Origin of the sequence: Methylobacterium sp. WSM2598 (genome assembly GCF_000379105.1) — a bacterium.
Classification (GTDB): Bacteria; Pseudomonadota; Alphaproteobacteria; order Rhizobiales; family Beijerinckiaceae; genus Methylobacterium.
The window spans coordinates 433,657-544,164 of the sequence record NZ_KB900609.1 but is presented as its reverse complement, the minus strand read 5'-3'; the positions used below and the strand labels follow the sequence as shown (position 1 = coordinate 544,164).

Genomic DNA, 110,508 nt, shown 5'->3' with positions numbered 1-110,508 from the left:
GAGAAACCGCGCGGCGGCCGTCATGTCAACCGAAACGTTCTTTTTGCAGAACACCCCGGTGGGGAAGGCCGTGCCGCGGCGCGGCCCGCCAGGAGGAGGATCTCGCCCGCCGAAGCACGGGGTGCGGCCGGGGCGTCAAGGGAAACTTAGACTCTTCCTCCTAGGCTTCGCGCCGCAACGTTCATGAACGGATCACCCATGGCGTCCCCGAAATTCCGCCTCGTGACGCGCAGCGATTTCGATGGCCTGGTCTGCGGCATGCTCCTGCGCGAGCGCGACCTGATCGACGAGATCAAGTTCGTTCATCCGAAGGACATGCAGGACGGGATCGTGCCGATCACTTCCCGCGACATCATCACCAACCTCCCCTACGTGCCGGGCTGCCACCTCGCCTTCGACCACCACGCGAGCGAGGTGGCCCGGGCGGGCGGGCGCACGAGAACCACCTCATCGACCCGGCCGCCCCCTCGGCGGCGCGCGTCGTCTACGACCATTTCGGCGGGGCGAGCGCCTTCCCGCGCATCAGCCCCGACCTGATGGCGGCGGTCGACAAGGCGGATTCGGCCCAGTTCGGCCGCGAGGAGATCCTCGATCCGAAGGGCTGGGTCCTGATGAATTTCCTGATGGATTCGCGCACCGGGCTCGGGCGGTTCCGCGACTTCCGCATCTCCAACTACGACCTGATGATGCAGCTGATCGAGCGCTGCCGCGACCTCTCGGTCGAGGAGGTGCTGGCGCTGCCGGACGTGCGCGAGCGCGTCGACCTCTACGAGGCGCACCGGGAGCCGTTCGTCGCGCAGCTGCGCCGCTGCACGACGGTGCACGGCAAGCTCGCCCTGATCGACCTGCGGGACGAGGAGGTGATCTACGCCGGCAACCGCTTCATGGTCTACGCGCTGTTCCCGGATTGCGACGTCTCGGCCCACGTCATGTGGGGCCTGCGCAAGCAGAACACCGTCTTCGCGATCGGCAAGTCGATCCTCGACCGCGGCTCGCCGGCGGATATCGGCGCGATCTGCCTCTCCTTCGGCGGGGGCGGGCACCGGGCGGCGGGCACCTGCCAGATCCCGAACGACCAGGCGGAGAGCGTCAAGGCGCGGCTCGTGGGCCTGCTCTCGGGTGCTCAGCCCAAGATCGCGGCCTGATCCGGGTTCGAAAGCGCGCCTCGGCTGGGCGGAAAGCTCTATCATCGAGCCGCATTTCCCTGCTATCGGGAAGGTATGACGCAGGGTCAGAAAGGTTCGCCCCGATCTCTCGACGAGACCGACCGGCGCGAACTGGTCGATCTCCTCTACGCCTCGCTGCCGCAGTTCGTCGCCTCGACCGGGATCGCCACCCTCGGCGGCGCGACGATCGCGGCGGTCGGGCGCGACCTCGTCGACGCCGCGATCGCCGCGGCGCTCGGGGTGATCGGGCTCGCCCGCATCGGGAGCCTGCTGCACTATCCGCGCGGGCGGTCCCTGACCGCCGCCGAGGTCCGGCGCTGGGAGCGGATCTACGGCGCCGGGGCCGCCCTGTTCGCGGCGGCCTTGGGGGCGCTCGCGTGGCGGGCGCTCGACCGGGACGACGCGCCCGGCGCGTGGCTCAGCTTGGGCCTCGCGGTCGGCTACTGCGTCGGCCTCATGTCCCGGGCGGCCGTGTGCCCCTGGATCGTGATGCTGGCGACGGCCGTGCTCTTCGCACCGATCCTGGTCGGCGGCCTGATGCGGCCGGAGCCCGCCTATCAGGTCGGCGCCGCCATTCTGGTGCCGTTCTGGCTGACGGTGCGCGAATCCGCGCGCCACCTCAGCGGCGCCTTCATCGAGCGCCTCGAGGCGAAGCGCGCCCTGGCGCACCAGGCCGAGCACGACGCGCTCACCGGGCTGCTCAACCGGGCCGGCTTCCTGGCCCGGCTCGGCGCCGCGCTGGAGCAGGCCGGGAGCCGGCCCTTCGCCCTGATCGCCATCGACCTCGACGGTTTCAAGCGCGTCAACGACCGCCTCGGCCATCCGGTGGGGGACGCCGTGCTGGTCGAGGTCGGGATGCGCCTGCGCCGCTGCCTCGCCCCGGACGACGTCGCCGGGCGCCTCGGCGGGGACGAGTTCATGATTCTGACGCGGGCCGATGGCGGGGTGCCGGCCGCGGCCGAGCGGGCCGAGCGGGTGATCGCCGCCCTGAGTGACCCCTACCCGGTCGCCGAGCCGCAGCGGATCGGGGCGAGCGCCGGCCTCGCGTCGAGCGAGGATTGGCGCGAGGCCCTCGACGCGGCCGCGCTGCTGGAGCGGGTCGACGAGGCGCTCTACGCCGCCAAGCGCGGCGGTCGCGGCCGCTGGTGCGCGGCCCGGCCCGGCGGCGCCGTGGATGGGCCGGCGCCGTGGATGGGCCGGCGGCGGGGTGGCCCGAGAGCCTGCGCCGGGGCCCCGTCGATCAGGCCTGATCCCAACGCAGGCCTCTGAGCTCCCCCCAGGTATTCACCGCATGGCTCCTGCGGCGTCGGACGCGTTGTCCCGCGACGCCGAAGGACGCCGTGTCGCCGCGGCGCGACGCAGGAGATTCGCCGCATGAAGGCTCTGGTCTGGCACGGAACCCAGGATATCCGCTGCGAAACGGTCCCGGATCCGCGGATCGAGGACGACCGCGACGCCATCATCCGGGTGACGACCTGCGCGATCTGCGGGTCCGACCTGCACCTCTACGACCACTTCATGCCCGGCATGGAGCGGGGCGACATCCTGGGCCACGAATCGATGGGGGAAGTGGTCGAGGTCGGCCGCGGCGCGCGATCGGCGCTCAAGGTGGGCGACCGCGTCGTGATCCCGTTCACGATCTTCTGCGGCGAGTGCGACCAGTGCCGGCGCGGCAACTTCTCGGTCTGCGAGCGCTCGAACCGCAACAAGGCCCTCGCCGACAAGGTCTTCGGCCACACCACGGCGGGGCTGTTCGGCTACACGCACCTCACCGGCGGCTATCCGGGCGGGCAGGCCGAGTACCTGCGGGTGCCCTTCGCCGACAGGACGCACATCAAGGTGCCCTCGACGCTGAGCGACGAGCAGCTGCTGTTCCTCAGCGACATCTTCCCGACCGGCTGGCAGGCGGCCGTGCAATGCGACATCGAGCCGACCGACACGGTGGCGATCTGGGGCTGCGGCCCGGTCGGCCAGATGGCGATCCGCTCGGCGATCCTGCTCGGCGCCCGGCAGGTCGTCGCCATCGACTGCGTGCCCGAGCGCCTCAGCATGGCGCGGGCCGGCGGCGCGATCACCATCGACTTCCGCGAGGAGAGCGTGATCGAGCGCCTGAACGACCTCACCAACGGCAAGGGCCCGGAGAAGTGCATCGACTCGGTCGGGCTGGAGGCCCACGCGACCGCGACGCTCGACTCGATGTACGACCGCGCCAAGCAGGCGGTGATGCTGGAGACCGACCGGCCGCACGTGCTGCGCGAGATGATCTACGTCTGCCGCCCGGCCGGCATTTTGTCGATCCCGGGCGTCTATGGCGGGCTCCTCGACAAGATCCCGTTCGGCGCCCTGATGAACAAGGGTCTGACCGTCCGCACCGGCCAAACCCACGTCAACCGCTGGACCGACGACCTGCTGCGGCGGATCGAGGAGGGCCAGATCGATCCCTCCTTCGTCATCACCCACACGGTCGGCCTCGACCAGGGGCCCGAGATGTACCGGACCTTCCGGGACAAGAAGGACAATTGCATCAAGGTCGTGCTGAAGCCGTGATCCGCTGTCCGGACGTGATCGTCCGGACAGCGGATCACAAGCCCGCGCGGCGCCTGAGCGAAGCCGACATCCGCATTGCCAAGCAATCCGTCGGATGCCGGATCACGCTTCCGCCGCGGGGCGGGGCGCGGAGGATGTCGAGGCGTGCCGCACCCGCCTGAACCGGGCGTGCCGGAGAGCTTTGGACTGAGGGGCCGCGGCCCGACCGGCGCGACCATTCCGGACATCCGCCCGGACACTCGGAGGAACCCCCATGCCCGCCACCCGTCCCGACCAGACCCTGCTCTCCCGCCGCACGGCCGACACCCTCGCCAAGGGGCTCGGCCTGTTCTCGATCGGGCTCGGGCTCGTCGAACTCCTGGCTCCCCGCCGGGTGACCCGCACCCTCGGCATGCCGGGCTTCGAGGGCGTGGTGCAGGCCTACGGCGTGCGCGAGATCACCAACGGCCTCGCCATCCTGGTCACGCACGACCCGGCGCCCTGGCTCTGGACGCGGGTCGGGGGCGATGCGCTCGACCTCGCCACCCTGGCCACCGGCCTCGACAGCGAGAATTCGCGCAGGTCCCACGTCATGCTGGCCTTCGCGGCGGTGGCCGGGGTGACGGCGGCCGACGTCCTCTGCGCCAAGGCGCTGGAGGGGCAGCGCGAGACCCATCGCGGGCCCTTCCGCGACTTCAGCGACCGCAGCGGCTTCCCGCGCCCGCCGGGCGCCATGCGGGGCGCGGCCCGCGACTTCGAGGCGCCGAAGGATTTCCGCACGCCCGAGCTGCTGCGCGGCTTCGACCAGGCGCGCTTCGCCGGCTCCAAACCCTTCACGGGCTCCGCACCCTTCACGGGCTCCAAGCCCGCCACGGGCCCGCAATCCGGCGCGGGCGGGCAGCCCGTCACCGGAAGTCCCGCGTCCTGATCCGCAGGGCGCCGGCCGGGCGGGCGAGGCCCCGCGCGTCGCCGCCGCCGTGGCGCGCCTCGTCCCCGCGCCCGCCCGGCGGCGGCAGCGGGGCGCCGCGCCCGCCCACCTGCGCCAGCAGGTCCGAGAGGTCGATCAGGTGCTCGGCGACGAGGTGGATCACCTCGCCCTCCCGCTGCACCCGGCCGCGGGCCGCCATCATGCCGGCCGAGAGGATCAGGCCGCGCTGGCGGGCGAAGAGCGAGGGCCAGACCACGAGGTTGGCCACGTCGGTCTCGTCCTCGAGGGTGATGAACATCACGCCCTTGGCCGAGCCCGGCTTCTGGCGCACCAGCACCAGCCCCGCCACCGTCACCCGCGCCCCGTCCCGCAGGCGCCGCAGCGCCGCGCAGGCGCTCATCCCGTCCCGGGCGAGGTCGGGACGCAGGAAGGCGACCGGGTGGCGGCCGAGGCTGAGGCCCGCGGCCCGGTAATCCGCCACCACGCCGGCGCCCTCCGGCATCGGCGCCAGCGCCACCGCGGGCTCGTCGAGTTCCGGCCGGATCGCCGCCTCGCGGGCATCCGCCGCCGCGAAGAGGGGGAGCGGCACCGGGGCGAGGCCCCGGATCGCCCAGAGCGCCTCCCGGCGCCCGAGGCCCAGCGACCCGAACGCGTCCGCCGCCGCGAGGCTCTCCAGGGCCCTGAGCGGGACGGCGGTGCGGCGCCAGAGATCCTCCGGCGAGCGGAAGAGATCCGCCTCGCGCACGGTGGCGATCCGGGCGCCCTCCGCGTTGGCGAGGCCCCGCACCAGGCGCAGGCCGAGCCGCACGGCGAGGCGCGGTCCCTCGGCCTTCTCCAGGGTGCAATCCCAGCGCGAGGCGTTCACGTCGATCGGGCGCACCGGCACGCCGTGCCGGCGGGCGTCCCGCACGATCTGGGCGGGGGCGTAGAAGCCCATCGGCTGCGCGTTGAGGAGGGCGCAGCAGAACACGTCCGGATGGTGGCACTTCAGCCAGGACGAGGCGTAGGCGATGAGCGCGAAGGAGGCCGCGTGGCTCTCCGGGAAGCCGTAGGAGCCGAAGCCCTCGAGCTGCCGGAAGGTGCGCTCGGCGAAGTCCGCCGCGTAGCCGTTGCGGATCATCCCGGCGATCAGCTTCTCGCGGTAGAGGCCGATCTTGCCGTTGGCCTTGAAGGTCGCCATGGCGCGGCGCAGCCCGTCCGCCTCCGCGGGGGTGAAGCCGGCCGCCACGATCGCGACCTGCATGGCCTGCTCCTGGAAGAGCGGCACGCCGAGCGTCCGCTCCAGCACGCTCCTGAGCGCCTCGCTCGGGTATTCGGGCCGCTCGATCCCGCGGCGGCGGCGCAGGTAGGGATGGACCATGTCGCCCTGGATCGGGCCGGGACGCACCACCGCGACCTCGATGGTGAGGTCGTAGAGGTTCCTGGGCTGCATCCGGGGCAGCATCGCCATCTGGGCCCGGCTCTCGATCTGGAACACGCCGAGCGTGTCGGCGCGCCGGATCATCGCGTAGGTGGCCTCGTCCTCCGGCGGGATCGCGGCGATCTCCCGCGGCGGGTCGGTCTCGCCCCGGTGCTCGCCCAGGAGCGCGAAGGCCCGGCGCAGGCAGCCCAGCATGCCGAGCCCGAGCACGTCGACCTTCATGAACCGGAGGGCCTCGATGTCGTCCTTGTCCCACTCGATGGTCTGGCGGTTCTCCATCGTCGCGGGGGTGATCGGGCAGAGCTCGTCGAGGCGGTCGAGGGTGAGCACGAAGCCGCCCGGATGCTGGCCGAGATGGCGCGGCGTGCCGATCAGCGCCCGGGCGAGGTCGAGGGTCAGGCGCAGGCGGCGATCCGCGAGGTTGAGGTTGAGGGCCCGCGCCTCCCGCTCGCCGACCCCCTCCCGCGACCAGCCCCAGACCAGGCGGGCCAGCGCCCCGGTCACGTCCTCGGGCACGCCCAGCACCTTGCCGACCTCGCGCACGGCCCCGCGGGCGCCGTAGCGGATCACCGTGGCGGTGAGCGCCGCGCGGTGGCGCCCGTAGGTCGCGTAGACCCACTGGATCACCTCCTCGCGCCGCTCGTGCTCGAAATCGACGTCGATGTCGGGCGGCTCGTCCCGGTTGTCGGAGACGAAGCGCTCGAACAGCAGCTTCTGGCGCACCGGATCGATCGCGGTGATGCCGAGGCAGTAGCAGACGACCGAGTTCGCCGCCGAGCCGCGCCCCTGGCAGAGGATGCCCTGGCGCTGGGCGAAGCGCACGATCGCCTCGACGGTGAGGAAGTAGGGGGCGTAGCCCTTGCGGGCGATGAGCTCGAATTCGTGCCGGATCTGCCGGTGCACCTCCTCCGGCACGCCGTCCGGATAGCGCCGGGCCGCGCCCTCCAGGGTCATGGTCTCCAGCCGCTCCAGGGCCGAGCGGCCGTCCTCCCCGACCTCGTCCGGATAGGTGTAGGTGAGGTCGTCGAGGGAGAAGCGGCACGCCTCGGCGATGGCCCGCGCCCGCTCCACGGCCTCCGGATGGCGGGCGAAGAGGCGCGCGGTCTCGGCCGGCGCCTGCAGGTGGCGCCCGGCATGGCGCTCCCGCGCGAAGCCCGCCGCGTCGATCGTGGTGCCGAGGCGGATGCAGGTGACGACGTCCTGCAGCAGGCGCCGCTCGGGGACGTGGTAGAGCACGTCCCCGGTCGCGACGGTGGGGATCCGCGCGGCGCGGGCGAGGTCGGCGACGCGGTCGAGCCGGAGCTGGTCGTTCACCCCGAAGCGGCGGGTGAGGGCGCAATGCGCGCGCCGGCCGAAGACCTCCCGCAGGCGCCCGAGGCGCCGGGGCAGGGCCTCGTCGGGCCGGTCCGCGAGCAGGACCGCGATCAGCCCCTCGCGCCACGCGGCGAGGTCGGAGAGGTCGAGGGTGCAGCCGCCCTTGCCGGCCCGGCCCTTGCCGAGCGTGAGCAGGCGGCAGAGCCGGCCGTAGGCGGCGCGGTCGGTCGGGTAGACCAGGAGGGCGGTGCCGGCATCCGGGCCCGAGAGGTCGAGGCGGCAGCCCGCCACGAGGCGGCAGCCCGTCGCCCGCGCGGCCTCGTGCGCCTTCACGAGCCCGGCCACCGAGTGGCGGTCCGTGACGCCGAGGGCGGTGAGGCCGAGGAGCGCGGCGGTCGCGAACAGCTCCTCCGGCGAGGAGGCGCCCCGCAGGAAGGAGTAGTGCGTGGTGACCTGAAGCTCGACGGTCACGGCGGTCCGCGCCGGGCGAACCCGCCTCTCCCCGATCCGGACGCGCCCGGGCCCGCGGGAGCCATCACGCCTCCCCCACGCCGTGCAGCCACCAGCGCCCGCCCTCCGCCGCCGGCGCGTCGCGGAACAGCCAGTAGCGGGCGCCGGCCTGATCCTCGACCCGGTAATAGTCGCGCATGGCCGAGACCTCCGCGTCGCTGCGCCACCACTCGCCGAAGACCCGCTCGGGCCCGTCCGCCCTCGCCACCCGGCAGCGGCGGCCCCGCCAGGTGAACAGGGCGGGCGCCGCGTCCGGCAGCGCCGCGATGGCCTCGACCCGCTCCGGCGGATCGACGAGCCGGCCCGGGCGCGGCAGGTCCGCCGGCCAGGTCAGGCCCCGCGCCGGGGCGAGGGGCGGCACCCGGCCCACGCTCCGCTCGGGCCACTCGCTCTCCACCGGCGCGGCGCGGAACAGCCGGCCCGGCCCGAGCCGCACCGCGAGCCGGTCGACGAGCTCGCCCATCGCGTCCGGATCCACCTCGCCGGGCGCGGCGAAGGCCGCGATCTGGCGGGCCGAGAGGGGCTCGGCGCGGGAGGCGCAGAGCGACGCCTCCTCGATGCCGAAACCCGGATCGATCCCGCCGAGGCGCTCGCCGAAGAGGCGCGCCAGGTGGGCGGGATCGCGGCTCGGCCGCGCGGTGCCCAGGCGCAGGGCCTGGGGCAGGCCGTCGACGCGCCGGAAGACGAGGTCGAGCCGGCGCGCCCCGAGGCCGCGGCGCTCCAGGTCGCGGGCGAGGAGGCCGGTCAGCCGCTCGACCACCCGCGCGAGCGTCTCGGGCGCCCCGATCGGCTCCGCGAAGGCGAGCCGGGCCCGGGGGGCCTCCGGCGGGGTCAGGTAGGCGAGGGGCTCGGCCGCCGCGCCCAGCGCCTGGTCGAGGCGCGCCGTCACCTCCTCCCCGAAGCGCAGGCGCAGGGGCGCCCGCGGCGTCGCGCGGAGCTGCCCGATCCGGGCCAGTCCGAGCTGCTCCAGCCCGGCCGCGGCCTCGGCGGGCAGGCGCAGCGCCCGCACCGGCAGGGGCGCCAGCGCCTCGCCCTGCCCGGCCGGCGGCACGATCGGCGTCCGCGGCGCGTGGCGCGCCACCGCCCAGGCGGCGCCCGGCGTGTCGGCGAGGCCGAGCTGCACGGCGAATCCCCCCGCCCGGATTCGGCGCGCGAGGTCGGCGAGCATCGCCGCCTCGCCGCCGTGGAGATGCGCGGCCCCCGCGCTCTCGAGGAAGATCCCGTCCGGCGGATCCGGGGCGACGAGGGGCGCGTAGGCGAGGCACCAGCCCGCCAGGCGCCGCAGGCCCGCCGCGTCCTCCTCCGGCTCCGCCTCCACCAGCGCGAGGTCCGCGACCATGCCCTGCGCCTGCGCGAGCGGCATGCCGGGCCGCAGGCCGAGCCGGCGGGCGGCCGCGTCGACCGCGGCCAGGACCCGGCGCGGCCCCTGCGTGGCGACCGTCACCAGGGGCCTATCGGGCGGCACGATGGCGCGGCCCTTCCTCCGCACGCGGTCGGTCGGCCAAGTCGGCAGGCAGATGCAGACGACCCTTCGCATCGGGAGCCTCGACGAGCCATGTCCGGGGTTCGGCACCGCGGGCGCGCAGCAGGGCGAGGGACCAGCGCGCCCGCGTCAGGCCGGGGGCGGAGGCCGGGGAGGGCGCCGCCGCCACGCCCCAGCGGGTGGCGGCGGCGCTCGGCTCGCCGGCGACGCCCTCGCGCCAGCGGCGGATCACCAGGGCGAGGGTGCCGCCCCCCTCCGCGGCGAGCTGGAGCCGCCGCGAGGCGGTGAGCCCGACCCGGGCCGCCTCGCCCACCACCGCCGCGAGCCGGCCGTGCCGCAGCCCCTCCTCCATGGTGGGCAGCACCTCCGCGTCGCGGCGGGTCTCGGCGTAGAGCACCCGGTCGGGATGCAGCCCCACCGCCGCGAGGCCGGGGGCGAAGAGGTCGCGGCCGGCGAGGCACCACAGGACGGGGCCGTCGAGCCGGGCGAGGAGGCCGCCCACGAAGAGGGCGGCGAGGGCCGCGTGGCCGGCGCTCGGCCCGGTCTCCACCACCTCGTGCAGGGCCGCCCGGCGCAGGCCGCCGCCCGGCAGGTGCCGGTCGATCGCCGGGATGCCGAAGGGCAGGGGCGGCCGGGCGCCCGCCCCCGCGTCCCGCTCCAGGCCGCCGATCCGCTCGCGCAGGGCCGCGAGCCGCTGCTCTCGTCCGGTCTCATGCATGCCATGCCCGTCACCGATTCCGAACGCCGATGTTCTTAATTTGTTCTAGCGCGGCAGCGGGTCAAGGCGCGAGTCCGCCCGCTCCGCGCGGGGCCTGGCCTGTGGACGGGTGTGGACAACCTGCCCGGTCCCGGCGACACCGCCACCCGCGCCGGGTGTGGTGCCGCCACAACAAGACCACCAAGGCCGGCCACGGCCGTCGCTCCGTCCGCGAGGGAATGTCCCGACGATGGCGCCGCTCTTCTTCCTGCACGTCCCGGGCACGGGCGACGGCCTCCTGCGGGCGGCCCGCGCCGCCTTCCCGCCGGAGCGCCTGTTCACGCTCTACGGCCCGGGCAGTCCGGAGACGCATCCCTTCGCCGAGGCGACGGTCTATGGCCGGCCCGACCTGTCGACCGCCGACAAGTTGCGGCTGATCTCGGACTACGTGGCGGGGCACGACATCGCCTTCTACGCCAGTCACCTGAGCGCGGCCTACCTCGCCTGCTTCGATCCGGGGCGGGCCTTCGCGCTGGTCCGGGCGCCGGTGGCGCAGGTGCTGGCGGCCTACCGGGCCCGAATCGCCAAGGACGCTGCCAAGGACGCCGCCAAGGACGCCTCCGAGGGCGCCGCCCCTCCGAGCCTGGAAGCCTTCATCGAGGACAAGGCCAACCAGAACGTCCAGACCCGCGCCTTCGGCTGCGCCGAGGTCGAGGAGATCGCCCTGGTCGGGATCGCGGAGGCCTGCGCGCCCTTCGTGGCGCAGCTCAACCGGCGCTTCGGCCTCGCCTTTCCGGAAACGGCCGCCGGCCCGCAAGCGGAGCCAGGTCCGCAGGCGGACCCGGGCCCGCGGGCGGGCCCAGGCCCGCTGGCGGGCCCGGGAGAGCAGGGCCTGAGCCCGGCCCTGCACGTCTACATCGAGCGCCTGAACGCGTCCGACCTGGATCTCTACGCCCGCGCCGCCGCGCGCTGGGCGCGGCTCAGCCCTCGATCGCCATCAGGCTCGCGTTGCTGAGGACCGAGCGGGTCAGCCGGTCGGCGCCGAGTTCCCCGCCCGAATAGCCGAGGAGCTCGGCCAGCCGGTCGCGGGCGCGGCAGACGCGGCTCTTCACCGTGCCGACCTTGCACTGCATCAGCGCGGCGGCGTCCTCGTAGGAGAGGTCCCCGACCGCCACGAGGAGCAGGGCCTCCCGCTGCTCGGCGACCAGCTTGTTGAGCGCCTCCTGCAGATCCTGCACGTCGAGCCGGTCCCCCTGGTTGGGGGCGGTGGTCAGGCGCGCGGAATAGACGCCCTCGCCGTCCTCCACCTCGCGGGAGCGCTTGCGGTGCTCCGAGTAGAAGGCGTTGCGCATGATCGTGAACAGCCACGCGCTGAGATTGGTGCCGTCCTCGAATCGGTCGCGGTTCTGCCAGCCCTTGAGCAGGGTGTCCTGCACGAGGTCGTCGGCCCGGGCCGGGTTCGCCGTCAGGGTGAGGGCGAAGCGCCGCAGGGAGGGGGCGGCGGCCAGGAGCTCGTCGCGGAAGCGGTCCTTGCGCGGCGCGCCGAGCGCCGCGAGGGCCTTGTCGAGGCGCCCGAGGAGGTCCGAGAAGGCGGCCGGCGCCTCGATGTCGCCGAGCGCCGCGTAAGCGTCGCGCAGCTGGCGGCCGAGATGCTCCTGCACCTCGACGGGAAGGGTCGGAGGCGTCGCCGGCCCCGGCTTGGCCCGGCGGGCGGAGGAAGAATCAGTCATTGGCCTGCACGGTGACGCGGGGGGACACCTGAAGCTAGACCATGAGTGTGAAATGCGCGAGCGTCTTGCGCCAGTCACAGGTGCGCGAGCGCACATGCGGACGGGCCGGCGGCGCGCTGAACGGTCGGCCCCGCCGTCATCGACGGCGAGGCCCCGAATGCTCGAATCAGAGCTTGCTCTTCACCGTGTCGGCGGCGTTCTTGATGCCTTCCTTAGCGTCGCCCACCGTCCGCTGGGCCTCACCCTTGAGTTCCTGGGCCTTGCCCTCGGCCTTCAGCTTCTCGTCGCCGGTGAGATTGCCGACACCTTGCTTGATGTTGCCGGCCGCTTCATTGGCGGCGCCCTTGACCTTGTCGGTGAAGCTGCTCATCGGGATCTCCTGTTGAGGTGACCGTTATTGTCGGTCCAGGCCCTAGGAACAGCTGGGGCGCGGGATGGTTCCGCTGCGTTGCGCTCCCGCGCCCCTTTCGTCAGTGGCTCGCCGCCTCCCGCGCCGGGGCGGGCCGGGTCCGGCCGGGACGGCCCTCCTCCTCCCGCACCCGGCGGCGCTGGAACAGGCGCATCACCACCACGAAGAAGACCGGCACCAGGATGACGGCCAGCACCGTGGCCGAGATCATGCCCCCCATCACGCCCGTGCCGATCGCCTGCTGGCTCTTCGAGGCCGCGCCCACCGCGATGGCGAGGGGCACGACGCCGAAGATGAAGGCGAGCGAGGTCATCACGATCGGCCGGAAGCGCAGCCGCGCGGCCTCGACCGTCGCCTCGACCAGCCGCGTGCCGGGGCGCCACAATTCGCGGGCGAACTCGATGATCAGGATCGCGTTCTTGGCCGAGAGGCCGATGATCGTGATCAGCCCGATCTTGAAGTAGACGTCGTTGGGCATGTCGCGCAGCATCACGCCCACCACCGAGCCGACGACGCCGAGGGGGATGACCAGCATCACCGAGAGCGGGATCGACCAGCTCTCGTAGAGGGCCGCGAGGCACAGGAACACGATCAGCACCGAGAGGGCCAGCAGCAGGGTCGCCTGCGAGCCCGCCTGCTTCTCCTGCAGCGACTGGCCGGTCCAGGTGTAGCCGAAGCCCTTGGGCAGCTGGGTCATCAGCCGCTCCATCTCGGCGATCGCCTCGCCCGACGTGTAGCCCGCGGCCGGCTCGCCGGTGATGCGCACCGACTGGTAGCCGTTGAAGCCGATGATCTGGGCCGGGCCCACGCTCCACGTCAGGTCCGCGAAGGAGGCCATCGGCACCATCGTGCCCTGCTGGTTCTTCACGCCGTAATTCAGCAGGTCGCTCGGGTTCAGCCGCTGGGCGGCCTCCGCCTGCACGATCACCCGCTGCATCTTGCCCCGGTTCGGGAAGTCGTTGGTGTAGACCGAGCCGAGGTTGACCTGGATGGTCTGGTTGATCTCGTCGAAGGAGACGCCGAGCGCGGCCGCCTTCTCGCGGTCGATGACGAGTTCGGCCTGCGGCGCGGGCGGCAGCCCCTCCACGTAGACGTTCTTCAGGACCGGGCTCTTGCGGGCGAGCGAGAGCAGCTGCTCCTGCGCCGCCATCAGGGCGGAGTAGCCCTTCTGGGCGCGGTCCTGCAGGCGGAAGCTGAAGCCCGAGGCGTTGCCGAGATTGTCGATCGGCGGCGGCTCCAGCGCCTGGATCACCGCGTCCTTGTAGCTCGCCAGGGCCTTGTTGGTCCCCGCCACCAGGGCGGCGGCGGACTGGTCCGGCCCGCGCTGCGACCAATCCTTGAGGGTGACGAAGGCCTGCGAGGTCATCTGGCCCTGCCCCGAGAAGGAGAAGCCGTTGACGACCGTCACCGTCGCCACCCCGGGCTGGGCCATCAGGTGCTCCTCGACCGCCTTCACCGCCGCGAGCGTGCGGTTGAAGGAGGCGCCCGGCGGCGTCTGGATGTCCACCGTGAAGAAGCCCTGATCCTCGACCGGCAGGAAGCCCTCGGGCAGGCGCACGAAGGCGAAGGCCACGCCGGCGACCAGGATCAGGTAGATCGCCATCATCCGGCCGGCCTTGGCGATGGTCCAGCGCACGCCGCGCCCGTAGCGCTCGGTCTCGCGCTCGACCACGCGGTTGAACCAGCCGAAGACGCCGCCCTTGGCGTGGCCGTGCCCCTTCTCGATCGGCTTGAGCATCGTCGCGCAGAGGGCGGGCGTCAGCGACAGGGCCAGCACCGCCGAGAAGGCGATCGAGGTCACCATGGCGATCGAGAACTGGCGGTAGATGATGCCGACCGAGCCGGGGAAGAACGCCATCGGGATGAACACCGCCACCAGCACCAGCGTGATGCCCACGATGGCGCCGGTGATCTGGCTCATCGCCTTGCGGGTGGCCTCCTTCGGGGAGAGGCCCTCCTCGTTCATGATCCGCTCGACGTTCTCCACCACCACGATCGCGTCGTCGACCAGGATGCCGATGGCCAGCACCATGCCGAACATGGTGAGCACGTTGACCGAGAAGCCGGCCAGCAGCATCACCGTGCAGGTGCCGAGCAGGGCGATCGGCACCACGATCGTCGGGATCAGCGTGTAGCGGATGTTCTGCAGGAACAGGAACATCACCACGAACACCAGAACCACCGCCTCGACCAGCGTCATCATCACTTTCTTGATCGAGGCCTTGACCGCCGGGGTGATGTCGTAGGGGATGTCCCATTTCACGTTCGAGGGGAAGAACTGCGAGAGTTCCTCCATCTTGGCGCGGATGGCCTTGGCGGTCTCGAGGGCGTTGCCGTCCGGGGCGAGGGTCACCGAGATGCCGGCCGCCTCGCCGCCGTTGAGGCGGGTGGTGAACTTGTAATCCTCGCCGCCGAGTTCGATCCGGGCGACGTCGCGCAGCCGCACGGTCGAGCCGTCCGGATTGGCCCGCAGCACGATCGCGCCGAACTCCTCGGGCGCCCGCATCTGGCCCTTGACGATGATCGGGGTGTTGACCGCGTGGCCGGCCGGGCTCGGCTGGGCCCCGACCGCGCCCGAGGCGATCTGGGCGTTCTGGTTCTGGATCGCCCGCGTCACGTCCGAGGCGCTGAGCGAGAGCCCGCGCAGCTTGTCGGGATCGACCCAGATGCGCAGCGAGCGCTCGGTCGAGTAGAGGGTGGCGCGGCCGACGCCCGGGATGCGCCGGATCTCGTTGATGACGTTGCGGATGAGGAAGTCGCCGAGCGCCACCTCGTCCATCGAGCCGTCCGTCGAGACGAGCGTGATGATGTTGAGGGTCGCCGCGGAGGCCTCCTCGACCAGGATGCCCTGCTGGCGCACCTCGGCCGGCAGGCGCGCCTCGACGCGCTTGAGGCGGTTCTGGACCTCGACGGCGGCGTAGCCCGGGTCGGTGCCCGGCTCGAAATTGGCCGTGATCTCGACCACGCCGAAGGAATCGGAGGCCGATTCGAAGCTCTGGATGTTGGCCGCGCCGTTGAGCTCGTCCTCGATCAGGCGGGTCGTGCCGGTGTAGAGGTCCTCCACCGAGGCGCCCGGATAGGCGGTCGAGAGGGCGATCGAGGGCGGCGCGATGATCGGGTACTGCGCCACCGGCAGGAGCGGGATCGTGAGGGCGCCGCCCAGGCAGATGAACAGGGCGACGACCCAGGCGAAGACCGGGCGGTCGATGAAGAAGCTCGCCATGCCGCGCCCCCTCAGCGGCGCCCGGCGCCGGCCGCGGCGGTCTGCCACGGCACCGGCTTCACCACGGTTCCGGCCACGATCTTCTGGAAGCCCTCGGTGACGACGCGGTCGCCGGCCTTCAGGCCCTCGCGGATCACCCACTGGCCCTCGACCACGGGCCCGACCTCGACCGGGTGGAGCATGACCTTGTCGTTCTCGCCCACGAGCCAGACCTCCGCCCGGCCGTCGTTGGAGCGGTGGACCGCCTGCTGGGGCACCGCGATCGCGTCCGCGTCGATGCCCTGGCGGATGCGCGCGCGGACGTACATGCCCGGGAAGAGCTCGTTGCGGGGGTTGGGGATCTCGACGCGCAGCGTGACCTGGCCGGTGCTCGGGTCGGCGGTCACGTCCGAGAACAGCAGCCGGCCGGGCTCCGGGTAGAGCGAGCCGTCGTCCATGATCAGGCGCACGGTGGCGACGTCGGGGGCGACGCTCGCCAGTTCCCCGCTCGCGAGGTCGCGGCGCAGCTTGTTGAGCTCGCTCACCGACTGCGTGATGTCGACGTAGATCGGGTCGAGCTGCTGGATCGTCGCGAGGTTGGTGGCGCTGCCCTGCTCGATCAGGGCGCCCTCGGTGACGAGGGCGCGGCCGATGCGGCCGGAGATCGGGGCGCGCACGTCGGTCCAGTTCAGGTTGAGCTTGGCGCGGTCGCGCGCCGCCCTGGCGCCGGCGACCTCCGCCTCGGCCTGCTTCTGGGCCGCGTAGGCGGCGTCGTACTGCGCCTGGCTCGCGGTCTGGCGCGACAGCAGGGTCTCCAGCCGCTCGGCCTGCTGGCGGGCGAGCACCAGGGCGGCCTCGGCGCGGGCGAGCGTCGCCTCGGCGCTGTCGAGCTCGACCCGGTAGGGCGCGGGGTCGATCTTGTAGAGGAGGTCGCCCTCCTTGACCTGGCTGCCCTGCTGGAAGGCGCGGGTGATCACGAGGCCGGAGACGCGGGCGCGGACCTCGGCGATGCGGGTCGGCGCGACGCGGCCGGGCAGGTCGCGCTCGAACGGGATCGGCTGATTGCGGACGGTCACGATGCCGACCTCCGACGGCGGGGCCTCCGCCGGCGCGGCAGCATTCTGCTGCGCGGGCTTGCAGGCGCCGAGGAGGAGGGCGGCGGCGGTGACGAGGGCGAGGCGGTGCATCACGGGCAGCGAACTCCTGCGCGCGGCGAGGCTCTCCGGCCCCGGCGACGCGGCGATGGCGATGAGGCGAGCGGCCCGGCCCGCGGGCGCGGGCCGAGGCCTGGCCGGCGCGGGGAGGCGGCCGGCGGCGATCGTCGGGTGGGGATCGGGAAGGGGGAGCGCCGCGGCGCGTCATCCGACATCCGGTTGATTGCGTCGCAATGCGGATGTCGGCTTCGCTCAGGCGCCGCGCTCAGGCGCCGCGCAGGCTCGTGATCCGGGAGCCGCTTCGATCAAGCGGATCCCGGATCAGGCGCCCGGGGCCGCGCGGTCGCGGCCGGTCAGGCGGTCTTCGGGGGCCTGTCGAGCCGCGCCGCGCGGGCGGGCGGCCGGGATCCGAGGTCGCGGGGCGGCAGGATCACCGTGGAGGCGGTCGCGCCCGGCGCCGCGGTCGCGACCGGGCTCGCGCCCTGGGCGCCGTCGTCGCTGGGGCGGATCGGCTCGGCCGGGGCCGAGACGCTCGCGATGCAGCGCAGCGCGTGGGCGGAGAGATCGGCGTGAAGGCTCGCGTCGATCATCTCCGGAGTGACGGCGCGCATCACCGGGCCGCCCCCGACCGGGGCCGCCGAGGCCGTCGATGCGGCGAGCAGCAGGGCGGCGAGGCCCAGGAGGGCCGCCGCGCAGCACCGCAGGAGGGGAGCGAGGCGCGTCATCACGGAGCTTCACAGTGGGGGGCGTGGTGCAGTGCCGCAAGCCTCCCGCGACATTCTGTCGAGGGTGGGGCGGCGCTCCCCGGTTCAGCGCCGCGCCGCCAGCAGGGTCCGGGCGACCGCCGGGCCCGCCACCTCGATCCCGAGGCCGCGGGCGAGCGCCGCCAGGGCCGCGACCTGGGCGGCGTTGTCCGGGGCGAGGCTGCCGTCCGGCCGCCAGAGATTGTTCTCGAACCCGACCCGGACGTCGCCGCCGAGGCAGGCCGCCGCGATCAGGCAGGCCGCCTCCCGCCGCCCGAAGGCGCACAGCGCCCAGGGCAGGTCGAGGTGGTGGCCGGAATTCCAGGCCGCCAGGAAGGGCAGCAGGTCGGAGGGTTGCGAGCGCTGGCCGGTGCTGTAGCGGCCGAGCACGAAGAGCACGCTCGCGCGCTGGAGCGGGATCAGGCCGCGGGCGACCAGGCCCTGGAAGCGCGTGACGTCGCCCGCATCGTACAGGATGTGCTGCACCAGCGTGCCCGCCCGGGCCTGCCCGGCCAGGAAGGACGCGGCGGCGGCCTCGTCGTCCGGCTCCGCGAAGAGTTCGCGCACCGCCACCGAGAAGGCCTCGGGCCGCAGGGCGGCGATCGCCGCCATCTGCTCGGCCGGCGCGTAGAGGCCGACCGCCTCCGTCGTCACCTGGACGATCATCTCGGGGCCGGCCTCCCGGCGCACCGCCGCGATGGCCTCGCGGTAGCGGTCGAGGTCGAGCGTGTGGCGATCCTCCGCGTCGCGCACGTGCAGGTGGATCATCGCCGCCCCGGCCTCCCGGCAGCGGGCGGCTTCGAGCCCGACCTCCCGCGGCGCCAGGGGCAGGGCCGGGTGATCGCTCTTGGCGAGGCGGGCGCCGTTGGGGGCGACCGCGATGATCAGGGGCTTGGTCACGCGTGGTCCTCCGGAGCGTCGGCGGGCTCCGGGACCACCGTCACCCGCGCCTTCAGGATCTCGATCAGCGCCCGGTCCCGCCGGGCCTCCAGCTCCGCCACCGAGAGGCCGGCCGCCTCCTCGGCGACGCCCGCCACGATCGCGGCCCGCACCTCCGGCGTCAGCGCGGGCCGGCCGAGCGAGGCCCAGCGCCGCTCCTGGCTCGGGCCGAGATGGGCGAGGTAATGGGCGATGCCGCCCGGACCGCCGCCCAGGTGGTAGGTCATGTGCGGCCCCATCGCGGCCCAGCGCAGGCCCGGCCCGTGGCAGAGCGCGGCGTCGATATCCGCCACGCTCGCCACCCCCTCGGCGACGAGGTTGACCGCCTCCCGGTAGAGCGCCGCGGTGAGGCGGTTGGCGATGTGGCCCGGCATCTCGCGGCGCAGGATCACGGGCCGGCGCCCGAGGCCGCGGTAGAAGCCGGCGGCGCGGGCGGCCGCCGCCTCGCTCCCGGCCACGATCTCGACCAGCGGCACGAGGTGGGGCGGGTTGAACGGATGCGCGACGAGGACGCGCTCGGGCCGGGCGCAATCGGCCACGATGGCGCTGCGCAGGAGCGCCGAGGTGCTGCTCGCCACCAGCACGCGCGGCGGCAGCAGGCGGTCGATCTCGGCGAGGAGCGGGCGCTTCAGCGCCTCGCTCTCGGGCGCGTTCTCCTGCACGAAATCCGCGCCGTCGAGGGCCTCCGCCGCCGAGGCGCGGAAGTCCAGGCGGCCCGCGCCGCGCAGGCCGAACCCGGCGAGCTGCGCCCGCGCGCCCGCCACGAAGGCGAGGAGCCGCGCCTCGGCGCCCGGCGCCGGGTCCGTCGCCGCCACGTCGAGGCCGTGGGCGAGGAACAGGGCCGCCCAGCTCGCCCCCACGGTACCGCAGCCGATCACGGCGACGCGCCGCACGCTCTCCGGGCTCTCCGACACGCTCCGCCTCCTCCCGCCATCCGCGAGTCTAAAGTCTTAGGCCCCCGCGCAGTATCCGTCTTCCAGCCGGCTCGACCTTTGTCCAGTATCCGCGGCCAACGAGCCGGGACCCCGAGAGCCCGGCCAGACCCGACCGGGAGAGACGCATGCTGACACGCCTCGCGGCCCTCGCCGCGTTCATCGCGGCCTGGGCCGGACCCGCCTCCGCCGAGGACGTGGTCCGCCTCGGCAACCTGAAATTCGCCCATTACGGCGCCATCTCCTACATGAAGGAGATCGCGCCCAAATACGGAATCCGCATCGACGAGAAGGTCTTCGCCAAGGGCGCCGACATCTACCCGGCGATGGCGGTCGACCAGATCGACATCTCGGCCTCCGGCGCCGACGGGGCGGTGGCGGCGCGCGGCAACGGCGTGAAGCTGCTGGTCGTGGCGGGCTTCGCCAATGGCGGGGTGCGCATCCTCGGCCGGCCGGACCTCGGCGCCAAGACCCTCGCGGACATCAAGGGCAAGAAGGTCGCCACCGTTCGGGGCGGCACGCAGGACCTGATGCTGCTCGCCGAACTGGAGAAGAACGGCCTGACCTGGTCCGACCGGCCCGGCAAGGACGTGCAGCTGATCTACTTCAACAACTACGCCGACCTGAATCAGGCTCTCGCCCAGAAATACGTCGACGTGATCTGCCAGAGCGAGCCGCAATCGACGCAGGCGATCTCGGCCGGCTGGGGCACCGAGATCGTCAAGCCCTACGACACCCCGGTCGGCATTCCCTACCGGCCGCTCGTCATGACCGAGAAGATGTATGCCGAGAAGCCGGACGTGGCGGCCCGGGTGCTCAAGGTCTTCGTCGAGGCGACCAAGACCTTCATCGAGAAGCCGGACCTCGCCGAGAAGTACGTGCGCGAGCAGGTCTTCAAGGGACAGCTCTCGTCCCAGGACTACAAGGACGCCATGACGAACGCGGCCTTCACGTACGACATCCCGGCCGGCCACATGCAGGTCACGGCCGACCTGATGCACAAGTACGGGCTCGGCAAGATGGTGAGCCCGCCGAAGAGCGACGCGGAGTGGGTGAAGCTCGACCTTCTGGAGAAGGCCAAGGCGGAGCTGGGCGCCAAGACCAATTAGGACCACCAACTCATCCGAAATCCGACGGATTGAGTCGCCATGCGGAGGTCGGCTTCGCTCACGCGCCGCGCGGGCTTGTCAGACGCTGTCCGGACGATCACTTCCGGACAGCGTATCAGATCAACTGACGCTCCGAACCGACGTCCCGGCGAATGCCGGGCCCTCGGCAGCCTCCGCCAAGGCGGTCACCGGTTCGGCGGCGGAGATGATGCGAGAAGCAAGGGACTGCGCGGAAGTGCCTGGGGCAGTTCTGCGCGGCGTCACGGCATCGACGGAACGGCCTCGGCATGACCCCCCGCACCTCCTTCGCGACCCGTCTCTCGGCCCTGCGCGGCGCGCTCCTGCCCGTCGGCCTGCTGATCCTCTGGGAACTCGCCAGCCGCGCCGGCCTGTTCTCCGCCGTGGTGCTGCCGCCCCCGAGCGCGGTCGCGGCGCGCTGGGTCCAGAGCCTGGTTCCCGCGCTGCCCTACGACCCGCAGAGCCAGAGCTACGGCGAGTGGCTGCTCTCGGGCGAACTGCCCCACGACGCGGTGGCGAGCCTCGGCCGGGTCGTCGCCGGCTTCGCCATCGGGGTCGGGCTCGCCCTGCCGGTCGGGCTGCTGATGGGCACGAGCGACCGGCTCTACGGCCTCGTGAACCCGCTCCTCCAGATCCTGCGGCCGATCCCGCCGATCGCCTACATCCCGCTCGCCATCGTGTGGTTCGGCCTCGGCAACCCGCCGGCCCTGTTCCTGATCGCGCTCGGCACCTTCTTCCCGGTCCTCGTCAACACGATCGCGGGCGTGCGGCAGGTCGACTCGATCTACATCCGGGCGGCCCGCAACCTCGGCGCCGGGCCCTGGACCCTGTTTCGCCGGGTGATCCTGCCGGCCGCGAGCCCCTTCGTGCTCGCCGGCATGCGGATCGGCATCGGCACAGCCTTCATCGTGGTGATCGTCGCCGAGATGATCGCGGTCTCGGACGGGCTCGGCTACCGGATCCTGGAGGCGCGCGAATACATGTGGTCGGACAAGATCATCGGCGGGATGCTGACGATCGGCCTGCTGGGCCTGCTGATCGACGCCGCGATGTCGCGGCTCAACGACCACCTGCTGCGCTGGCACCGCGGCCTGGAGCGCTGACACGGATGAGCCGGGATTCCGCCGAGATCGCGATCGACCGGGCCTCGAAGGTGTTCGGGGCCGGCGACCACGCCGTGGTGGCGCTGGAGGGCGTCACCGCCCACGTTCCGGAGGGGGAGTTCGTGTGCCTGCTCGGGCCCTCGGGCTGCGGCAAGTCCACGCTCCTCAACGCCATCGCGGGATTCGCGCCGCTCACCGGCGGCTCCATCCGGGTCGGCGGGCGGCCGGTGGCCGAGCCCGGGCCGGACCGCGGCATGGTCTTTCAGGAATACGCCCTGTTCCCCTGGATGACGGTGGCCCAGAACATCCGCTTCGGCCTCGACATCAAGGGCGTGGGGCGGGGAGAGGCGGAGGCGGCGGCGGCGCGCATCGCCCGCACGCTCGGCCTGTCCGAGTTCCTGGGCCGCTTCCCCAAGGACCTGTCGGGCGGCATGCGCCAGCGCGTCGCCATCGCGCGGATTCTCGCCCTCGACCCGCCCGTGATGCTGATGGACGAGCCCTTCGGCGCCCTCGACGCGCTGACCCGCCGCACCCTGCAGGACGAGTTGCTGCGGATCTGGGCCGAGTACCGCAAGACGATCGTGTTCGTGACCCACTCGATCGAGGAGGCGATCTACCTCGCCGATCGGATCCTGGTGCTGACCTACCGGCCGGGGCGCCTGAAGCGCGACATCGCGGTGCCGCTGGCGCGCCCGCGCGACACCGCCTCGGCGGAGTTCAACGCCCTCAAGCGCGACCTCGCCGGGCTGGTCATGGAGGAGCAGCAGCGCTTCACCCAGGCCGAGCTGAGCGGGGCGGCGGTGGACTGAGCGCCTCATCCGCTGTCCGGAGGATCACGTCCGGACAGCGGACGATCCGGGATCCGGTTGATCCAAGCAGATCCCGGATCGCGAGCCCGCGCGGCGCCTGAGCGACGCCGACCTCCGCATGGCCGAAATGGGAGAGGGCGACGCAATCCGTCGGATGTCGGATCAGCCCCGCCCCTTGCGGCCCTTGTATTTCGGCCGCTGCCCCGGGAAGCCCTGCGTCGAGCGCGCCGCCGGCCGCTCGGTGAAGATCGGGATCTCCCGGTCGGTCCCCGGCCCCATCTCGTCGAGGGTCGGCTTGCGGATGCGGGTGCCCTCGTCCGACACGCCCTTGCCCAGCGGCCCGGACCCGAGCGGCTCCTCCGCCCCGCCGGTGCCCGGCGGCAGGTCGGCGTTGCGGCCGTAGCGGCGCCGCCCGCCCTTCTCGCCGTAGCGCCCGGCCTGGTCCTCCACCGCCCCCTGGCGGGCCAGCGGGTCCTCCGCGATGGCGAGTTCCGTCGCCTGGAGCCGCTTGAGCTCGTCGCGCAGCCGCGCCGCCTCCTCGAAGTCGAGGTCGGCGGCGGCCGCGCGCATGCGCTTCTCCAGATCCGCCATCACGGCCTTGAGGTTGTGGCCGACCGTGACGCCGCCCTTGGCCAGTCCCGTGTCCACCTGGACGTGGTCGCGCTCGAAGACGCTCTCCAGGATGTCGGCGATGTTGCGCTTCACGCTCTGGGGCGTGATGCCGTGCTCGGCATTGTAGGCGAGCTGCTTGGCCCGGCGCCGCTCGGTCTCGGCGATGGCCCGGTCCATCGAGCCGGTGCGCTGGTCCGCGTAGAGGATCACCCGCCCCTCCGCGTTGCGGGCCGCGCGGCCGATCGTCTGGATCAGCGAGGTCTCGGAGCGCAGGAACCCCTCCTTGTCCGCGTCCAGGATCGCGACCAGCGCGCATTCCGGGATGTCGAGCCCCTCGCGCAGCAGGTTGATGCCGATCAGCACGTCGAAGGCGCCGAGCCGCAGGTCGCGGATGATCTCGATCCGCTCCAGCGTGTCGATGTCCGAGTGCATGTAGCGCACCCGCACCCCGTTCTCGTGCAGGTACTCGGTCAGGTCCTCGGCCATGCGCTTGGTGAGCGTGGTGACCAGGGTCCGGTAGCCCGCGGCGGCGACCTCCTTCACCTCCCCGAGCAGGTCGTCCACCTGGGAGCGGGCCGGGCGGATGATCACCTCCGGGTCGACGAGGCCGGTCGGGCGGATGACCTGCTCGACGAAGACGCCGCCGGTCTGCTCCATCTCCCACTTGGCCGGCGTCGCCGAGACGTGGACCGATTGCGGCCGCATCGCGTCCCATTCCTCGAAGCGCAGCGGCCGGTTGTCGAGGCAGGAGGGCAGGCGGAACCCGTACTCGGCGAGGGTCGCCTTGCGGCGGAAGTCGCCCCGGTACATGCCGCCGATCTGCGAGATCGTGACGTGGCTCTCGTCCGTGAAGACGAGGGCGTTGTCGGGCAGGTACTCGAACAGGGTCGGGGGCGGCTCGCCCGGCTTGCGGCCCGTCAGGTAGCGCGAGTAGTTCTCGATGCCGTTGCAGGCGCCCGTCGCCTCGATCATCTCCAGGTCGAAGGTGCAGCGCTGCTCCAGCCGCTGCGCCTCGATCAGCCGGCCCATCCGGGTCAGCTCCTCGACCCGCCACTTCAGCTCGTCCTTGATGCCCTTGACCGCCTGCTGGAGGGTCGGGCGCGGCGTCACGTAGTGGCTGTTGGCGTAGATCTTGACGAATTTCAGCGGGTTGATGGTCTTGCCGGTGAGCGGGTCGAATTCCGTGATCGCCTCGACCTCGTCGCCGAACAGGCCGATGCGCCAGCCGCGATCCTCCAGGTGGGCCGGCCAGAGCTCGATCACGTCGCCGCGCACCCGGAAGGTCCCGCGGGCGAAGTCGGACTGGATCCGCTTGTACTGCAGGGCCACGAGGTCGGCGATGAGCTGGCGCTGCTCGATGCGCTCGCCCAGCGTCACCGTGAACGACATCGCCGTGTAGGTCTCCACCGAGCCGATGCCGTAGATGCAGGAGACCGAGGCGACGATGATGACGTCGTCGCGCTCCAGCAGCGCCCGCGTGGCCGAGTGGCGCATCCGGTCGATCTGCTCGTTGATCGACGATTCCTTCTCGATGAAGGTGTCGGAGCGCGGCACGTAGGCTTCGGGCTGATAATAATCGTAGTACGAGACGAAGTACTCGACCGCGTTGTCGGGGAAGAAGGCCTTGAACTCGCCGTAGAGCTGGGCGGCGAGCGTCTTGTTCGGGGCCAGGATGAGGGCGGGGCGCTGGGTCTCCTCGATGACCTTGGCCATCGTGAAGGTCTTGCCGGAGCCGGTGACGCCGAGCAGCACCTGGTCGCGCTCGCTGCGCCGCACGCCCTCGACGAGGTCGGCGATGGCCTTGGGCTGGTCGCCGGCCGGGCTGAAATCGGATTTCAGCCGGAAGGCAACGCCGCCCTCGGATTTCTGCGGCCGCTCCGGCCGGTGCGGCACCCAGGGCTTGCCGTCCTTGAACAGCGGGTTGCCCTCGGTGAGGAGCTTGGTGAGCGCGTCGACCGTGGCCGAGACCCCGGCCGCGGCGAGCGAGGCGCCCGGCTCCTCGGCGAGGTCCGGCCCGTCGTCGGGGGTGCGCAGGCCGAGGGACTTGGCGAGGGCCGGATCGACGTCCGTCACGGTGCCGCGCGCCGGCGCGGCGCCGCGCGGCGGCGCTCCTGCGCCGTGCGCGAAGGCGGCCTGCGGCGCCTCGCCGAATCCGGGCTCGGCCTTCCGGGGCCGCCCGCGCCGGCGCGGCCCGGGCTCCGGCGCCGCCTGCGGCTCCGGCGCGGGCAGCCGCTCGCGGTTGAGGGCCGGGTTCAGCAATTCGGCGAGGAAGGGATCCAGCGGCTTCAGTTCGGGCTTCGACGCCTTGGCCGAGGACGGGCGCGGTTTCTTCGGGGCGGGCATGGGCGGAATATGGAGCCGATCGGCCCGGGGAGAAAGGCGGCTCGCCGCGGCATCGCGCGCCGGGCGGAGGCGGGGCGGGGAGGCGGGGCGCCTCAGCATCATTCGCCGAAGTGGTCACGGTTCGGCGGAAAGAATGATGCAGGAACAAGCATCATTCGCCGAAGTGGTCACGGTTCGGCGGAAACAATGATGCACGACCAAGCATCACTCGCCGAAGTGGCCACCGGTTCGGCGGCGAGAATGATGCAAGATCGAGAGCCGGCCAGAGTGGCGCGGGGCCACTCTGCTCAGGGCGCCACGGGCTCCGGCAGCCCCCTGTCCCAGACGGGCTCGCCCGTGAACCGGTCCGCCAGGAACGCCACGCAGGCCCGCACCTTCGCGGGCTGGCGCCGGCCCGGCGGCACCAGGGCATGGATCGGCAGGACGGAGGGCGGGGCCCCGAGGTCGAGGGCGACGAGGCGCCCCGCGCGCAGGGCGTCCCCCACGATGAAGCTCGGCTGGTAGATCAGGCCCTGGCCCGCCACGGCGGCGGCCACCAGCGCGTCGCCGTTCGAGGCACGCAGGTTGCCCGTCACCGCGTAGGCGCGGCCGCCGAAGCGCCAGCCGCCGCTGCTCGCCAGCGTGTAGCCGAGGCAATTGTGCCGGCCGAGATCCTCCGGCCGGCGCGGCCGGCCCCGCGCCGCGAGGTAATCCGGCGCGGCGCAGAGGAGCAGCCGGCACGGCGCCAGGAAGCGGGAGACCAGGGCCGAATCGCGCAGGTACCCGATCCGCACCGCCATGTCCCAGCCCTCCTCGATCAGGTCCACCGCGCGGTCGCTGAGGCCGAGATCGACCTGCAGGGCCGGGTGCGCCGCCGTGAACGCCGCCAGGGCGGGCGCGATCTCCCGTACCCCGAAGGAGAGCGGCACGTTGAGGCGCAGCGTGCCGGTCGGCTCCAGCGCCTCGGCCCGCGCCGCGGCCTCGGCCTCGGTGATCTCCGCCAGGATGCGCTCGCAGGCCTCCAGGTAGCCGCGCCCGGCCTCGGTCAGGGTCAGGCGCCGGGTGCTGCGGTGGAGGAGGCGGGTGCCGAGCCGCTCCTCCAGGGCCGTCACGTGCTTGGTGACCCCGGTCTGCGACAGGCCGAGCGACCGGCCGGCCGCCGCGAAGCTGCCGAGGCCCGCGACCCGGACGAAGACCTGCATGCCGGTGACGCGATCGAGCACGGTCCCGCCTCACTCTGCCAGGATGAGCTGAATGGCCGGAATAGCGGATTATCCCCGGGTCGGAACAGGGGTAGTGATCCTGCCACCGCGTACGGGCTGCCTCCCGTCGGACCTCACCCCAACCGGACTTCCCCCAACCGGACCTGCCCGCATGACCGCGACCCGAACCAGCCCCTACGCCGCACTGCTCCTGCGCGTCTCCCTCGGCGGCCTCTTCCTCGCCCATGCCGGCGTGAAGCTCCTGGTCTTCACGCCGGCCGGCACGGCGGCCTTCTTCGGCAAGCTCGGCCTTCCGGCGGCCCTCGCCTACGCGGGGATCGCCGCCGAGGTGCTCGGCGGCCTCGCGCTCATCCTCGGCCTCTACGCCCGCTGGGTCGCCCTGGCCCTGCTGCCGATCCTCCTCGGCGCCATCGTCACGGTGCATGCCGCCAACGGCTTCCTCGCCCAGAACCCGGGCGGCGGCTGGGAATTCGTCGCCTTCTGGGCCGTCGCCCTGGTGGTCCAGGCGCTGCTGGGCAACGGCCGCTACGCGGTCACCCGCGAGGCGTGAGGCCGACCCGATGGGCGAGACCCTCACTCCCGCGCCGATCGATCCCGGCACCCGCATCGGGCACGTGCACCTCAAGGTCGCCGACCTCGACCGGGCGCTGGCCTTCTACTGCGGCGTGCTCGGCTTCGGGCTCATGCAGCGCTACGGCCACCAGGCCGCCTTCGTGTCGGCGGGCGGCTACCACCACCATATCGGGCTCAACACCTGGGAGAGCCGGGGCGGCCCCCGGCCGGCTCCGGGCACGACCGGCCTCTACCACGCCGCGATCCTGTACCCGAGCCGGGTCGCGCTGGCGGACGCGCTCGCCCGGCTCGAGGCGGCGGGCATCCCGCTCACCGGGGCCAGCGACCACGGCGTGAGCCAGGCGCTCTACCTCGACGATCCGGACCGGAACGGGCTCGAACTCTACTGGGACCGGCCCGAGGCCGAGTGGCCCCGGGACTCCGCCGGGATGCTGCGGATGACCACGGCGCGGCTCGACCTCGCGTCCCTGCGCGCGCTCAGCCCTCGGCCGGGGGCGAGCCCTCCTGGCGCCGCGGCCCCCTGAAATAGGGCTCGACCGGCCCCTTCAGCTTGATCGTCATCGGGTTGCCGAACCGGTCGCGGGCATTGCCGGCGGCGAGGCGCACCCAGCCCTCGCTCACGCAATATTCCTCGACGTTGGTCTTCTCCACGCCCTTGACGCGCACGCCCACCCCGCGCTCGAGGGCGTCGGCGTCGTGGAAGGGGCTGCGCGGATCGGTGCAGAGGCGGTCCGGAGGGGTGTCGGTCATCGGTGAGGGCCTTCTCGGCTGTCGGCGGGCGCTCCCTACCGGCTCCGGCCCGCCCTGCCAACCTCCCGCCGCCGCCCGCGCCGGCCGGTTCCTTCAGTATAGAAAAACTCAAATATTGAAACAATCCAATCTTCGTATCGGCACTTGCTTCGGCCTGTAAATCATCGCATTCCTTCGCTGCCGGCCCTGACGTCCGCGTCGCGCGGACGCGCCGGTCTTCTTGATTGTCGGCGCCGCGAGGGAGCCCGCGATGGTGCGTGCCTTGAGCCTGATCCAGGGATGTCTCGGGTTGCTGCGGGAGGGCTGGCCGGTGCCGCGCCTGCGCCTCGACCACGTCGTCGACCGCCTCGGCGACGGGCCGGGGAGGGCGGGGCGGTGAGCGGGCGGGACCTCCCGGCGCGGGAGCTGGTGGCGCGGGCCCTCGCCCGGGCCTTCTGGCAGACCCTGGAGCGCAACCCGATGCCGCCGATGGCGGCCCTGGAGGCGGCGGCCGGCGCGGTCGGCGACCTCTACCGGCAGGTGGCCGCGCTGCACGGCGACCGGCCCGTCTGCGGCTGCGGCTGGCGGCCGGACGCGGAGGAGGACTTGGTCCGGCTCGAAGCCGCCCTGGCCGGCGCCCCCGCCGAGGGGGCGCTGCCGGACCTGGCGGCGCTGCCGGCGGCCGGGACAGCCTGAGATCGGGCTCGCCCCGGGCCGCGAACCGTGTCAGCTTCGGGACGTCCGCACCGGAGGTCTCATGCGCGGCGCGTTCGACCACATCCTTCGCTGGCGGCTGCTGCCGGGCTCGCACGCCTTCCCGGGGCCGGACGGCGGTACCTGCATCAACGAGGCCGCCATGGTGGCGGCCGGGCTGCCCTACCGGGCCATCCGCTCCTCGGCCGATTGCCCGCCCTGCTTCTCCCGCCCGCTCGCTTCCTACGCGCTCGGCCTCAACGATGCGATGCCGGATGCCGAGCGACCGCGGCTGATGGCCTTCGTGCTGCGCCTCGCCGGCTCGGCCGACACCGTCGCGGTCGAGGCGGCCCGCACGCATCACCTGACCGTGCAGACGGTGCGCCGCCTGCTGCCGCCGGTGCTGGAGCAGGTCGGGCTCGACCGTCACGCCGCGGCCTGCCGGGCGGCGGCGGACCTCGCCGGCGCCGTGCCCGCCGCGCGGGCGGGGGCCTGGGCGGCGGGCGCGGTCGCGGATGCGGCGGCGCGCGGCGGGATCTGGGTCCGCGGCGCGCGGGCGGCGGCGGCCTGCCGGGCCGCCACCTTCGCGGCCGAGATCGACGCCCGCTCGGCCGCGGACGCCGCGGAGGCCGCCGCCCTGTTCTCCCCCGATTCCTGGGCGGAGGCGGTGGCGATCCTGGACGAGGCGCTCGGGATCGGCCGGCAGGCGCCGGCGCTGCCGGTCGAGGTCGCCCGCGACCGGATGGCGGCGGCGCGGGCCGGGGCGGTCTGAGCCGGCTCCGCGGGAGCCGGCCGGTTCCGCGCCGAATTCCCGCGGCAGGTCGGGCCCCCGACGGGCGAAGCGCTGGCTCGCCATCGCGGGCCCGTTCAAGTGGCCGGCGCGGGCCCGCGGGATCAGGTCAGGGCGCGCAGCCTCGGCGTGGCGGGCGGGCCGGTCGCGGTGCGCTCCCGGCCCGGGCCCTCGCCGTGCCGCCCGGGCTCCGGAGCGTCGGGCCGGAGCGCGAGGTCGGCGGGGACGCGCCGGCCCGCGAGACCTGCGGCCCGCCCGCGCGCCGCGACGATGTCGAGCCGCATCCCCACCACCTGCGCGGTGAAGTGCCGCGTGAGTTCGAAGCAGTCCCGGCGCAGGCGCTCGGCCTCCGCGTGGAGCCGCCTGCTGTGGCCGATCGCCCTGGCGGCGCGATCCAGCAGGTCCTCAAGGAGATCCTTGGCCAAGGCGGCCTCCCGCGACACAGGCGGGAGCGCGCGGTCTCTCAGCCACCGGCGCCCAGGGTGTCGGCCGATGATCGCTCTCAACGCAACGGAGCGGGCTTCGTTCACCGCGGCGCGTGCGCCCCGCGGCAGGGGGACGCTCTCCGGCGGCCTCCCGGCGGTGGAGCACGCCGGGATCCGGGCGAGGGTCAGGTCTTGAGCACCAGGCAGGCGCCGCCGATCCCGCGGATCCGGTTGCACAGCCCCTCCGCCGCCTGGCGGGTCTCCGCCGGCACCCGGATCCGGTAGAAGGCGCGCGTGCCGCGGCTGCGGAAGCGCGTCCCGATCACCATCGGGCGGACCTCGCCCAGGACCGAGGCGTAGAGGGCGCGGGCGCGGCCGAAGGCCGCGAGGGCGGCGGCCTTGGAGAAGTTGCCGGCGAGCTGGATGCCCCAGGGCGCGAGCGACGGCGTGCTGTCGGCGAAGTAGGTCTCGGTGCGGCCGCGGATCCGCAGGGCGGCCGTCACCTGGAGGCAGCGCGTGCCGGGCGGCTCGGTGAGGTCTCCCTTGGCGTCCGCTTTGGCCTCCGCCGCCCAATCCTCGGCGGTGCGGCCGGTGATGGCCGAGACGTAGGAGCGGGTCTCGCCCGGCAGGCCTCCGCTGCCGGCGAGCCAGGACGAGACCCGGCCGGGCCCGCCATTGTAGGCCGCCGCCGCCAGGCCGAGATTGCCGAAGCGGCGGCGCAGGTCCGAGAGCAGGCGCGCCGCGTGCGGGATCGCCTGCTCGGGGTCGAAGGGGTCGGCGAGGCCGCGCTCGGCGGCGGTGCCGGGCATGAACTGCGCCACGCCCTGCGCGCCGGCCGGGCTGACCACGCCCGGCCGGAAGCTGCTCTCCCGCCAGATCAGCCGCGTCAGGAAGGCGACCGGCAGGGATTGCGCCTGGGCGGCGCCCTCGATCAGGCGGCACAGCGCCTGCTCGACGGATTCGGTGGCGGCCCCGGCCGGCTGCGCCGCGGCCGGGCGCGGGGCGAGGGCCGGGAGGAGCAGCCAGGGGAGGATCAGGCAGAGGAGGAGGGCGCGGGTCACGGCGCCGTTGTAGCGCGGCGCGGCGGATCCGCGAGTCGGGAATCGCCGGGACGACTGGCCTCGGGCAGCAGAGTGTCGCAGGTTACGGGGCCCGCCCCGTGCCCCACAAGGGCCTCCCCACCCTCCGCACCCGAGAGGCGATGTCAGCTCCGCTCCTCTCCGTCCAGGACCTGTCCGTCGCCTTCCGCCAGGGCGGGCGGGAGACCCGCGCGGTCGACCGGGTCTCGTTCGAGATCCAGCCCGGCGAGACACTCGCGCTGGTGGGCGAATCCGGCTCCGGCAAGTCGGTGACGGCGCTCAGCGTGCTGCGGCTCCTCGACGGCGCGACGCCCGAGGGGCGCATCCTGTTCAAGGGCCGCGACCTCCTCGCCCTGCGCGAGGCCGAGATGCGGGCGGTCCGCGGCGCCGACATCACCATGGTGTTCCAGGAGCCGATGACCTCCCTCAACCCGCTCCACCGCATCCTCGACCAGATCGGCGAGGTGCTGCGGCTGCACCGCAAGGTGCCGGAGGCGGGCGTGCGGGCGCGGGTGCTCGAACTCCTCGACCTCGTCGGGATCCGCGACGCGGAATCCCGCCTCACCGCCTACCCGCACGAATTGTCCGGCGGCCAGCGCCAGCGGGTGATGATCGCCATGGCGCTCGCCTGCGAGCCCGACCTGCTGATCGCGGACGAGCCGACGACGGCGCTCGACGTCACCGTCCAGGCTCAGATCCTGGCGCTGCTGGCCGACCTCAAGGCCCGGCTCGGCATGGCGATGCTGTTCATCACCCACGATCTCGGGGTGGTCCGCCGGGTCGCGGACCGGGTCTGCGTGATGTTCCAGGGCCGGATCGTCGAGCGGGGCGAGGTGGCGCGGGTCTTCGCCGATCCGCAGCACGACTACACCCGCCGCCTGCTCGCCGCGGAGCCGAGGGGGCGGGGCAACCCGGTGGCGGCATCCGCCGAGACGCTGGTCGAGGCCGGGCCGATCCGGGTCTGGTTCCCGATCCGCCAGGGGCTGCTGCGCCGCACGGTCGGCCACGTGAAGGCGGTGGACGGGGTCTCGGTCCGGGTGCGGGCGGGCGAGACGGTCGGGGTCGTGGGCGAATCGGGCTCGGGGAAGACCACGCTCGGCCTCGCGCTCCTGCGGCTCATCGGCTCCGACGGGCCGATCGTCTATCTGGGCCGCCGCCTCGACGGGCTCGCGCAGGGGGCGATGCGGCCCCTGCGCCGCGAGATGCAGGTGGTGTTCCAGGATCCCTACGGCTCGCTCTCGCCGCGCATGTCGGTGGCCGAGATCGTCGAGGAGGGGCTGCTGGTGCAGAAGGCCGGCCGCGGCGCCGCCGAGCGGCGGCGCATCGTGGCCCGGGCCCTGGAGGATGTCGGGCTCGACCCGGCCGCCATGGACCGCTACCCGCACGAATTCTCCGGCGGCCAGCGCCAGCGCATCGCCATCGCCCGGGCCATGGCGCTCGATCCGCGCTTCGTCGTCCTCGACGAGCCGACCTCCGCCCTCGACATGTCGGTGCAGGCGCAGATCGTGACGCTGCTGCGGGAGCTTCAGCGCCGGCGCGGTCTCGGCTACCTGTTCATCAGCCACGACCTCAAGGTCGTGCGGGCGCTCGCGAACCGGGTGGTGGTGATGCAGAACGGGCAGGTGGTGGAGGAGGGCGAGGCCGAGGCGATCTTCACCGCCCCGCGGACCGCCTATACCCGCGCCCTGTTCGCCGCCGCCTTCGACCTCGCGGCCGCTCCCGCCGGCGCGGTGCGCGAGTGACCCGCGCCCTCGTCATCGTGCTCGATTCCGTCGGGATCGGCGGCGCTCCGGACGGCGCCGCCTACGGGGACGAGGGCGCCGACACGCTCGGCCACATCGCCGAGGCCTGCGCCGAGGGACGGGGCGACCGGCCCGGCCTGCGCGCGGGACCGCTCCGGCTGCCCCACCTCGCGGGGCTCGGCCTCGGGCTCGCGGCGCGGGAGGCGAGCGTCCGGATGCCGCCCGGCCTCGCGCCCGACGGGCCGGTGGCGGGCGCCTGGGGGCACGCCGTGGAGACTGCCCGCGGCAAGGATACGGTGTCGGGCCACTGGGAGATCGCGGGGGCGCCCGTCGATTTCGACTGGGGCCGCTTCCCGGCGACGCGGCCGAGCTTCCCGCCCGACCTCACCCGCGCCCTCATCGAGGAGGGGAACCTGCCCGGCATCCTGGGCGATTGCCACGCCTCCGGCACCGCCGTCATCGAGGCATACGGGGCCGAGCACCTGCGGAGCGGCAAGCCGATCTGCTACACCTCCGTGGACAGCGTCTTCCAGATCGCCGCGCACGAGGAGGCGTTCGGACTCGAGCGCCTCTACGCCCTGTGCGGCGTCGCCCGCCGCCTCTGCGACCCCTACCGGATCGGCCGCGTGATCGCGCGCCCCTTCGCCGGCAGCGCGGGGACGGGCTTCGTGCGGACGGCGAACCGGCGCGACTTCGCCACGCCGCCCCCCGGCGACACCCTCCTCGACCGGCTCGCCGCCGCGGGCCGGCCCCTGGTGAGCGTCGGCAAGATCGGCGACATCTTCGCCCACCGGCACACCGGGACCGAGGTCAAGCCGGCCGGCAACGACGCCTGCCTCGACGCCGCCCTGGCGGCCTTCGCGGATCTCGGCCCGGGCGGCCTCGTCTTCGCGAACCTCGTCGATTTCGACACCGAGTACGGGCACCGGCGCGACGTGCCGGGCTACGCGGCGGCGCTGGAGCGCTTCGACGCCCGCCTGCCGGAGATCCGCGCCGCCCTGCGGCCGGGCGACCTCTGCGTCGTCACCGCCGACCACGGCAACGACCCGACCTGGACCGGGACCGATCACACCCGCGAGCAGGTGCCGGTCCTGGCCTTCGGGCCGGAGCAGCGCCCGGGCCCGATCGGGCGGCGCGAGGGGCTGGCGGATATCGGCGCGACGGTTGCGGCGCATCTCGGCCTGGCGCTCCCCGCCGGCCGCTCCTGGCTGTGACGTTTGGCTGTGACGGCCCCGCGGACGAGGATGGACGGGATGACGTCGGGCGCGGTTCTGGAACGGGCGGACCTCTACGCGCCGCCGATGCCGCCGCTCGCCGAGCGGGTCGACTGGCTGCGGCTGCTCTCCGCCTTCCGCCGCAACACCCTGGACGCCTTCCCGGGCGCCTGCCTCACCGAGCCGACCGTGACCCTGCGCCTGCCCGGGGGCGGGCGGGTGGTGCTGCTCTGCGTGCCGGAGGCGGTGCGCCACGTCCTGGTCGCGCAGGGATCGGACTTCGCCCGGCTCCCGGCCGGGATCCGGGTGCTCGGCCCGGTGGCGGGGCGCGGCCTCGTCACGGCCGAGGGCGAGGCGTGGCGCCGCCAGCGCCGGGTCCTGGCCCCGGCCTTCACGCCGCGCACGGTGCCGCTGATGGCGCGGCACATCGCCCGCGCCACCGCCGCCTGCCTGCGCCGGCTCGACGCCGCCCGGGGCGGCCCGGTCGATCTCCACGCCGAGATGCAGCGGCTCAGTCTCGACATCGCGGCCTCCTCGATGTTCTCCCTGGAGGCCGGCCCCTACGAGGCGCGGATCCGCGCCATGGTCTCGGCCTATCTCGGCGGGCTCGGCCGGCCCCGGGTGAGCGACTTCCTGGTGCCGCCCGGCTGGCCGACCCCGGCCGCGCCGCGGCGCTGGTTTTTTCGGCGCCGCTGGCGCGCGCTGATCGCCGAGCTGATCGCGGTCCGCCGGGCCCAGGTGGCGGGACAGGGGCCACGCGACCTGTTCGACCTCCTGGCCGAGGCCCACGGCGAGGAGCCGGACGGGCTGCTCGCCGACGAGGTCGGCACCATGATCGTGGCCGGGCACGAGACCACGGCCTCGACCCTGTTCTGGGCCGCGACCCTGCTCGCCCGCGCCCCTGCCGTGCAGGAGGCGCTGGCCGCGGAGGCGCGCGGCCTCGACCTCGGCGAGGCGGGGGCCGCCGCCGCCCTGCCGAGGCTCGCCCTGGCCCGGGCGGTGGTGCAGGAGGCGCTGCGCCTCTACCCGCCCGCCTACATGATCGCCCGGCGCGCGGTCCGGGACGGGGCGGTCTGCGGCGCCGCGATCCCGGCCGGCACCACCGTGATGATCCCGACCTGGGTCATGCACCGCAACCCGCGCTGGTGGCCGCGGGCCGACGCCTTCGACCCCGAGCGGTTCCTCCGGCCGGGCGAGGAGCCGGACCGCTTCGTCTACCTGCCCTTCGGGGCGGGGCCGCAGGTCTGCATCGGGGCGCAGCTCGCCCTGGCCGAGGCGACGCTCGCGCTCTCCCTCGACGGCGCGCGCCCGATCCTGCCGGTGGCGACCGTGACGGTGCGGCCCGACCACGCGCCGCCCTTCCGGCTCGCGCGCCGCTGAGCCTGCCGCGCAGCCGAAACTTTACCGGTGCGGTGGGAGATGAGCTAAGGATCCGGCTGCGTCCCGGCGGCGGCGTGGAGTTCAGTTTCGGTGCGACCCTGGAGCAGTGGCCCGTCCGACCGGCGCGGCTACCATCACGGCAACCTCAAGGAGGCGCTGATCGAGGCGGCGCGCCGCTTCATCGCCGAGCGGGGCATCGGCGGCTTCACGCTGGTCGACGCCGCCCGCCTGGTCGGGGTCTCGCCGGCCGCCCTCTACCGGCACTTCCGCGGGCGCGAGGCCCTGCTGGAGGAGGTGGCCGAGCGGGGCTTCCGCGAACTCGCCGCGCGGCTCGGCCGGGCCCTGCGCGGCCCCGGCACGCCGCTCGAGCGCTTCACCCGGATGGGAGAGGCCTACCTCGCCTTCGCCGAGGAGGAGCCCGGCTACTACGCGGCCATCTTCGAGGCGCGGCCGCTCGCCGCGCAGGAGAGCGGCCCGCCGCGGCCGCTGCGCGAGACGGACGCCTTCGGGCTCCTGGTCGAGGCCCTGCGCACCACCTTCCCGGACGGGTTCTCCGGCGTCGATCCCCGCTTCATCGCGCTCGAAGTCTGGGCGCTGTCCCACGGCATCGCGATGCTGGCCGCGGCCGGGCGGCTGCCCTCCGGGCCGGGCCTGCCGAGCAAGTACGATCTCCTGCGCGCGGGCGTGCTCGCCCTCGTGCACGGGGCCGCCGGCGGGCGGGCGGGCGCCGGGCCGCGCTAGGAGAGACACACCAGCGTCGGCAATTGGTTGTGGAAGTTTCCTGACGTCGTTCGAGACCCGATCGGTCCGGCTTCGCAGGCGCCGCGATGGCGGGAGGCGGACGCCCTCGGGATGCGCGCGGGCGCCGCTTCGCCTCGCGTTGCCGCGTGCCAGCCACCGAGGGCTTCCCGATGCCCCTGTGCGGGGCATCTGGGTGAACCGGCTGGGGCAGCGCGGCAGCCCGGACTGGCCGCCCTGCGCGGACGTCTCGGACTCGGAGGAAGCCGCAGCCTTGCTCCTGCCGGCGTGCGACTGATTAGGCGCGGCGCGGAAGCCGCGACGGGTGGGACGCGGACATTCCGCTTGACGATGACGGTGGCCAACGACAGGGTCGCAGGACATGCCCAGGAACCAGACCCTCTGTGACCGACGCCGACGCCGCTGCCCCCAAGCGGTGGCTCTTCGGGCTGCGCGTCGATCAGCGTCCTTCCGCGTGGTGACTGCCTCACCGTAGGTCCCACCCGCCGGAGCGGCCGGTCCCCGTTCCCGAACCCCCGCAGCCCTCGGCTTCGGGGGTTTTCTTTTGCCCGAACCCCAGAAGGACTCCACCATGAGCATTCGCGTCGGCATCGTCGGGATCAGCGGTTTTGGCGGCGGCGAGGCGATGCGCCTGGTCGCGAGCCACCCCTCTTTCGAGCTCATCTACGCCGCAGGCGAGGGCAGTGCCGGCAGCCGTCTGGTGGACCGCTTCCCCGGTGTGCCGGCCAAGCTGGCCGACCTGGTGATCGAGAAGTGGGACCCCGTGACCCTGCCGAAGCTCGACCTGCTGTTCGCGTCGCTGCCCACGGGCGCCTCGGCCGAGGCGCTGGCGCGCGTCCCCGAGGACGTGAGGATCGTCGACATCGGCGGCGACCACCGCTACGTCGAGGGTTGGGCGTACGGCCTGGCCGATGTCTGGCCAGCCGAGATCGAGGGTCGGATCCGCGTTGCCAATCCCGGCTGCTTCCCCGCGGCGACGCTGAGCGCGCTGGCGCCGCTGCTGGCCGAGAGGCTGATCGAGCCTGACAACATCGTGATCGACGCCAAGACCGGCATCTCCGGCGCGGGCCGGGGCGGCGCCGACAGCAAGTTCGGCTACGCGGAAACCAACGAGACCGTGGTGCCCTACGGGCTGCTCAAGCACGTCCACATGCCCGAGATCGCCAAGACGATCGAGCGGCTGAGCGGCGGCAGCGCGGCAGGGCTGGTGTTCACGCCACACTTGGTGCCGATGACCCGCGGCGTCCTCGCCACCATGTATTGCCGCGGCCGCGCCAGCACGGGCGAGTGCTTGGACGCGGCCCGGCGCTTCTACGCCGGGCGGGCGTTCGTCCGCGTCACCGACAAGCCGCCGCAGACCAAATGGGCCACCGGCTCGAACCTCGCGTTCGTCAGCTATGCGGCCGACCCGGAGCGCAACCTGGTGATCGCGATGGGCGTGGTCGACAATCTCGGCAAGGGAGCGGCCGGCCAAGCGGTGCAGAATGCAAACCTGATCTGCGGCCTGCCGGAAACCGCGGGGCTGGACGGCCTACCTGTTTGGCCATGACGAAGGCGGGCCTGCGGGCAGCTTGTCGATCCGCTACGGGGCGCAAGCCGAGCTCATGATGATCAAGCTGGTTGCGTATTGCCCCTGACGCACGGCCGGCACCTGCGACAGATCCCTGCGCCAAGCACAAACGAACTCGGAGTTTCCATCAGATCCGCGCACGATACGGGCCACGAGCGCGACGGCGCAGAGGGAGACAGCCGTGTCGGTGCCTGGATCCGAGCGGGTCTTCGACCGAGCGACCGCCGCTCACCGCGGCGGGAGCGAGTCCCCCGCCCCCGCACCCCGCCCGGCACCGGCGAGCCGGCCCGCACTCGCGGCGATCCGGGCGAAGAGGCGGGCGAGCACGTCCCGGCGCGCCAGGGCGGGGCGCTCGACGAGGTGCCAGCTGAGCCACGCCAGCAGCCCCGCCCCCGTCAGGGCGGCGACCGTCACCAGCCAGGGCGCGACGCCGCGATCCTGCGCCACGATCAGGTTCTGGAGCGGCCAGGCATAGAGGTAGACCCCGTAGGAGAGGTCCGTCCGCTGCGTGAAGCGCCCGATCCGCAGCGGCGGCACCGCGAAGGCGAACCAGAGCAGCAGGAAGCCGCCCAGGACCACGAAGGCGGGCTCGGCGAGGCCCGGCCGGCCCAGCAATCCCGCGAGCAGCAGCGCGGCGAGGGCGGCCCGCCCCGCCGAGAAGCGGATGCGCTCGCCGAGCAGGAAGAAGGCGCTGCCGCAGGCGAAGATCAGGGCGAAGCGCAGCCCGTGCTTCAGCTTGAACAGGAGCGGGCTGCCGGAGGCCAGGGCCGGGTGCCAGACGAGCAGGCAGAGCCCGGCGAGGAGCGCCATCCCGGCGAGGAAGCGGCGGTCCGGCCGGAGCAGCCCGCAGCAGCCGAGGCCGGCGACCAAAAGGTAGCAGGCGAACTCGTAGACGATCGTCCAGGCCGCGCCATTGAGGTAGGGGTAGGGCAGGCCCTCGAAGGCGCGCGGCACCGCCGGCGTGCCGAGGAGCAGCAGGCGCCCGAGCGCGTCCGGGATCCGCAGCGCCGCGAGGTCGCCGCCCGCCAGCGGCGCGACGATCCCGATGCAGGCGAGCGAGGCGACGAGGTAGCCCGGATAGATCCGCAGCACCCGCTTGGCGAGGTACGACGCGCCCGAGGCGGAGGTGAGCCAGCTGCGCGTGATCAGGTAGCCGCTCAGCACGAAGAAGCCGTCCACCGCGACCTCCCCGAAGGACAGGGTGCCGGTGAGCCGGGTCAGGATCTCGCGCGAGCGGTCGCCGTCGATCAGCTCGGGCGAGTGGGACACCACCACCAGCCCCGCGAGCAGGAGGCGCAGCAGCCCGAGATTGTTGGCCCGCCGGCCGTCCGTCACTCGACCGGTTCCCGCTCGGCCCGCGCCCCGCCGAGGGCGCGCACCACCACGCGGCCGCCCTCGGCCGAGAGCGCGAGCCGCCCGGCCTTGAGGGCGAGCGCCTTCTCGCCGAAGAGCTGGCGCCGCCAGCCGCTGAGGACCGGGACCGGGGCCGCGTCGTCGTCCGCGAGCGCTTCGAGCTCGTCGACCGTGGCGATGATCTTGGGCGCCACCCTCTCCTCCTCGCAGACCGCCTTGAGCAGCACCTTGAGGAGCTCGACCAGGGCCCCGTTGCCGCCGCCGCGCGGCCGCCCGCGCTCGGGCATCGGGACGGTGGCGAGGTCGCGGGCGAGGCCGCGCTCGACCGCCGCCAGGATCTCGGTGCCGGTGCGGGAGCGCTCGAACCCCGTCGGGATGGTGCGCAGCCGCCCGAGCGCCTCGATGCTGCGGGGGGCGGCGGTCGCGACGTCGAGCACGGCCTCATCCTTGAGGATGCGCCCGCGCGGCACGTTGCGGCCCTGCGCCTCGCGCTCGCGCCAGGCCGCCACCTCCATCAGCACCGCGATCTCGCGGGGCTTGCGCATGCGCCCGGCCAGCCGGCGCCACGCCTGGGCGGGGTCGGCCTCGTAGGTCTCGGGCGAGGTGAGCACCGCCATCTCCTCGTCGAGCCACGCCCCGCGGTCGCTGGCGAGGAGCTGGCGCGCCAGCGCCTCGTAGACCTTGATCAGATGCGTGACGTCCGAGAGGGCGTAGGTCAGCTGCGCCTCCGAGAGGGGGCGGCGCGACCAGTCGGTGAAGCGCGAGGACTTGTCGACCTTCGCCTTGGCGACGTCGTTGACGAGCTGCTCGTAGGAGACCGAATCGCCGTAGCCGCAGACCATGGCGGCGACCTGCGTGTCGAAGAAGGGCTGGGGCAGGAGCCCGCCCTGGAGCCAGATGATCTCCAGGTCCTGCCGGGCCGAGTGGAAGACCTTGAGCACCCCCTCGTCGCCCATCACTGCGAAGAAGGGCGCGAGGTCGATGCCGGGCGCCAGCGGGTCGACGAGGGCCGTCGTCCCGTCCGGCGCCGCGATCTGAATCAGGCAGAGCTTCGGGTAGTAGGTCGTCTCGCGCATGAACTCCGTGTCGACGGTCACGAAGGGTTGCGTCGAGAGATGCGCGCAGGCGGACGTGAGATCGTCCGTCGAGGTGATCAGCTTCATGAAGTGCCGCTATAATGGAGGCCGCGCGGAAGGGCGAGACGCCCCGCCGCGGTCCGGTGGATGGGGGCGCCCGGGCGGTGCGGGCCGGGCTCGCGCGGCCTCCTCACGGCTCCTCGCGCGGGGGCGATGCCGTGCGGCGATCCGCCTCGCTCGGGCCGGCCGCCTGCGTCGCCCCGCGGGACAGGAACGGGGTGGGCGCGTCGTCCACGAAGGCGACGCCGACCCGGCCGTCCTTGCGCCAGACGATCCGGACGCGGCGCTCCAGCCCGATCTGCTCGACCCAGAGGTCGACCTGCTCCGGCAGCACGGCCGCGTTCGAGACGTCGAGGAGCGCGCCGCCCGCCGAGATGTTGCGCACCACGCAGGTCACGCCGGTTCCGCCGGGCAGGCGGATCCGCCCGCCCATGAAGGTCGGGATGCGGGGATTCGCGCGCCGCTGCCTCATCGCCGTCCGCTCCACTCCCCGTTCGAGGGTGGTCCTCGTCGCCAGCGAAGACCAGCTCTCAGGAAAAGGTTCCGACATGAAACGAGAAGGCGCGCGAATGCGCAAGTTCTCCGTTAAGCATCCCGGCTGATGTCCCCCGCTGACGTAATGGGACGAGGCGCGGTTGGACCGGTCAGCCCTTCGGGCGTCCCTCGGTCAGCAGGTCGGGGCGGCGGGCCCGGGTGAGCCGGAGTGCCTCCTCGGCGCGCCAGCGGGCGATCGCCGCGTGATTGCCGCCGGTCAGCACCTCGGGAATCGTGCGGCCCTCCCAGGCGCGCGGGCGCGTGTAGTGGGGATATTCGAGCAGCCCGCCCTCGAAACTCTCCTCCGTACCGGAGGCGGCCTTGCCCATGACCCCGGGCAGCAGCCGCACGCAGGCGTCGATCAGCACGAGGGCCGCGAGTTCGCCTCCCGAGAGCACGTAATCGCCGATCGAGACCTCCTCCAGCCCGCGGGCCGCGATCACGCGCTCGTCGACGCCCTCGAAGCGCCCGCACACGGCGACGAGGCCGGGCCCCTCGCTCAGCGCCCGCACCCGGGCCTGGGTGAGGGGCACTCCGCGCGGGCTCATCAGGAGGCGGGGGCGGGCGTCGCCCGGAGGGGCGGCGGCATCGATCGCGGCGGCGAGGACGTCGCAGCGCAGGACCATGCCGGCCCCGCCCCCGGCCGGCGTGTCGTCGACCGCCCGATGCCGGCCGAGGCCGTGGTCGCGGATGTTGCGCGCCTCGATCGCCCAGGCGCCCCGGGCGAGCGCGTCGCCCGAGAGCGACAGGCCGAGAGGGCCCGGGAACATCTCCGGGAAGAGCGTCAGGACCGTCGCGCGCCAGGGGATCGGGGTCGAGATGGGGGCCGACATCAGGGTCGTCATGGGGCCTGATCGCCCGCGCGGCGCGGTCGGTCAACCGAGCGCCGCGGTCGGTCGACCGAGCGCCGCGGTCGGTCGACCGAGCGCCGCGGCGGCCGACCCGCTCAGCCGGGCCGCCGCCTCCCCGGGAACGGGATCACGACCCCGCCCGGCTCGGGCGCCAGGGCGAGGCCGACCCGCTCCTCGTGCCGCCACACGACCCGGGCGCGCCGGCGCAGGTCGAGCCGGTCGACCGCCAGCTCCACCTCGTCCGGGAGCGGCACCGCGCTCGACACGTGGACCAGCGCACCCTGCAATGACAGGTTGCGCACCACGCAGGTCAGGCTCCAGTCGCCGCGGTTGTAGCCGATGCGGCCGCGCAGGTAGGTCGGCGTGCGGGGGGATCTGCGGCGCTCGTCGATCAAGACACTCCTCCATCGTGGCGAGTGACCGATCGCCTGCAAGTGTCCGGCCGCGCCGGGAGTGCCGCAGCGGAACCGGGAGGGGCGGGCACGTACAACCGATGCGTGCGGATCGTCGCGCGCTCGGCCGGCGCCGCGAGGGAGCGGGCACAGGTCTGTTCCGTTGCGGCACAGGGGACGGCCGGCGATCGCCGGCCGTCCCGCCGCGGCCGGTCACACCGGCGTGGCGATCGGCTTGCCCTTCTCCAGCACGTAGGTGACGCTGAGCCGCACGGCCTTGTCGCTGGCCTTGCCGCCGGCATGGGGCGTGTGCGGCGGCACCTGGAAGGAATCCCCGGCCCGCACGAGCCGGGTCGGCTGGCCCTCGACCGGCAGCTCCAGCTCGCCCTCGATCACGTAGGTGGATTCGACGCCCGGATGCGTGTGGCGGCCCACCACCGTGCCCGCGTCGATCTCCACATCCATCAGCAGCGTGACGTAGCCCGGCGCCGGGCCCTCCGTCTGCGCCAGGAGCTTGCGCCGGATGCCCGCACCGACGCCGGGCTGCGTCTGCGCGGCCACCTCCGTGGCCAGGAACCCGGCGCTCGCGCAGAGCGCGCAGGATGCGAGCCGGCCGAAGCCGCGACGTGTCATCATCAGACGTCCTCCCAGGTCGCCCGGTCTCGCGCGCCGGGGCAGACCCGAAGGTCCCGTGATGATCAGTCAACGTCAAGTCTTGGCCGGACTATTGGCCCGACTTCGCCTCCCGCTCGACCGTGATCGTGGGCCGAGATTCCGGTCTGGATCGGGTCAGACCGGCTCCTCCTCGGCCCGGAGCGGGCGGCTGAGCAGTCCGGTGATGGCCTCGTCGAGGCTGAGGGTGCCGGCGACGACGCCCGCCACCGCCTCGGCGACCGGCATCTCGACGCCGCGGCGGCGGGCGAGTCCGACGAGGGCCGGGGCCGTGAGGGCGCCCTCCGCGAGCTTGCCGCCCGCGGCCTGGTCCGGCGAGGCGCCGCGTCCCAGCCGCTCCCCGAAGGCGAAGTTGCGCGATTGCGGCGAGGCCGCCGTCAGGACGAGGTCCCCGAGCCCGGAGAGGCCCATCAGCGTCTCCGGCCGGGCCCCGAAGGCGCGGGCGAAGCGGCGCAGTTCGGCGAAGCTGCGGGCCACCAGGGCCGCCCGGGCGCTCTCGCCGAGGCCGCGCCCGATCACCGCCCCGCAGGCGATGGCCAGCACGTTCTTGGCCGCGCCGCCGATCTCGACCCCGCGCATGTCGGTGCCGTGATAGACCCGGAAGCTCGGCCCCGACAGGGCGGCGGCGAGCTGCGCCCCGCGCGCCGCCTCTGGCGTCGCCAGCGTCACGGCGGTGGGCAATCCGCGCGCCACGTCCGCCGCGAAGCTCGGGCCCGAGAGCACGGCGAGCGTCGCGCCCGGCAGGATCGCGGCGGCGACCTCGGTCAGGAAGGCGTCCGTGCCCCGCTCGATGCCCTTGGCGCAGAGGATGAGCGGCGCCGCGGGGGCGAGCCAGGGCGCGAGATCGCTCAGCACCCCGCGCAGGGTCTGGGCCGGGGTGACGACGAGCACGGAGCCGGCCGCGCGCAGGGACGCGGCCTCGGCGGTCGGACGCACGCCCGGGTGCAGCGGCACGCCCGGCAGGTAGCGGGCGTTCTCGCGCCGCTCCGCCATGGCGCGGGCCGCCTGCGCGTCGCGCAGCCACAGCACGACCTCGCGCGGGGCGGCGCTCGCGGCCGCGTTGGCGAGCGCGGTGCCCCAGGCGCCCCCGCCCACCACCGCCACCGGGCCGGCGCTCACGCGGCGCCTCCGGCCGCGAAGGCGGCGGCGCTCAGGCGGTAGAGCACGTGCGGGCGCAGCGGGTCGCCGTCCGCCAGGGCCGGGTGGGCGAAATCCTCGACCCGCTCCATGCCGAGCCGCTCCATGACCCGCTGCGAGGGCCGGTTGAGGAGCGCCGTGTAGGCGACGATCTCGGTGAGCCCGCAGCGCCCGAACGCGTCCGCCAGGGCGAGCCGGGCGGCCGCGGTCGCGAGTCCCTGCCCCCAGGCGTCGCGGGCCAGCCGCCAGCCGATCTCGACGAGACTTCCCGGCACCGCCGCGAACGGCAGGGGCCGCACCGGCCGCCAGCAGCCGACGAACCCCACGAAAGTGCCGCGCGCCTCCAGCGCCCAGGGCCCGAACCCGTCCTGCTCGAAGCGCCGGTCGAGGGCGCGGGCCTCGGCCTCGCTCTCGCGCCGGCTCTTCGGGGCGGGGAAGAACCGCATCACCTCCGGATCGGCGTTGAGCGCCGCGAAGGGGGCGTCGTCCGCCCGCCGCCAGCGCCTCAGGCAGAAGCCCTCCGCCGCCAGCGCGCCGGGCGGGGCGGCGCTCCGCCTCCGGCCCCGCCACGCGAGGGAGCGGCGGTTGAGGTCGGCGAGGTCGGCTTCCCCGGCCAGCACCGCCTCGCCGAGCGCGACCGCCGCCGCGAGCCGGGTCGGGGACATGTTCGCCCAGGCCGGGGGCGCGACGCTCTCGCGCCAGGGCCCGCCGCAGGCATTGTCCAGGAGGATGCGGGCGAAGCAGTGGTTGAGGCGCACCGGCCAATCCGCGCGCGCGGCGGCGGCCTCGGGCAGCCGCTCGTCCACCAGCGCCCGCCAGCGCCGCTGCAGGCCGGCGGCGCCCGGCTCGGGCCGCGACACGGCGCTCACCCGGCCGTCGCGACGGGTTCGGCGAAGGGCCAGCGCGGGCGGGCCGGCGCCGTGATGTCGTCGACGAGGCCGAGCCGCAGGCGCTCCAGGCCCGCCCAGGCGATCATCGCGCCGTTGTCGCCGCAGAGCGGCAGGGGCGGGGCGACCAGGGGCAGCCCGGCCTCGCCCGCGAGCTGGCTGAGCGCCCGCCGCAGGGCCGCGTTGGCGGCGACGCCGCCCGCCGCCACCAGGGCGGTCGGGTGGCCCGCAACGTCCCCGAAGGCGCGCAGGGCCACCCGGACGCGGTCGACGACCACGTCCACCACCGCCGCCTGGAAGCTGGCGCAGAGATCGGCGACATCCTGGCCGGACAGGGGGGCGATGCGCTCCGCCTCGATCCGCAGGGCGGTCTTAAGGCCCGAGAGGGAGAAGTTCGGCTCGCGCCGGCCGAGCATCGGGCGGGGCAGGGCGAAGCGCTCCGGATCGCCGCCCTCGGCGGCCCGCTCGACCTCGGGCCCGCCCGGATAGGCGAGGCCGAGGAGCTTGGCCGCCTTGTCGAAGGCCTCGCCGATCGCGTCGTCGATCGTGGTGCCGAGGCGGACATACTCGCCCACGCCCTTGACGGCCACGAGCTGGGTGTGACCGCCCGAGGCGAGCAGCAGGAGGTACGGGAAGGCGATCCCGTCCGTCATCCGGGCGGTCAGGGCATGCGCCTCCAGGTGGTTGACCGCCAGGAGCGGCTTGCGCGTGACGAGCGAGAGGGTCTTGGCGGTGACGAGGCCGACGAGCACGCCGCCGATCAGCCCCGGGCCGGCCGCGACCGCGATGCCGTCGAGGTCGTCGAAGCCCAGGCCCGCCTCCTGGAGCGCCCGGGCGATCAGCCGGTCGACCACCTCCACGTGGGCGCGGGCGGCGATCTCGGGCACCACGCCGCCATAGGCCGCGTGCTCGGCGATCTGGCTCAGCACCTCGTTGGCGCGGATCACCGCGCGCCCGTCCTCCGCCGCGGTGACGATCGCGGCGGCGGTCTCGTCGCAGGTGGTCTCGATGCCGAGGACGTTCATGGGGGTCGCGCTCGCGAGGGGCCGAGAAACGGGGAACGGGGATGGCGCGCGGCGCCTTCGCCGGTATGCTGGCACTGCCCCGGCCGGTATCCTGGCGGTACTCGGGCCGGTATGCTGGCCGTCAGATAACCCGGAGTGCCCGGGACCGCAAAGATGGGAGGCGACGTGAGCGGCAGCGCGCCGAGGCTGGATCGGGCGCCCCTGCGCGTCTGGGTCGCGCGGCCGCTCCCGGCCGGTGCGCGCACGGCCGCGCGGGTGGCCGCGCTCGGCCACGCGCCGCTCCTCGCTCCGGTCCTCGACCTCGCGCCGAGCCACGTCCCGCCGCCGGACGGGCGCTTCGACGCCCTGATCCTCACCAGCGCCAACGCGGCGCCGGCCCTCGGCCCGGCCGGGCTGACCGGCCTTCCGGCCTTCTGCGTCGGCGCCCGCACGGCCGAGGCCGCCCGGGCGGCGGGCCTGCGCGAGATCCGCGAGGCCGGGGGCGACGCGGCCTCCCTGGCGGGCCTGATCACCCGATCCCTGCCGCCCGGCGCCGCCCTGCTCCACGCGGCCGGCCGGGAGCGCAAGCCCGAGCCCGCCGCGAGCCTCGCGGCGGCCGGCTTCCCGGTCACGACCTGGATCGCCTACGCGGCCCGGCCGCTGCCGCAGCTGCCCGACCCGGTCGCCGCGGCCCTCGCCGAGGCGCGCCTCGACGCGGCCCTGCACTATTCCCGCCGCAGCGCCGCCGCGGCTCTGGGCCTCGCCCGCGCGGCGGGGTGCGAGGCCGGCTTCGCCCGGCTGGCGCATCTGTGCCTCTCGGAGGATTGCGCCGCGCCCCTGGTCGCCGCCGGGATCCTGTCCCATCTGGTCGCGGCAATGCCGACGGAGGACGCACTCCTCTCCGGCCTAACCCCTTTTCCGTCCGCGCAAGCAGGCTCGCGCCTGGGCCGTGACCGATGCTAAGGACGGCGCAACAGAGCGGCCGCGTTCCGCGCGGGCCCGGTCCGGTCCCGTCTCGGCGGGCCGGACCCAGCCGACGGGCGTCCCTGCGCGCCCCGCTCAGAGGTGAGGATCTTCGGCCGTGACCCCATCCGACAAGGACCCCCAGGATTCCCGCAACCGGCCGGGCGGACGCGGCCCCAACCCGGCGGACGGCCCGATCATCGACCTGAAGGCCACCCGCGTGAGCGAGACGCCCGCCAAGGGAGCGACCGGCCCGGCGGGGGCCAAGCCCGCCGATCCGCCGAAGCCCGCCGATCCGCCGAGGCCCGGCGAGCCGCCGAAACCCGCTGCCGGCGCGGCGCCGAAGCCCGGCCCGACGCCGAGCGCCGCGGCCCCCGGCAAGCCGGCAGCGCCGCCCGAACCGCCCAGACCCGCCGAGCCGCCGAAGCCCGGCCCGGCCGCGACCTCCGTTCCGGCCTCGAACCCGGGCGGTCCGAGGCCGCCGGGCGCCGCCGGCGCGACCGGCCCGGGCGCGTCGCCCGCGTCGCCCACGCCCGCATCGCCGACGGGCGCGTCGCCCACAGGGGCGGCTCTCGCCGGCGCCAAGCCCGCCGTGCCGCCGGGCAGCACCGGACCCGCGGCGGCCGCCGCGAAGCCGGGGCCGACCGGCCCCGCGGGCGCTGCCGGCTCCACCGTGCCCAAGACTGGACCGGGCTCACCGACTGGACCGGGCTCATCGACTGGACCGGGCTCATCGACCGGACCGGGCACGTCGCCCCTCGGCGTCAAGCCCGAGGCCGCCGCTGCGGCCAAGCCCGATCCCGTCAAGGCGGAGCCGCCGCGCGGCGCGACCGGCCCGGTCGGCGCCACGGGCGCGGCCGCCTCCGGCCCGGCCGGGCCGCGCGCGGGCGCGACCCCGGCGGTGAGCCCGGCGCCGGCGCGCTCGGGCGGCGCCGGGTTCGGCTCCGTGCTGGCCGCCTCGCTCCTCGGCGGCGTGATCGGCGCGGGCCTCCTCTACGGCGTCCAGACCTACGGCCCGGCCTACGGCCTGCTGCCGAAATCCGCCGAGACCGCGCCCAATCTCGATCAGCGCCTCGCCGACCTCGCACCCCGCGACAGCGTTCAGGCCCTCGACCGGCGGCTCGCCGCGGCGGAGGCGGCCCTGCGCCCGCTGCCGGACGCGGTGCGCGGCGCCGAGGCGGCCGCCAAATCCGCCGCGGACCGGGCCGCGGAGGCCCTGAAGGAGGCCCAGTCGGGCCGTCCGGCGGCGGCCGAGACCTCCCCGTCGTCCGCCGCGGGGGCGCCGGCTCCCGCCGCGGCGCCGGACGCGTCCGGCGAGCCGCTGCAGGCGCGCCTCGACGCCCTCGACAAGCGTCTCGGCGACCTCCAGGGGCGGGTCGGCGATCCCGAGCTGCGCCAGAAGGTCGACGGCCTCGCCCAGGCGGTCCAGACCCTGCAGGGCCAGGCCGATACGGGCGAGCTGCGCACCCGGCTCGACGGGCTCGATTCGGGGCTGAAGGGCCTGCAGGCGGAGCTCGGCCAGCGGGTCGCGGCCGATCAGGAGGCCGATAAGGCCCTGGGCGGCCGGCTCGACGCGCTCCAGCAGGCCTTCGAGTCCCGCGGCAAGGCGCAGGAGCAGCGCCTCGCGGACCTCGCCCGCGACCTCGCCGGGCGGGCGGATGCGGGGGCGCTGCAGGCGGGCCTGCGCGCGGTCGCGGCCGACCGGATCGCGGCGGCGCTCGCCAACGGCACGCCCTACGCGGATGCCCTGGCGGCGCTCAAGCAGCTCGGCCCGGAGGACGGCCCGCCGCTCGGCCCGCTCGAGCCCTTCGCGGCCAAGGGCGCCCCCACGGCCGCCGCCCTGGCCCAGGAATTCCGGCCGATCGGCGGCCGCATCGTGGCGGCGGTGAAGGCCGCCCGGCAGCGCGAGGTGGCGGAGCGCGGCAGCTTCACCGACCGGCTCGCCAGCATGGCGGGCTCGATCGTCACGGTGCGCAAGTCGGACGGGGCCGCGCAGGGCGGCGCGCCGGCCCAGCCGGCCGGCGATGCCACGGAGGGCGCGGTCGCGAAGGTGCAGGACGCCCTCGACCGCGGCGCCATTCCGGAGGCGGCCGCGGCCTTCGACGCGATGCCCGAGGCCGCGCGCAAGGAGGCCGCCTCCTTCGGCGCGACGCTGAAGGCGCGGGCGGCGGCGGGCGAGGCCTCCCGCGCCCGGCTCGCGGCCGCGTTCGGTGCCCTGTCGGGTGCCGCGCGCTGAGCGCGGCGCCCGCCCGGGGCTCCCCGCTCCGTCCAACGACCGGCTTGCCGTCTCGGCGCGCATCGGTGCGGATCCCACAGCCGGAGCCCGCCGCGCGCGCCCACCACCCAGATCCAGGGGCGCCCGCCCCCGCCGCGTGACCGTCGCGGACCTGAGGAGTTGAAGAACCGATGTGGCGCGCACTCGCCTTCCTGGCCCTTCTGGCCCTCGCCGCCTACGGGGCGGTCTGGCTCGCCGACCATCCCGGCGTCGTGTCCGTGTCGTGGGGCGGCGTCGACGTGGCGACGAGCCTGAACGCGGCCCTCGTCGGCGTGCTGGTCCTGGCGGTGGTGCTCGGCTTCCTGTGGAGCCTCGCCCGCGGGGTCCTGCGCCTGCCGCGGCGGATGCGCGCGAGCAGCCACGAGCGGCGCCGCACCCGCGGCTTCGAGGCGCTGTCGCGCGGCATGGTGGCGGTGGGCTCCGGCGATCCGGCCGCGGCGCGGCGGCACGCGGGCGAGGCGGAGCGGCTCCTCGGCAGCGAGCCCCTGGCCCTGCTCCTCACCGCTCAGGCGGCGCAGATCTCGGGCGACCGGGCCGGGGCCGAGCGGGCCTTCCGGCGCATGACCGAGGCCTCCGAGACGCGGGTGCTCGGGCTGCGCGGCCTCTTCGTCGAGGCGCGCCGGCAGGGCGACGAGGCCACCGCGCGGGCCTACGCGGCCGAGGCGTCGCGCCTCGCCCCGGGCGTGTCCTGGGCCAACGAGGCGGTGATGGAGGCGCAATGCGCCGACCGGGACTGGGCGGGCGCCCTGGAGACGGTGTCGCGCCGCGCCGCCCTCGGCCTCGCCGACAAGGCGGCGTCGCGCCGCCAGCGGGCGGTGCTGCTGACGGCGAGCGCCCAGGAGCTGGAGGCGGGCGATCCGGAGCGGGCCCTGGCGCAGGCGCGCGAGGCGGTGCGTCTCGCGCCCGACCTCGTGCCGGCCGCGGTGGTGGCCGGGCGCCTGCTGTCGCGCCGGGCCGAGCTCAAGAAGGCGGCCCGGGTGATCGAGGCCGCCTGGAAGGCCGGCCCGCACCCGGACCTCGCCCGGGTCTATCTCGACCTGCGGCCCGGCGATTCGAGCCGCGACCGCCTCGCCCGCGCCGAGACCCTGGCCCGGCTCTCTTCCTGGCACCCCGAGGCGCGCTTCGCCATCGCGCGCGCGGCCCTGGAGGCGCGGGAATTCGGCCGCGCCCGCGACGTGCTGCAGCCCCTGCTCGCCGAGTCGCCGACGCAGCGCGCCTACCTGCTGATGGCGGAGATCGAGGAGACCGAGCACGGCCGCGGCAGCGGCCGGGCCCGCGAGTGGCTGTCCCGGGCGGCGCACGCGCCGCGCGACCCGGCCTGGTGCGCGGACGGGATCGTCTCGGACCGCTGGGCGCCGATCTCGCCGGTCAGCGGGCGGCTCGACGCCTTCGTGTGGCAGACCCCGCCGGAGCTTCTCGCCGGCCGGAGCCAGGACCTTCCGCTCCCGGACGAGGAGCCGGCCCCCGCCGCCGGCCCGCTGCCGGCGCCCGCCCCCGAGGCGACGGTGCCGAGGCCGGTGCGTGAGGAGGCGCCCCGTCCGGCCCCGGCCGCGGCGGCCCCGCCCGTGGCGGCACAGGCCGCGCCGACACCGGCCGGGAACGGGCTCGACACCTCGGCCCCGCCCTTCGCGGCCACCGCGACCCCGGTGGTGTTCCCGCCGCCCAAGCCCAAGGAGGACGACGCCCCGTTCCTCGAGCGGCCGCGGCGGGTCGTGTGATCCGGGATCCGGTTGATCCAGGCGGATCGCGGATCACGCGCCCGCGCGGCGCGTGAGCGAGGCCCAAATCCGCCATCCCGAAGGGATCAAGCGGATTTGGTACGTGGCGTGCCGGGGAGGGGCGGGGATCGGAGCGCCGTCCGGACCGGTGCCGGCCGACCCTCCCCTGTGTCCCCGCATCGCGTTCGGCGCAGGCTCCCTCGTCCGGGAGAAGGGGGGCGCGGCGCTGCCCCGCGCCCTCGACCCCGGCTCAATGCGTCCAGCGGGTCGCGAACCGGGCGAGGTCCGCCGCGTCCGCGAAGGAGACCACCTCCAGGTCGCGCGTCTCCTCCGGCCAGCCCGGGAACAGCGCGTAGGTCACGCTGCGCCGCCACAGCCGGGCGCTCGGCGCCTCGGTGGACGCCCAGACCTGCACCTCCTCGGCCAGCGCGTCGGGCGCGTCCGGCGCGATCAGCCCCGAATAGGGGCGCAGCACCACGAAGTACTCCCCAAGGTCCGGGTGCTGCTCCTTCACGATCTTGACGATGTCGATCATGCGGCGCCGCTCACCAGGCCTGCGGCTCGTTGATCTGCACCTGCGCCTGGGCCTGCGTGAAGTTCGGGATGTCGGAGAAGATCTCCTTGCCGTGGGCCGCCACCGCCTTCTGGAAATCCTCCAGGGAGCGGAAGCTGAGGAGCGCCATGATCTGGAAGGGCGGCGGGCTGCCGTCCGGCGTGGCGGCGCCCTTCACCACCTCGGCCTTCTCCAGACCCATCCCGGACCAGCGCTCGCGCACCAGCGGCATGTGGCGCGACAGGTAGTAGTCGAGGTCGAAGGAGGCGGGCGAAGCCCCGCCCGGATACATCACGCTCACCAGGATCATCGCTGCGCTCTCCTCCCGGCCTCGGGCGAGCCCCCGGGTCGCGCGCGCCCCGTCGGGGCGCCCGGGCCCGCGCCACCGAAGCACCGATGCCCGGCCGGCGCAACCGGCCTCAATGCAGCTTGACCCGCGGCACCGTGTGCCGGGTCAGCGCGCGGGCCGCCGTGTCGAGGGAGACCTTCCAGGTCCCGTGCAGCGCCTTCTGATGCATCTTGTAGAGCGACTGGTACATCAGCCGCGCGAACAGGCCGGCGATGAAGACGTTGCGGCCGCGGATGAAGCCCATCAGGTTGCCGACCGTGGTGTACTCGCCGAGCGAGACGAGGGAGCCGAAATCGCGGTAGCGGAACGGGGCGAGGGGCCGTCCCGCCAGCCGGTTCGGCATCTGGCGCAGCAGGTGGCTCGCCTGCTGGTGGGCGGCCTGGGCGCGGGGCGGGATCGGCCGCTGGGTGGCCGGATCGATCAGGTAGGCGCAGTCGCCGAGGGCGAAGACGTTCTCGTCCCGGGTGGTCTGCAGGCTCGGCAGCACGACGAGCTGGTTGTTGCGGGTGGTCTCGAGCCCGCCGAGGTCGCGCAGCACCTCGGGCGCCCGCACGCCGGCGGCCCAGACCACGAGTTCCGACGCGATGAAGCTGCCGTCGGCGAGCTGCACGCCGTCCGCCCGCACCTCGGTGACCCGGGCGCCGGTGCGCACCTCAACGCCGATCCCGGCGAGCAGGGCCATCACGTCCCGCGACAGCCGCTCGGGCACGGCCGGGAGGATCCGGTCGGCCGCCTCGATCAGGGTGAGCTTCAGGTCCTTGTCCGGGTCGATGCGGTCGAGGCCGGTCGCGGCCACCTGGCGGGTGGTGCGGTGGAGTTCCGCCACGAGTTCGGTGCCGGTCGCGCCGGCCCCGATCACCGCCACGTGGAGCTGGCCCGCGCGCACCGGCGCATCCTGGGCGTGGGCGCGGATCATCGCGTTGATGAGGCGGCGGTGGAAGCGCTGCGCCTGATCCGGCGTGTCGAGGGCGATGGCGTGCTCCTTCACCCCGGGCGTGCCGAAATCGTTGCTCGCGCTGCCGACCGCGATCACCAGCGTGTCGTAGGGGATGTCCCGCTCGGGCGTGACCTCGCGGCCCTCGGCGTCGTGGCTCGCCGCGAGCCGCACGACCCGGCGCTCGCGGTCGAGCCCGACCATCTCGCCGATCCGGTAGCGGAAATGGTGGGCATGGGCGTGGTGCAGGTAATCGACGGCGTGGTGGCCCACATCCATGCTGCCGGCCGCGACCTCGTGCAGGAGCGGCTTCCAGATATGGGTGCGCGAGCGGTCGACCAGCGTCACCTCCGCCTGCTTGCGCCGGCCGTACCTGTCGCCGAGCTTGGTCGCGAGCTGCAGCCCCGCCGCGCCGCCGCCCACGATGACGATCCTGTGCCGTTCCGCCTCGCCGCTCACCCTGGCCCTCCCCTCGGCGCCGCGCCCCGGGGAGGATCCCACGCCGGGGCGCCTTTCGCCATACCGGGGCCACCACCCCGCGCGGCGTCCGAAGGTGGGGAAGGGCGGCCGGGACGGGAAGGCGTACGAATGTCCTACGCGGCCGCGCCGGCCCGGAAGACGAGGCAGAGATTGTTCGCCGGCATGGCGACGCGCTCGGCGAGGGCGAGGCCCTGCCCCCGGGCGGCCCGCGCCACGGCGCCGAGGTCGCGCAGGCCCCAGGCGGGATTGCGCGCCCGCAGATCCGCGTCGAAGGCGAGGTTGCTCGGGGCGGTGGGCGTGTCCTCGACCATGAAGGGCCCGTAGAGCACGAGCGGCGCGCCCGGCGGCAGCAGGCGGCCGGCCCCCCGCATCAGCCCCTCGGTCGCGGGCCAGGGCGCGATGTGGATCATGTTGATGGCCAGGACCGCGTCGGCCCGCGCCAGCGGCCAGGTCTCCGCCGCGGCGTCGAGGGCGAGGGGCGGGCGCAGGTTGGGCAGCGCGGCCGCCCGGGCGTGGGCCGCGATGCTGCGCAGGGCCGCCGGCTCCGGGTCCGAGGGTTGGAAGGCGAGCCCCGGCAGCGCCCGCGCGAAGTGCGCGGCGTGCTCGCCCGAGCCGCTCGCGACTTCGAGGACGAGGCCCGTCTCCGGCAGGAGCCGCCGCAGCACCGCCAGGATCGGCTCCCGGTTGCGGGCGACGGCGGGGGCGATCAGGGCGTCCCCGGCGGAATCCCAGCCCAGCATCGCCTCACCCCCACAGGGCCGGATCGGGCGGGTGGACGAGGCTGCCCTCGAAGCGCAGCCCCGGCTCGCGGTCCCGGGCGAGGAGCAGGGGGCCGTCGAGGTCGACGAAGGTCGCGAAGCCCGCGAGCAGCATGGCGGGCGCCATGGCGAGCGAGGTGCCGACCATGCAGCCGACCATGATCGCGAGGCCCTGCTCCCGCGCGGCCCGGGCGAGGGCGAGGGCCGGCGTGAGCCCGCCCGCCTTGTCGAGCTTGATGTTGATCGCGTCGTAGCGGCCGGCGAGCCCGTCGAGCCCGGCGCCCGGGTGCAGGCTCTCGTCGGCGCAGAGCGGGATCGTGCGCGCGAGCCCGGCGAGCGCCTCGTCCTCGCCGGCGGGGAGCGGCTGCTCGATCAGCTCCACCCCCGCCGCCGCGCAGGCCGCCATGTTCTCGGCGAGGTTGCGCGGCCGCCACGCCTCGTTGGCATCGACGACGAGGCGGGAGGCGGGCGCCCCGCGGCGCACGGCGGCGATGCGGGCCGGGTCGCCCTCGCCGCCGAGCTTGACCTTGAGGAGGGGCCGCGCCGCGGCGGCGCGGGCCGCCGCCTCCATCTCCTCGGGTGCGCCGAGGCTGAGCGTGTAGGCGGTGGTGACCGGGCGCGGCGGCGCGAGCCCCGCGAGGGCGTGGGCCGGCCGCCCCGCCGCCTTGGCCTCGTAGTCCCAGAGGGCGCAGTCGAGGGCGTTGCGGGCCGCGCCCGCCGGCATCCGGGCGAGCAGGTCGGCCCGGGTCGCGCCCGCCGCCACCGCCTCGCCCTGCGCGGCGATCAGGTCGCGCACACCCTCGACGCTCTCGCCGTAGCGGGGATAGGGCACCCCCTCGCCGCGGCCCGTACGGGTGCCGTCCGTCACGCTGGCCACCACCACCACGGCCTCGGTGCGGCTGCCGCGCGAGATGGTGAAGCGCCCGGCGATGGGCCAGGTCTCGACCGCGACCGCGAGGCGCCTCATGCGGGCAGACCCGCCGGGTAGAGCGCCGCGATCCGCGCCACGATCTCCTCGACGCCGAAGCGCACCGGGTCGCTCGCCGGGAGGTCGTGGGCGCGGGCGAGCGCGTCGAGCAGGGTGCGGGCCTCGGCCTCGCCGAGATCCTGCGTGTTGACCGCGATCCCGACCGGGCGGATCTCCGGATTGGTCAGGCGCCCGCAGCGCGAGGTGAGGTCGATCACCTCCTCGATCGAGGGCAGGGGATGCTGCACCCCGCGCATGCGCGTGCGGGTCGGCTCGTGGCAGATCACGAAGGCGTCGGGCTGCGCGCCGTGGAGGAGGCCGAGGCTCACCCCCGCGAAGGAGGGGTGGAACAGCGAGCCCTGGCCCTCGATCAGGTCCCAGTGCTCCGGCGCCGCCGCGGGCGAGATCCACTCGACCGCGCCCGAGATGAAATCGGCCACCACCGCGTCGATGGCGACCCCGCGGCCCGAGATGAAGACGCCGGTCTGGCCGGTGGCGCGGAAATCCGCGTCGAAGCCGCGGGCGCGCATGCCCCGCTCCAGCGCGAGGGCGGTGTACTTCTTGCCGACCGAGCAATCGGTGCCGACGGTGAGCAGCCGGCGGCCCGGGCGCTTCACCCCCTTGCCGGTGTCGAAGCGCTGGTCGGAATGGCGCACGTCGTGGAGCTGGCGCCCGCCCCGCGCCGCCGCCTCGGCGATGGCCGGGACCGAGCCGAGCCGGGTGTGCAGGCCGCTCGCCACGTCGAGCCCCGCATCCAGGGCCGCGACGATCGACGCGATCCAGTGCTCGGGCAGCACCCCGCCGGCGTTGACGACGCCGACGATCAGGGTGCGCGCGCCCCGCGCGACCGCCTCCTCGATGCCGAGATCCGGGATGCCGAGATCGGCCGCGCAGCCCGGCAGCCGCAGCTGCCCGGTGCACCATTCGGGGCGCCAATCCACGATGCCGTAGGCGGTCTTGGCGGCGAGGCGGTCGGGGACGTCGCCGAGGAACATCAGGTAGGGGGTCGCGATCTGCATGCGGTCTGGTCCGGCGCGGGGTCGGTCAGGGCGGGCAAGGGGCGTGCCGCGGGGCGGCGCGCCCGTTCTCGCCCGCGGCTGCGCATTCCGCAACCGGCCCCCGGCCCGGCGCGCGGCCGTCATCCCGTCCTTCGCGCGGGCGCGGCCCTTGACGCCGCGGCCCGCGATGACGGACGTAGGGCTCGCCCAAAAGGAGAATCTGGATGGCCCCCAAACGCCTGCTGATCCTGCTCGTGGCCGGCTTCGCCGCGCTGCCGGCCTCCGCCGAGGAGCTCTCCGGAACCCTGAAGAAGATCAAGGAGACCGGCGCGATCACCTTGGGCTACCGCGACTCCTCGGTGCCGTTCTCCTATCTCGACGGCAACCAGAAGCCGGTCGGCTACGCCATGGACATCTGCTACAAGGTGGTGGACGCGGTCAAGGCCAAGCTCGGCCTGCCGAATCTGGAGGTCAAGCTCAATCCGGTGACCTCGGCGACCCGCATTCCCCTGATCGCCAACGGCACGGTCGACCTGGAATGCGGCTCGACCACCAACAACGTCGATCGCCAGAAGCAGGTCTCCTTCACCAACACGCATTTCCTGACCGCCAGCCGCTTCGTCGCCAAGAAGAGCAGCAACGTCAGCAAGTTCGATGACCTGAAGGGCAAGACCGTCGTGTCGACCTCCGGCACGACCAACATCCGGCAGATCAACGAGTACAACGCCGCCAACAAGCTCGGGATCACGATCCTGCCGGCCAAGGACCACGCCGAGGCGTTCCTGATGGTCGAGACGGGGCGCGCGGTGGCCTTCGTGATGGACGACGTGCTCCTGGCCTCGCTGGCGGCGAGTTCCAAGGAGCCGGACGCCTACCTGATCTCCACCGACGCGATCTCCAAGCCCGAGCCCTACGGCATCATGCTGCGCAAGGACGACGCGCCGTTCAAGAAGGTGGTGGATGACGCGACGGCGGCCTTCTACCAGAGCCCGGAGGGCCCGGCGACCTACGACAAGTGGTTCACCAAGCCGATCCCGCCGCGCAACATCAACCTGAACCTGCCGATGGATGCGGCCCTGAAGAAGGCCTTCGCCAAGCCGAGCGACAGCCCCGACCCGGCGATGTACTGACCGGCCGCCCTTCGCAGCGGCCCGTGATCGCCCCTTCCCGCAGGGGGTGTCGCGAGCCCGGGGCGCGGCCGCCGCCGCGCCCCGGCATTCCGGTGGATGGTGCGAGAATCGGTCACGCATGGCCGCGCCATGACGTATCATTGCGCCCGCGCATGGCGCCCGTGACGACAGCCGCGTCGGTGGACTGGGCATGAACTACAATTGGAACTGGAGCATCTTCTTCGAGCCCTCGCCCGAGGGCACGGGGACCTACGCCGACATGCTCCTGTCGGGCCTCCTGTGGACCATCGTGACGGCCCTCTGCGCCTGGGTCATCGCCTTCGCGGTCGGGTCCGTGATCGGCGTCATGCGCACGCTGCCGAACCGGTTCGCCCAGGCCTTCGGGAACGGCTACGTCGAGCTCTTCCGCAACATCCCGCTGCTGGTGCAGATGTTCCTCTGGTTCTTCGTGCTGCCGGAGATGCTGCCGCAGAGCTGGGGCACGTGGCTGAAGCAGCTGCCCGACGCGCCCTTCTACACGGCGGTGGTGTGCCTGGGCTTCTTCACGGCCTCGCGCGTCGCCGAGCAGGTGAGGGCGGGCATCCAGGCCCTGCCGCGGGGCCAGCGCATGGCCGGCACGGCGCTGGGGCTCACCACCTCCCAGACCTACCGGTACGTGCTGCTGCCCAACGCCTACCGCATCATCCTGCCCCCGCTCACCTCCGAGTTCCTCAACAACCTCAAGAACACGTCGGTCGCGCTGACCATCGGGCTCCTCGAACTCACCGCCCGCGCCCGCTCGATGCAGGAATTCTCGTTCCAGGTCTTCGAGGCCTTCACGGCCGCCACCATCCTGTACATCATCATCAATCTCCTGGTGGTGACGGCGGCCGGGTACCTGGAGCGCAAGGTCGCGATACCCGGCGCCCGCTGAGGCCGCCGCTCCCTCTCCGCCGCGGGTGAGAGTCCATGCTGTCGAACTTCGATTTCAGCGTCATCGTCAGCGCGCTGCCCTACCTCTTCCTCACCGGGATGACCTTCACGCTGACGCTGACCGCGCTGGCGGCGGTGAGCGGCACCATCCTCGGCACGCTCATCGCCATGATGCGGCTCTCGGGCCTGCCGGTGCTGCCGCTGGTGGCCAAGGGCTACGTCAACTTCATGCGCTCGCTGCCGCTGGTGCTGGTGATCTTCTGGTTCTACTTCCTGGTGCCGTATCTCGGGCAGTGGCTGATCGGGGCCGAGCGGCCGATCCAGGTCGGCGCCTTCACCTCCTCGCTCGTCACCTTCACGCTGTTCGAGGCGGCCTACTTCTCCGAGATCATGCGGGCGGGCATCCAGTCGATCCCCAAGGGTCAGGCCGCCGCCGCCTCGGCGCTCGGTCTGACCTACTGGCAGAGCATGGGGTCGGTCATCCTGCCCCAGGCCTTCCGCAACATGCTGCCGGTCCTGCTGACCCAGACCATCGTGCTGTTCCAGGACACCTCGCTCGTCTACGTGCTGTCGATCACCGACTTCCTCGGCGCCGCCTCGAAGGTGGCGCAGCGCGACGGGCGCCTCGTCGAGATGTACCTCTTCGCCGCTTTGGTCTACTTCGCGATCTGCTTCCTCGCCTCGATCCTGGTGCGCCGCCTGCAGCGCCGCATCGCCATCATCCGCTGACTTCCAGAGAGGCTCCCATGTCGTCCGCGCCCCTCGTCGAGACGCCGCCCGCCGCCGCCGGTTCCGGCCCGATGATCGTGATCGATCAGGTCAGCAAGTGGTACGGCGACTTCCAGGTGCTGACGAATTGCACCACCTCGATCCGGAAGGGCGAGGTGGTGGTGGTCTGCGGCCCCTCGGGCTCCGGCAAGTCCACCCTGATCAAGTGCGTGAACGCCCTCGAACCGTTCCAGAAGGGGCAGATCACGGTCGACGGGACGCGGATCGCCGACAAGAAGACCAACCTGCCGAAGCTGCGCTCGCGCGTCGGCATGGTGTTCCAGCATTTCGAGCTGTTCCCGCACCTCTCGATCACCGACAACCTGACGCTCGCCCAGCGCAAGGTGCTGGGCCGCAGCCGCGCCGAGGCGGAGGCGAAGGGCCTCGCGCTGCTGGAGCGGGTCGGGCTGAAGGCGCACGCGCACAAGTTCCCGGGCCAGCTCTCGGGCGGGCAGCAGCAGCGCGTGGCGATCGCCCGGGCGCTCGCCATGAACCCGATCGTGATGCTGTTCGACGAGCCCACCTCCGCCCTCGACCCCGAGATGGTCGGCGAGGTGCTGGACGTGATGGTGGAGCTCGCCCGCGAGGGCATGACCATGATGGTCGTCACCCACGAGATGGGCTTCGCCCGCAAGGTGGCGAACCGGGTGATCTTCATGGACCGCGGCGAGATCGTCGAGGACGCGCAGAAGGAGGAGTTCTTCGGATCGCCCCGCAGCGAGCGCGCCCAGACCTTCCTGTCCAAGATCCTGTCCCACTGAAGATCCCTTCGACGGGGCTGGCGGCGGCAACGGGCGCCGCCGCGCCGCGGGCTTCGCCCGCCCCTCCGTCCCGCTCCTAGGGGAGCGATCCGGATCGCCCGCGGACGCGGTCCCGCTCAGGCGTGTTGTCCCTGAGGAAGGCGGCCGCAGGGACCGCTCCGAGCGGGTATCCGCGACATGTCCGGGAAGCATCGGTCCCGCGAATCCCTCGGCGCTGGACGCGTCGCGCGATCAGGCGGGCGCGTTGCTTGGCGGCCGCCCGCGAACCACCTCCCCTGGCGCGCGACGCCGCGCGGGCCCTCACGACGTCTTACCTTACTTTAGGTCGTTATCGCGGTGTTGCGTACAGGACACGGTTGGGCCCGGCCACGCGGAAACTGCCTAAATGGTATGCAGGTGCCCAGAAATTGCCTTTGCGCCAACCGGCCCGCGCTGCCAGCTTAGCCGTAGTCAGACCGACATTTGGACTTGAGAATCGTGGCGATCCGCTTCACCTCCCTCAGCATGGCCGCCTTAGCCGTCTTGTCCGGCTACGCTCAGGCGGCGGACCTGCCCCCCAAGGTCGCGCCGGCCCCGGCGGCGCCCGCGGCCTGCAAGGCCACGCTCTCGTTCCCGGCCTATAACGGACCGATCAAGCAGAACCCGGACCCGACCTGCTTCACGATCGGCGGCTTCGGCGACATCTATGTCGGCGGCGCGCTCACGGGCTACGCCTACACGCAGACGAACCAGTTCGCGCCGGGCCTGGCCCTGCCGCTCGGCATCTTCCCGGACCGGGACCGGGCCGCGCGGGTGGACTTCTCCAACCTGATGGGCTTCGTCCAGAAGGCGGATGGCCCGTTCCAGTTCTACATCGCGGCCGGCGCCTACGCGGTGCCCACCCTCGGGGCGCAGAATTACAGCGCCATCAACCAGACCGACCTGCTGTTCGGGCCGCTGCCGGTCGCCTTCGGCAAGTGGCAGATCAACGACGCGTGGTCGATCCAGGGCGGCCGCATGCCGACGCTGATCGGCAGCGAGGCGCCCTTCACCTTCCAGAACCTGAACATCTCGCGCGGCCTGCTGTTCTTCCAGGAGAACATCATCAACCACGGCGTCCAGGTGAACTGGTCGGAGGGCCCGTGGTCGGTGTCGGTGGCGGGCACGGACGGGTTCTACTCGGGTGAGATCAGCTGGTTCACCGGCTCGGTGGCCTACAAGCTGAACGACGCCAACACGATCGGCGTGAACGGCGGCTTCAACGTCGACCGGACCAATGCCGGGATCAAGAGCTTCCGCTACCAGTTCGCGACGCCCTTGTTCCAGCAGAACAGCGGCATCTTCAACATCAACTACACCTATTCGGACGGGCCGTGGATCATCACGCCCTACTTCCAGTTCACGAATGTCGAGCGTGATCCGCGCATCGGGATCCTGGAGAGCGCCTCGACCTATGGCGGCGCGATCCTGGCGAGCTACGCCTTCAACGACAATTTCGCCCTGGCCGGCCGCGTCGAGTACGAGACGCAGACGGGCAACCGCTTCACGGGGCTTACCAGCCTGCTCTACGGGCCGGGCAGCTCCGCCCTTTCGGTCACGGTCACCCCGACCTTCACCTTCGGCCGCTACTTCCTGCGCGGCGAGTATGCGCACGTTCAGCTCTACGACATCACGGCGGGCCTCGGCTTCGGCAAGGCCGGCAACAAGACCTCGCAGGACCGCTACCTGATCGAGACCGGCTTCACCTTCTGATCCGGGATCCGGTCGATCCGAGCGGGTCCCGATCATACGCTGTCCGGACGATCACGTTCGGACAGCGTATCACGAGCCCGCGCGGCGCTTGAGCGACGCCCAGATCCGCCATCCCGAAGGGATCTCGCGGATGGGGATGAGCCCGGGAGTCGCCGGCCCGCCCGGCATCGCACCCGTCACCCCGTCCGGGATCGCGCCCGGGCGGGGTTTCGCGTTCGGCGGCGGCGGATCTGCGCGGGACCACGCCCTTTCCGGCGCGCGGCCGCGCCGAGGGCGGAGAGGGTGCGGGAGGCGCGATCCCCGTCCTCCCGCCCGCGGCGCGCCGGCGCCGCGCGGTTCCGCGGGCTCGGGGGCGGGAGGCGCTGCGGACCCGAGACGCCGGGCGCTCCGGCTGCTAAGCCCCAGGCGTGACCCTAGAGCAGCTTCGCATCTTCGTCGCGGTGGCCGAGCGCCAGCACGTGACCCGCGCCGCCGAGGCGCTGAACCTCTCGCAATCGGCGGTCAGCGCGGCGGTGGCCGCGCTGGAGGAGCGGCACGCCACCAAGCTCTTCCACCGCGTCGGGCGCGGCGTCGCGTTGACCGAGGCCGGCCGCCTCTTCCTGGGCGAGGCGCGGGCCGTGCTGGCGCGCGCGGCCACGGCCGAGGCCGTGCTCGCGGACCTCTCGGGCCTGCGGCGCGGCACCCTGCGCGTGCAGGCCAGCCAGACCATCGCGAGCCACTGGCTCCCCCGCCACCTCGTCGCCTTCCGCCGGCTCTTCCCCGAGATCGTCGTCACCCTCGCGATCGGCAACACGGCCGAGGTCGCGGCCGCGGTGCAGGCCGGGACCGCCGAACTCGGCTTCGTGGAAGGGAGGATCGACGATCCGATGCTCGCGAGCGAGGACGTCGCCGACGACAGGCTCGTCCTGATCACCGCGCCGGACCATCGCCTCGCCGCCCGCGCGACGGTGCGCCCGCAGGATCTGGCCGAGGCCGCGTGGGTGATGCGCGAGGCGGGTTCCGGCACGCGCTCGGTCCTGGAAGCCGCCCTGACCGGCGCCGGGATCGCGCCCTCCGGGCTGCGGGTCGTGCTGGAACTGCCCTCGAACGAGCCCGTGCGGGCGGCGGTCGAGGGGGGGGCGGGGGCGAGCGTGCTCTCCCACAGCGTCGTCGCGCCGGCCCTGCGGGCGGGCAGCCTGGCGGCGCCGCCCTTCCCCCTGCCGAGCCGGGCCTTCCGTGTCCTGCGGCACCGGGAGCGCTATCGCAGCCGCGCCGCCGACGCGCTCCTCGCCCTGATCGCCGGGCCGCCGGGCTAGAGCATTTTCCGATGAAGTGGATGCCGGTTCGTCGCAGAAAACGCGGCAAGATCAAAGATCGAGAGCGGCACCCGATTGCAACGTGATCGAGTGCCGCTCTCGGCGTCGGGGCGGGGCCGCTCAGGCGATGCCGAGCAGGCGGATCAGGCCGAGGCCGACGAGGCCCAGCCCCAGGAGCGAGAGCGTGACGGCCAGGGTGACGCGCGGACCGGCCTTGGCCACGACCCGCACGTCCACGCCGAGGCCGAGCGCGGCCATGGAGACGACCGTCAGGATCGTCGCGCCGTCGGCGATCGGCCCCAGCGCCGCCCGCGGCACGAGGCCCAGCGAGCGCAGGGCCGCCATGGCGAGGAAGGCGAGGATGAACCAGGGCACGAGGTGGTGGAGCGCCACCCGCGCCCGCGCCGGTCGATCGCCCGCCGCACCGCGCGGCGCGGCCTCGTCGGTCTCCTCGGGCAGGCGGCGCGCGGCGAGGGACAGTCCGAGCACCACCGGGCCGAGCATGAGCACGCGCACGAGCTTGACGAGCGTCCCGACCTGCGCGCTGAGCGCGGCCACCGGCGCGGTGGCGGCGAGCACCTGCGGCACCGCGTAGACCGTGAGCCCCGCCAGCACTCCGTACTGCGTGGCGGACAGGTGCAGGAGCGGCACCAGGAGGGGCAGGCCGAGCACCACCAGCACGCCGAGCACGGCGGTGAAGGCGATCGAGGCCGCCACCTCCTCCCCGTCCGCCCCGATCACCGGGGCGACGGCGGCGATGGCGGAGTTGCCGCAGATCGCGTTGCCGCAGGCCACCAGCACCGCCATGCGCCGGGGCAGGCCGAGCGCGCGGCCGAGGCCGTAGCCGAGCGCGATGGCGGCGGCCACGACGGCCGCGATGCCGACGAGCAGGCCGGGACCGGCCGCCAGGATCGCGTCGGCGCTGAGCGAGGCGCCGAGCAGCACCACCGCGATCTCGAGCAGCGTCTTGGCCGAAAGGGCGATGCCGGGCCGCCAGCGCGCGGGCGGCGCCCAGGCCGTGCGCAGGGCGGTGCCGATCAGGATGGCCAGCACCAGGGCTTCGAGCCACGCGCGTCCGAACAGGCGCGCCTCGACCCGCTCCAGCCCGACGGAGGCGGCGGCGACGGCGAGGCACAGGGCGAGGCCGGGCATCACCCGGCGCAGCGCGCCGAGGCCACGGCCGGTGCGGGTCAGGGCTGCGCCGCGGGTCGCGGCGTCGGTGGCGATCTCGATGCTGGGCATGGGCGGATCTCGCGTGGCCCGCGCATGATCCCCACCGCCGATACATCGGTCCAACGCATTGATCAGGTCGTTTCAATCGATCGGATCGATCGTTGCCCGGCCCGGGCGCGGGCCGCCCCCGTCCGGGAGGCCCGCCCGAAACGGCGAAGCCCCCCGTCCGAGGGACGGGGGGCTCCCCAGCACCGTCGAGGAGAGGAAGGGAAGGGGGGACCCCTACTCCCGCTCGCCGGTGAAGTTCAGAAGCAGCTGGAACAGGTTGATGAAGTTCAGGTAGAGCGACAGCGCCCCGAACACCGCGAGCTTGCCGCTGGTCTCCTGGTCCCAGTGCTCCGCGTACTGCTCCTTGATCGACTGGGTGTCGTAGGCCGTCAGGCCGACGAAGATCACGACGCCGATCAGCGAGATGGCGAAGTGCAGCGCGCTCGACGCCAGGAAGATGTTGACGAGGCTCGCGATGACGACGCCGATCAGGCCCATCATCAGGAAGGAGCCCATCCGCGAGAGGTCGCGCTTCGTGGTGTAGCCGTACAGGCTCGTCGCGCCGAACATCGCCGCCGTGATGAAGAAGGTGCGCGCGATGCTCGTCCCGGTGAAGACCAGGAAGACCGAGGCCAGCGACAGCCCCATCACCGCGCAGAAGCTCCAGAACAGGGTCTGGGCGGTGGCGGCCGAGATCTGCTCGATGCGGAACGACAGGAACAGGATGAAGGCGAGCGGCGCCAGCATCACCACGTATTTCAGCGGCGTGCCGAACAGGGGCTGGGCGATGGACGGCGTCGCCGACACCGCGAAGGCGACGAGGCCGGTCAGGGCGAGGCCGAGCCCCATCCGGTTGTAGACCCGCAGCATGTGCTGCCGCAGGCCCTCGTCGAAGAGGGCGGCGGAGGGCGCCGCCGTGCTCTGCCAAGCGTAAGGCGTGTTCATCGGTCGGTGATCCTCGTGGAGACGCCGCCGGTCGGCGGGGGAGACCGGCGGAAGGGGGGTGTCAGGGCCGCGGCGCGCCGAGCGTCTCGGCGGCGCGGCCGAGCGCCGGCTCGTCGCCGCCGCTCAGCGCGTAGGCGGTGTGGCCGGCCTTCCAGTAGACCGTCACCGCGTCGCTGCCGCGCGTCACCTCGGGGGCGAGCGCCGCCTCGTCCGCGGTCTGGGTCGCGAAGAGCGCCACGGGGCCGAGCGAAGCCGCGTCGATCGCCACCTCCACGCCCGCGCCGGAGCGGGTCGGGACGATCTGCAGGTCGCGCACCCGCCAGTCGCGCGGCAGGTCCGGCAGGCGGATCCCGGTGGCGGCCTCGACGCCGGCCCGGTCGTAGGCCGGGCTCGGCCGCAGGGAGGCGACGCGGGCGCGCAGCTGCGAGGCCTGCCGGGCCTGGATCGCGTCCTCCACGAAGGGCGGCGAGTGGGTCGAGGCGATGGTGCCCGGCACCCCGAACCCGCCCGTCTCGGCATGCATCAGCCACCCGGCGCCGACCAGGAAGGCGACGACCGCGGCGCGCTGGAAGCGCTGGCCGATCCGCCGCCAGGTCAGCGCCCGGTCGAGGCGGCGGGCCGCCACGGCGATGCGCTCGGGCATCGGACCGGGATGCAGGCGGGGATGGGACGGCGCGAAAGCGGCGCAGAGCGCGTCGCGGGTGCGCAGGTCCGCCATCACCCGGGCGGCGATCTCCGGATGGGCCGCGAGGTGGCCCTCGACCTCGATCCGCCGCGGGAGATCGAGCTGGCCGTCGATATAGGCGTTCAGGTCGCTCTCGGTGATCGGGTCCATCATCGGTCGTACTCCACGGACGGGCGGCCGCCCTGAACCACGCGCAGGCGCGGGCTGACCTCCGGCGGCGGGGGCGCGGCGGGGGGCGCCAGCCGGTTCTCCCCGCTCTCGAAACTGCGCAGGGCCGCGCGGCCGCGCCCGAGCCGCGACATCAGCGTACCGATCGGGATGCCGAGCACGTCGGCGGCCTCCTGGTAGGCCATGCCCTCGATCGTCACCAGGTGGAGCGCCGCCCGCTGCTCCTCGGGCAGCCGCGCGAAGGCCTCGCGGATCTGGGCGAGGCGCACGTGGCTGTCCTGACCGGCGGGCACCGCCTCGTCGGCGATGTGCTCGAGGGTCTCGGCGTAGCGCGCCTCCACTTGGCGGCGGCGCTGCCCGTCGATGAAGGCGTTGTGCAGCACCGTCATCAGCCAGGTGCGCAGGTTGGTCCCGCTCTTGAGCGAGCTCTGATGTTCCAGGGCGCGCACGAGGGCGTCGTGCACGAGATCGTCCGCCTGGGCCGGGTCGCGGGTGAGCGCGCGGGCGTAGCGCCGCAGCGGCACGATCAGGTCGACGACGTCGAGGCGCTTGCGTGAGGTCATGGTCCGGATCTGAGGGGGCCTACATGAGATGAACGCGCCGAGGCCGGCCCGTAATCCCGGTCTCCTCAGTGACCCTCCGCGAGCGTGCCGCGCTGGCGCGGATCCGCCGCCCCGGCCCAGCCGCCGGGCACCGCCATCACCGAACTCGCCGAGCCGGAGGTCGAGCCGACCACGACCCGGTGGCCCTTCGCCCGCAAAAGCGCCAGCGTGTCGGGAGACAGCCCGGTCTCGACCAGGAGCGCGTCCGGCCGCCACTGGTGATGCACGCGCGGCGCCGCGACCGCCTCGGCGAGGTTGAGCCCGAAATCCATCACGCCGGTGACCACCTGCAGCACCGTGGAGATGATGCGGCTGCCGCCGGGGCTGCCGGTCACCAGGAGGAGCCGGCCGTCGCGCAGGACGAAGGCCGGCGTCATGCTGGAGAGCGGCCGCGCGCCGGGCGCGACCGCGTTGGCCTCTCCGCCGACGAGGCCGTAGGCGTTCTGCGCCCCGGGCTTGGCGGAGAAATCGTCCATCTCGTTGTTGAGGAGCACCCCCGTCCCTGCCGCGACGAGGCCGAGCCCGTAGGAGAAGTTGAGCGTAAAGGTGTTCGCGACCGCGTTGCCCTCGGAATCGACCACGGAGAAGTGGGTGGTCTGGTCGGGCTCCTCGGGCAGGGGATTGCCGGCCCGCACCTCCCCGGCCGGCCGGGCCCGGTCCGGGTCGATCAGCGCCCGCAGCCGCGCCGCGTAGGATTTGGCGGTCAGGCCGGCCACCGGCACGCGGACGCGGTCGGGATCGCCCAGATAGGCGGCGCGGTCCGCGTAGGCCTGCTTCATCGCCTCGGCGAGGAGGTGGATCGCCTCGGCGCTGCCCGCCCCCTTCGCGGCGAGGTCGTAGCCTTCGAGGATGTTGAGGATCTCCACGAGGTGCACGCCGCCGGAGCTCGGGGGCGGCATCGCCACCACCTCGTGGCCCCGATAGGCGCCGCGCACCGGGGCGCGCAGGACCACCCGGTAGGAGGCGAGATCCTCCGGCGTCATCGCGCCGCCCGCCCCCCGCACGGCGGCCACGATCCTCTCCGCGACCTCGCCGCGGTAGAAGGCGTCCGGGCCTCCCTCGGCGATCCGGCGCAGGGTCGCGGCGAGGTCCGGCTGGACCAGCCGCTCGCCCCAGCCGTAGGGCCGATCCCCGCGGAAGAACACCGCCCGGCTCGACTCGTATCGCCCGAGGATGCCGGCCGCCCGCGGCAGCGAGGCGGCGAGATCGTCCTCGACCGTGATTCCCTCGCGGGCGAGCGCCTCGGCCGGGGCGATCAGCTCGGCGAGGGTGAAGCGCCCGGAGCCGTAGCGGGCCAGCGCCTCGGCGAGGCCGCGCACCGTGCCCGGCACGCCCACCGCCTTGCCGGAGGCGGTCGACAGGGCGGGGTCCGGCTCGCCGTCCGGACCCAGGAAGAGGTCCCGTGTCGCCGCGGCCGGCGCCGTCTCCCGGTAATCGATCGCGACGGTCTCGCTTCTCTTGGCGAGGTGCACCAGCATGAAGCCGCCGCCGCCGAGATTCCCCGCCCGGGGCAGGGTCACGGCCAGGGCGAAGCCCACCGCCACGGCCGCGTCGACCGCGTTGCCGCCCGCCCGCAGGATCGCGACGCCGACCCGCGTCGCCCGCGCGTCCTGCGAGGCCACCATGCCGTGCGGGGCGAAGGCCGGGAGCAGCCGCGCCTCGTCCGACTGGATGGCGCCCGCCCCCGGCATGCCGGGCGGCGCGCCCTGCGCCGATGCGGGCGCCGCGAGCGCCAGGCAGGCAAAGACCGCGAGGGCGGGGATCGCGAGGGTGCGGCGGTTCGGCATGCTGGTCTCCCGTCCGGAAGGTAGCCCGGCGCGCGGCCGCCTCAAGCGCCCTCGCCTGCGCCGCCGCCCTTGCCTGCGCGTCGCTCCCGGTTCAATCGGGCGAGGCCTGCCGCCCGGAGCGAGCCGATGACCTTCCTGCCCGACGCGCCGACCTTCGCCGCCTACCTGCTCGCCTGCCTCGTCCTCTTCGTGACGCCGGGGCCGGACATGAGCCTGATGCTCGCCCGCACGATCGGGGCCGGGCGGCGGGCCGGCCTCGCCACGGTGCTGGGCACCAGCACCGGCACGCTCGGGCACACCCTGGCGGCGGCTCTCGGCCTCTCGGCCCTGCTCGCGGCCTCGGCGACGGCCTTCCTGGTGCTCAAGCTCGTGGGCGCCCTCTACCTCGCCTGGCTCGCCCTCGATGCCCTGCGCCGCGGCTCGGCCCTGACGGTGCGGGCCGAGCGGGTCGGGGGCGGCTTCCGGCGCGCCTTCTGGACCGGGGTCGGGGTGAACCTCACGAACCCGAAGGTCGTCCTGTTCTTCATCACCTTCCTGCCGCAATTCGTGCGCGCCGACGCGGTGAACCCGGCCGGCCAGCTCGCCTTCCTGGGCGCCGCCTTCGTGGCCGTCACGCTGCCGCTCGGGATCCTCCTCGTCCTCGGGGCGGAACGGATCACCGGCGCGCTCCAGGCCCGGCCGCGGATGCTGCGCGCCATCGACTGGCTCTTCGCCGGGCTGTTCGGGGCCTTCGCGGCGCGGATCCCGGCGACGGCGCGCTGATCAGCGCCGCGGCGCGGCCGCGCCGCCTGCCCGGCGGCCGGCGAGGAGCCAGTAGACGAGGCCGGCGCCCGCCCCGGCCAGGAACAGCAGGGCGGTGACGCGCCCCTCGGCGAGGCCCGCCGGACCGCCCGCGCCGCCGCGCACGCCCCGCATCAGCCAGGGCAGGAGGGCGGTGAGGAAGCCGGTCGCGCCCGCGTACCAAGTCAGCGCGCGCCAGCCCAGCACCTCGCCCATCACGGCGTTGAGGATGGGCGGCACCGCCACCAGGAGCAGGACGGCCCGGCCCGCATCCAGCACCGCCTCGACCATGCCGGGATCCGGCGGGTAGCCGGCGGCGAGTTCGGCCAGCACCGATTCGATCGCGGCGAGGCCGAGCTGCCCCACGACGTCGCGCAGAACCGGATCGACCAGCGCGCCGAGGCCGAGGAGCAAAGCCCCGACCGGCAGCGCCAGCAGCAGCGCGAAGCCCACGGCGACGAGGCGGCCGATCAGCTGCATCGGTCGGCCGCTCAGTCGTCGTCCACGGCCCCGTAGACGCCCTCCGCCCCGATGCCGTCCTCCAGCATCAGCCGGGCGCGGGCGCGCAGCTTCTCGGTCTCGCTCTTGAGCTGGCCGCAGGCCGCCAGGATGTCCCGGCCCCGCGGCGTGCGCACCGGCGAGGCGTAGCCGGCGTTGAAGACGATCTCGGAGAAGCGCTCGATCCGCTCCCAGTCCGAGCACTCGTACCTGGAGCCGGGCCAGGGATTGAACGGGATCAGGTTGATCTTGGCCGGGATGCCCTTGAGCAGCCGCACCAATTCGCGCGCCTCGGCGTCCGAATCGTTCACGCCCTTCAGCATCACGTACTCGAAGGTGATGCGGCGGGCATTCGACACGCCCGGATAGTTCCGGCAGGCCTCGAGCAGGGTCCGGATCGGGTACTTGCGGTTGAGCGGGACCAGCTCGTCGCGCAGGTCGTCGCGCACCGCGTGGAGCGAGATCGCCAGCATCGCGTTCGCGTCGATGCCGAGCCGCTCGAATTGCGGAACCACGCCCGAGGTCGAGACCGTGATGCGGCGGCGCGACAGGCCGAGGCCCTCGTTGTCGCTCATCACCCCGACCGCGTCGACCACGTTGTCGACGTTGTAGAGCGGCTCGCCCATGCCCATGAACACGATGTTCGACACGAAGCGCGAGCCGTCCACGGGCACGAAGGTGCCCTTGGGCGGCACCTGGCCGGGCCAGTCGCCGAGCCGGTCGCGGGCGACGACGAGCTGGGCGGTGATCTCCTGGGCCGAGAGATTGCGCACGAGGCGCTGCGTGCCGGTGTGACAGAAAGAGCAGGTGAGCGTGCAGCCGACCTGGCTCGACACGCAGAGCGTGCCGCGGTCGTTGGCCGGGATGTAGACGCACTCGATCTCGGCGCCGCGATTGTGGTCGTGGCGGCCGGTCGGCGGCATGCGCAGCAGCCACTTGCGGGTGCCGTCGCGGGAGACCTGCTCGCTCACCACCTCGGGCCGGTCGAGGGTGTAGGCCTCCTCCAGCTGCGCCTTCAGCCCCTTGCCGACATTGGTCATGGCCTCGAAGGAGGCCGCCCCGCGCACGTTGATCCAGTGCCAGAGCTGGCCGGTGCGCATGCGCTGCTCGCGCTCGGGCACGCCGATGGCGGCGAGGCGCTCGCGCAGGGCGCCGCGGGTGAGGCCGACCAGGGAGGGCCGGCCGGTCGCGACCATCGCCTCGGGGCGCACCTCGGGCGTCTTCTCGATGAAGGGATCGGAACCGGCGCGGCGCTCGGGCCGCGCGGTGTCGAGGGACGCCGTCGCCATCAGGAACCTTCGGGAGTATGGTGACCCCCGATATAGGCGGTTGCGGGCCGAAACGCGAATACGCGCCGGGCAGGCCCTACTTGCACTCCTCGCGGGTGCGCTTGATGGCGTCGCCGAAGCCTTCGAGGTTGTACTCGTCGGTCGAGGCGTTGCCGCGCTGCGACACCGCCTTCACGACGACCTTCTTGCCGCGCCCCATCTCGGTGACGACGCGGCCCTCCTCGGCCGGGTTCTGCAGCCAGGCATTGGTGCCCTTCACCACGAGCGCGTAGCGGGCCGAGCCGATCGCCAGCGACGGGTCGTTGGCGGCCGAGGGGGCTGAGACGGCGGCGTTCGCCGCCGCGGTGTCGGCCCCGGCTCCGGTCTGGTTGCTGCCGGGCTTCGGGGCGAAGCCCATCATGATGGCGACCTCATTGGCCACCCGCTCGCCCCTGCGCACGGTCACGAACAGGTAGGCGTCGTCGCGCTTGAGGCTCTTGGGCAGCCGCGCCTGCGGCTTGCTGATCGCGTAGCAGATGCGCCCCTTGCCCTCGCCCGCGGCGAAGACGTTCCAGGCCCCGAAGCTGCCGACCGGGCTCGCCTGCAGGCTCGCGGGCGCGGCGGATTCGGGCTTCTCGGCCCTGGGCCTCGGCTTCGCCAGCGCGGGCGCCGCGGACAGGAGGGAGAGGGCGAGGACGGGGAGGAGGGCACGACTCATGCGGCTATCCTAGAGCATGGCCGGGCGGGGCGAAACCGGCGCTGGAAAACCGACGCGGAATCAACGGGATCATGCACAGCCTGGGCGGCCGGCCCGGCCGGGCCGGCGAAATGCTGCGCTGCAGGAATGACCGCGCCCGGCGCTTGCGGCATGGTCGCGGCCCGTTCCCCGCGATGGACCCCGCATGACAGACCTGCCCGAGACCATCCCGGTGCGCGAGGCGCACCGCTTCCCGACCGAGGCGCTGGAGGCCTTCCTCGCCGCGCAGGGGCTCGGCCGGCTCACCGACCTGCGCCAGATGCGCGGCGGGCAGTCGAACCCGACCTTCCTGGTGATCGCCGAGGCGGGCGAGTACGTCCTGCGCAAGCAGCCGCCCGGCAAGCTCCTGCCCTCCGCCCACGCCGTCGACCGCGAGTTCCGGGTGCTGAACGCGCTCTCCGCCACCGACGTGCCGGTCCCCCGCGCGGTCGCCTTCTGCGCGGACCCGGCGGTGATCGGCACGCCCTTCTACCTGATGGAGCGGCTGCGGGGCCGGGTGTTCTGGGACCCGGCCCTGCCGGACCTGCCGCGCGAGGCGCGCGCGCCGATCTACTTCGCGATGAACGAGGCCCTGGCGCGCCTGCACCGGGTCGATCCGGGGGCGGTCGGGCTGTCGAATTTCGGCAAGGCCGGAAACTACTTCCGGCGGCAGATCGAGCGCTGGTCGGGGCAATGGGCGGCCTCGAAGACGCGCGAGAACCCGGCGATCGACCGGCTGGCGGAATGGCTGCCCGCCCACGTGCCGGCGGACGACGAGACCCGCATCTGCCACGGTGATTTCCGCCTCGACAACATGATCTTCCACCCGGACGAGCCGCGGGTGATCGGCATCATCGACTGGGAACTCGCCACCCTCGGCCACCCGCTGGCCGACCTCGCCTACAATTGCATCGCTTACAACACGGCGCCGACCGCCTATCGCGGCCTGCTCGGCCGGGACCTGGACGCGCTCGGCCTGCCGAGCCAGGCGGAGTACGTGCGCCGCTACTGCGAGCGCACCGGCCGCCGGGACGGCATCACGCCCTTCCACCTCGCCTTCGCGCTCTTCCGCCTCGCGGTGATCCTCGAAGGCGTGCTGGCCCGGGCCAAGGCCGGCAACGCGTCGAGCGCGGATGCGAGCGAGAAGGGGGCGCTCGGCATGGCGCTGGCCGAGCGGGGCTGGGAACTGGCGCGGGGCTGACACCCCGCGTGGCGGGGCTGACACCCCGCGTGGCGGGGCTGGGGCCCCGCCGGCGGCGGAACCGCCCTCACGCCGCCGCGCTGGCGCCGCTTCTCAGCCGCCGCCGCAGGCGGTTGACCCCGTAGATCGTCGCGAGCCGCAGCCGGGCCGAGCGCACCGGCGCGTCCCCGCGCTCCGCCTGCACCTGCGCGATCACCCGCAGGGCCTCGGCGACGGAACGTTCGAGGTCGGTCTCGCCCGGGCTGGGCTGGTGGCGATCCTGCATCGGACTCAACTCCCCGTTTTGTTGTTGGGGGCGATCCGACCAGGAGAATCCGGCGACGGGAGGGCCGAAGCGTGGCTCGCCGGCCACGGTCCAGGGAGGAAATTACGGCGAGGCGCCTCAATCGGCGTCGTGCGCCCCGTCCTCCGCCTCCAGCCCGCCGGCATCCAGGTCCTCCTCGGGCTCCGGCTCGTGCGCGTCGAGCCCCGAGGCCTCGGCGAGGTTGCGCGCGGCCCGGCGCAGGAGCTTGCGCAGGCGGCGCTTCTCCTTGTTGTCGAAGCCGTCGAGCATCTCGGCCTCGACCTCCTCCCAGATCCGGTCGATCGCGGCCGCCTTGGCGAGCCCGGCCTCGGTCAGGCGCACCCGCACGATGCGCCCGTCCGCCGCCTCCGCGCGGCGCTCGACGAAGCCGAGGGCGGCGAGGCGGGTCACCGTCTTGGAGGCGGTCGGGGGCCGCACCCGCAGCGTCGCGGCGAGGTCGCCCATCGTCATCGCGCCGGCGGCCGCGAGCACCTGCACGACCTGCTCCTGGCCGGCGAAGAGGTCGAGGGCCGCGAGCCGGTCGCCGATCCGGCCGCGCTGCATCCGGGCGGCGTGGACGAGCGCCCAGCCGACGCTCTTCGCCCCGGGCGGGCGAAGGGCCTTGGACGCCTTGCGCCGCGGAGCCTCGTCGGCCTGGACCGGCGCCGCCTGCTCGGCCGTGGACATCGCGGGAGTTCCTTCTGCCGGGGAGGGCGGCTCGGCAGGGCGCCGCGCCCGCACCCTAGCACGGCCATCTGCCGCCCGGCCGTGACGCTCGCATGACAGGCCCGGCCGATGCACAGCCGGCTGCGCGGCCGCGGTTGCGGGGGCCCGCACTCCTTCGCATCATTGCGGTGCCTCATCCGCCGCGGGAGCTCCGGCCCCGCGGCGGACGATGCGGCAGCGAGGCCCCGCACGGCCCCGCCTCGTGCGCCCTCTTCGGGCCTGGAGACCCGCGATGCCGGCCCGATCCTGGCAGGACCTGACCACCGCCGAGATCCGCGACCGCGCCATGGACCGCGCCATCGCGGTCCTGCCCGTGGCGGCGGTGGAGCAGCACGGCCCGCACCTGCCGCTCGGCACCGACGCCGTCATCCAGGAGGGCTACCTCGCCCGGGTCGCGCCCCAGGTACCGGAGGATCTCGACGTCCTGCTCCTGCCCGTCCAGGCCATCGGCAAGTCGGACGAGCACCTGAGCTTTCCCGGCACCCTCACCCTGGCCGGCCCGACCGCCCTCGCCGCCTGGGTCGAGATCGGGGAGGCGGTGCACCGGGCGGGCTGCCGCAAGCTCGTCATCGTCACGTCGCACGGGGGCAACAGCGCGCTCATCGACCTCGTGGCGCTGGAACTGCGCCGTCGCTGCGGCCTCCTCGCCGTCACCACCGCCTGGAGCCGCTTTGGCTACCCGCCCGGGCTCTTCCCCGAGGAGGAGATCCGCCACGGCATCCACGGCGGCGCGGTCGAGACCGCCCTGATGCTCGCGTTGCGGCCGGACCTCGTGCGGCGCGATCGCGTGCGGGATTTCGTGCCGCGCAGCCGCGCGATGGAGCGGGACTACGCCCAGCTTCGGGCCGGCCGGCCCGCCGCCTTCGCTTGGCTCGCCGAGGACCTGAACCCCGAGGGCGCGATCGGCGACGCCCGCCTCGCCACCGCGGCGGCCGGGGAGGCGGCCCTGGCGCACGGGGCGCGGGCCTTCGTCGCGCTGCTCGGCGACGTCGATCGCTTCAGCTTGGCGGGAACGCCCTCCCGGCCGCCGGGGTGATACACTATATCAGGGCGTCCTCCGCCGCCCCGCGCCGGCGGTCCAGCCCTTCAGGTTTGCCGCATGTCGGACAAGATCCCCGTCACCGTGCTCACCGGCTACCTCGGTGCCGGCAAGACCACGCTCCTCAACCGCATCCTCACCGAGCCGCACGGCAAGCGCTACGCCGTGATCGTCAACGAGTTCGGCGAGATCGGGATCGACAACGACCTCGTGGTCGGCGCCGACGAGGAAGTGTTCGAGATGAACAACGGCTGCATCTGCTGCACCGTGCGCGGCGACCTGATCCGCATCATGGACGGCCTGATGAAGCGGCGCGGCAAGTTCGACGCGATCATCGTGGAGACGACCGGCCTCGCCGATCCGGCCCCGGTCGCCCAGACCTTCTTCGTCGACCAGGATGTCGGCGAGGCGGCGCGCCTCGACGCGGTGGTCACCGTGGCGGATGCCAAGTGGCTGAGCGAGCGCCTGAAGGACGCGCCCGAGGCCCGCAACCAGATCGCCTTCGCGGACGTGATCCTGCTCAACAAGGCCGACCTCGTCGGCGAGGACGAGCTCGCCGCGGTGGAGCGCCGGATCCGGGCGATCAACCCCTCGGCCCGGATCCACCGCACCGTGAAGTGCGACGTGCCCCTCGACGCCGTGCTCGACCGGCGCGCCTTCGACCTCGACCGGATCATCGCGGTGGAGCCCGAATTCCTGGAGGAGGGCCACCATCACCACCACGCCGAGGACATTCAGTCGGTGTCGGCGCGGCTGCCGGGCCCGGTCGACCCGAACAAGTTCATGCCGTGGATCTCCGACCTCACCCAGGTCCAGGGACCCGACATCCTGCGCTGCAAGGGCATCGTCAGCTTCCCGGACGAGCCGCGCCGCTTCGTGTTCCAGGGCGTGCACATGATCCTGGACGGCGACCTCCAGGACGAGTGGCCGGCGGGGGATCCCCGCGAGTCGCGGGTCGTCTTCATCGGCCGCAACCTCGACCCCGACCAGATCCGCCGGGGCTTCGAGGCGACGCGGGCCTGAGGCGGGGCCTGGCCCGCCCGGCGCTCCCGGCCGGGCGGGACGGTCAGCGCACCGCGACCTGGTCCTTGATGCGCTCGAACACCGCGCGGCTGACGACGCGCTTGGCGAGGAGGTCGCCGGGCGACGCGTAGGGGCGCCCGGCGATGATCGCCTTGCCGATGCGCCCGCCGCCGCGCAGCCCGTTGAGTTCGGCCAGGGTCGCGGTGTTGAGGTCGATGCCGCCGGGCGCGGGGGAGGGTTCGGCCGCCGCGGCCGGGGGAGGATCCTCCGCCGAGGCGACCCTGGTGGGCTCCGGGAAGACGGGGGGAGGTGCCGCCGCCGCCGGCTCGGCCGGCGCCTCGATCGCCGGGGGCGGCGCGGGCGGTCCCCCGAACGGCGGCGCGAGCGGGCGGGACTCGGCGCCGAGCAGCGCGGCCGCCGGCGCGGCCGGGGCCGGCGCGGCCGGCGCCTGCGGGGCCGGCCCGGGATAGACCGACCTGACGGGCGCGGCCTCCTCGCCCCCCTGCGGGGCCGCGGCGGCCGTCATCTTGGCCGCGGCCGGGATCGGCGCGGCCGGGATCGCCGCAGCCAGGGCCGCCCGGTCGGGCGCCGCGCGGCCGAAGAAGGATTGCCAGAGCCCCGCGAGTCCCGCGGCCAGGACCACGATCACGAAGGCGCGTGTGATGGCTGAACCCGTCAGCATGGCGAGAGTATTCCGGGCATGACCGGATCAGAAACTGTCGATGACCGTGTCATTTTAGTGACGCGGCCCGCCTTCTTCCCCGATTTTCAGGAACGGGTGGCGTCCGGGAGGGTCGACGGCTCGTCCGGGCCGTCGAGGTGCCGGCCCTCGCGGGAGAGGTGGAGGTAGTTCCTGTTGAACAGGACTACCCGTTCGAGGGCGTCGAGCCTGTGGATCGTCAGCTCGCGCCCGCCGAGCGTGATGAAGCCGGTATTGCGCAGCTCCTGCAGCGTCCGGTTCACGTGGACGACCGAGAGTCCGATCGTGTCGGCAATCTCGCCCTGCGTGAGCGGAAGGTCGCAGCTCGCGCCGCGGGTGAGGCCAACCGCCCGCATGCGGACGTAGAGCTCGCAGAGCAGGTGACCGAGGCGCTCGAAGGCCGTGCGCTGACCGATGTTGACGGTCCATTCCCGCTGGATCGCCGCCGCGGTCAGCGCGTCCCAGCAGAAGGCCCTCATCAGCCGCGGATGAGCCGTGAGAAGTTGTCCCGCCGCATCGAACGTGATCTCCGCCAGAGTGACCGCGGTAATCGCCCCGATCGAATGGTCCATCTCCCGCAGCACCGGCGCGCCGAAATCGCAGATGTCGCCCGGCAGGAGATAGGACAGGATCTGCCGTCGGCCGTCCTCCAAGGTCTTGTAGCGGCATGCCCAACCGTCGAGCACCAGGTTGATAAATTGCGGCGCATCGCCCTCGTGGATGACGTCGTCCCGGGCCCGGACGCGCCGAGTTCGCTGGCGCGCGAGCGCATCGAGCACGCCACGCTCCTCTGGCAACAGGCGCGCGAAGTGCTCGAGCTTGCGGATCAGATACTGGGCCAACGCGACACCAACCCTCCGATGCAGCGCGAGTGTGTCTGCAAGTGACGCCTGACTGATCTATCATATGTTAAGCGGCGCGTCCTGCACCGGATGTAATCATCGGTTTTCCGCTCAATACACTTTTGCCGAGGAAAGCGCCGGCACGCCGCCGCCGCACTGTTGCGGACCGATCACAACCGGTCGGAACCGAAAGCTCGGCCGCAGCCCGGGGATTGTGATCCGCGGCGGGACTGGCAGTTTTGGGGTCAGAGACGGCGTACAGTCCAGAGACCGCGATGATGTCACAAATCTCGCCCATGTCGCGGCTCCACCCGGCCGCGACCGTGCCGGCCGCGCGCGGGGGCAGCCTCTGTCCCTCCGGTGGCGAGCACCTGGCGAACATCCTCTCCGCCGGGCTGCAGGCCGCCTTCGAAGGCGCTCTCCTGGAGCGCCTTCCGACCGACCTCGCGTCGAGCCTCCACGAACTCGTCGCGCGGCTCGACGGCGGGCCCGCGCCGCAGGCCCGAGATCCCAACCCGCGTCCTTAAGAGTCCCATGACCGAACTCGCTTCCGAACCCACACGCATCCTCACCTTTCCCCAGGCCGTGTCCTCCGCGCCCGCGGACGAGAACACCGCCTCGATGATCGACGTGCTGCAGGACCAGCTGCGGCTCGCACGCGAGGGCAAGCTGCGCTCGGTGGCGGTGGTCTCCGTGTCCTCGGACGGCGCCTCGATCGGCACGCAATGGTCCTGCACGCACGGGGACATTTCGAGCCTGATCGGGAAGCTGACCGTGCTCGCCCACGACATGATGGCAGCGCGCAAGTAGGCCGAGCGCTCGCGGCCCGGAGAGCCGGCCCCCCGCGGCCGCCTCGCCGCGTCCCGCGGAGTCAGCTCAGCCGCTGTCCGGCCGATCACGTCCGGGCGGTGTACGCCAAGCCCGCGCGGCGCGTGAGCGAAGCCGCCATCCGCATGGCGACGCGATCCGTCGGATGTCGCATCACTCGATCGCACCCTGGGGCAGCGTGAAGCCGTTCGGAAGCCGGCCGGCAGGCTCGTCCGCCTTGCGGGCAGGCTTGGCGCGACCGGTCGGCGCGGACGCCGCCGACGGGCCGCCCGGCCGAGCGTCCCCCGCATCCTTGGCGGCGCCGGGCGAGGCGCCCTTGGACGAAGCGCCCTTGGACGAAGCGCCTTTGGGCGCCTCGACCTTCGGCGTCGCCACCTTCGGTGCCTCTCCGCAGGCCCGGAACGGCAGGGCGGCGACCACGCCCGCCCCGTCATCCTGAAGGATCCGCAGGGTCTTCGGCAGCCCGTCGAGGCCCGCGCCCCAGCGGATCGCCGCGCCCGGACCGCTCTGCGCTTCGAGGCTCGCCGGCGCGCCCCCGCGACGAAGGTTGTCGAGGTCGGGGCCGTAGGCCGTCGCGGCCTTGCCGCGGATCACCACCTCCAGCACCTGCAGAAGGTCCGGGGTCAGCGGCCGCAGCGGGTTCTCGCGCGTGAGGGTTCCGCGCCGGGTCACCCACAGGCTCACGCCCTTGCCGCCGGCATAGGACGCGGCCTCGTTCCCGCAGGACACGGGCGCGGCATCCTCGGCGCGCGCCCGGGTCGATCCGGCCACCGGCAGCGCCGCCCCGGCGGCCAGCAGGGCCGCTGCGGCGAGCGGGACCGCCGAGCCCGCGACGCGCCTCATCGGTCCCCCCCGTTCGCGTGACGGTGCTCGTCGGGATCGTGATCGATCACCTGCGGAGGGCTCCTGTGCGGGGCCGGCCGCGGCGCGGGGCCGGGGAGGCGCCCGGCCGGCGCCTCGGGCTCCGCGTCGCTGCGGTCGACGAGGCCGTGCGGCCGCGGTCCGAGCGCGTCGTAGAGTTCGTCGCCGCGCTCCTCCAGCAGGTGCTCGCGCGGCAGGCGCAGGGGCGGCCGGCGATCTCCGGCCACCAGCACCAGAAGGAGGATGATCACCGCGAAGGTCACCGCCGCGGCGGCCAGCAAGAACACCATATCGACCGAAGCCCGAGGCCGCTCCCTGGTCCGTCCGCGATCCCGCTCGCCCGGCGCCGGCCCGGATCAACCCTCACGCCTTCGGATCTAGCCCGAGAGCCGCCCGGTGACCAGGGGCGCCGGATGACCCGTTACGCGGGCTGGCGCGACGCCCCCGTCCTATGATCCTCTGACGGCGCGCGCGACCGAGTCGCCCGGGCGCGCCCGGCGCCCCGCGCGGCCCGGCACGCCCGGCCTCCCGCGCGGAAGCGGCGCGGAACGGACCTTGCGTCGCCCGGCCCCGCACCCGCATCCGGCCCTGCCGCGACGAGAGATGCCCATGTACCGGCCCGAGGAAACCCCCAACCCGCACGCCGCTCCCGAGAGCCTGGAGGCGGACCTGCTCCAGCTGGTGGAGCAGGCCCGGCAGCAGGCGAGCGAGGACCCGTTCCGCAACCCCGTCCTCACCGTGGCCCTCGCGATCAGCCGCCGCATGGACCGGGGCGAGGTGAGCGAGGCGGACCTCGAACCGCTCTTCCGCTCCCTGCGCGGGCAGGCCCTGGAGGAGCGGGCGCAGCGCCTGCGCGCCTATCTGGGCCTCGACCAGGAGGGCGGCGACGACCTCGCCCGCGCGGTGCCGCTGATCCTCGGCGAGGAGAGCGACTTCGAGGTGGCCCGGGCCCGGATCGAGCGACCGCGCTTCGCGGCGGTCTTCACCGCGCACCCGACCTTCGGCATGCCCAAGGCGGTGGCCCGCCTGCTCGCCGAGGCCGCCTCGACGCCGGCCCCGGAAGGCCGGCGGGCCCTGCTCGGCGAGGCGGCGGGGCTCTCCTCCCGCCCCGACCCGGTCATCACCCTCAACGACGAGTTCGACCAGGCCCGCTTCTCGGTGCAGCACGGGCGCGCCGCCCTCGACGGGCTGAACGAGGCCCTGCTGCGGGCCGCCCGCGAGCGCTGGCCCGAGCACTGGCACGACCTGGTGCCGCAGCCGGTCGTGATCGCCTCCTGGGTCGGCTGCGACACGGACGGGCGCACCGATATCGGCTGGTGGGACACGCTGCGCTACCGGCTGGAATCGAAGCGCACGCAATTCGAGCGGGTTCTGGCGCAGCTCCCGGAGGATCCGGCCGCCGTCCCGGTGCGGCGGCTCGCGGAGGCGGCCCGCGACGCGGTGTCGCGCCAGCTCGCCGTCGCCCCCAAGCTCGGCGACGATCCGAGCCTGGAGGTGGTGCACCGCTTCGCCCTCGCGCTGATCATCGAGCGCGAGCGCGCCCAGACCGAGGCGGGCCCGCTGCTCTCCGCCCTCGGCGCGGCGATCGCGGCGACGCGCGACGAGGAGGCGCGGCTCAGGCTCTGCGTCCTGCGCGCCGGCTGCGCCGCGCACGGGCTGCAGAACGGGCTGCCGCATTTCCGGCTCAACGCCACCCAGGTCCACAACGCGGTGCGCCGCTCCCTCGACCGGGAGGGCGACCCGACCGACCCGGCCCAGCGCCGCTCGCACCTCGCCTCGATCAACGCGCTCCTCGACCACGTCGAGGCGGTGCCGGTGGATTTCGGCGCGCTCGCCGCCGAGCGCTCCTCCGCCTCCCGCCTGATGATGACGATCGCCCAGATCCTCAAGCACGTGGACGGCACCCATCCGGTGCGCTTCCTGATCGCCGAGACCGAGACCGGCTACACGCTCCTCGCCGCGCTCTGGCTCGCCGAGCATTTCGGCATCGGCGACAAGGTCGAGATCACGCCGCTCTTCGAGACCGCCTCGGCCCTGGAGCAGGGCGTGCACGTCGTCGAGGACGCGCTGCGCTCCGCCCATTGGCGGCGCTACCTGCGCCGGATCGGCCGCCTCGTGCTGCAATTCGGCTACTCGGATTCCGGCCGCTACGTCGGCCAGCTCGCCGCCACCTTCTGGATCGAGCGGTTGCGCCTGCGCATCACCGAGATGATGGTCGCGAACGGCCTCGCCGACATCGAGCTCGTGATCTTCGACACGCACGGCGAGTCGATCGGCCGCGGCGCCCATCCGGCGAGCCTGCGCGACCGCCTCGCCTACCTCGCCCCGAGCCAGGCGCGCCTGCGCAACCGCGAGGCGGGGCTGAAGGTGCGGCTCGAATCGAGCTTCCAGGGCACGGACGGCTACCTGCTGTTCGGCTCCGCGCCGCTCGCGCGCGCCACCGTGCTGCGCATCGTCGAGCACGTCTTCGAGGCGGGCGATCCCCCGCCCGATCCGATCTACGCCGAGCCCGACTTCGCCACCGAGTTCTTCACCGGCGCCCGGCAGGACATGGAGACGCTGGTCGACGATCCCGGCTACGCGGCCCTGCTCGGCACCTTCGGGCCGAACCTGATCGACCGCACCGGGTCGCGGCCGGTGGCGCGCCAGTCCGACGCGGGCGGCCCGGTCGCGATCACCCATCCACGGCAGATCCGGGCGATCCCCAACAACGCCATCCTGCAGCAGCTCGGCTTCCTGGCGAATTCGATGCACGGGGTCGGCCACGCCGCCGCCCGGGCCCCGGACCTGTTCGGCGAGATGCGGGCGGAGTCCGAGCGCTTCCGGCGCGCCTTCAGCCTCGTCCAGCACGCCGCCCGGGTCAGCGACCTCGACGTGCTGCGCGCCTACATCGAGACGCTCGATCCCGGCATGTGGCTGGACCGGGCGCGGCGGGCGACGCGCGACGGGCGGCGGGAGGAGATCATCGCCATCGCGGGTGCCCTCGACCGGCTGAACCTCGCCCCGCGCCTGCGCCGGCTGTTCGGGCGCCTGACCCACGACCACCTGATGCTGCACTCGGTGGCGCGCGACCTCGCCGCGATGAGCCTGCGGCTGACCCTGCTGCACGCGCTCCGGCTCGCGCTGATCCATCGGATCTGGTTCCTCGCCGTGCACATCCCGGGCTTCCGGCCGCAGGCCGGCGTCACCCGCGAGAGCCTGATCGAGCGCATCCTGCGGCTCGACGTGCCGGGCTGCCTGAAGGCGCTGGACGAGATCTTCCCGGTGACGCCGGACCCGACGCTCGGCCTGAATTTCGGCGAGCCGGCCGGGCCGCGCGGGGTCGGCACCTACGAGACGGAGCACCGGACCCTGTTCGAGCCGATCGGCCGCCTCTTCGCGCAGGTGCGCGAGATCAGCGGCATGATCCAGCACGAGGTCGGGGCCTTCGGCTGAGCGTCCTGCGCCGAGAGGGGCACCGGTCCGGCGGCGCCGAGGAGGCGATGCCGGTCGAAGCGGGACCGCGTCGCGCAACTCCGCTTCGCGCGGGCGGCGATGCCGCACCCGGCCGCCCCGCCACCGCCCGAACCGCCCACCGCGAGGCCCGCCCGTGACCGACCTGACCCGCGTCGTGACCGAGATCGCCGAGGAGATGCGCGCCCGCCCCGACCGCGGCGAGGTCGCCACCTACATCCCGGAACTCGCCCGCATGGACCCGCGGGCCTTCGGGATGGTGGTGATCGATGCCGACGGCGAGGTCGCCGCCGCCGGGGATTGCGACGTGCCGTTCTCGATCCAGAGCATCTCCAAGGTCTTCACCCTCACCCTGGCGCTCGGGATGGTAGGGGACCGGCTCTGGCGCCGCGTCGGCCGCGAGCCGTCGGGGAGCCCCTTCAACTCGATCGTCCAGCTCGAGTACGAGCGCGGCATCCCCCGCAACCCCTTCATCAATGCGGGGGCGATCGCGGTCACCGACGTGATCCTGTCGCGCCACCAGCCCCGCGAGGCGCTGGGCGAGATCCTGCGCTTCCTGCAATTCCTGGCGGGCGACGCCGCGATCGCCATCGACGAGTCGGTGGCGGCCTCCGAGCAGCGCACGGGCTACCGCAACATGGCGCTGGCGAATTTCATGAAGGCGCACGGGGTGCTCGACAACCCGGTGCCCTACCTGCTCGGCGTCTACTTCCACCACTGCGCCATCGCCATGACCTGCCGCCAGCTCGCCGAGGCCGGCCGCTTCCTGGCGCATTCCGGGCGTCACCCCGCGACCGGCCACCTCGTGGTGCAGCCCGAGCGGGCGCGGCGCATCAACGCCGTCATGCTCACCTGCGGGCACTACGACGGCTCGGGGGAATTCGCCTACCGGGTCGGCCTGCCCGGCAAGAGCGGGGTCGGCGGCGGCATCCTGGCGATCGCGCCCGGCCGGGCCTCGATCGCCGTGTGGTCGCCGGGGCTCGACGCGGCGGGCAACTCGCATCTCGGCCGCATCGCGCTCGAGATGCTGACGAAGCGGCTCGGCTGGTCGATCTTCGGCCAGTGACGCCGCGGGGGCCCGCCCACTCCCCCGGCGTCGCTGTCCGGCACCGTCACGGCTTGCGGCTGCGGTCGGCGTCCTGGATCGCCGCCTCGTGGTACCAGCCGGCGCCGAAGGCGGCGTCCGCGTAGCGCGTCGCGCGCTCGCCCGCCTCGGCCTGCGGCCGGCGCGCCGCCGGGGCGGCGCGGTTCCGCAGGGGGAATTGATAGATCTTCGCCGTCTCCCGCTGGGGTCCCGCCTTCATCATCAGCCGGTCTCCTGTCGTCCCGCCTGGCGGTACGCGCCAGTCACCGGGTCAATATAGCCTCCACTGCCCGCCGCTTGCACGGTCTGCTGCCAAAAAAATCAGTAAATGCACGCAATTTGCGCAGAAATGGTCTTGCCAATCACGATTGCATTGTTGCAGCGCGCTCCCTCCGCGCCGAGCACCCCGCTGCCCTCGATCGCGGCAGGGGCGCGCGGCTGCCCATCCGGTGGGCAGTCCCGGCGCGGTCGCCGCCGCCCGCGGCGCGGGCGCGATCCGGGCGCCCCTCGCTCCCTCCGGGCCGGGACGGCGCCGCGCCTTCGGCCGGGCTGCGACCGCGACCGCGCCGCGGGAACCCCACTTGGCACAGCCTGTGCTTTAGGGTCTGCGCCTTGGGAGGCAAGGTAACTGGCAGCAGCGCCTCAAGCTCCGCATGGTTCCCTGACGAGAGGCTGGAAATGACGAAGTACAAACTGGAATATATTTGGCTTGACGGCTATACGCCGGTTCCGAATCTCCGGGGCAAGACGCAGATCAAGGAATTCGACAGCTTCCCGACCCTGGAGCAGCTGCCGCTGTGGGGCTTCGACGGGAGCTCGACGAAGCAGGCGGAGGGCCACAGCTCGGATTGCGTGCTGAAGCCCGTCGCCCTCTATCCCGACCCGGCCCGCACGAACGGCGCCCTGGTCATGTGCGAGGTCATGATGCCGGACGGCGTCACCCCGCACCCGACGAACAAGCGCGCCACCATCCTGGACGACGAGGGCGCGTGGTTCGGCTTCGAGCAGGAGTACTTCCTGTACAAGGACGGTCGCCCGCTCGGCTTCCCGGCCTCCGGCTACCCGGCCCCGCAGGGCCCCTACTACACGGGCGTCGGCTACAAGAACGTCGGCGACGTGGCCCGCCAGATCGTCGAGGAGCACCTCGACCTCTGCCTCGCGGCCGGCATCAACCACGAGGGCATCAACGCCGAGGTGGCGAAGGGCCAGTGGGAGTTCCAGATCTTCGGCAAGGGCTCCAAGAAGGCCGCCGACGAGATCTGGATGGCGCGCTACCTGCTGCTGCGCCTCTGCGAGAAGTACGGCGTGGACATCGAGTGGCACTGCAAGCCGCTCGGCGACACCGACTGGAACGGGTCGGGCATGCATTGCAACTTCTCGACCAAGTACATGCGCGAAGTGGGCGGCAAGGCCTATTTCGAGGCGCTGATGGCCGCCTTCGCGAAGAACCTCGACGACCACATCGCCGTCTACGGCCCGGACAACCACCTGCGTCTGACGGGCAAGCACGAGACGGCGCCCTGGAACAAGTTCTCCTACGGCGTGGCCGACCGCGGCGCCTCGATCCGGGTGCCCCACAGCTTCGTGAAGAACGACTACAAGGGCTACCTCGAGGATCGCCGCCCGAACTCCCAGGGCGACCCCTACCAGATCGCCTCGCAGGTTCTGAAGACGATCTCGGAGGTCCCGACCGGCGCCGTCTCGGCCGCGGCCTGACCCTCCCGAACTGACCGACGCGCGCGGCGGGGATGGCAGCATCCCCGCCGCGTCGCGTTCGGGCCGCACCCGGCGGACGGGGGCGGCCGCTCGCCCGACGCAAAGCGCCCGCCGCAGCGGGGGCTGGGGCGGGCGAAAGGTAGGTCTCCGTCTCGAGAGATCCGCGTGCAGCACAGCACGGCGCCCGCCGCGGCGCATCATCCATTTGGGGGAATGGGCCCGGGCCGGGACCTCATCCGACATCCGACGGATCGCGGCGCAATGCGGATTTGGGCTTCGCTCAAGCGCCGCGCGGGCTCCTGATCCGCTTGATCCCTTCGGGATGGCGGATTGGGGCTTCGCTCACGCGCCGCGCGGGCTGGTCATCCGCTGTCCGGACGTGATCGTCCGGTTAGCGGATCACATCAGCTTGATCGTGTCCTGGCGGCTCTGCGCCTTGGCCTGCAGGCGGCGACGGCGGGCGGCGATCAGGGTGCCGTTCACCTCGCCCCCGAACAGGAACATGGCGGCGAGCCAGTAGACGAAGATCAGGAACACCATGGCGGTGGCCAGCCCGCCATAGGTCGAGACGTAGGCGCTGGAGAAGCGGTCGAGGTAGGTGCCGAAGCCGAGGCCGGCGATCACCCACATGCCGAGCGTCACCGCCACGCCCGGCAGCACCATGTGCCAGGGCCGGCGCCCGGCCGCGATGAACTTGTGGGCGATGACCAGGACGAGGGCGATCAGCAGCGCGGTGAGCGCCACCCGCACCACCGCGATGGTGAGCCCGAGGGGTTCGATTCCGGGCGCGACCATGACCAGCGCGCGCCAGACCAGCGGCCCCAGCACCACCAGGAAGGTGAAGGCCAGCATCGCGAAGGCGCCGCAGATCACGTAGCCGATCGATTCCAGGCGGGTCAGCCACCAGGGCCGGCTCTCGCGCAGCCCGTAGGCGCGGTTGAGCCCGACCCGCAGGCTCTCGACCCCGCTCGACGAGAAGTAGAGGGCGAGCAGCGCGCCGATGGTCAGGATGCCGCCGCGCTGCTCGGTCAGCACCCGGTGCACCTCCGCGGCGACCGGCCCGGCCACCTCGCTCGGCCAGACCTCGAACAGCAGGTTGCTGGCCTCGTCCGCCAGCGACTTGGTGCCGAACACGCTGGCGAGCGCCGTGAGCAGGATCAGGAACGGGAACAGGGAGGTGAGGAGCGAGAGCGCGATGTGGCTCGCGATGGCCCAGCCGTCATGCGCGACGAAGCGCTGGGCCGCGATGGCGGCGATCTCGAGGGCGGTGCGCAGGCGCATGGCGAAGGGGTCTCTACACCGGGCCGGGACGGGGCGGGAGCGCCATTTCGTGCCCCTGCCGCCATGCGCCGGGGGCGTGGCGGGCGGGACGCGGCGGCGGTTGCGTCCGCGCCGCCGCCGTGCTGCCTGCGCGCAGAATGATGACGCTCGCGCCAGATTCGGCGGCGCTCGCTGCGCGCCTCGCCCCGGCCCTGTTCGTGGTGATCTGGGCGACGGGCTTCGTCGTCGCCCGGCTCGTCGCGCCGCACGCCGAGCCGCTGACCTTCCTGAGCCTGCGCTTCCTCGGCACGGTGGCGGTGCTGGGCGGCGTGGCCCTGCTCGCCGGGGCGCGCTGGCCGCGCGGCTGGCGCGGCTGGCGCGACGCCCTCGTGGCCGGGATCCTGCTGCAGGGCCTCTACCTCGACGGCGTGTTCTGGTCGGTCAGCCGGGGCCTGCCGGCCGGTCTCGCCGCCCTCGTCACCAGCCTGCAGCCGCTCCTGACGGCGGTCATCGCGGGGCCGCTCCTCGGCGAGCGGGTCTCGGCCCGCCGCTGGCTCGGCATCGCGGTCGGTTTCCTCGGGGCGGGGCTCGTGCTGGCCCCGAAGCTCGGCGCGGGGGCCGACGCGATCCCGCCCGCCGCGCTCGCGGTCTGCCTCGGGTCGACGCTGGCGATCACCTTCGGCACCCTGTGGCAGAAGCGCACCTCGGCGGCGGTCGACCTGCGCACCAACGCGGCGGTGCAGTTCCTGGGCGCGGCGCTGATGACGCTGCCCCTGGCGCTCCTCCTGGAGGAGGGGCGCTTCGACGCCTCGCTGCCGGCCCTGGCCGGGCTCGCCTGGGCTGTGCTGGGGCTGTCGGTCGGCGGGATCCTGATCCTGCTCTGGCTGATCCGGCGCGGGGCGGTGGCGGGCGTCGCGGCCCTGTTCTACCTCGTGCCGCCGGTCTCGGCCGCCATGGCCTTCGGGCTGTTCGGCGAGAGCCTCGCCCCCGTCCAGATCCTCGGCATGGTCGTGGGCGTCGCGGTCGCCAGCCGGGGCGCCTGATCCCCGGGGGCGCCCCTTCGGGGGCATTCGCCCCCCGGGAGGGGCTTCGCCCCCCGGGAGGGGCTTCGCCCCCCGGGAGGGGCTTCGCCCCCCGGGAGGGGCTTCGCCCCCCGGGAGGGGCTTCGCCCCCCGAAAGGTCGACGGGACGCAAGGGGACGCAGCCCTCTACAAGCCGGCGCGAACGCCGCTATCATGCGGTGCACAAGAACAGCCGGAGATACGAGCCATGTCCGCGCAGGCTGCGCCCCTGACCGTCGAGGCCGACCTGGCCACCCTGGCCCGCGAGGCGGCGACCGCCGCCAAGGCGCTCGCCGCCGATGCCGGGCGCCGGGTGCGGGCGCGCGTCGCCACCGCCGAAGGCCGGCTCTCGGCCGAGAAGCTCGAAGCCGAGCAGCACGCCGCCCACGGCCTCGCCTGGCTGGCGACCTACGCCGAGGCGGTGAGCCAGCTCGCCTCCTACGCGGAGCGGCTCCAGGCAGCCGGGCGCTTCGGCGAGACCGAGAGCCTCCTCGTGCGCATCGGCATCGGCGAGTATCTCGACCAGATATTCGGCGGCATCCCGATGAGCCAGGGCGAGATGGTGCGCCCGACCACCTCCCTCGGGCTGAGCGCCCAGGAAGTGGCGCGCCACCGCAGCGGCGCCGTCGAGACGCTGATCGCGGAGGGCAACACCGCCGCGCACCGCGCCGCCCTGGTCCGGCTGATCCGCGACGGGCAGGGCGCCGCCACGATCGGCGATTCGGGCCTCGACGAGGACATGGAGGCGATCCGCACCGAGATGCGCCGCTTCGGCCAGGCCGAGGTCGTGCCCCACGCGCACGAATGGCACCAGCAGAACGCCTACATCCCCCTCGAGATCATCGGCCAGATGGCCGAGCTCGGCGTCTTCGGCCTCACCATCCCGGAGGAATACGGCGGGATGGGGCTGCCCAAGATCTCGATGTGCGTGGTCTCGGAGGAATTGTCGCGGGCCTATATCGGCGTCGGCTCGCTCGGCACGCGCTCCGAGATCGCCGCCGAGCTGATCCTCTGCGGCGGCACCGAGGCGCAGAAGCAGCGCTTCCTGCCGAAGATCGCCTCGGGCGAGATCCTGCCCACCGCCGTCTTCACCGAGCCGAATACCGGTTCCGACCTCGCCAACCTGCGCACCAAGGCGGTGAGGGAGGGCGACACCTGGAAGGTCTACGGCAACAAGACCTGGATCACGCATCCGGTCCGGGCCGACCTGATGACGATCCTGGTGCGCACCAAACCCGAGGAGCCGGGCCATCGCGGCCTGTCGCTGCTCCTCGGCGAGAAGCCCCGCGGCAGCGACGCGGAGCCCTTCCCGGTCGCGGGCCTGTCCGGCGGCGAGATCGAGGTGCTCGGCTACCGGGGCATGAAGGAGTACGAACTCGCCTTCGACGGGTTCGAGGTGCCGGCCGCCAACCTCCTCGGCGAGGTCGAGGGCAAGGGCTTCGCCCAGCTGATGCAGACCTTCGAATCGGCCCGCATCCAGACGGCGGCCCGCGCGGTCGGCGTGGCCCAGTCGGCCCTCGACATCGGCCTGCGCTACGCGGAGGAGCGGGTGCAGTTCGGCAAGCCGCTGGTGGCCTTCCCGCGGGTGGCCGACAAGCTCGCCATGATGGCGGTCGAGATCGCGATCGCCCGCCAGCTCACCTACTTCGCCGCCCACGAGAAGGACGAGGGCAAGCGCTGCGACCTGGAGGCCGGCATGGCGAAGCTGCTCGCCGCCCGCGTCGCCTGGGCGGCGGCCGACAACGCGCTGCAGATCCATGGCGGCAACGGCTTCGCGCTGGAGTACCAGATCAGCCGCGTGCTCTGCGACGCGCGCATCCTCTCGATCTTCGAGGGCGCGGCGGAGATCCAGGCGCAGGTCATCGCCCGCCGCCTGCTCGAGGTGCAGTAGGGCCGGGCGCGCCCGGGCCCCGGGACCGCTCAGCCGGCGAGCCCGCGCGGCCGCGGGGCGGGGCCGCCCGCCCCCGCGGCGGATTCGTCGGCCGGGGCGGCCGCCCCCCCGACGAGGAGCGCGCGCATCAGCCGGATCGTCGCCCGCGCCGAGGCGCCGTCTCCGCGCGCCTCGGGCAGCAGCAGCGCGGCCGGCAGCAGGTCGGGCCGGTCGACCGCGATCCGCGTCATCGACCAGGACCCGAACAGCCGCTCGTCCGTCGGCGCCAGTTCGAGCAGTTCGACACGGCGGTGGCGCAGGTCGCAGCAGATCCGCTCGAAGGTCGCCTCGATGGCCGGGAGCGGGCCTTCGAGCGCCTGCACGAAGATGCCCGGCACGTGCAGGAGCGCCCCGGTGAGCCCCGCGGCCTCGTTGCGCGCCCGGGAGGCCGCGATGATCCCGTCGAGCTCGCGGTCGAGCCGCGCCGCGCGGCCGGGGAGCGCGGCCTCGCTGCGATAGAGCAGGCGGTGAAGCAGCATGGCATTCCTTCTCAGGCGCGCGCCGCGCGCGGCGCGCGAAAGAGTTCGGCGATGGACTCGGCCGGGACCGGCCGGCTGTAGAGGTAGCCCTGCAGCTGGTCGCAGCCCTCGCCCGCGATGAAGACCGATTGCTGATCGGTCTCGACTCCCTCGGCCGTGGTCTTGATGCCGAGGCTGCGCCCGAGCATCGCGATGGCGCGCACGATCGCGACGCTGTCCCGGTCCTGCGGCGTCTGGCGCACGAAGGACTGGTCGATCTTGATCTTGTCGAAGGGAAAGCGGCGCAGGTAGCTCAGGCTCGAATAGCCGGTGCCGAAATCGTCCATCGAGATCCGGATGCCGAGGCACCGGAGTTCCGTCAGCACCGCCAGGGTGCGGTGCTCGTCCTGCATCAGCGTCCCCTCGGTGATCTCGATCTCCAGGCGGGAGCCCGGGAGGCCGGTCTCGGCCAGGATGCCGCGGACCGTGGCGGCGAGCCGGGGGTCGCGGAACTGCACCGGCGAGAGGTTGACCGCGACCGGCAGGGGCGTCGCCCAGCGGCGGGCCTCGGCGCAGGCCGTGCGCAGCACCCACTCGCCGAGCGGGCCGATCAGTCCGGTCTCCTCCGCGAGCGGGATGAACTCCCCGGGCGAGACGAGGCCGCGCTCCGGATGGTGCCAGCGGATCAGCGCCTCGGCCCCGTCGAAGCGGCCGGTCCGGGCATCGACCTGCGGCTGGAAGTAGAGTTCGAATTCCTGCCGCGCGAGGGCGCGCCGCAGGTCGAGTTCGAGGGAGCGGCGGGCCTGCATGCGGGCATTCATGGTGCCCTCGAACATCCGGAAGCGCCCGCGGCCCTCCTCCTTGGCTCCGTAGAGGGCGAGGTCGGCGCTGCGCAGGAGCTGCTCCGGCGTGTCGCCGTCCTGGGGGGCGAGGGCGATGCCGATGCTCGCGCCGATGTCGAGGATGTGTCCGTCGATCACGAAGGGGCGGCTCAGGATCTCGATCGCCCGCTCGGCCGCCGCCTGGATCGCCGCGAGGTCGCCCGCGCCCGCCGCATCCCCCGCCCCGGCGAGCAGGATGGCGAATTCGTCGCCGCCGAGCCGCGCCACCACGTCGGCCGCGCCCACCACCCGCAGCAGGCGCTGCGCCACCCGGCGCAGCAGGTCGTCCCCCATCCCGTGCCCGAGCGTGTCGTTGACGGCCTTGAAGCGGTCGAGGTCGAGGATCAGCAGCGCGAAGGGCGCCGGGTCGTGCCGCCGCGCGGCGAAGCGCTCGGCCAGGAGCTCGGCCAGGACGCCGTTGAAGCGCAGGCGGTTGGCGAGGCCCGTGAGCGCGTCGTGATGCGCCAAGTGGGTGATCGCCGCCTCGGCCCGCAGGCGGTCGCGCTGGTCGCGCACCGCGACCACCAGGTGGGGTCTGGTCTCGATCGCGATGGTCTGGGCGATGACCCGCACCGGGATCTCCGCCCCGCTCGCGTCGCGCAAGGTCGCATCGCGCTCGTGGGTGAGCGGGATCGCCGCGGCCGACAGGCCCGGCAGCAGGTCCGGCAGGGCGCGGCCGATCACCTCCTCGCGGCCCCGGCCGAGGATGCGCTCGATGCTCCGGTTCACGCCGACGATCGCGTCGTCGTCGCAGATCAGCAATCCCTCGACGGCGATGTCGGCGAGGTCGCGCAGGCGCTGGCGCTCCGCCACCCGGCGCCGGTGGTTGAGGATGCTCAGGCGCAGTGCCGCCAGCGCCGCCCCGAGGATCAGGAAGGCCGCGTTGGCCGTGAGGATCGTCACCACGGCGGCGTCGAGGGAGCCGTCCGGCAGCGCGATGCGCGGGTCGTAGCGCAGGGACAGGGCGCCCATGCCGATGAAATGCGCGCCGCAGACCGCGAGCAGCAGAGCGAGCGGCGCGAGGGCGCGCGCGAGGCGCTGCGGCGCCAGGGAGAGCCGCAGCGCCAGGACCGACAGGGCGATTCCGGCGAGGACCGACACGGCCACCCGCTGCCCGTCCCAGGCGATCGTGCCCTGGACCCGGTAGGCCGCCATGCCGGTATAGTGCATGCCGGCGATCGCGAGCCCGATGATCGCGCCGCCCGCGACCGCCCCGTGCCGCGTCCGGCTGCCGACGATCGCCAGGGCCGCGAGGCTCACCAGCATCACCGCGACCGCGAAGGAGGCGACGGTGGGCGCCAGGGCGAAGCCGAAGGCCATCCCGGGCGCGAAGGCCAGCATGGCGATGAAGTGGGTGGCCCAGATCGCCGAACTGGTGGTGAGGACCGCCGCCGCCGCCCAGCCGATCCGCTCGCGGCCCGACGCCCGGAAGGTCTGCCGCCCGAGCGCGAAGGTCGCGTAGCAGCCGACCGCGCAGATCAGCGCCGCCACGACGATCAGGCGCGGGTCGTGCTGCTGCGTGAGACAGGCGATGATGTCCATCATCGGATCCCGTTCCGGCCCGGGCGCGGCGCCGGCAGCGCCCCGGGCACGATTCAATCGTGGCCTCATCGATGGTGCGGCTGCGCTTACCCGCCCGTTCACGCCGCCCGTGTCGGACTGGATTTTGCAAGTCCAGGTAGAGATGCCGGTGATCGTGGTGAACGCGCCGTGAAGCCGGCGGGAGATCGGTGCGCGCGATCCGCGATCGCCGCGACCTGCGCGGAACCGGTCGCGGCCGACGCGTTCCCCGACGGGGCCGGCCGCGGCGGCGCGGCCCGCGCCGACCCAATCCTCGCATTCCGGCGGAACGCGCGTGCCGGAATGCGAGGAATGGTCGGCCTCCCGGCCGGGATCGCGGCCCTACTCGGCGGCCGCCGGCAGCGCGGCGCGGGCGCGCACCATCTGCGTCACGGCCGTGAAGTCGGTCTTGCCCGAGCCCAGCTGCGGCAGGTGCTCCACCGTCACGATCTCGGCCGGCACCATCAGCTCGCTCGCCCCCCGCGCCCGCGCATGGGCCAGGAAGGCCGAGCGGCTCGCGTCGCGCTTCTCCGTGACCAGGACGAGCCGCTCGCCCTTGCGCGGGTCCGGCACCGTCGCCGCCGCGGAGGCGGCCTCCGGCCAGAGTTCGGCGGCCAGCGTCTCGACCGCCGCGAGCGAGATCATCTCGCCGCCGATCTTGGCGAAGCGCTTGGCCCGGCCCTGGATGATGACGAAGCCGGCCTCGTCGATCGTCACGATGTCGCCGGTGTCGTGCCACCCGCTCGGGGGCGGCTCCAGCACGCCGGGCTTCTCGGCCCGCAGATAGCCCAGCATCACGTTCGGCCCGCGCACGAACAGCCGGCCCCCCTCCGGAACCCCCGGCAGCGGCTCGAGCCGGGCCTCCATGCCGGGCATGATCCGCCCGACCGTGCCGAAGCGGTTGAACATCGGGGTGTTGAGGGCGAGCACCGGCGCCGTCTCGGTGACGCCGTAGCCCTCCAGGATGCGCAGCCCGAACTTCTCCGCGTAGGTCCCGCGGGTCTGCGCCTTCACGGGCTCGGCGCCCGCCAGAATGTAGCGCAGCGAGCGGAAATCGTAGGGATGCGCCGCCCGGGCGTAGCCGGCCAGGAACGTGTCCGTGCCGAACAGGATCGTGGCGTTCGAGCCGTAGACCAGTTCCGGCACGATCCGGTAGTGCAGCGGCGACGGATACAGGAAGACCGGCACCCCGGAGACCAGGGGCAGGACGAGGCCCACCGTCAGGCCGAAGGAGTGGAACACCGGCAGGACGTTGAAGACCTTGTCGGTGCGGCCGAAATCGATGCGGGCCTGGGCCTGGGCGGCATTGGCCAGCATGTTGCGGTGGGACAGGACCACGCCCTTGGGCAGGCCCTCGCTGCCCGAGGTGAACAGGATCGCGGCCGGATCCTCGGGGCGGCGCTGGGCGATCGCCCGGCGCCAGTGCAGGAGCCCGTCGAGCTTGGCGAGCAGGCCGAGCCGCGCCCGGACATCCTCCAGGTAGACGACGCGCAGGCTCTGGCCGAGCCCGGCCACCACGGCGTCGAGCCGGCCCTTCTCCACGAAGGCCCGCGAGGTGACGATCGTGTCGACCTCGGCGGCCCGGCAGGCGCTGAGGATGTTGGCGGTGCCCGCCGTGAAGTTGATCATCGCCGGGACCCGGCCCGCCGACATCACGCCGAGCACCGTCACGGCGGCGCCGTTGGCGTTGGGCAGCATCACGCCGAGGGCGCGGCCCTCCGGCGCGAGGGGAGCGAGGGCGCGGCCGAGCACGCGCGCCCCGACGAGGAGCCGACGGTAGGAGAGGGGGCCCGAGACCGGATCCTCCGCGGCGACGCGCCGCGGGCCCTCGCGCCGGGCCGCCTCGACCACGGCACCGAACACCGTGCGGTCGATCGGAGCGGTGCGGAAGATCAGGTCCGACATCACCCCGTAGAGGGCGGCGCCCGCCGCCTGGCGGCGCTGCTTGCCCTTCAGGGCGGGATCGACCGAGAGCCGCACCGGCTCCAGCACCGTCACGGTGATCTTCGGCCACCATGTCCGGCGCACCTGGGCCCGCGACAGGCGCGAGAACAGCGTGCGCTCCGGCCCCTCGATCCTGACGGGCACGACCACGGCCCCCGCCTTGTCGGCGATCATGCCGGCCCCGTCATAGACCTTCATCAGGCAGCCGGTGACGGTGAGGCGCCCCTCGGGGAAGATGATCAGCGTCTCGCCGCCCCTGACCGTGTTGATGAGGTGGCGCGTCGCCATCGGCTTGGTCGGGTCGAGCGGGATCGCCCGGGTCAGCCACAGGAAGGGCTTTACCCACCAGCGCTGCGCGATGCCGTGGTCGATGGCGAAGGTCGGCTCGCGCTCGGTGAGCGTCAGCGCGAGGCCCCCGTCGAGGAAGCTCACGTGGTTGAGGGCGATGATCGGGTTCGGCCCGGCCGTGTCCAGGTTCTCCAGGCCCCGCACCTCCATCCGGTAGAAGGCGCGGAACAGGATCGACAGGAAGTCCCGGAAGGCGCTCGTCGGCAGCACCGCCAGGATGGCGATCCCGGCCGCGAGGTTGGCCAGCGCGACGATGACGAACAGCCCGGCGCCCGAGACGCCCACCTTCTGCAGCGCCGCGATGCCGGCCGCGCCGAGCACGATCAGCGCCGCCGAGAGCACGTTCGAGGCGGCGATGACCCGGGCGCGCACCTCCTTGGGCGTCCAGGCCTGGAGCGCCGCGAAGGAAGGCACGATGAACAGGCCGGCGGCCGCCGCGAGCAGCGCGAAATCCACCGCGACCCGCACGCCCTCGAAGCGGGACAGGAAGGCGACGGCCCCGAGCGGCGCTGCCGGGACGGAGGCGTGGCCCGCCAGATAGGCGAGGTCGAGGGAGACGAAGCCCATGATCAGGGCCGCGATCGGGGTCGGCAGCACGACGATCCGCCCGGCGCAGAGCCACGAGGCGAGGCCCGATCCCGCCGCCACGCCGATCGAGAACAGGGCCAGCATGGCGGTGACGACCGATTCGTCCCCCCCGAAGCTGCCCTTCACCACGGCTGGCAGCAGGGCCAGGACCACGGCGCCGACGAGCCAGAACCAGCTGGTGATCAGCCCGGTGCGCCACAGCCGGGTGTCCGCGTAGAGGTCGCGCACCAGGCCGACCGTCGAGCGCAGCACGTTGCGGTCGATGACGAGACCGGGCGCGGCCTCGCCGGTCGGCGGGATCAGCAGGCTCGCCGCCCAGCACAGGACCGCGAAGCCCATCACCAGCCCGCCGAAGACCGAGGGCCCGCCATGCGTGACCGCCAGGCCGCCCGCGATCGTGCCGGTCAGGATGGCCAGGAAGGTCGCCGCCTCGATCAGCGCGTTGCCGGCCGGCAGCTCGGCCCGCAGCAGGTGATCGGGCAGGATGCCGTACTTGATCGGCCCGAACAGCGCCGCGATGGCGCCGAACATCACCAGGGCCACGAACAGGACCGGGACCGAGGCGAGGACGAAGCCGAGCACTGCCACCGCGGCGGCGCCGATCTCGGCCGCCTTGAGCCGGCGCGTCAGCCACGCCTTGTCGTGCCGGTCGGCGAGCTCGCCCCCGAGCCCCGACAGGAAGAAGAAGGGCGCGATGAACGCCGCGCCCGCGAGCGTCACCAGCGCGGCCGAGCCCCCATCCGCCCCGCCGCCCTCGCCGCCGACCCCGAACAGGATCAGGAACACCAGCGCGTTCTTGAGGAAATTGTCGTTGAAGGCCGAGAAGAACTGGCACCAGAACAGCGGCGCGAAGCGCCGCGTCGTCATCAGCGATCCGGACATGGTTGAACCTTGGTCGATGGGGGGTCTGCCGAAGGAACGGCGCCAGGGGGCGGCCCGCATTCTATCAGGTTACTCCTTGCCGATCTCCATCAGCAGGCGCTCGGCCCGGGCGTCCTCGATCCGGTTGACCATGCGCTTGCTCTCGTGGACGTCGCGGACCGTTTTCACGAGGGTCACGCAGGATTGCACCAGCATGACGACCCCCATGGCGAGATAGCCCTTGATCCAGAGATCGAGGGGCAGGAACAGGATGCCGCCCCCGACCATGGTGGCGGCCCCGAGGAAGGAGGCGTACGTGAAGGCGACCCAGGCCGAGGTGTGCTGGGTGGCGGGTTGCGTGGTCATGGGATGAGACGTCCTTCTGTGGGCAATGATGTGGCGAGACCAAAAGTGACCGGAGGGTGCGGCCGGAGCACCGGCCGGCTTGCTCAGTCAGGACGCGGCCGGAGCACCGGCCGCTTTGCTGCGTCAGGACGCGGCCGGAGCGCCGGCCGCTTTGCCGGGTCAGGACGCGGCCGGAGCACCGGCCGCTTTGGCCCGCAGGCGCTCCATGACGCTCGCGGCATTGGGACGGGTGCGGGGACCGAAGCCCGCCTCCTCCAGCCGCTCGGCGATGCACGCGGGCTGCGCGGCGTCGAGGATGGTCATCGCTTCCGCCACGGCGGCCTCCTGCGCCTGCTTCTCGCGCAGCCGGCGCAGCGTGGCCTGCGCCTCCGCCAGCGCCGGGCCCGCGCCGGGCGCGCCCTCGCCGCGGCGGACGCGCAGGCGGCGCACCGCCTCGCCGGCCTCGGCGAGCCGCCGGCCGCGCTCCAACTCGGCGAGTTGGCGCCCGCCCTCCTGGACGGTGCGGCGCAGGGCCTCGACCTCCCTGTCGAAGGCGGCACGCGCCTCGGCCAACGACGCGAGGTCGGCCTCCAGCGCCGCGATCGCCTCGGCAGCCTCGCCGGCGAGGTCCTCCCGCCCGCCCGCCAGCGCCGCGACCGCGCGGGTCTCCAGGTCGGCGAGCCGGTCCCGCAGGCCGGCCTCGCGCTTGGCGTCGGCGCCCTGCTGAGCCATCGCCTGCGCCAGGGCCCGGCGGCTGCCGTCGAGGGCGGCCGCGGCCTCCCGGATCTGCTGCTCGAGGAGGGGAAGCGCGTGCTGGTCCAGGACGTCCTCGCAGGCGCGGGCGGCGGCCCCGCGGGCGAGGGTGGCGAAGATCCGGAGCATGAAGGACCTCATGAACGTTGTTCACGAGGCCACGATACACGTCCCTGAACATGGTTCAAGCAGAATTTTGAACGACGTTCACGCGCTGCGGAGGGAGCGAGGTGGGATGACGACGGAGGAGCGCCGCGAGCAGCTGCGCCGGGCGCTGGTCGATGCGGCGGAGGCGGCCATCGTCGAGGGGGGGCTCGGCGCCCTCAAGGCGCGCGACCTCGCCAAGGCGGTGGGCTGCGCGGTGGGTGCGATCTACACGGTCTTTCCCGACCTCGACGCGCTGATCCTCAGCGTGAACCTGCGCACGCTGCAGCTCTTCGAGAGCACGATCACGGCGGTGCGGACCGCGACCGGGGAGGGCGGCGCGGCGCACGCGGACCGAGGGGCGGCGACCGAGGACCTGGTGCGGCTGGCGGTGAGCTACCTGCGCTTCGCCATCCAGCACCCGGCCCGCTGGCGCGCCCTGTTCCAGCACCGGATGGCGGTGGCGCCGCCGGCATGGTTCCTGCGCGAGCAGGTGCGCCTGTTCCAGCACATCGAGGCGCCGCTGGCGGTGCTGCGGCCCGACCTCGACGAGGCTGCCCGGGCCCTTCTGGCCCGCACGCTCTTCTCCGCCACGCACGGCATGGTAAGCCTCGGCCTCGATGAGAAGTTGATGACGCTGAGCGAGCCGGTCCTGCGCCGCCAGATCGAGACCGTCGTCGCCGCGATCGGGCTCGGCCTGACCGGCCCGGCGCGGCCGCCCGAGGAGGTGACACCGTGAGCCATCATCCCGATCCGCCCGCGACCCCGCCCGCATCCCCGCCGGTGACGATCCCGATGCTGCAGGCTTGGCGCGCCGAGGGGCGCCGGATCGTGATGGTGACGGCCTACGACGCCGCGATGGCCCGGCTCGTCGACCCGGTGGTGGACGTGATCCTGGTCGGGGACAGCGTCGGTAACGTCTGCCTCGGCTTCGACAACACGCTGCCGGTCAGCCTCGCGATGATGAACCACCACGTCGAGGCGGTGGCCCGTGCCCGGCCGCGCGCGCTCCTCGTGGCCGACATGCCGTTCCTGACCTTCCACCTCGACCTCCCCGACACGATCCGCAACGCCGGCGGCTTCCTGCAGCGCGGGGCGGCGGCGGTGAAGCTCGAGGGCGGCGCCGCGCGGGTGCCGGTGGTGGAGGCGCTCGTGGCCTGCGAGATCCCCGTGATGGGGCATCTCGGGCTCACGCCCCAGAGCGTGAACGCCATGGGCGGCTTCAAGGTGCAGGGGCGCGCGGTCGCGCAGGCGCGCCGCATCGTCGAGGACGCCAAGCGCCTCGAGGATGCGGGCTGCTTCTCGCTCGTGCTGGAGGGGATCCCGGCGGAACTGGCGGCGCGGATCACCGAGGCGCTGGCGATCCCGACCATCGGCATCGGCGCGGGGCCGCACTGCGCCGGGCAGGTCCTCGTCCTGCACGATCTCCTCGGGCTGCTGCCCGGCCGCAAGGCGAAGTTCGTGCGCACCTACGTCGACGGCTACGGCCTGCTCCAGGCCGGTCTGGCGGCCTACGCGGAGGACGTGCGCGCCGGCCGCTTCCCTGGGCCGGAGGAATCCTACGCCCTGCCGGAGGCGGTGCGGGCGGCTCTGGACTGATTCGGCCGGCGCGCCGGGAAGCCCGGGCGATCAGCCCCCTACCTCCGCCCGGGCGTCGGTCGCCTCGGTGCCGGGAATGCCGAGCAGCCGCGCCAGGTCGGGCCCGGCCTCCCCGCCGAGCAGGTCCGCCAGGGTGGCGCCGTCGAGCACCGCCAGGAAGGCGGCGAGCGCCTCCCCGAGCGCGCGCTTCAGGCGGCAGGAGGGCGTGACCGCGCAGGCGCCGCCGGCGAAGCACTGCGGATGCCGCCGCGGCCCCGCAGCGTGTGGACCTAGCCCGAGCCGCCCGACCTGTCCGTGAACGGCGCCCGGAACGGCCGCGTCCACGCCATGCGGGATCATGTCCGCAGCCTCGCGGCGGGGCGGGACAATGTCCGCCTGCACACCGTCCACGAGGCGCCGGACGCCCAGGACCGGGCCGGAGAGGATTCGACGGGGCGGGCCTGATCACCGCCGAATGGCTCGCCGCCCGGACGCCCTCGGACCGCGCCACCGACTGCCTGTGCGGCCCCAGGCCCTTCCCGGCCGCGCTGGTGAACGGCTTGTCGCGCCGCGGCGTGCCCGAGGAGCGGATCCGCGTCGCGTTCGTCGGCCCGGCCGACGCGCTGGAAGAGGCGCCGCTCGCCGCCCGAGCCCTCAGCGGCCGAGGAAAGCGGGCACCCGCCGCAGGGCGTCCTCCCGGGCGGCGGGGTCGGTGCCCACATGCGCGACGCCGTCCTGGTTCACCGTGTAGGCGAGGCCCCGCCGCTCCCGGACGGGCAGGTTCGGGGCGTCGAAGTCGTGGTAGGCGCCCGGATAGACGACGAGCTCGACCGGGGATCCCTCCGCCCGGGCGGCCTCGGCGAGGCCGCGGCAGGGCTCGGCCCCGGTCCAGTCGTCGGCCCCGCCGACCAGGATCAGGACCGGGATCGCCGCGTGCCAGCCCCGCTCGGCCGGGATGCGGCAGCCCGGATAGAAGGCGACCGCCTTCGCGAAGCCGGGACCCTCGAAGGGGTCGCGCGCCCGCGCGGGTGACGTGGAGCAGGGTCGTGCCGCCGTTCGACCAGCCGAGCAGGCTGACGGCGCGGGACTCCACGTCGGGACGCCCCTGCAGGTAGGCCTTGGCCGCGAAGGCGTCGCCCAGGCGCTCGCGGCCGGGCCGCACGACCCGGCCGGTCATGCCGCATTGCGAGCCCACGCCTCGGGACCCGAAACTGTCCGGCATCAGGACCAGGAACCCCGCGGCGGCGAGGCGCTCGCCCCAATCCGCGTGGCGGGCGTTCAGCCGCCCGTCCCGGTCGAAGAGCCCGCCGCAGCCGTGCAGGGCGACCACGGCCGGGTGGCGCCCCGCCGCCGCAGGGCGGAAGAGCAGGGCCTGGATCGGCTGGCCGTCGGCCGACGGGAAGGTCACCTGCTCGGGCTGCGCCGCGGCGCTCGCGCCGAGCGTCAGCGCGCCGAGGAGGGCGAGGAGGAGCCGGGTCACCGCGAAACTCCCTGGGCCGAACGGGGCGTCGCCGCCGAACTCCGCCCCGGGACGGGCGGCGCAGCGCGGCGCCAGAATGGTCCCGGTTCCGCGCGCCCCTGGCAAGCGCCCGCCGCCCGCCGTTCACCGGAGATCGCCGCGGCATGCCCCGCGCCCGCCGCCCCGATCGCGGTGGGCGCGACGGCGCCCGGAAGGCGCGGCCGCGGCGCGGGCAACCCCTCGACGGATCGGCTCCTGCGTATTCTTCGGAAGGCGCGCGCCGGCCGCAACCCGGTACACGTTCGGCCGCGAATGGACGCGGAATGGAGGCGCCCGTGCCGTCGACCCCTGCCGGGCCGCTCCCCTACCTGGCCCCGATCGACGGCCTGCGCGCCCTGGCGATGGCGGCGGTCCTGGCCTCGCACCTGCCTTGCCCGGACGTCCCGCCGGCCCTGGCCGTGCCCTGGCACCTCGCCAACGAGGCCTGGGTCGGCACCGTCGCGGTCGACGTCTTCTTCGTGCTGAGCGGCTTCCTCATCACGCGCATCCTGCTCCGCCAGATCCTGCTCACCGGACGGGTCGATCTCGGCCGGTTCTACCTCAACCGGGCGCTGCGCATCGTCCCGGCCTACTACGTCTGCCTGCTCGTCGCGACGCTCCTCGTCCGGCACGTCTCGCCCTACACGGTGAGCGCGCTGACCTACACGCTGAACTATTATCAACCCCTGCATCCCGCGTCGTTCACGATGGAGCACGCGTGGTCCCTGGCGGTCGAGGAGCAATTCTACCTGGTCTGGCCGCTCCTCCTCGCCCTGGTGCCGCTCGCCTGGGTCCGCTGGCTGACGCGGGCCGTCCTCCCGGGGATCGCGGTGCTGGCCGCGGTCGCGCTGGCCGAGAGCCTGCCCGCCGAGCTCTCGGCGGAACTCATCTACAAGTCGCTGCCGACGCGGATGCTCTCGCTGTCCCTCGGCGCCTGGATCGCGTTCCGGGAGGCGGAGGGACGATCCGCCTCGGGCCTGTCCTGCCTCGCGACGGTCGCGGCCGGGATCGCCACGATGGGGCTCGGCCTCCTCGGGCGCAGGCTCGGCTACGTCCCGGCCGGCGGCTGGTACTGGTGCCCGACCCTGGTCGGCTGCGCGCTGCTCAGCTACGGGATCGTCGCGCACCTCGCGGTCGGCCGCCCGGCCTCCTGGCTGTCCGGCCTGCTCGCCGCGGCGCCGCTGCGCTCCCTCGGCCGGATCTCCTACGGCACTTACCTGTACCATCTCGTCGTCATCTACGCGCTGGGCGTGCACGAGGCGCAGCTGGGCGGGCGGGTTCCCGCCGGGCTCACGGTCGCGACCGCCCTGGGGTTGAGCCTCGCGCTCGGCGCCCTCTCGCATCGGCTCGTCGAGCGGCCCTTCCTGCAGCTGCGCGACGCCGCGTGGCGCCTGCCGAGTCCCCGCCGGTTGCGGCCTGGCAGGCCAGGCCCCGCCGCGTAGGCGCCGGCTTGCCGGTGCCGTCGTTCATCGGGCGTCCAGCGCGGCCGCGCTAACCAGCGCCGCGGGGGACCGGCGCGGCCGGTCCGGCCAGCCCGCGGCGAGGAGTGCCCGCCCGTGATGCGACCGCTGCGTCCCGCCCGCCCCGTCGTCCTCGCCGGCCTCGTCGTCCTCGCCGGCCTCGTCGTCCTGGCCGCCCCGGCGCTCCCCGGCGCCCCGCGCGCCGCGACCCTGGAAGCCACCTACCGGGTGACGCTGGCGGGCCTGCCGGTCGGGACGGCGACCCTGCGCACCGAGATCGGGGCCCGGCGGCGCTACGCCCTGCGCCTCGACGCGACCCTGAGCGGCCTCGCCAGCGTGCTCTGGGGCGGCAAGGGCACCGCCACCGCCCAGGGCGGCCTCGCCGAGGCGGCGGTGCGGCCCCAATCCTTCGCGCTCGATGCCGATTACGGCGGCACGCCGATCAGCGAGCGCATGAGTCTGGATGCCGGCCGGCTCGTCGCCGTGCACATGACGCCGGATGCGCGGGCGAAACCCGACCGTGTGCCGGCGCGGCCCGGCGACGACCGCGACGTCGTCGACCCGCTCTCGGCCCTGATCGGTCCGCAGCTGAGCCCGCCCGGCGCCCCGACCGCGCGCGATTGCGACCGGACATTGCCGGTCCATGACGGCACGGCGCGCTTCGACGTGCCCCTCGGCGAGGGGCAGGCGATGACCTTCGACGGCCCCGGCTACGCGGGCCCTGCCGTGCTCTGCCGGGCCCGCTACGTGCCGCTCTCGGGCCATCGGCCGAAGCGCTGGGTCGTGCGCGCCATGCAGGAGAATCGCGACCTGCGCGTCTGGCTCGCCCCGGTCGGGTCCAGCCGCGTCCTCGCCCCCGTGCGCATCGCGGTGGGCACGACCTTCGGCACGGCGATGGCGGAGGTCACCGCGTGGCGCCTCGACGAGCCGGGTGGCCGCTGATCCCGGCGGCCATCTCCCATGACAGCTGGTTCGGTTCCCGAACCTTCGTGACGTCGTTGGCGTGTATCGCACGTTCGAGATGTCCCGGGCTCGGCCGGCGCCACCCTGTCGGGCTTCCGCGGCCCGCGCGCCGCGGCGGCGACCGCGCGGCCGGGAACCTTTTCGATCCTCCTGCGGTTGCGGGCTGACTTGCGAGCGGCCCGCCCCCGGGCAGGGCCCCGCACAGGAGGACACGCGATGAACAAGCTCGTTCGTGGAACGCTGACCGCCAGCATCCTGGTCCTCGGTGCCGCAACCGCCTACGCGCAGGGCGGCGCTGGCGGCGGAGGCGGGGCCGGCGGCGCGGGTGGCGGGGCCGGCGTCGGGGCGGGCGGCGGTGCGAGCGGCGGAGGCGCGGGCGGCGGTGTCGGCGGGGCAGGCGGCCCGGGCGGCGGGGCCGGTGCGGGCGGCGCGCGCGGTGCGGCCGGGGGACCCGGCGGAGCCGGCGGCGGTGCCGCGGCCCAGGGGGCCGGCGGCGAGCGCGGCGGTGCCACGGCCGGCGGCGAGCGCGGCACGGCGGGTCAGCCGGGCGGCCGCGCGGCGGAGGGATCGGGCCGAACCGGCGGCGCCGGGGAGGCGGGCACGCAGCGCGCCGGCGAGCGGGCCGGCGAGCGCGGCGAGCGCGACACGACCCGCGGGGCCGAGCGCGGCGGCGACAAGGGTGAGCGGGGCGAGAAGGGTGAGCGCGCGGCGGAGCGCGGCGAGCGCGGCACCGAGCACGGTGCGGGGCGCGGCGAGCGCACCGGGGCCATCGGCGAGGCGCGCGGGGCGGCGTCCCGGCTCGACACCCATCAGCGCACCGAGTTCCGCCAGACCATCGTGAATTCCGGCGTGCGGCCGCTGCGGGATGTCCACTTCTCGCTGTCGGTGGGCACGGCGGTGCCGCGCTCGGTCACCCTGCACGCGCTGCCGCCGGCCATCATCTCGCTGGTGCCGGCCTATCGGGGCTTCCGCTACGTGCTGGTCAACGACGAGATCGTGATCATCGATCCGGACACCTACGAGATCGTCGACGTCATTCCGGCCTGATCCCGTCCCGCGTCACGGTCGGCATGGCCCTTCCCCGCGCCGCGGGGGAGGGCTTTTTTCTGCACGCCGCGGCGATGGAGCGATCCGTCCCTGGTCACGCCACGTCGAGGCCGAGATCGATGATCGCCGCGCTGTGGGTGATCCAGCCGGCGGAGATCAGGTCGACGCCCGAGGCCGCCACCGCGCCCGCCGTCTCGCGGGTGATCCGCCCGGAGGCCTCGCTGATCGCGCGGCCGTCGATCATCGCGACGGCGCGGCGCAGCGCGTCCGGCGCCATGTTGTCGAGGAGCACCGCGTCGGCCCCCTCCGCCAGCGCCTCCTCGAGCTGGGCCAGGGTGTCCACCTCCACCTCGATCTTGACGAGGTGACCGGTGCCGGCCCGGGCGCGGCGGATCGCCGGCCCGACGCCGCCCGCCACCGCCACGTGGTTGTCCTTGATCAGCACCGCGTCGTCGAGGCCGAAACGGTGGTTCGACCCGCCGCCCGCCCGCACCGCGCGCTTCTCCAGGGCCCGCAGGCCCGGCGTCGTCTTGCGGGTGCAGACGATGCGGGCGGGGCCGTGCGCCCGGGCTGCCTCGACCAGCGAGGCCGTGGCGGTGGCGACCCCCGACAGCCGGCAGAGCAGGTTGAGCGCCACCCGCTCCGCCGACAGGATCGCCCGGGCCGGGCCGGAGAGGTGCATCACCGTCTCCCCCGGCGCGACCTGGCTGCTGTCCGGCCGCGCGATCGACACGGCCACCTCGGGATCGAGGAGCGCGAAGGCGAGCGCCGCCGCGTCGGTCCCGGCGATCACGCCCGCCTGGCGGGCCGCGATCACCCCCGAGAAGCGGGCCTGGGCGGGCACGATGCTGTCGGTGGTGAGGTCGCCCGCGCGGCCGAGATCCTCCAAGAGCGCGGCCCGGACGACGGGCTCGACCAGGAGGCGCGGCAGGGGCGGGAGCGAAAGGGCGTCGGTCATCGGACCTCCTCGACGGCGAGGGTTTCGGCGAGGCGGCGCGCCTCGCCCAGGGTGATGTCGGCGTGGCGCGGTGCCTCCTGCGCCGGGTGGTCCGCCCGCCAGTGGGCGCCGCGGCTCTCGCGCCGCCGCAGGGCGGCCGCGGCGACGAGGAGCGCCACGCTCGCCCCGGGCGCCCCGGCGGCGTCGAGGGCGGCCAGCCGCGCCAGCGCCCGGCCGAGGCCCGGAGCGTCGCGCACCACCCCGACCGCCCCGGCCATCAGGTCGCGGATCTCGGCGCAGGTCCCCCGGCCGGGCGCCGCTCCCGCAACGGGCTCAAGCGCGGTGCGCCCGGCCGCCTCGCTCCCGCGGAGATCCGCCGCGATCCAATCCGCGAAGGCGAGCGCTTCGAGCAGCGAGTTGCTGGCGAGGCGGTTCGCCCCGTGCAGGCCCGTGCAGGCAACCTCGCCGCAGGCCCACAGGCCGGGCAGCGAGGCGCGCCCGCGCGCGTCCACCCGGATCCCGCCCATGTGGTAGTGGGCCGCCGGGCGGACCGGGATCGGCGTCGAGGCCAGGTCGATCCCGGCGGCGCGGCAGAGCGCCGCCACGGTCGGGAAGCGGCGGGCGACCTCGGTGCCGCGCGCGTCCAGGAAGACGCGCTCTCCCCGCGAAGTGCGGGCGAAGATCGCCCGGGCGACGACGTCGCGGGGCGCGAGGTCCCCGCCCGCGATCCCCGCCATGACCCGCGCGCCCGCCCCGTCGACCAGCACCGCCCCCTCGCCGCGCAGGGCCTCGGTGGCGAGCGGCAGCGGGCCCCCGCCCGACACCGCGATCGCCGTCGGGTGGAACTGCACGAATTCCACGTCGCGCAGGATCGCGCCGGCCCGCGCCGCGAGGGCGAGCCCCTCGCCGAAAGCCCCTTGCGGGTTGGTGGTGTCCCGGTAGAGCGCCCCGATCCCGCCGGTGGCGAGCACGACGGCGCGGGCCCCGAGGTCGACGGCCCGCCCGTCCCGGACCGCGCGCAGGCCCGCCACGCGGCCCCCTGCGTCGCGGCGCAACGCGGCCGCGCTCGCGACCACGACGTCGATCGCCGGGGAGGCCGCGACCGCCCGCTGCAGGGCGCGCAGCACGGCGAGCCCGGTCGCGTCCCCGCCCGCCTTGACGATCCGCCGCCCGTGCGCGGCTTCGAGGCCGAGCGCGAGCGCGCCGCCCCGGCCGCGGTCGAAGCCGACGCCCAGCGTGGCGAGCCAGCCGACCAGGGCCGGCCCCGCCGCGGCGACGCGCTGCGCCACCTCCTCCTCGCTCAGGCCCGCCCCGGCCGCCAGCGTATCGGCGGCGTGGAGCGCGGGCGCGTCGTCCGCACCGAGCGCGGCCGCGATGCCGCCCTGCGCCCAGGCGGTCGCCGTGCCCTCGCCCAGCGGCGCGGCGGTGATCAGCGTCACCGGCAGCGGCGCCAGCCGCAGGGCCGTGGCGAGGCCGGCGATGCCGGCCCCCACCACCGCGACGCGGTCCCGGCTCACGGCCGCACCGCCAGCATGCGCTCGACGGCCCGGCGGGCGGGGGCGATCAGGTCCGCCGGCACCGTGACCTCATGCGTCAGGGTCTCCAGGGCCCGCCGGATCTTGCGCAGGGTGATCCGCTTCATGTGCGGGCAGAGGTTGCACGGCTTGACGAACCGGATGTCCGGGTTCCGGACCGCGAGGTTGTCGGCCATGGAGCACTCGGTGATCATCGCCACGGAGGCGGGCCGGCGCTGCTCGACGTAATCCTGCATGGCCGCGGTCGAGCCGGCGAAATCCGCCTCCGCCACCACCGCGGGCGGGCATTCCGGGTGGGCCAGCACCGTCACGCCCGGATAGGCCTCGCGCAGCTCGCGGATCTCGGCGGGGCCGAAGCGCTCGTGCACCTCGCAATGGCCGGCCCAGGACAGGATCTCGATGCCGGGCAGCTCGGCCTGCACGTTGCGGGCGAGGTACTCGTCCGGGATCAGCAGCACCCGGCTCGCGCCGAGGGACTCCACCACCGCCCTCGCATTGCCCGAGGTGCAGCAGAGGTCCGATTCCGCCTTCACGGAAGCGGAGGTGTTCACGTAGGTCACGATCGGCACGCCCGGGTAGCGCCGGCGCAGGGCCCGCACGTCCGCGGGCGTGATCGAGTCCGCGAGCGAGCAGCCCGCGGCCGCGTCCGGGATCAGGACGGTCCTGTCAGGGTTCAGGAGCTTGGCGGTCTCGGCCATGAAGTGGACCCCCGCCAGGACGATCACCTGCGCGTCGGTACGGGCGGCCTCGCGGGCGAGGGCGAGGCTGTCGCCGACGATGTCCGCCACGGTGTGGAAGATCTCGGGCGCCTGATAATTGTGGGCGAGCACCACCGCGTTGCGGGCGCGCTTGAGCGCCTGGATCGCCGCCACCTCCTCCGCCAGCGCCGGCCACTCCATCGCCGGCACGTGGCCGCTCACCCGCGCGTAGAGGTCGGGCAGGGGCAGCGTCGCCCCTGATGCACGCACCGTCGCCACCATGGCTCCCTCCGGGTTTTGCTCAAGATGAGCATTTATTCCGCGAGCCTAGACCCGGTTTTGGCGCCTGTCCAGATATGCTTCGAATGAGCATAAGGGCGCGGGCGCGCCCCGCCTCGGATCAGCCGCGCCGGCCGGGGGGCAGGCGCAGGCCGGGGGCCGGGCGCTCCAGCAGCACCTCGCGGCGGAAGCGCATCAGCCGCGCCGGGCGGCCGCCGGTCTCGCCGCTGATCGCGTCGGTCTCCTCGACGAGCCCCTGCTGGGCCACCAGGCGGCGGAAATTCTGCTTGTGCAGCCGCACCCCGGCGAGCGCCTCGACCGCGCGCTGCAGCTGGCCGAGGGTGAAGGTCGGGGGCATGAGTTCGAACACGACCGGCCGGTACTTGATCTTGCCGCGCAGGCGCCCGAGGGCGGTGGCCAGCATGCGCCGGTGATCCAGGGCCATGGGCTGCCCGGCCAGGGTCTCCGCGGCCCCCGCCTCCGGGACGAGGCCGGCCTCGAACAGCAATTCGTAGCGTTCCAGCACCCGCTCCTCGTTCCAGCCGGCCTCGGCGCTGCCGAAGGCGAGACCGATCCGGTCGTGGCGGCGGGTGCGGGCGCCCGCCTCCGGGGCGGCCTCGGCCCAGGCGGCGAGGCGGGCGCCCAGCGCGTCGAGCAGGGCGGGCCGGCCGCCGCGCCAATCCTCGTAGGGGAAGTACCGGTACCAGCTCTGCCACGCGGAATCGGCCGCCGGCTTGGCCTCGCGCACCAGGGCCAGGTAGGCGACCGAGAGGGCGTGCGGGCCGCCCCCGCCGGGCCGGCGGTCGCGGTCGCCGAACGTGTAGAGCTGCTCAACGTAGCCGAGCGTCTGTCCGGTCTTGCGCTCAACCCAAGCGCGCAGACCCCGCTCCAGCGTCGGGTGGGCCGGCTCCAGGGGGCCGGAGGGCAGGCCCTCGCCGCGGCCCGGCGGCTGGCCGGCGACCGGCACGGTGAGGACCCGCGGCTCCTCCCGGCTCGCCGCCAGGATCACGGCGGCGAGCCCGACCGTGAGGGCCGCCGCCTCGGGATCCCGCACGACCCGCACCACCTCGTCCATCCCGTCTCCCACGCGCCGTGGAGCCCTTACCACGGCGGCGGGCCGCGCCTCCACGGCCCGGGCGGGCGAATGAACCGCTTTTTCTCCAGAGACTTGCCCTGCGGACAGGAGTCCCGCCCGCGGCGCGTCATCCGCCATCCGGTTGATGGCTTCGCCATCTCCGATTTCGGCCATGCGGATGCCGGCGTCGCTCAGGCGCCGCGCTCAGGCGCGGCGCAGGCTCCTGATCCGGGATCCGCTTCGATCAAGCCGATCCCGGATCACCCGTCGTCGCGGCGATAGGGGGTGCAGGTCTCGTAGTCGCGAAGCGCCTGCCCGACGTAGCCGGCCTCCCGGCGCAGGTAATCCGCGATCGCGCGGCGCAGGCCCGGATCGGCGATGTCGTGGGCCGAGTGCATCACGACCGGCCGGTAGCCCCGGGCCAGCTTGTGCTCGCCCTGCGCGCCGGCCTCGACGCGGCGCAGGCCGCGCGCGATCGCGAACTCGATCGCCTGATAGTAGCAGACCTCGAAATGCAGGAACGGGTGGTCCTCGATGCAGCCCCAGTTCCGGCCGTAGAGCGCCGCGTCGCCGATCAGGTTGATGGCGCCCGCCACGTAGCGGCCCTCCCGCCGCGCCATCACCAGGAGCACGCGCTCGGGCATGCGCTCGCCCAGGAGCGAGAAGAAGCGGCGGTTCAGGTAGGGCCGGCCCCACTTGCGCGAGCCCGTATCCATGTAGAACCGGTAGAACGCGTCCCAATGGGCCTCGGTCAGGTCCGATCCGGTCACCCACTCGACCGTGAGACCGCCGGCGAGGGCGTCCCGCCGCTCCCGCCGCAGCACCTTGCGCTTGCGGGAGGCCAGCGCCCCGAGAAAGTCCTCGAAGCCGGCATAGCCCTGGTTCTCCCAATGAAACTGCTGGTCGATGCGCTGCAGCAGGCCGAGCTCCCCGGCGCGGCGCCACTGCGCCTCGGGCATGAAGGTCAGGTGGATCGAGGAGGCCTTGGTCTCCTGGCGCAGGGCCCGCAACCCCGCGATCAGGGCGGAGGCGGCCTCCTCGGGCGGCTCGCCGGGCGCCACGAGCAGGCGCGGCCCGGTCACCGGCGTGAAGGGCACGCTGACCTGGAGCTTCGGGTAGTACGCGCCGCCGGCCCGCGCGTAGGCATCGGCCCAGCCGTGATCGAAGACGTACTCGCCCTGCGAGTGGGATTTGAGGTAGCACGGCGCGACGCCGACGAGCCGTCCGGCGCGCTCAACCGTCACGTGCAGCGGCAGCCAGCCGCTGCGCCCCGAGACGCAGCCTGCCTCTTCCAGGGCCGACAGGAAGGCGTGGGTGACGAAGGGATTGTGGGTCTCGCCGGTCCCCGCGAGGGATTCCGTCGAGAGGGCGCAGCGGTCCCACTCGGCCGCCGGGATCTCGGCGATCCGTGGCACGACGCGCACCGTGAGGGCGTCCGGCGAGGCCGGGCCGCATTCTGCTTCGCCGCCGCTCTCCATCGCCCCGGACCTAGAGCCGGCGGCCGAGCTGGGCAAGGCGCCGCGACGCCGCGGAGCCGCCGCGCCGCCCGCGCGTTCCCTCCCGGCGAACCGGAGGTGCCTCACCGTGAACCCGATGGCCGAAGCCTGGGATGCCCGCATCGACCGCGCGACGGAGCGGCTGCCCGCCCGCGCGCGGCGGACGATCACGTGGCTCAGGGCCCCGGCCCGGCGCTGGATCCGCATCCCGGCGGCCCTGCTCCTGATGCTGGGCGGGCTGCTCTCGATCCTGCCGGTGCTCGGCCTGTGGATGCTGCCCCTCGGCCTCGCCCTGCTGAGCGAGGACCTGCCGGTCATGAAGGCGCCGCTGGAGCGCGCGGCCCGCTGGATCGAGCGGGCGTGGCGCCGAGGTTTCCCCAACCGGAGAGCGTGACGCTTGCGCCACGCACCCGCCCCAAGTTGCGGAGCGCCGCCGCGGACAGCCATCGTTCAGACTTGATCCATCATCATGTGACGATCCTCACAGAACGAGGGGTCGGTTTGCCGGATGCTGGCGCCACGTTCGAAAGCGGATCGAGTCATGACCCACCTGTATTTTCACTGTGGTCGCGCCGGCGAGCTGCTCCTCGACTACCGCGGGGCTGACGTGAGCGACCTGAGCGAAGCCCGTGACCGTGCCCTGGCGGTCGCCCGCTCGATGATGGAGACGGCCTACGGGCACGAGGATTTCTCGGATTGGTTCGTCTGCGTCGGCGACGAGGAGGACGAGGAGCTGCTGCGCATCCCGTTCACCTCGGCCCTGCCGACCCTGCACTGAGGCGCCTTTCCCCGTTTCGCGCGCCGCCGGGGCCGGGCGCCCCGGCCTCAGAGCGCGTCCGAGAGGCTGACCTCCTGGTCCTGCGTGAGCGCCACCGCGGCCGGCAGGCCGCGCCATTCCAGCATCAGCATCACGGCGGCGAGCAGCGCCAGCGCGACCGCGACCAGGATCGGCGTGACGGCGCGGGCATGGAAGCGCAGCATGCGCAGGATCGCGCAGCCCAGCACGAAGCCGAAGGCCGACAGGACGGGAGCGACCTGGATGTGCATGCTGAACCCCGCGCGGAGCGTCGGATCGCAGCCTGCCAGAGGCGCGGCGCGCGCGCATCGGGCATTTGCATGACGCTGCGTCGGATCGGCCGCGCGGCACCTCGGCGGAATGCCTCCGCGCCGTCGCCGCGGAGGTGCCGCGGACAGCCCGGTCCCGGCGACGCTGCGCGCCGGGCCGACCCGTGCTAGACGGCGCCCGAGCGGAGGGCCTGCCATGCGGGCGGAGCGGGCGAGCGGGGAACCGGAGCGCGACGCGGAGCGGGCCGCGTTCCGCTACGAGGCGATCGCGCCGATCACCGACTTCCAGAACGTCCTCGACGAGGCGGCCTACCGGCCGGTGCCGGATTCGTGGTGGGTCGCGCTCACGGACGTGGTCGATTCGACGGCCGCCATCGCGGCGGGCCGCTACAAGGCGGTGAATTTCGCGGGCGCGGCCGCCATCGCGGCCGTGCGCA

The 110,508-nt window shown here is 73.7% G+C and carries 106 protein-coding genes and 2 pseudogenes (1 of these 108 only partly in view); 48 read left to right on the top strand and 60 right to left on the bottom strand.

The features are described 5' to 3' along the window. The first annotated feature begins 198 nt into the window (after positions 1–198). From MET2598_RS42005 to MET2598_RS0102620, 5 genes are all read left to right on the top strand, one after another. A complete protein-coding gene (locus MET2598_RS42005) occupies positions 199–537 on the top strand; it encodes a hypothetical protein (protein WP_198292996.1) in 339 nt (112 codons plus the stop codon). Next, positions 537–1,145 (top strand): hypothetical protein, encoded by a 609-nt coding sequence (locus MET2598_RS42000; RefSeq protein WP_198292995.1) that lies wholly within the window; start codon positions 537–539, stop codon positions 1,143–1,145. The genes MET2598_RS42005 and MET2598_RS42000 overlap by 1 nt, the downstream gene beginning before the upstream one ends. Positions 1,146–1,220: 75 nt before the next feature. Further along, the gene (locus tag MET2598_RS0102630) at positions 1,221–2,435 is read left to right on the top strand and encodes a GGDEF domain-containing protein (protein WP_018259793.1); all 1,215 of its coding nucleotides are present in this window, start codon (positions 1,221–1,223) and stop codon (positions 2,433–2,435) included. Positions 2,436–2,540: 105 nt separating this feature from the next. Then, positions 2,541–3,713 carry a zinc-dependent alcohol dehydrogenase gene (locus tag MET2598_RS0102625; protein ID WP_018259792.1) on the top strand — a complete coding sequence of 391 codons (1,173 nt, stop codon included), beginning with the start codon at positions 2,541–2,543 and terminating at the stop codon, positions 3,711–3,713. 253 nt (positions 3,714–3,966) lie between these two features. Then, entirely contained in the window at positions 3,967–4,620 is a 654-nt protein-coding gene (locus MET2598_RS0102620) for a DUF4267 domain-containing protein (protein WP_018259791.1), read from the top strand. Here MET2598_RS0102620 and MET2598_RS0102615 read toward each other — a convergent pair. From MET2598_RS0102615 to MET2598_RS0102605, 3 genes are all read right to left on the bottom strand, one after another. After that, positions 4,598–7,825: an error-prone DNA polymerase gene (locus tag MET2598_RS0102615; protein ID WP_018259790.1), complete on the bottom strand. Its 3,228-nt coding sequence runs from the start codon at positions 7,823–7,825 to the stop codon at positions 4,598–4,600. The genes MET2598_RS0102620 and MET2598_RS0102615 overlap by 23 nt on opposite strands. 64 nt (positions 7,826–7,889) lie before the next feature. Beyond that, positions 7,890–9,401: a DNA polymerase Y family protein gene (locus tag MET2598_RS0102610; protein ID WP_236728654.1), complete on the bottom strand. Its 1,512-nt coding sequence runs from the start codon at positions 9,399–9,401 to the stop codon at positions 7,890–7,892. Continuing rightward, the gene (locus tag MET2598_RS0102605; RefSeq protein ID WP_012334228.1) at positions 9,316–10,065 is read right to left on the bottom strand and encodes an ImuA family protein; all 750 of its coding nucleotides are present in this window, start codon (positions 10,063–10,065) and stop codon (positions 9,316–9,318) included. Before MET2598_RS0102605 ends, MET2598_RS0102610 begins: the two co-directional genes overlap by 86 nt. Positions 10,066–10,294: 229 nt before the next feature. Between MET2598_RS0102605 and MET2598_RS0102600 the strand changes: the two genes are divergently transcribed. Then, positions 10,295–11,059 (top strand): hypothetical protein, encoded by a 765-nt coding sequence (locus MET2598_RS0102600; RefSeq protein WP_018259788.1) that lies wholly within the window; start codon positions 10,295–10,297, stop codon positions 11,057–11,059. Here the strand turns inward: MET2598_RS0102600 and MET2598_RS0102595 are convergent. The 7 genes from MET2598_RS0102595 to MET2598_RS0102565 all read right to left on the bottom strand — a co-directional run bounded on the left by MET2598_RS0102595 (position 11,025) and on the right by MET2598_RS0102565 (position 19,135). Continuing rightward, on the bottom strand, positions 11,025–11,774 hold the full coding sequence (locus tag MET2598_RS0102595; protein ID WP_012334230.1) for a sigma-70 family RNA polymerase sigma factor: 750 nt from the start codon (positions 11,772–11,774) through the stop codon (positions 11,025–11,027). The two genes, MET2598_RS0102600 and MET2598_RS0102595, sit on opposite strands and share 35 nt — an antisense overlap. Before the next feature lie 166 nt (positions 11,775–11,940). Beyond that, positions 11,941–12,144, bottom strand: coding sequence for a CsbD family protein (locus tag MET2598_RS0102590; RefSeq protein WP_012334231.1), 204 nt, complete (start codon positions 12,142–12,144; stop codon positions 11,941–11,943). 100 nt (positions 12,145–12,244) lie between these two features. Next, on the bottom strand, positions 12,245–15,406 hold the full coding sequence (locus MET2598_RS0102585) for a multidrug efflux RND transporter permease subunit (protein WP_012334232.1): 3,162 nt from the start codon (positions 15,404–15,406) through the stop codon (positions 12,245–12,247). 11 nt (positions 15,407–15,417) lie between these two features. Further along, positions 15,418–16,572: an efflux RND transporter periplasmic adaptor subunit gene (locus tag MET2598_RS0102580; protein ID WP_018259785.1), complete on the bottom strand. Its 1,155-nt coding sequence runs from the start codon at positions 16,570–16,572 to the stop codon at positions 15,418–15,420. Between the two features lie 320 nt (positions 16,573–16,892). Continuing rightward, on the bottom strand, positions 16,893–17,264 hold the full coding sequence (locus tag MET2598_RS0102575) for a hypothetical protein (RefSeq protein ID WP_018259784.1): 372 nt from the start codon (positions 17,262–17,264) through the stop codon (positions 16,893–16,895). 84 nt (positions 17,265–17,348) lie between these two features. Further along, positions 17,349–18,182 (bottom strand): 3-keto-5-aminohexanoate cleavage protein, encoded by an 834-nt coding sequence (locus MET2598_RS0102570; protein ID WP_018259783.1) that lies wholly within the window; start codon positions 18,180–18,182, stop codon positions 17,349–17,351. After that, positions 18,179–19,135: a 3-hydroxyacyl-CoA dehydrogenase NAD-binding domain-containing protein gene (locus tag MET2598_RS0102565; protein ID WP_018259782.1), complete on the bottom strand. Its 957-nt coding sequence runs from the start codon at positions 19,133–19,135 to the stop codon at positions 18,179–18,181. The genes MET2598_RS0102570 and MET2598_RS0102565 overlap by 4 nt, the downstream gene beginning before the upstream one ends. A gap of 146 nt (positions 19,136–19,281) precedes the next feature. Here MET2598_RS0102565 and MET2598_RS0102560 point away from each other — a divergent pair, with 146 nt between their 5' ends. The 3 genes from MET2598_RS0102560 (at position 19,282) to MET2598_RS0102550 (ending at position 22,192) form a co-directional block, all read left to right on the top strand. Then, positions 19,282–20,262 (top strand): ABC transporter substrate-binding protein, encoded by a 981-nt coding sequence (locus MET2598_RS0102560; RefSeq protein ID WP_012334237.1) that lies wholly within the window; start codon positions 19,282–19,284, stop codon positions 20,260–20,262. A gap of 287 nt (positions 20,263–20,549) precedes the next feature. Next, positions 20,550–21,383, top strand: a complete 834-nt coding sequence (locus tag MET2598_RS0102555) for an ABC transporter permease (RefSeq protein ID WP_018259781.1) — start codon at positions 20,550–20,552, stop codon at positions 21,381–21,383. Between the two features lie 5 nt (positions 21,384–21,388). Beyond that, on the top strand, positions 21,389–22,192 hold the full coding sequence (locus tag MET2598_RS0102550) for an ABC transporter ATP-binding protein (RefSeq protein WP_018259780.1): 804 nt from the start codon (positions 21,389–21,391) through the stop codon (positions 22,190–22,192). Between the two features lie 162 nt (positions 22,193–22,354). Here the strand turns inward: MET2598_RS0102550 and uvrB are convergent, their stop codons facing one another. Together uvrB and MET2598_RS0102540 are read right to left on the bottom strand one after the other, a co-directional pair. Continuing rightward, on the bottom strand, positions 22,355–25,147 hold the full coding sequence (gene uvrB, locus MET2598_RS0102545; protein ID WP_018259779.1) for an excinuclease ABC subunit UvrB: 2,793 nt from the start codon (positions 25,145–25,147) through the stop codon (positions 22,355–22,357). Between the two features lie 287 nt (positions 25,148–25,434). Then, complete coding sequence (locus MET2598_RS0102540; protein WP_018259778.1) at positions 25,435–26,349, bottom strand: LysR family transcriptional regulator; 915 nt, start codon at positions 26,347–26,349, stop codon at positions 25,435–25,437. Positions 26,350–26,500: 151 nt separating this feature from the next. On the opposite strand from MET2598_RS0102540, the gene MET2598_RS0102535 reads away from it, so the two are divergent. Then, positions 26,501–26,899, top strand: a complete 399-nt coding sequence (locus MET2598_RS0102535) for a DoxX family protein (RefSeq protein ID WP_018259777.1) — start codon at positions 26,501–26,503, stop codon at positions 26,897–26,899. 10 nt (positions 26,900–26,909) lie between these two features. Beyond that, positions 26,910–27,446: a VOC family protein gene (locus tag MET2598_RS0102530; protein WP_012334243.1), complete on the top strand. Its 537-nt coding sequence runs from the start codon at positions 26,910–26,912 to the stop codon at positions 27,444–27,446. On the opposite strand, the gene MET2598_RS0102525 is transcribed toward MET2598_RS0102530, so the two are convergent. Then, positions 27,400–27,672, bottom strand: coding sequence for a DUF3297 family protein (locus MET2598_RS0102525; protein WP_018259776.1), 273 nt, complete (start codon positions 27,670–27,672; stop codon positions 27,400–27,402). The genes MET2598_RS0102530 and MET2598_RS0102525 overlap by 47 nt on opposite strands. 250 nt (positions 27,673–27,922) lie before the next feature. On the opposite strand from MET2598_RS0102525, the gene MET2598_RS43330 reads away from it, so the two are divergent. From MET2598_RS43330 to MET2598_RS0102510, 3 genes are all read left to right on the top strand, one after another. Next, positions 27,923–28,051 carry a hypothetical protein gene (locus MET2598_RS43330; RefSeq protein ID WP_012334245.1) on the top strand — a complete coding sequence of 43 codons (129 nt, stop codon included), beginning with the start codon at positions 27,923–27,925 and terminating at the stop codon, positions 28,049–28,051. Next, positions 28,048–28,347, top strand: a complete 300-nt coding sequence (locus tag MET2598_RS0102515; RefSeq protein WP_012334246.1) for a hypothetical protein — start codon at positions 28,048–28,050, stop codon at positions 28,345–28,347. Before MET2598_RS43330 ends, MET2598_RS0102515 begins: the two co-directional genes overlap by 4 nt. Before the next feature lie 61 nt (positions 28,348–28,408). Next, positions 28,409–29,116 carry a hypothetical protein gene (locus MET2598_RS0102510; protein WP_012334247.1) on the top strand — a complete coding sequence of 236 codons (708 nt, stop codon included), beginning with the start codon at positions 28,409–28,411 and terminating at the stop codon, positions 29,114–29,116. Positions 29,117–29,238: 122 nt separating this feature from the next. On the opposite strand, the gene MET2598_RS0102505 is transcribed toward MET2598_RS0102510, so the two are convergent. Both MET2598_RS0102505 and MET2598_RS0102500 read right to left on the bottom strand, forming a co-directional pair. Then, positions 29,239–29,559: a hypothetical protein gene (locus tag MET2598_RS0102505; protein WP_157182072.1), complete on the bottom strand. Its 321-nt coding sequence runs from the start codon at positions 29,557–29,559 to the stop codon at positions 29,239–29,241. A gap of 185 nt (positions 29,560–29,744) precedes the next feature. Next, positions 29,745–30,620, bottom strand: a complete 876-nt coding sequence (locus MET2598_RS0102500) for a lytic transglycosylase domain-containing protein (RefSeq protein WP_012334249.1) — start codon at positions 30,618–30,620, stop codon at positions 29,745–29,747. Positions 30,621–30,760: 140 nt separating this feature from the next. Between MET2598_RS0102500 and MET2598_RS0102495 the strand changes: the two genes are divergently transcribed. From MET2598_RS0102495 to argC, 5 genes are all read left to right on the top strand, one after another. After that, positions 30,761–32,380, top strand: a complete 1,620-nt coding sequence (locus MET2598_RS0102495) for an ABC transporter ATP-binding protein (protein WP_018259774.1) — start codon at positions 30,761–30,763, stop codon at positions 32,378–32,380. After that, positions 32,377–33,594 (top strand): phosphopentomutase, encoded by a 1,218-nt coding sequence (locus MET2598_RS0102490; protein WP_018259773.1) that lies wholly within the window; start codon positions 32,377–32,379, stop codon positions 33,592–33,594. Before MET2598_RS0102495 ends, MET2598_RS0102490 begins: the two co-directional genes overlap by 4 nt. Before the next feature lie 39 nt (positions 33,595–33,633). Continuing rightward, a complete protein-coding gene (locus MET2598_RS0102485; RefSeq protein WP_018259772.1) occupies positions 33,634–34,974 on the top strand; it encodes a cytochrome P450 in 1,341 nt (446 codons plus the stop codon). Between the two features lie 90 nt (positions 34,975–35,064). Beyond that, positions 35,065–35,715, top strand: coding sequence for a TetR/AcrR family transcriptional regulator (locus tag MET2598_RS0102480; protein ID WP_012334253.1), 651 nt, complete (start codon positions 35,065–35,067; stop codon positions 35,713–35,715). 589 nt (positions 35,716–36,304) lie between these two features. Beyond that, a complete protein-coding gene (argC, locus tag MET2598_RS0102475; protein WP_012334254.1) occupies positions 36,305–37,282 on the top strand; it encodes an N-acetyl-gamma-glutamyl-phosphate reductase in 978 nt (325 codons plus the stop codon). 249 nt (positions 37,283–37,531) lie between these two features. On the opposite strand, the gene MET2598_RS0102470 is transcribed toward argC, so the two are convergent. From MET2598_RS0102470 to tsaD, 9 genes are all read right to left on the bottom strand, one after another. Next, positions 37,532–38,638, bottom strand: a complete 1,107-nt coding sequence (locus MET2598_RS0102470) for an acyltransferase family protein (protein ID WP_018259771.1) — start codon at positions 38,636–38,638, stop codon at positions 37,532–37,534. Further along, positions 38,635–39,819 (bottom strand): ribonuclease D, encoded by a 1,185-nt coding sequence (gene rnd, locus MET2598_RS0102465; RefSeq protein WP_018259770.1) that lies wholly within the window; start codon positions 39,817–39,819, stop codon positions 38,635–38,637. The genes MET2598_RS0102470 and rnd overlap by 4 nt, the downstream gene beginning before the upstream one ends. A gap of 103 nt (positions 39,820–39,922) precedes the next feature. Beyond that, positions 39,923–40,264 carry a PilZ domain-containing protein gene (locus MET2598_RS0102460; protein ID WP_018259769.1) on the bottom strand — a complete coding sequence of 114 codons (342 nt, stop codon included), beginning with the start codon at positions 40,262–40,264 and terminating at the stop codon, positions 39,923–39,925. Between the two features lie 172 nt (positions 40,265–40,436). Further along, positions 40,437–41,171: a tRNA (guanosine(37)-N1)-methyltransferase TrmD gene (gene trmD, locus MET2598_RS0102455; protein WP_018259768.1), complete on the bottom strand. Its 735-nt coding sequence runs from the start codon at positions 41,169–41,171 to the stop codon at positions 40,437–40,439. Positions 41,172–41,272: 101 nt separating this feature from the next. Beyond that, a complete protein-coding gene (locus MET2598_RS0102450; protein WP_012334259.1) occupies positions 41,273–41,572 on the bottom strand; it encodes a PilZ domain-containing protein in 300 nt (99 codons plus the stop codon). A gap of 210 nt (positions 41,573–41,782) precedes the next feature. Continuing rightward, complete coding sequence (locus MET2598_RS0102445) at positions 41,783–42,205, bottom strand: cupin domain-containing protein (RefSeq protein WP_012334260.1); 423 nt, start codon at positions 42,203–42,205, stop codon at positions 41,783–41,785. A 153-nt stretch (positions 42,206–42,358) separates the two neighbouring features. Continuing rightward, positions 42,359–43,360, bottom strand: coding sequence for an NAD(P)H-dependent glycerol-3-phosphate dehydrogenase (locus MET2598_RS0102440; protein WP_012334261.1), 1,002 nt, complete (start codon positions 43,358–43,360; stop codon positions 42,359–42,361). After that, entirely contained in the window at positions 43,357–44,247 is an 891-nt protein-coding gene (locus tag MET2598_RS0102435) for a GNAT family N-acetyltransferase (protein ID WP_018259767.1), read from the bottom strand. The genes MET2598_RS0102440 and MET2598_RS0102435 overlap by 4 nt, the downstream gene beginning before the upstream one ends. Continuing rightward, the gene (gene tsaD, locus MET2598_RS0102430) at positions 44,244–45,290 is read right to left on the bottom strand and encodes a tRNA (adenosine(37)-N6)-threonylcarbamoyltransferase complex transferase subunit TsaD (protein ID WP_018259766.1); all 1,047 of its coding nucleotides are present in this window, start codon (positions 45,288–45,290) and stop codon (positions 44,244–44,246) included. The genes MET2598_RS0102435 and tsaD overlap by 4 nt, the downstream gene beginning before the upstream one ends. Positions 45,291–45,443: 153 nt before the next feature. On the opposite strand from tsaD, the gene MET2598_RS0102425 reads away from it, so the two are divergent. The 3 genes from MET2598_RS0102425 (at position 45,444) to MET2598_RS0102415 (ending at position 50,225) form a co-directional block, all read left to right on the top strand. Further along, complete coding sequence (locus tag MET2598_RS0102425) at positions 45,444–46,232, top strand: uroporphyrinogen-III synthase (RefSeq protein WP_018259765.1); 789 nt, start codon at positions 45,444–45,446, stop codon at positions 46,230–46,232. 118 nt (positions 46,233–46,350) lie between these two features. After that, a complete protein-coding gene (locus tag MET2598_RS0102420) occupies positions 46,351–48,468 on the top strand; it encodes a hypothetical protein (protein WP_026190466.1) in 2,118 nt (705 codons plus the stop codon). A gap of 170 nt (positions 48,469–48,638) precedes the next feature. After that, positions 48,639–50,225 (top strand): heme biosynthesis protein HemY, encoded by a 1,587-nt coding sequence (locus tag MET2598_RS0102415; RefSeq protein WP_018259762.1) that lies wholly within the window; start codon positions 48,639–48,641, stop codon positions 50,223–50,225. Positions 50,226–50,475: 250 nt separating this feature from the next. On the opposite strand, the gene MET2598_RS0102410 is transcribed toward MET2598_RS0102415, so the two are convergent. From MET2598_RS0102410 to dgcN, 6 genes are all read right to left on the bottom strand, one after another. Next, a complete protein-coding gene (locus MET2598_RS0102410) occupies positions 50,476–50,760 on the bottom strand; it encodes a hypothetical protein (RefSeq protein ID WP_018259761.1) in 285 nt (94 codons plus the stop codon). 10 nt (positions 50,761–50,770) lie between these two features. Next, a complete protein-coding gene (locus MET2598_RS0102405; protein ID WP_018259760.1) occupies positions 50,771–51,088 on the bottom strand; it encodes an EthD family reductase in 318 nt (105 codons plus the stop codon). 109 nt (positions 51,089–51,197) lie between these two features. Next, the gene (locus MET2598_RS0102400) at positions 51,198–52,520 is read right to left on the bottom strand and encodes an NAD(P)/FAD-dependent oxidoreductase (RefSeq protein ID WP_012334269.1); all 1,323 of its coding nucleotides are present in this window, start codon (positions 52,518–52,520) and stop codon (positions 51,198–51,200) included. A gap of 134 nt (positions 52,521–52,654) precedes the next feature. Continuing rightward, a complete protein-coding gene (locus tag MET2598_RS0102395; RefSeq protein ID WP_018259759.1) occupies positions 52,655–53,281 on the bottom strand; it encodes a DUF938 domain-containing protein in 627 nt (208 codons plus the stop codon). Positions 53,282–53,285: 4 nt separating this feature from the next. Next, complete coding sequence (gene dgcA / locus MET2598_RS0102390; RefSeq protein WP_012334271.1) at positions 53,286–54,266, bottom strand: N-acetyl-D-Glu racemase DgcA; 981 nt, start codon at positions 54,264–54,266, stop codon at positions 53,286–53,288. Continuing rightward, the gene (gene dgcN, locus MET2598_RS0102385; protein WP_012334272.1) at positions 54,263–55,285 is read right to left on the bottom strand and encodes an N-acetyltransferase DgcN; all 1,023 of its coding nucleotides are present in this window, start codon (positions 55,283–55,285) and stop codon (positions 54,263–54,265) included. The genes dgcA and dgcN overlap by 4 nt, the downstream gene beginning before the upstream one ends. A 203-nt stretch (positions 55,286–55,488) precedes the next feature. Between dgcN and MET2598_RS0102380 the strand changes: the two genes are divergently transcribed. From MET2598_RS0102380 to MET2598_RS0102355, 6 genes are all read left to right on the top strand, one after another. Beyond that, positions 55,489–56,394, top strand: coding sequence for a transporter substrate-binding domain-containing protein (locus MET2598_RS0102380; protein WP_012334273.1), 906 nt, complete (start codon positions 55,489–55,491; stop codon positions 56,392–56,394). 190 nt (positions 56,395–56,584) lie between these two features. After that, positions 56,585–57,307, top strand: a complete 723-nt coding sequence (locus MET2598_RS0102375; RefSeq protein ID WP_012334274.1) for an amino acid ABC transporter permease — start codon at positions 56,585–56,587, stop codon at positions 57,305–57,307. 35 nt (positions 57,308–57,342) lie between these two features. Continuing rightward, positions 57,343–58,035: an amino acid ABC transporter permease gene (locus tag MET2598_RS0102370; RefSeq protein WP_012334275.1), complete on the top strand. Its 693-nt coding sequence runs from the start codon at positions 57,343–57,345 to the stop codon at positions 58,033–58,035. Positions 58,036–58,106: 71 nt separating this feature from the next. Next, positions 58,107–58,835: an amino acid ABC transporter ATP-binding protein gene (locus MET2598_RS0102365; RefSeq protein ID WP_026190465.1), complete on the top strand. Its 729-nt coding sequence runs from the start codon at positions 58,107–58,109 to the stop codon at positions 58,833–58,835. Positions 58,836–59,312: 477 nt separating this feature from the next. Then, positions 59,313–60,566 carry a porin gene (locus MET2598_RS0102360; RefSeq protein ID WP_018259758.1) on the top strand — a complete coding sequence of 418 codons (1,254 nt, stop codon included), beginning with the start codon at positions 59,313–59,315 and terminating at the stop codon, positions 60,564–60,566. 407 nt (positions 60,567–60,973) lie between these two features. Beyond that, positions 60,974–61,861 (top strand): LysR substrate-binding domain-containing protein, encoded by an 888-nt coding sequence (locus MET2598_RS0102355; RefSeq protein WP_018259757.1) that lies wholly within the window; start codon positions 60,974–60,976, stop codon positions 61,859–61,861. 120 nt (positions 61,862–61,981) lie between these two features. Here the strand turns inward: MET2598_RS0102355 and MET2598_RS0102350 are convergent, their stop codons facing one another. From MET2598_RS0102350 to ggt, 5 genes are all read right to left on the bottom strand, one after another. Continuing rightward, positions 61,982–63,103, bottom strand: a complete 1,122-nt coding sequence (locus tag MET2598_RS0102350; RefSeq protein ID WP_018259756.1) for a YeiH family protein — start codon at positions 63,101–63,103, stop codon at positions 61,982–61,984. Positions 63,104–63,316: 213 nt separating this feature from the next. Further along, positions 63,317–64,027: a Bax inhibitor-1/YccA family protein gene (locus MET2598_RS0102345; RefSeq protein WP_012334280.1), complete on the bottom strand. Its 711-nt coding sequence runs from the start codon at positions 64,025–64,027 to the stop codon at positions 63,317–63,319. A gap of 61 nt (positions 64,028–64,088) precedes the next feature. Next, on the bottom strand, positions 64,089–64,865 hold the full coding sequence (locus tag MET2598_RS0102340; protein ID WP_018259755.1) for an anti-sigma factor family protein: 777 nt from the start codon (positions 64,863–64,865) through the stop codon (positions 64,089–64,091). Further along, entirely contained in the window at positions 64,862–65,443 is a 582-nt protein-coding gene (locus tag MET2598_RS0102335; protein ID WP_018259754.1) for a sigma-70 family RNA polymerase sigma factor, read from the bottom strand. The genes MET2598_RS0102340 and MET2598_RS0102335 overlap by 4 nt, the downstream gene beginning before the upstream one ends. 65 nt (positions 65,444–65,508) lie before the next feature. Further along, the gene (gene ggt / locus MET2598_RS0102330; RefSeq protein WP_018259753.1) at positions 65,509–67,269 is read right to left on the bottom strand and encodes a gamma-glutamyltransferase; all 1,761 of its coding nucleotides are present in this window, start codon (positions 67,267–67,269) and stop codon (positions 65,509–65,511) included. A 126-nt stretch (positions 67,270–67,395) separates the two neighbouring features. Here ggt and MET2598_RS0102325 point away from each other — a divergent pair, with 126 nt between their 5' ends. Then, positions 67,396–68,031: a LysE family translocator gene (locus MET2598_RS0102325; protein WP_018259752.1), complete on the top strand. Its 636-nt coding sequence runs from the start codon at positions 67,396–67,398 to the stop codon at positions 68,029–68,031. Here the strand turns inward: MET2598_RS0102325 and MET2598_RS0102320 are convergent, their stop codons facing one another. The 3 genes from MET2598_RS0102320 to MET2598_RS0102310 form a co-directional block, all read right to left on the bottom strand. Then, positions 68,032–68,529, bottom strand: coding sequence for a hypothetical protein (locus MET2598_RS0102320; protein WP_012334285.1), 498 nt, complete (start codon positions 68,527–68,529; stop codon positions 68,032–68,034). 11 nt (positions 68,530–68,540) lie between these two features. Beyond that, positions 68,541–69,836, bottom strand: a complete 1,296-nt coding sequence (rlmN, locus tag MET2598_RS0102315) for a 23S rRNA (adenine(2503)-C(2))-methyltransferase RlmN (RefSeq protein WP_018259751.1) — start codon at positions 69,834–69,836, stop codon at positions 68,541–68,543. A gap of 76 nt (positions 69,837–69,912) precedes the next feature. Beyond that, positions 69,913–70,533 (bottom strand): hypothetical protein, encoded by a 621-nt coding sequence (locus MET2598_RS0102310; RefSeq protein WP_018259750.1) that lies wholly within the window; start codon positions 70,531–70,533, stop codon positions 69,913–69,915. Between the two features lie 184 nt (positions 70,534–70,717). Here MET2598_RS0102310 and MET2598_RS0102305 point away from each other — a divergent pair, with 184 nt between their 5' ends. Further along, positions 70,718–71,752, top strand: coding sequence for a phosphotransferase (locus tag MET2598_RS0102305; protein ID WP_018259749.1), 1,035 nt, complete (start codon positions 70,718–70,720; stop codon positions 71,750–71,752). Between the two features lie 67 nt (positions 71,753–71,819). Here the strand turns inward: MET2598_RS0102305 and MET2598_RS0102300 are convergent, their stop codons facing one another. After that, positions 71,820–72,017 carry a hypothetical protein gene (locus tag MET2598_RS0102300; protein WP_012334289.1) on the bottom strand — a complete coding sequence of 66 codons (198 nt, stop codon included), beginning with the start codon at positions 72,015–72,017 and terminating at the stop codon, positions 71,820–71,822. 117 nt (positions 72,018–72,134) lie between these two features. Next, positions 72,135–72,722: a MarR family winged helix-turn-helix transcriptional regulator gene (locus tag MET2598_RS0102295; RefSeq protein WP_012334290.1), complete on the bottom strand. Its 588-nt coding sequence runs from the start codon at positions 72,720–72,722 to the stop codon at positions 72,135–72,137. A 271-nt stretch (positions 72,723–72,993) separates the two neighbouring features. Here MET2598_RS0102295 and MET2598_RS0102290 point away from each other — a divergent pair, with 271 nt between their 5' ends. Together MET2598_RS0102290 and MET2598_RS0102285 are read left to right on the top strand one after the other, a co-directional pair. Next, entirely contained in the window at positions 72,994–73,797 is an 804-nt protein-coding gene (locus MET2598_RS0102290) for a creatininase family protein (RefSeq protein WP_012334291.1), read from the top strand. 63 nt (positions 73,798–73,860) lie between these two features. Continuing rightward, positions 73,861–74,823 (top strand): CobW family GTP-binding protein, encoded by a 963-nt coding sequence (locus MET2598_RS0102285; protein WP_018259748.1) that lies wholly within the window; start codon positions 73,861–73,863, stop codon positions 74,821–74,823. Between the two features lie 43 nt (positions 74,824–74,866). Here the strand turns inward: MET2598_RS0102285 and MET2598_RS0102280 are convergent, their stop codons facing one another. Both MET2598_RS0102280 and MET2598_RS0102275 read right to left on the bottom strand, forming a co-directional pair. Further along, positions 74,867–75,505 (bottom strand): helix-hairpin-helix domain-containing protein, encoded by a 639-nt coding sequence (locus MET2598_RS0102280; protein ID WP_018259747.1) that lies wholly within the window; start codon positions 75,503–75,505, stop codon positions 74,867–74,869. Positions 75,506–75,591: 86 nt separating this feature from the next. After that, complete coding sequence (locus MET2598_RS0102275) at positions 75,592–76,365, bottom strand: Crp/Fnr family transcriptional regulator (RefSeq protein ID WP_018259746.1); 774 nt, start codon at positions 76,363–76,365, stop codon at positions 75,592–75,594. A gap of 275 nt (positions 76,366–76,640) precedes the next feature. Here MET2598_RS0102275 and MET2598_RS0102270 point away from each other — a divergent pair, with 275 nt between their 5' ends. Continuing rightward, positions 76,641–76,892: a hypothetical protein gene (locus tag MET2598_RS0102270; protein ID WP_012334295.1), complete on the top strand. Its 252-nt coding sequence runs from the start codon at positions 76,641–76,643 to the stop codon at positions 76,890–76,892. A gap of 7 nt (positions 76,893–76,899) precedes the next feature. Further along, positions 76,900–77,175, top strand: a complete 276-nt coding sequence (locus MET2598_RS0102265; RefSeq protein ID WP_012334296.1) for a hypothetical protein — start codon at positions 76,900–76,902, stop codon at positions 77,173–77,175. 171 nt (positions 77,176–77,346) lie between these two features. Here the strand turns inward: MET2598_RS0102265 and MET2598_RS0102260 are convergent, their stop codons facing one another. After that, positions 77,347–78,036: a hypothetical protein gene (locus tag MET2598_RS0102260; protein ID WP_018259744.1), complete on the bottom strand. Its 690-nt coding sequence runs from the start codon at positions 78,034–78,036 to the stop codon at positions 77,347–77,349. Continuing rightward, the gene (locus MET2598_RS0102255) at positions 78,033–78,344 is read right to left on the bottom strand and encodes a hypothetical protein (RefSeq protein ID WP_012334298.1); all 312 of its coding nucleotides are present in this window, start codon (positions 78,342–78,344) and stop codon (positions 78,033–78,035) included. Before MET2598_RS0102255 ends, MET2598_RS0102260 begins: the two co-directional genes overlap by 4 nt. 319 nt (positions 78,345–78,663) lie before the next feature. Here MET2598_RS0102255 and MET2598_RS0102250 point away from each other — a divergent pair, with 319 nt between their 5' ends. Together MET2598_RS0102250 and MET2598_RS0102245 are read left to right on the top strand one after the other, a co-directional pair. Then, positions 78,664–81,489, top strand: coding sequence for a phosphoenolpyruvate carboxylase (locus tag MET2598_RS0102250; RefSeq protein ID WP_018259743.1), 2,826 nt, complete (start codon positions 78,664–78,666; stop codon positions 81,487–81,489). 154 nt (positions 81,490–81,643) lie between these two features. Next, positions 81,644–82,573, top strand: a complete 930-nt coding sequence (locus MET2598_RS0102245) for a glutaminase (RefSeq protein ID WP_012334300.1) — start codon at positions 81,644–81,646, stop codon at positions 82,571–82,573. A 46-nt stretch (positions 82,574–82,619) separates the two neighbouring features. On the opposite strand, the gene MET2598_RS0102240 is transcribed toward MET2598_RS0102245, so the two are convergent. Then, the gene (locus MET2598_RS0102240) at positions 82,620–82,814 is read right to left on the bottom strand and encodes a DUF2735 domain-containing protein (RefSeq protein WP_012334301.1); all 195 of its coding nucleotides are present in this window, start codon (positions 82,812–82,814) and stop codon (positions 82,620–82,622) included. Positions 82,815–83,269: 455 nt separating this feature from the next. Between MET2598_RS0102240 and MET2598_RS0102235 the strand changes: the two genes are divergently transcribed. After that, positions 83,270–84,307: a glutamine synthetase beta-grasp domain-containing protein gene (locus MET2598_RS0102235; RefSeq protein WP_012334302.1), complete on the top strand. Its 1,038-nt coding sequence runs from the start codon at positions 83,270–83,272 to the stop codon at positions 84,305–84,307. 399 nt (positions 84,308–84,706) lie between these two features. Here the strand turns inward: MET2598_RS0102235 and MET2598_RS0102230 are convergent, their stop codons facing one another. Continuing rightward, complete coding sequence (locus MET2598_RS0102230) at positions 84,707–85,588, bottom strand: YihY/virulence factor BrkB family protein (protein WP_012334303.1); 882 nt, start codon at positions 85,586–85,588, stop codon at positions 84,707–84,709. A 140-nt stretch (positions 85,589–85,728) separates the two neighbouring features. Here MET2598_RS0102230 and MET2598_RS0102225 point away from each other — a divergent pair, with 140 nt between their 5' ends. After that, positions 85,729–86,610, top strand: coding sequence for a DMT family transporter (locus MET2598_RS0102225; protein ID WP_020493635.1), 882 nt, complete (start codon positions 85,729–85,731; stop codon positions 86,608–86,610). Between the two features lie 226 nt (positions 86,611–86,836). After that, entirely contained in the window at positions 86,837–88,519 is a 1,683-nt protein-coding gene (locus MET2598_RS0102220; RefSeq protein WP_012334305.1) for an acyl-CoA dehydrogenase family protein, read from the top strand. A gap of 29 nt (positions 88,520–88,548) precedes the next feature. Here MET2598_RS0102220 and MET2598_RS0102215 read toward each other — a convergent pair whose 3' ends face one another. Continuing rightward, complete coding sequence (locus tag MET2598_RS0102215; protein ID WP_012334306.1) at positions 88,549–89,037, bottom strand: BLUF domain-containing protein; 489 nt, start codon at positions 89,035–89,037, stop codon at positions 88,549–88,551. Positions 89,038–89,048: 11 nt separating this feature from the next. Then, positions 89,049–91,442, bottom strand: a complete 2,394-nt coding sequence (locus MET2598_RS0102210; RefSeq protein WP_018259741.1) for a bifunctional diguanylate cyclase/phosphodiesterase — start codon at positions 91,440–91,442, stop codon at positions 89,049–89,051. On the opposite strand from MET2598_RS0102210, the gene MET2598_RS40645 reads away from it, so the two are divergent. Further along, entirely contained in the window at positions 91,429–91,611 is a 183-nt protein-coding gene (locus tag MET2598_RS40645) for a hypothetical protein (protein WP_150108714.1), read from the top strand. The genes MET2598_RS0102210 and MET2598_RS40645 overlap by 14 nt on opposite strands. A 188-nt stretch (positions 91,612–91,799) precedes the next feature. On the opposite strand, the gene MET2598_RS0102205 is transcribed toward MET2598_RS40645, so the two are convergent. The 3 genes from MET2598_RS0102205 to MET2598_RS0102195 form a co-directional block, all read right to left on the bottom strand. Then, positions 91,800–95,219, bottom strand: a complete 3,420-nt coding sequence (locus MET2598_RS0102205; protein ID WP_026190462.1) for an acyl-[ACP]--phospholipid O-acyltransferase — start codon at positions 95,217–95,219, stop codon at positions 91,800–91,802. A 69-nt stretch (positions 95,220–95,288) separates the two neighbouring features. Further along, on the bottom strand, positions 95,289–95,564 hold the full coding sequence (locus tag MET2598_RS0102200) for a YiaA/YiaB family inner membrane protein (RefSeq protein WP_012334309.1): 276 nt from the start codon (positions 95,562–95,564) through the stop codon (positions 95,289–95,291). Between the two features lie 159 nt (positions 95,565–95,723). Continuing rightward, positions 95,724–96,425, bottom strand: coding sequence for a PspA/IM30 family protein (locus MET2598_RS0102195; RefSeq protein WP_018259739.1), 702 nt, complete (start codon positions 96,423–96,425; stop codon positions 95,724–95,726). Positions 96,426–96,531: 106 nt separating this feature from the next. On the opposite strand from MET2598_RS0102195, the gene MET2598_RS0102190 reads away from it, so the two are divergent. Both MET2598_RS0102190 and panB read left to right on the top strand, forming a co-directional pair. After that, a complete protein-coding gene (locus tag MET2598_RS0102190; protein WP_012334311.1) occupies positions 96,532–97,179 on the top strand; it encodes a TetR/AcrR family transcriptional regulator in 648 nt (215 codons plus the stop codon). Next, entirely contained in the window at positions 97,176–98,039 is an 864-nt protein-coding gene (panB, locus tag MET2598_RS0102185) for a 3-methyl-2-oxobutanoate hydroxymethyltransferase (protein WP_012334312.1), read from the top strand. Before MET2598_RS0102190 ends, panB begins: the two co-directional genes overlap by 4 nt. A 30-nt stretch (positions 98,040–98,069) precedes the next feature. Here panB and MET2598_RS35855 read toward each other — a convergent pair. The 3 genes and pseudogenes from MET2598_RS35855 to MET2598_RS43320 form a co-directional block, all read right to left on the bottom strand. Further along, a pseudogene (locus tag MET2598_RS35855) lies at positions 98,070–98,276 on the bottom strand (Rrf2 family transcriptional regulator); the annotation flags it as partial. A gap of 396 nt (positions 98,277–98,672) precedes the next feature. Further along, positions 98,673–98,975 carry a dienelactone hydrolase family protein gene (locus MET2598_RS43325; protein WP_269083035.1) on the bottom strand — a complete coding sequence of 101 codons (303 nt, stop codon included), beginning with the start codon at positions 98,973–98,975 and terminating at the stop codon, positions 98,673–98,675. Between the two features lie 130 nt (positions 98,976–99,105). After that, positions 99,106–99,348 (bottom strand): annotated as a pseudogene (locus MET2598_RS43320) (dienelactone hydrolase family protein); the annotation flags it as partial. A 464-nt stretch (positions 99,349–99,812) separates the two neighbouring features. Here MET2598_RS43320 and MET2598_RS0102170 point away from each other — a divergent pair. The 3 genes from MET2598_RS0102170 (at position 99,813) to MET2598_RS0102160 (ending at position 102,986) form a co-directional block, all read left to right on the top strand. After that, positions 99,813–100,958, top strand: coding sequence for an acyltransferase family protein (locus MET2598_RS0102170; protein ID WP_236728653.1), 1,146 nt, complete (start codon positions 99,813–99,815; stop codon positions 100,956–100,958). A 117-nt stretch (positions 100,959–101,075) separates the two neighbouring features. Further along, on the top strand, positions 101,076–101,918 hold the full coding sequence (locus MET2598_RS0102165) for a DUF3108 domain-containing protein (protein WP_012334316.1): 843 nt from the start codon (positions 101,076–101,078) through the stop codon (positions 101,916–101,918). A 237-nt stretch (positions 101,919–102,155) separates the two neighbouring features. Beyond that, positions 102,156–102,986: a DUF1236 domain-containing protein gene (locus MET2598_RS0102160; protein WP_018259734.1), complete on the top strand. Its 831-nt coding sequence runs from the start codon at positions 102,156–102,158 to the stop codon at positions 102,984–102,986. A 94-nt stretch (positions 102,987–103,080) separates the two neighbouring features. Here MET2598_RS0102160 and nadC read toward each other — a convergent pair whose 3' ends face one another. From nadC to MET2598_RS0102135, 5 genes are all read right to left on the bottom strand, one after another. Continuing rightward, complete coding sequence (gene nadC, locus MET2598_RS0102155; protein WP_018259733.1) at positions 103,081–103,944, bottom strand: carboxylating nicotinate-nucleotide diphosphorylase; 864 nt, start codon at positions 103,942–103,944, stop codon at positions 103,081–103,083. Beyond that, a complete protein-coding gene (locus MET2598_RS0102150; protein ID WP_018259732.1) occupies positions 103,941–105,440 on the bottom strand; it encodes an L-aspartate oxidase in 1,500 nt (499 codons plus the stop codon). The genes nadC and MET2598_RS0102150 overlap by 4 nt, the downstream gene beginning before the upstream one ends. Continuing rightward, positions 105,437–106,438, bottom strand: a complete 1,002-nt coding sequence (gene nadA / locus MET2598_RS0102145) for a quinolinate synthase NadA (RefSeq protein WP_018259731.1) — start codon at positions 106,436–106,438, stop codon at positions 105,437–105,439. The genes MET2598_RS0102150 and nadA overlap by 4 nt, the downstream gene beginning before the upstream one ends. Positions 106,439–106,556: 118 nt before the next feature. Next, positions 106,557–107,510, bottom strand: a complete 954-nt coding sequence (locus MET2598_RS0102140) for an NUDIX hydrolase (protein WP_012334321.1) — start codon at positions 107,508–107,510, stop codon at positions 106,557–106,559. 260 nt (positions 107,511–107,770) lie between these two features. After that, entirely contained in the window at positions 107,771–108,988 is a 1,218-nt protein-coding gene (locus MET2598_RS0102135; protein WP_018259730.1) for a GNAT family N-acetyltransferase, read from the bottom strand. 115 nt (positions 108,989–109,103) lie between these two features. Here MET2598_RS0102135 and MET2598_RS0102130 point away from each other — a divergent pair, with 115 nt between their 5' ends. Both MET2598_RS0102130 and MET2598_RS0102125 read left to right on the top strand, forming a co-directional pair. Next, positions 109,104–109,400 (top strand): hypothetical protein, encoded by a 297-nt coding sequence (locus MET2598_RS0102130; RefSeq protein WP_012334323.1) that lies wholly within the window; start codon positions 109,104–109,106, stop codon positions 109,398–109,400. A 147-nt stretch (positions 109,401–109,547) separates the two neighbouring features. Further along, complete coding sequence (locus MET2598_RS0102125; RefSeq protein ID WP_012334324.1) at positions 109,548–109,784, top strand: DUF6894 family protein; 237 nt, start codon at positions 109,548–109,550, stop codon at positions 109,782–109,784. Positions 109,785–109,831: 47 nt separating this feature from the next. Here MET2598_RS0102125 and MET2598_RS0102120 read toward each other — a convergent pair whose 3' ends face one another. Beyond that, the gene (locus MET2598_RS0102120) at positions 109,832–110,053 is read right to left on the bottom strand and encodes a hypothetical protein (protein WP_018259728.1); all 222 of its coding nucleotides are present in this window, start codon (positions 110,051–110,053) and stop codon (positions 109,832–109,834) included. A 214-nt stretch (positions 110,054–110,267) separates the two neighbouring features. Here MET2598_RS0102120 and MET2598_RS0102115 point away from each other — a divergent pair, with 214 nt between their 5' ends. Beyond that, positions 110,268–110,508 carry the 5' portion of a DUF3095 domain-containing protein gene (locus MET2598_RS0102115; protein WP_018259727.1) on the top strand. It continues 941 nt past the right edge of the window, so only the first 241 of its 1,182 coding nucleotides appear in the window; the start codon lies at positions 110,268–110,270; its stop codon lies beyond the right edge, outside the window.

Coding starts and splice junctions, on each gene's coding strand:
- MET2598_RS42005 (WP_198292996.1), top strand. CDS start 199: ATGGCGTCCCCGAAATTCCGCCTCGTGACGCGCAGCGATTTCGATGGC.
- MET2598_RS42000 (WP_198292995.1), top strand. CDS start 537: ATGGCGGCGGTCGACAAGGCGGATTCGGCCCAGTTCGGCCGCGAGGAG.
- MET2598_RS0102630 (WP_018259793.1), top strand. CDS start 1,221: ATGACGCAGGGTCAGAAAGGTTCGCCCCGATCTCTCGACGAGACCGAC.
- MET2598_RS0102625 (WP_018259792.1), top strand. CDS start 2,541: ATGAAGGCTCTGGTCTGGCACGGAACCCAGGATATCCGCTGCGAAACG.
- MET2598_RS0102620 (WP_018259791.1), top strand. CDS start 3,967: ATGCCCGCCACCCGTCCCGACCAGACCCTGCTCTCCCGCCGCACGGCC.
- MET2598_RS0102610 (WP_236728654.1), bottom strand. CDS start 9,401: ATGCGAAGGGTCGTCTGCATCTGCCTGCCGACTTGGCCGACCGACCGC.
- MET2598_RS0102605 (WP_012334228.1), bottom strand. CDS start 10,065: ATGCATGAGACCGGACGAGAGCAGCGGCTCGCGGCCCTGCGCGAGCGG.
- MET2598_RS0102600 (WP_018259788.1), top strand. CDS start 10,295: ATGGCGCCGCTCTTCTTCCTGCACGTCCCGGGCACGGGCGACGGCCTC.
- MET2598_RS0102595 (WP_012334230.1), bottom strand. CDS start 11,774: ATGACTGATTCTTCCTCCGCCCGCCGGGCCAAGCCGGGGCCGGCGACG.
- MET2598_RS0102590 (WP_012334231.1), bottom strand. CDS start 12,144: ATGAGCAGCTTCACCGACAAGGTCAAGGGCGCCGCCAATGAAGCGGCC.
- MET2598_RS0102585 (WP_012334232.1), bottom strand. CDS start 15,406: ATGGCGAGCTTCTTCATCGACCGCCCGGTCTTCGCCTGGGTCGTCGCC.
- MET2598_RS0102580 (WP_018259785.1), bottom strand. CDS start 16,572: ATGCACCGCCTCGCCCTCGTCACCGCCGCCGCCCTCCTCCTCGGCGCC.
- MET2598_RS0102575 (WP_018259784.1), bottom strand. CDS start 17,264: ATGACGCGCCTCGCTCCCCTCCTGCGGTGCTGCGCGGCGGCCCTCCTG.
- MET2598_RS0102560 (WP_012334237.1), top strand. CDS start 19,282: ATGCTGACACGCCTCGCGGCCCTCGCCGCGTTCATCGCGGCCTGGGCC.
- MET2598_RS0102555 (WP_018259781.1), top strand. CDS start 20,550: ATGACCCCCCGCACCTCCTTCGCGACCCGTCTCTCGGCCCTGCGCGGC.
- MET2598_RS0102550 (WP_018259780.1), top strand. CDS start 21,389: ATGAGCCGGGATTCCGCCGAGATCGCGATCGACCGGGCCTCGAAGGTG.
- uvrB (WP_018259779.1), bottom strand. CDS start 25,147: ATGCCCGCCCCGAAGAAACCGCGCCCGTCCTCGGCCAAGGCGTCGAAG.
- MET2598_RS0102535 (WP_018259777.1), top strand. CDS start 26,501: ATGACCGCGACCCGAACCAGCCCCTACGCCGCACTGCTCCTGCGCGTC.
- MET2598_RS0102530 (WP_012334243.1), top strand. CDS start 26,910: ATGGGCGAGACCCTCACTCCCGCGCCGATCGATCCCGGCACCCGCATC.
- MET2598_RS0102525 (WP_018259776.1), bottom strand. CDS start 27,672: ATGACCGACACCCCTCCGGACCGCCTCTGCACCGATCCGCGCAGCCCC.
- MET2598_RS43330 (WP_012334245.1), top strand. CDS start 27,923: ATGGTGCGTGCCTTGAGCCTGATCCAGGGATGTCTCGGGTTGCTGCGG.
- MET2598_RS0102510 (WP_012334247.1), top strand. CDS start 28,409: ATGCGCGGCGCGTTCGACCACATCCTTCGCTGGCGGCTGCTGCCGGGC.
- MET2598_RS0102495 (WP_018259774.1), top strand. CDS start 30,761: ATGTCAGCTCCGCTCCTCTCCGTCCAGGACCTGTCCGTCGCCTTCCGC.
- MET2598_RS0102485 (WP_018259772.1), top strand. CDS start 33,634: ATGACGTCGGGCGCGGTTCTGGAACGGGCGGACCTCTACGCGCCGCCG.
- argC (WP_012334254.1), top strand. CDS start 36,305: ATGAGCATTCGCGTCGGCATCGTCGGGATCAGCGGTTTTGGCGGCGGC.
- rnd (WP_018259770.1), bottom strand. CDS start 39,819: ATGAAGCTGATCACCTCGACGGACGATCTCACGTCCGCCTGCGCGCAT.
- MET2598_RS0102460 (WP_018259769.1), bottom strand. CDS start 40,264: ATGAGGCAGCGGCGCGCGAATCCCCGCATCCCGACCTTCATGGGCGGG.
- trmD (WP_018259768.1), bottom strand. CDS start 41,171: ATGACGACCCTGATGTCGGCCCCCATCTCGACCCCGATCCCCTGGCGC.
- MET2598_RS0102445 (WP_012334260.1), bottom strand. CDS start 42,205: ATGATGACACGTCGCGGCTTCGGCCGGCTCGCATCCTGCGCGCTCTGC.
- tsaD (WP_018259766.1), bottom strand. CDS start 45,290: ATGAACGTCCTCGGCATCGAGACCACCTGCGACGAGACCGCCGCCGCG.
- MET2598_RS0102425 (WP_018259765.1), top strand. CDS start 45,444: ATGGGAGGCGACGTGAGCGGCAGCGCGCCGAGGCTGGATCGGGCGCCC.
- MET2598_RS0102415 (WP_018259762.1), top strand. CDS start 48,639: ATGTGGCGCGCACTCGCCTTCCTGGCCCTTCTGGCCCTCGCCGCCTAC.
- MET2598_RS0102410 (WP_018259761.1), bottom strand. CDS start 50,760: ATGATCGACATCGTCAAGATCGTGAAGGAGCAGCACCCGGACCTTGGG.
- MET2598_RS0102405 (WP_018259760.1), bottom strand. CDS start 51,088: ATGATCCTGGTGAGCGTGATGTATCCGGGCGGGGCTTCGCCCGCCTCC.
- MET2598_RS0102395 (WP_018259759.1), bottom strand. CDS start 53,281: ATGCTGGGCTGGGATTCCGCCGGGGACGCCCTGATCGCCCCCGCCGTC.
- dgcA (WP_012334271.1), bottom strand. CDS start 54,266: ATGAGGCGCCTCGCGGTCGCGGTCGAGACCTGGCCCATCGCCGGGCGC.
- dgcN (WP_012334272.1), bottom strand. CDS start 55,285: ATGCAGATCGCGACCCCCTACCTGATGTTCCTCGGCGACGTCCCCGAC.
- MET2598_RS0102380 (WP_012334273.1), top strand. CDS start 55,489: ATGGCCCCCAAACGCCTGCTGATCCTGCTCGTGGCCGGCTTCGCCGCG.
- MET2598_RS0102375 (WP_012334274.1), top strand. CDS start 56,585: ATGAACTACAATTGGAACTGGAGCATCTTCTTCGAGCCCTCGCCCGAG.
- MET2598_RS0102370 (WP_012334275.1), top strand. CDS start 57,343: ATGCTGTCGAACTTCGATTTCAGCGTCATCGTCAGCGCGCTGCCCTAC.
- MET2598_RS0102365 (WP_026190465.1), top strand. CDS start 58,107: ATGATCGTGATCGATCAGGTCAGCAAGTGGTACGGCGACTTCCAGGTG.
- MET2598_RS0102350 (WP_018259756.1), bottom strand. CDS start 63,103: ATGCCCAGCATCGAGATCGCCACCGACGCCGCGACCCGCGGCGCAGCC.
- MET2598_RS0102345 (WP_012334280.1), bottom strand. CDS start 64,027: ATGAACACGCCTTACGCTTGGCAGAGCACGGCGGCGCCCTCCGCCGCC.
- MET2598_RS0102340 (WP_018259755.1), bottom strand. CDS start 64,865: ATGATGGACCCGATCACCGAGAGCGACCTGAACGCCTATATCGACGGC.
- MET2598_RS0102335 (WP_018259754.1), bottom strand. CDS start 65,443: ATGACCTCACGCAAGCGCCTCGACGTCGTCGACCTGATCGTGCCGCTG.
- ggt (WP_018259753.1), bottom strand. CDS start 67,269: ATGCCGAACCGCCGCACCCTCGCGATCCCCGCCCTCGCGGTCTTTGCC.
- MET2598_RS0102325 (WP_018259752.1), top strand. CDS start 67,396: ATGACCTTCCTGCCCGACGCGCCGACCTTCGCCGCCTACCTGCTCGCC.
- MET2598_RS0102320 (WP_012334285.1), bottom strand. CDS start 68,529: ATGCAGCTGATCGGCCGCCTCGTCGCCGTGGGCTTCGCGCTGCTGCTG.
- rlmN (WP_018259751.1), bottom strand. CDS start 69,836: ATGGCGACGGCGTCCCTCGACACCGCGCGGCCCGAGCGCCGCGCCGGT.
- MET2598_RS0102310 (WP_018259750.1), bottom strand. CDS start 70,533: ATGAGTCGTGCCCTCCTCCCCGTCCTCGCCCTCTCCCTCCTGTCCGCG.
- MET2598_RS0102305 (WP_018259749.1), top strand. CDS start 70,718: ATGACAGACCTGCCCGAGACCATCCCGGTGCGCGAGGCGCACCGCTTC.
- MET2598_RS0102300 (WP_012334289.1), bottom strand. CDS start 72,017: ATGCAGGATCGCCACCAGCCCAGCCCGGGCGAGACCGACCTCGAACGT.
- MET2598_RS0102295 (WP_012334290.1), bottom strand. CDS start 72,722: ATGTCCACGGCCGAGCAGGCGGCGCCGGTCCAGGCCGACGAGGCTCCG.
- MET2598_RS0102290 (WP_012334291.1), top strand. CDS start 72,994: ATGCCGGCCCGATCCTGGCAGGACCTGACCACCGCCGAGATCCGCGAC.
- MET2598_RS0102285 (WP_018259748.1), top strand. CDS start 73,861: ATGTCGGACAAGATCCCCGTCACCGTGCTCACCGGCTACCTCGGTGCC.
- MET2598_RS0102280 (WP_018259747.1), bottom strand. CDS start 75,505: ATGCTGACGGGTTCAGCCATCACACGCGCCTTCGTGATCGTGGTCCTG.
- MET2598_RS0102270 (WP_012334295.1), top strand. CDS start 76,641: ATGATGTCACAAATCTCGCCCATGTCGCGGCTCCACCCGGCCGCGACC.
- MET2598_RS0102265 (WP_012334296.1), top strand. CDS start 76,900: ATGACCGAACTCGCTTCCGAACCCACACGCATCCTCACCTTTCCCCAG.
- MET2598_RS0102260 (WP_018259744.1), bottom strand. CDS start 78,036: ATGAGGCGCGTCGCGGGCTCGGCGGTCCCGCTCGCCGCAGCGGCCCTG.
- MET2598_RS0102255 (WP_012334298.1), bottom strand. CDS start 78,344: ATGGTGTTCTTGCTGGCCGCCGCGGCGGTGACCTTCGCGGTGATCATC.
- MET2598_RS0102250 (WP_018259743.1), top strand. CDS start 78,664: ATGTACCGGCCCGAGGAAACCCCCAACCCGCACGCCGCTCCCGAGAGC.
- MET2598_RS0102240 (WP_012334301.1), bottom strand. CDS start 82,814: ATGATGAAGGCGGGACCCCAGCGGGAGACGGCGAAGATCTATCAATTC.
- MET2598_RS0102235 (WP_012334302.1), top strand. CDS start 83,270: ATGACGAAGTACAAACTGGAATATATTTGGCTTGACGGCTATACGCCG.
- MET2598_RS0102230 (WP_012334303.1), bottom strand. CDS start 85,588: ATGCGCCTGCGCACCGCCCTCGAGATCGCCGCCATCGCGGCCCAGCGC.
- MET2598_RS0102225 (WP_020493635.1), top strand. CDS start 85,729: ATGACGCTCGCGCCAGATTCGGCGGCGCTCGCTGCGCGCCTCGCCCCG.
- MET2598_RS0102220 (WP_012334305.1), top strand. CDS start 86,837: ATGTCCGCGCAGGCTGCGCCCCTGACCGTCGAGGCCGACCTGGCCACC.
- MET2598_RS0102215 (WP_012334306.1), bottom strand. CDS start 89,037: ATGCTGCTTCACCGCCTGCTCTATCGCAGCGAGGCCGCGCTCCCCGGC.
- MET2598_RS40645 (WP_150108714.1), top strand. CDS start 91,429: ATGATGTCCATCATCGGATCCCGTTCCGGCCCGGGCGCGGCGCCGGCA.
- MET2598_RS0102210 (WP_018259741.1), bottom strand. CDS start 91,442: ATGATGGACATCATCGCCTGTCTCACGCAGCAGCACGACCCGCGCCTG.
- MET2598_RS0102205 (WP_026190462.1), bottom strand. CDS start 95,219: ATGTCCGGATCGCTGATGACGACGCGGCGCTTCGCGCCGCTGTTCTGG.
- MET2598_RS0102200 (WP_012334309.1), bottom strand. CDS start 95,564: ATGACCACGCAACCCGCCACCCAGCACACCTCGGCCTGGGTCGCCTTC.
- MET2598_RS0102195 (WP_018259739.1), bottom strand. CDS start 96,425: ATGCTCCGGATCTTCGCCACCCTCGCCCGCGGGGCCGCCGCCCGCGCC.
- MET2598_RS0102190 (WP_012334311.1), top strand. CDS start 96,532: ATGACGACGGAGGAGCGCCGCGAGCAGCTGCGCCGGGCGCTGGTCGAT.
- MET2598_RS0102165 (WP_012334316.1), top strand. CDS start 101,076: ATGCGACCGCTGCGTCCCGCCCGCCCCGTCGTCCTCGCCGGCCTCGTC.
- MET2598_RS0102160 (WP_018259734.1), top strand. CDS start 102,156: ATGAACAAGCTCGTTCGTGGAACGCTGACCGCCAGCATCCTGGTCCTC.
- nadC (WP_018259733.1), bottom strand. CDS start 103,944: ATGACCGACGCCCTTTCGCTCCCGCCCCTGCCGCGCCTCCTGGTCGAG.
- nadA (WP_018259731.1), bottom strand. CDS start 106,438: ATGGTGGCGACGGTGCGTGCATCAGGGGCGACGCTGCCCCTGCCCGAC.
- MET2598_RS0102140 (WP_012334321.1), bottom strand. CDS start 107,510: ATGGACGAGGTGGTGCGGGTCGTGCGGGATCCCGAGGCGGCGGCCCTC.
- MET2598_RS0102135 (WP_018259730.1), bottom strand. CDS start 108,988: ATGGAGAGCGGCGGCGAAGCAGAATGCGGCCCGGCCTCGCCGGACGCC.
- MET2598_RS0102130 (WP_012334323.1), top strand. CDS start 109,104: ATGGCCGAAGCCTGGGATGCCCGCATCGACCGCGCGACGGAGCGGCTG.
- MET2598_RS0102125 (WP_012334324.1), top strand. CDS start 109,548: ATGACCCACCTGTATTTTCACTGTGGTCGCGCCGGCGAGCTGCTCCTC.
- MET2598_RS0102120 (WP_018259728.1), bottom strand. CDS start 110,053: ATGCACATCCAGGTCGCTCCCGTCCTGTCGGCCTTCGGCTTCGTGCTG.